Consider the following 104,861-nt stretch of genomic DNA (forward strand, 5'->3'; position numbering starts at 1 on the left):
CCGCCGCGACCTGGTCCGGGGTGAGGCCGTTCTCCAGCGCGACGGCGGGGACTTCGGTGAAGGCGGTGTGCTCGAACTGGTGCAGGCGCGAGGTGAGGACGTCGTTGACGAGTTCGGCGGCCTCCTGGGTGGTACAGCCGAAGAAGGTCTCCAGGACGAGCACCCCGTTGCTGAGTTCGCCCTCGTCCTCGACCTCCCGCTGGTAGGAGAACAGGTCGTTGCGCAGGTGCACGGCGTCGGAGAACGTCTCCATGAGCACCCTGAGCGGCCGGGTTCCGGCGACGGCGGCGGGCACCTCGGCGGTCGCGTATTCCACCAGCCCGGCCGACCAGGGGGCGCCGCCGACCTTGCGGCGCATCTCGATGTACTCGACCGGGTTGGCGATCCGCCCCTCGTTGATGTTGGACAGCTCCCACAGGGATTCGTTGAGGAGGTGCTCGGTGGCGACGGCGAAGCGGCGGCGCCAGTCGGCGGACATGGCCGGCACGGTGCGCGCCCACAGGTCGGCGAGGCCCGCCTCGACCGGGTTCCGCGGCTCGGGGACGGGCGCTCCCGGCTCGAGCGGCATGAACAGCGGCAGCCGGTCCAGATGGGCCTTCCCGGCACCGCGGTCCTGGGTGCGTTTGTACATCTCCAGGAAGTGGTCGTCGAAGAAGAAGACCCACACGTACCAGTCGGTGACGAGCGAGAGGGCGGGCCCGTCGCAGTCGGGGTGCGTGTAGGCGCAGAGGAGGCCGTAGTCGTGCGCGTCGAGGTCGGCCTGCTCCCACACCCCGCTTCCCTCCAGCATGCCCATCTCGCGTGCCCACGCCGTCGAATGGGCGCGTGCCTCCTCGAGGTGCGGGTTGAGCCGCGCGGGGTGCGGCAGGTAAAAGTGCGGGAGTTCGAACGGCTGCGTCATGGCCGGGGGCTACCCGTGGCCGGCCGGCGGCATCCGCCGGCCGGGGCGTGATCACACCATCGCGTGAACCCTCCCGGGATACGGGACTTCCGGGCTCAGGTCCGTACCTGGATCAGGGCGTGGGTGCCGGCGGTGCGCCAGCGCTGCCCCTCCGCGGCGGTCAGCGCCGCCTCGGTGCCGGCGACCAGTCCGGTGATCACATCCGACTTCAGGGTGCGCAGGGCGGCGACCGGCCCGGGGAAGTACCGGGTGACACCGGCGAACGGTGTGGTCGGGGGCCAGTACCGGTCCCCCACGAGACGGCGGTAGTTGAGGTCGCCCTTGACGACGGTGACCGTGGCGGCGGCGAAGTCGGCGCGCAGGTCGTGCGGCATGTCCGCGTAGGGCAGCGGCGAGCAGGAGAAGGGGTGCGTGCGCAGGGCGAGCCGGCCGTCGCGGAGGGCGGCCCACAGTCCGCGCCCGTACTCGGCCGCCATCCCCCCGGCGCCGGTGAGCCGGCGCACCGCGTCGAGGAGGTCCGCGGTGGTGGCGTCGGAGACGTAGTACGGGTAGGGCTTGAGGTGCAGCACCGCGCGGCCGATGCGGCCGTGCGCGAGGAGGTGGGCGACGAGTAGCAGGTCCGGGACGAGTTCGCGGCCCGCGTTGTCGGCGACCAGGCACAGGGTGGGCGCGGAAGAGGTGGTGAGCAGCGTCCACAGGCGCTCGCTGTCGTCGGCCACCAGGGCGGGGACGGCGGCGGCGCGCCCGGCCTCCTCGGCGGACAGCCGGAAGCCCAGGTCGGCGCGGTTGCCCCACAGGGAGCCGTGCAGCAGGGCGGCCGCCTGTTCGTCCTCGGGGCGGCCCGCGAGGCCGTCGAGCGCGGCGAGTTCCTCGTCGGTGGCGGGCGAGTCGAGTTCGGCGAGTTTGGCGGGGCGGAACGGGTCGACGCCCTGCCAGGGGCCGGGTCCGAAGTAGCCCACGGCGTCCAGCAGCCGGCGGTAGAAGAAGCTCTCCGACCACAGCCAGGGCACGTCGTACCAGGAGCGGCCGGCGTAGGTGTCCATGCCCCAGGTCCGCCAGCGCTCCCGGTCGTGGGCGTCCGCGGGGAGCGGTCGCACGGTGCCCCCGGCGCACTCGGCGAGCAGGGCGTCGAGAGCGCGGTGCCGGGCGGGTTCGTAGGGGAACGCCTCGCGCACCTGGCGGATGATCGCGGGGTGCCGCTCGGCCAGCACGGCGTGCGGGAACGTGCCGGGCTCGTCGGCGACGATCACGGGCGCGGTGGGGATGTCGGACATGCCGATCACCGTAACGCGCGCCCGTCGCCGGGCGCCGGACGTCACACCGGTGCGATCTCCCGCTCCAGCCGTGCGGCCAGGGACAGGTAGCGTGCGCGACGGGTCACCGGGACCAGGCCGCGGATGAGGATCTGCCACATCTCCGCCGTCCGGCGGGGCTGCCGGGTGACGGACTCCCGGGAACGGCCGACGACACGCGTCCCGACGAAGAAGCAGACGAGGGAGTGCGCCACGACGTCGATGTCGACGTCGGGATGGACGTCCGCCTCCTTCACCGCGCCGAGCAGCCGGGCCGTGACGATGTCCAGCCACTCGGTGAAGGGGTGGCTGAGCGGCGGGCGCGGGCGGGTGCCGCCGGTGGCGAGCCGCAGCCCGGCCCGCAGGACGGGGTCCTCGGCGGACATCCTGGCTATGCAGAAGGTGAGGCGCATCAGCGCCTCCAGGGAGGTGTGCCCCCGGATCTCGGTGTCCCGGGCCAGCCGGCGGCTGGTCGCGGACTGGAGCTCCAGGATGGCGTGGGCCAGGTCCTCCTTGGCGGCGAAGTGGAAGTACAGGGCGCCCTTGGTCACCCGGGCGTGCTCCACGATGTCGCTGAGACTGGTCGATTCGTACCCCTGCCGGTCGAACAGGTCGGCGGCGGCCGTGATGATCGTCGCGCGGGTCTGCTCGGCGCGTACCTGCCTCGCCATCGCCTGTACTCCTGAGCCGGAAAGGAACGGGTCATGCCGTTTGTTTTAACGCCTAGTACACGATAGCTCACCCTGTGGCTACGTCCATCCCGCGGGCGAGTGACCGGAGTTGGGCACATCCGACAAAACAAACGGGCTCTTCGAAAGAAAACGGCGCGCCCGGTATCTAAGTGTGGCAGGCGTCGGCACAAAAGAGAACGGCGGGCCGACCGGTGCCCCATCCGCACCGGTCGGCCCGCCTGTTCGTGGGGGCGTCCGGAAGGCCGGCCGTCGGTCCGGCCGGCGCCCCGCGGCGTCGCGTGCCGCGCCCGCGCCGGACTTCGCCCCCGCGGCGCCGGGCACTCCCGCTCTCGAAGCGGAAGGTGCCGGTCTGCATGCCGCGTGAGGTCGAACGATAGGCAGCCCGCGAGCCGGCCGGATACGGGGGAAACCCTCGATCCGACCGGGAACCCACCCTCGGCGCACGGCGGTTGAACGGGAACGTGAGGCTATGTCCCGCATCGCCGGACAGGCGGACGCGCCGGCCGGTCCGTGCGCGCCGGCCGGACGGACCCGGCCCGTTCCCACCGCGCGGAAGCAGGCGTCCCGGAGCCCCGCCGCCCGCCGGACGCGCCCGGCACCCGGCCGGTGCCGGGCCGCGCGCGCCGGGACCGTCCGCCCTCACGGTTCATCACAATGCGGCAGCAAGACCTCACTTCACGTGGCCTTTCACTTGACGACCGGTGGTCGCACAGGGTTGGCTCCGGGCCAGCGAGAGTCACCCGGTCGGCCAACGCACCCCGCGGCGGCCGTCCGTGCTCTCCCCTGCTCTTGCTCGGCCGTACAGCGAGGTCCGCTCTCCTCATGAACACGTCTTCCCCGTCCCGCCGCTTCCCGCGACACCGCGCGGCGGTCCTGGCAGCCGCCGTCGGCCTGCTGGTGAGCGGCTGCTCCGCCTTCGGGACGTCCGGCGACTCCCCGGACACGGACGACGCGGGCGGGGCCGGCGCGGGGCGGATGAAGGTCACCATGGTCACCCACGGCAGTGAGGACGACGCCTTCTGGGACCGGGTGCGCAAGGGCGCCGAGGCCGCGGCGGCCAAGGACGGCATCGACCTGACGTACGTGAGCGACCCGGACCCCGCGGGTCAGGCCGAACTGGTCCGCGAGGCGGTCCGTGACGGCGCCGACGGCATCGCGCTGACACTGGCCAAGCCCCAGGCCATGAGGGGCCCGGTGAACGAGGCGCGGTCCGCGGACATCCCCGTGGTCGGACTGAACTCGGGGATGGACGCCTGGAAGCCGGCCGGACTGCTCGCGTTCTTCGGCCAGGACGAGAGCGTGGCGGGCCGTGCCGTCGGCGAGAAGCTGAACGAGCTGAAGGCCGGGCACGCCCTGTGCGTCATCCACGAACGGGGGAACGTCGGCCTGGAGGCGCGCTGCGCCGGCGTGCGCAAGACGTTCGGCGGGAGGACGGAGAACCTCTACGTCGACGGCACCGACACGCGTGCCGTCACCGGCATCATCACCGCGAAGCTGCGGCAGGAGTCGAGCATCGACCAAGTCGTCACCAACGGGGCGGACTTCGCGCTGACCGCGGTCGAGGCGGCCGCCGCGGCGGGCAGCGACGCCGATGTCGCCACCTTCGACCTCAACCAGGACCTGGTGGACGCCGTGCGCGGCGGCAACGTGCAGTTCGCCGTCGACCAGCAGCCCTATCTGCAGGGCTACCTCGCCGTGGACGCGCTGTGGCTGTACCGGACGAACGGCAACACCAGCGGCGGCGGGGTCGCGCCGGTGCTGACCGGGCCGGCGTTCGTCTCGAAGGTCAACGCGGACTCGGTCGCCGCATTCGCCGCCGACGGAACCCGCTGACGGGCCGCCCGTGCGTACCTCCCCCGACACCCGACCGCTCTAGGACCACGATGTCTCCACGGACAGGTGCCCGGCGCCGTCTCGGCTCCATCCGGCTCTCGCTGTTCCTCCTCGCCCTGGTGCCCAGCGTCACCCTCGCCGGCATGTGGGGCCTGACGACGATCCAGATGTTCTCGGAAGGGCTGGAGCTGCGGTCCCAGACGCAGCTGAGCCGGTCCACCGGCGCGATGGGCACGCACGCCACGCTGGCGCTGCAGAAGGAGCGCAGGCTGACCGCCGCGTGGCTGGCCGAGCCGCAGAGTTCGCGGTCCGCCCTCGAGACCCAGCGCGAACGGACGGACGCGGCGGTCGCGCAGCTGGCCGGGCAGGCGGACGCGATCGCCGAGGCACCGGCGCGCATCTCGGACCGGCTGTACTCGGTACTCGGCTCGGTCGGCAGCCTGGAGTACTACCGGGACCAGGTGGACGACCCCAGTGACATCACCGCCGAGGAGGCGCTCGAGCAGTACACGTCGATCATCGACGACCAGATCCACGCCTTCCAGGAGCTCTCCCAGGTCGACGACGGGGACCTGACCTCCGAGGCCCAGCCGCTGATCGCCCTGGAGCACGCGGCCGAGCTGATCTCCCGGGAGGACGCGCACCTCACCCTCGCCTGGCCGTCCGGGCGCCTCGACGCCGAGGGCTGGGGCGCCTTCGCCGAACTGGTCCACACCCGCCGCTGGCTGGTCGAGGACCAGATCGAGCCCTCCCTGAGCGGCAGCACCAAGACGCAGACCGAGCGCATCCTGCAGAGCCCCGAGTGGCACGCCCTGGAAGCGGTCGAGGACCAGGTGCTCGCCACCGCCGCGGAGGGCAAAAACCGCAACGTCGACCTGCCGGACCTGCGGGACCGGTGGGACGAGGCGATGGACCGGCTCTCCCCGCAGTACTCCGCGATGATCCGCCACCAGACCGACGCGCTGCTCACCCGCAGCGCCGACGAGGCCCGCAGCCTGCTGGTGACGGCCGCCTCCCTGAGCGCCGCCGGACTGCTGGCGCTGCTGCTGTGCGTCGGCCTGTCCTGGCGCATCACCCGCTCGCTGTCCCGCCGGCTGCGCGGTCTGCGGATGGCCACCCTGGGACTGGCGGAGCAGCGGCTGCCCGACGTGGTGGCCCGGCTGGAGCGCGGCGAGAAGGTCGACGCGGAGTCGGCGGCACCCCCGCTGGACTACGGACACGACGAACTGGGCCAGGTGGCGAACGCGTTCAACACCGCGCAGCGCACCGCCGTGCACACCGCGGTCGAACTCGCCGACACCCGACGGGGCTTCCAGAAGGTCATCCTCGGCATCGCCCGGCAGAGCCAGAACCTGGTCAACCTCCAGCTCAGCAAGCTCGACGCGCTGGAACGCCGGCACACCGACCCCGAGGTCCTCAAGGGCCTGTACGAACTCGACTCCGTCGCCAGCCAGTTGCGCCGCTACGAGGAGAACCTCGTCATCGTCAGCGGGGAGCGCCCCGGGCGTTCCTGGAGCGAGCCGGTCGCGCTGATCGACATCGTGCGCAGTGCCGTCGGGGAGGTCGCCGAGTACCAGCGGGTGGAGGTGCTCACCGAGGAAGAAGTGTCGCTCGCCCCGCCGGCGGTGGCCGACGTGATCCACCTGCTGGCCGAGCTGATCGACAACGCGACCGTGTACTCGCCGGCGCCGAGCCCCGTCGGGGTGCGGGCGGCGATGGTGGCCAAGGGGCTCGCCGTCGAGATCGAGGACCGGGGCCTCGGGCTGTCCGACGACGACTACGCCTCCCTCAACGCCCAGCTGGCCAGGCCCCCGCAGTTCGACGTGGTGGCGCTCGCCGACGACCTCCGGCTCGGCATGTTCGTGATCTCGCAGCTCGCGCACCGGCACGGCATCGCCGTCACCCTGCGCCCGTCGCCGTACGGCGGGACGACGGCGATCGTGCTGATCCCGCACGAGATCGTGGTGCGCGACCAGCCGGGCGGCGACGGCGGCCGGGACGCCAGGGGCGAGGCCGCGCGTGGTACGGCGGACGACGCGCCCGGCAGGCCCGCCGCCGGCCCGCAGGCCGCCGCGCCCCGCCCGGCCACCGCCGTACGGGCCGTCCCCGCGCAGGCGGCCGACCCGGCGCCCGCCCCCCGCGCCGACGGGCTCACCCCGCTGCCCCGCCGGGTGCCGCAGACCAGTCTGGCCGCCGAACTGCGCGAGGACCCCGTGCCGGACACCGCGGAGGACCCCTGCGCCGACTTCACCGCGGAACGCGCCGCCTCCTCGCTCGCCGGCTTCCAGCGCGGCACGAGCCGGGCCCGGGACGACGACACGGGCGGCCCCGGCGGGACCGCACCGGCGCATGTGCCCGCCCCCGCCGAGCAGCCCGCTCCGCCCGCCGACCGCCCACCGTCGACCGCTCACGAAGGAACCCCGACATGACACGCCCCGCCCCCGCCACCCACACCCAGCTCGACCAGCTGCTGACCGGACTCGTGGAACGGGTCGCCGACGTGAACCAGGCCGTGGTGCTCTCCGAGGACGGGCTGGTGGTCAGCAAGTCCACCGGCTTCCTGCGGGACGACGCCGAGCGTCTCGCGGCGACCGCGTCCGGCCTGATGAGCCTCAGCAAGGGCGTCAGCATGGACTTCCGCGGCGGGCCCGTGCGGCAGGCGCTCATCGAGATGGCGCACAGCTACCTGATCCTCACCTCGGCCGGTCCCGGCGCCCACCTGGTGGTGCTGACCGGGCCGAACGCGGACGTCGGCGTGGTGGCGTACCAGATGAACATGCTGGTGAAGAAGATCGGCGAGCACCTCAGCGCGGCGCCGCGGGAGGCCGCGGGGCCCGCCGTCGACCCCGGCGTGTGAGGTGGGCGGAAGCGACTCGGCGGGGCGGCTGGTCCGGCCGTTCACCCTCACCGGTGGCCGGACCCGGCCCAGCCGCGCCGACTTCACGCTCATCACCACGGTGACGGCGGTCGATCCGCAGCCCGCGGGCGGGTCCCGGCCGCAGCCCGAGCACCTGCGGATCCTCCGGCTGTGCGCCGAGCCGGTCGCCGTCGCCGAGATCGCCGCGCGGCTCGACCTTCCGGTCAGCGTCGTCGTCATCATGCTCTGCGACCTGCTGGAGGCGGGCCGGATCACCGCCCACCCGCCGCACCCCGTCACCCGTAACACCCCGGACCTGGACCTGCTGCAGAAAGTGAGGGAGGGCCTTGGCCGGCTCTGACACCACCGCTCAGGCGTCCGCCGACCGTCCGTCACCCGACACGGTCAAGATCCTGATCGCCGGTGGCTTCGGCGTGGGCAAGACCACCATGGTCGGCTCGGTCAGCGAGATCGTCCCGCTGCGCACCGAGGAACCGCTGACCATGGCGGGGCTGGACGTCGACGACCTGGACGGCGTCGAGCAGAAACGTGCCACCACGGTCGCCATGGACTTCGGCCGGATCACCGTCTCGGACGATCTCGTGCTGTACCTCTTCGGTACGCCGGGGCAGCAGCGGTTCTGGTTCATGTGGAACGACCTGGCGCTCGGCGCGCTGGGCGCGGTGGTCCTGGTCGACGTGCGCCGGCCCAAGTCCAGCTTCGCCGCGATCGACTTCTTCGAACGCCGGGGCATACCCTTCGTGGTCGCCGCCAACGGCTTCCACGGCGAGCACCCGTACCCGGCGGAGGACATCCGGGAGGCGCTGACGCTGCCGGAGGGCGTGCCGGTGCTGCTGTGCGACGCGCGGGAGCGGGAGTCGAGCAGGGACGTGCTGATCGCGCTGATCGACCGGCTGATAGCCGAGGCGGCCCCGGCGCGGTGAACCGCCCCCGGGGTGCGGCCGGCCGGCCGCACCCCGGGGGGACGGCCGCACCCCAGGTGGAGGACGGCCGTCAGTCCAGTCCGGCCGACTTCAGCCAGGCCTTGGCCACGTCCAGCGGGTCCTTCTTCTCCAGCTGGATCTGGGCGTCGAGGTCCAGGAGCGTCTCGGTGTCCAGCTTCGCCGATACGGCGTTGAGCGCGTCGACGCCCTCCTGGGGGAGCGCGTCCTTGTGGACCAGCGGGGTCACGTTGGCGAATCCGAAGAGGTTCTCCGGGTCCTTCAGGACGACGAAGTTCTCCTTCACGATCGCCGGATCCGTGGTGAAGACGTCCGCGGCCTGGACCTCGTTGCCGGTGAGCGCCGCCTGGGTCAGCGGGCCGCCGGCGTCGAGGGCCTTGAACGACTTGAACGTCAGGCCGTAGACGGCCTCCAGGCCCTTCAGCCCTTGTTGGCGGGTCTGGAACTCGGGCGAGCCGCCTATCACCAGGTCCGGTGCGGAGTCCTTCAGGTCGGCGAGGGTGGACTCGGCGGTCAGTCCGTACTTCTTCGCGGTCGCGGCGTTGAGGCTGACCGAGTCCTTGTTCTCGGCCGGTGACGACTCCAGCAGCGTCAGCTTCTTGTCCAGCTTCGCCTTGACGGCCTCGTTCACCGCCTGGGCCGACTCCTGCCCGGCCTCGGGGTCGAGGTAGGCGAGGAGGGAGCCGTTGTACTCGGGCAGGACCGTGATGGAGCCGTTCTTCATCAGGCCGTACGTCGTCTCACGGCTGCCGATGTTGTGCTTGTAGGTGACCTTGAGGCCCTTGGCGCGCAGCGCCTCGCCGTAGATGTCGGCGAGCAGGGTGCTCTCGGCGAAGTTGTTCGAGCCGACGACGACGGTGCCCGCCTCGGCCTTCTCGCCCGCCAGGGGGTTGTCGGGGTCGTCGTCGGAGGAACAGCCCGCGAGCAGGGCCGCCGCGGCGGTGAGCGCGACCGCCGCCACGCCGGTGTGCCTCGTCCTGGACCTGCTTCTCTTCGCGGTGGGAGTCATTCATCGATCCAATCCAGCCGTTTCACGGGCAGTCAAGAACGTGAGGGTCACGGTTTGTCGTACGGGTGGGGCCGGGGGTCAGCGCCTGCGCACTCCGGGCGAGACCGCCAGCCGTCCCGCGGCCCAGAACAGGGCGAGGGTGAGGAGCGCCAGGACCGCGACGAGGGTGGCGCCGCCGACCACCTTCTCGTAGTCGCGCTGGTAGAGCCCGTCGATGATGTACCGGCCGAGACCGCCGAGACTGACGTAGGCGGCGATGGTGGCCGTGGACACGATCTGGATGGCGGCGGACCGCAGTCCGCTGAGGACCAGCGGGAGGGCCACGGGCAGTTCGACCCGGAACAGGATCCGGGACTCGTGCATGCCCATGCCCCTGGCGGCGTCCACCGGGGCGGGGTCGACGGAGCGGACCGCCTCGTAGGTGGTCACCAGGATCGGCGGGACCGCCAGGACGACCAGCGGGATCATCACGGGCAGCAGACCGAAGCCGATCAGCAGGACGGCCAGCACCAGCAGGCCGAAACTGGGCAGGGCCCGGGCGGCGTTGGCGATGAAGGCGAGCGCGTTCCCGCCGCGTCCGGTGTGGCCGGTCAGGAGGCCGACGGGCAGCCCGATGGCGGCGGCGACCGCGAGGGCCAGCAGCGAGTACTGCACGTGCTCCCGGAAGCGCTGCGGGATGCCGTCGTAGCCCTGCCAGTGGGCGCTGTCGCTGAAGAAGGCGTTGACGAAGTCGAGGACGTTCACCGGACCGCGCCCTCCGGGGTGATCTCCGCCCGCCGCGCGGCGGGTTTCGGCCGGGCCGTGCCGCCGCGCGGCATCCACGGGGTGAGCAGGGTCCGCAGCAGGACCAGCAGCGCGTCGCACACGATCGCCAGGGCGGCCATGGTGAGGACGGCGTTGACCGCGAGTTCCGGCCGGTCGTACTTCTGCGCGGCGGCGAGCAGGTTGCCGAGGGCGCCCTGGTTGCCGATCAGGGCGCCGACGCTCACCAGGGAGATGCTGGAGGCGGTGGCGACCCGCAGTCCGGCGATGACGGCGGGCGCGGCGATCGGCAACTGCACCTGCGCGTAACGCCGTACGGGGCCGAACCCCATGGCGGTGGCGGCGGCGAGCGTTTCGTCGGGCACCGAGCGCACGCCGTCGACGATCGCCGGGACCAGCACCACGAGGCTGTAGAGGGCCAGCGGGATCATCACGGTCAGTTCGGTCTGGCCGGTGTAGTCGATGAGGACGACGAAGAACGCCAGGGACGGGACGGCGTAGAGGACCGTCGTGACGCCGAGCACGGGCGGGTACAGCCAGCGGAAGCGGCCGCACAGCAGCGCGAGCGGCAGCGCGAGGAGCAGGCCGGCGGCCACCGGCAGCAACGCCTCCCTCATGTGCAGCCCGATCAGGCCGGTCCAGCTGTGCTGGAGGTCGCTGGGGATGTCGAAGAAGCCGCTCATCCGGCGACCTTCTCGTCCTCGGCCTCGGCCTCGGCGCGGCCGGCCGTGTGGGCGGCCCGGATCGCCTCGCCGATGGTCTGCTGGGAGACGACTCCGGTCACCCGTCCGTCGCCGTCGACGGCGACGGCCCAGCCGGTGGGCGAGAGCACCGCGCAGTCGAGAGCGGTCCGCAGGGAGTCGGTGCCCGGCACGAACGGCCGTCCGTACGGCAGCAGTCGGTCGGTCCGGACGCCGCCGCCGGTCAGCTCCTCGCGCGCGGCCCAGCCGAGCGGGCGGTTGTCGGCATCGGTCACGAGGAGGTGGGCCGCCCCGGTGGCGGCGACGCGTTCGGCGCTCGCGTCGACGGGGATCACGGCGTCGGTGGCCGGCCGGAGTGCGGAGGAGGGGAAGAAGGACAGCCGGCGGATGCCGCGGTCGGCGCCGAGGAAGTCCTCCACGAAGCCGTCCGCGGGGCGGGACAGCAGTTCGGCGGGCGGCGCGTACTGGGCGAGCCGGCCGCCCTCGCGCAGCACGGCGACCATGGTGCCGAGCTTGATCGCCTCGTCGATGTCGTGGGTGACGAAGACGATGGTCTTGCCCAGCTCGTCCTGGATGCGCAGGAGTTCGTCCTGGAGCCCCTTGCGCACGACGGGGTCGACGGCGGAGAACGGCTCGTCCATCAGCAGCACCGGCGGATCCGCGGCCAGCGCCCGCGCCACGCCGACGCGCTGCTGCTGGCCGCCGGAGAGCTGGTACGGGTACCTCCTGGCCAGCGAGGGGTCCAGTCCCACCCGTTCCATCAGCTCCGCCGCCCGTTCCCGGGCGCGCTGCTTGCCCCAGCCGAGCAGCCGGGGCACGGTCGCGATGTTGTCGGCGATCGTGCGGTGCTGGAAGAGTCCGGCGTTCTGGATGACGTACCCCATGGAGCGGCGCAGGGTGGTCACCGGCTGCCGCCGGCTGTCCTCGCCGTCGATCAGGATCGTGCCCTCGGTGGGTTCGACCATCCGGTTGATCATCCGGAGCGTGGTCGTCTTGCCGCATCCCGAGGGCCCGACGAGGACGGTGATCGAGCGGTCGGGGATGTCCAACGACAGCCGGTCGACCGCCACGGTGCCGTCCGGGTACCGCTTCGTGACTGAATCGATCCGTATCAAGACGCCGTTGCCCTTCGGGTGGCGGAAGTTTCTGACCGGGTTCGCGCACTCTGTCGCCGGTGAGTGTAAACGGCACCACCGACAGAACCCCGGAACCCCGCCCCCGGGCCGGACGGCCACGGGCTACGCCGCCACCTGCCCCGATCCGCCCGCGGGAAACCCCCCGGTCCGCAGTACCCGCCGGTCGGCGGTCACGGCGAACACCTCGCAGCCGGCGTTGAGGCAGAACCGGCGTGCGCCGGCGGCCCGGAGCAGTTGCGCGCCCTTCTGCACGGACCAGCCCTTCACCACGGCGCACGGGTCGAGGCGCCGGCCCGGCAGCCGGACGTCGAAGGCGCCGCCGGTGGCGATCCGGTAGCGGTCGCAGAGGTCGAGGACCTCGGTCAGGTGGGGACCGAGGTGGCCGGGGTCCAGTTCGCCGCGGTCGAGCCGGCACCCCTCGCTGTCCTCGCGGAACGGGCTGAAGCGGGCGTCCGCTTCCCGCAGCCAGGCGAAGAGTCCGTCCGCCGCGGCGGCGGGGAAGTCCTCGTCGTCGACGCGCAGGGACACCTCGATCGGGACGCGGACCCGCACCGCCCTCCTGCCGCGGGGGGCGGGTGCCGCAGTATGGGCGGGTGGAAAAAGTACGCCTCCTCGTCGTGGACGACGACCCGCCGATAGCCGACCTGGTGGCGACGGTCGCCCGGTACGAGGGCTGGGAGGCGGTCACCGCCAACTCCGGTGAGGAGGCGCTGCGCCGTGCCGCCGGGTTCCGCCCGGACATCGTGGTGCTGGACCTGATGCTGCCGGACGTCGACGGCTTCGGCGTCCTGGACGGGCTGCGGCGCTCCGGGGCGATGGTGCCGGTGGTGTTCCTGACCGCCCGGGACGGGGTCGCGGACCGGGTGGCGGGGCTGACCAGGGGCGGGGACGACTACCTGGTCAAGCCGTTCGCCGTGGAGGAGCTGATGGCGCGGCTGCGCACGGTGCTGCGGCGCAGCGCGGGGCCGGGGCACCCGCGGTCGGTGCTGCGGGTGGCGGACCTGACGATGGACGAGGACACCCGTGAGGTGCGGCGCGGGGAGCGGCTGCTGTCGCTGACACCGACCGAGTACGAGGTGCTGCGCTACCTGATGCGCCGCTCGCCGACGGTGCTGACCAAGGCGCAGATCCTGGACCACGTGTGGGAGTACGGCTTCGGTGGCCGCTCCAACGTGGTGGAGCTGGTCGTCAGCCGGCTGCGGCGCAAGCTGGACGACACCGGTGAGCCGCTGATCCGGACGGTGCGGGGCTTCGGGTACGTGATCCGGCAGGCCGCCGAGTGACCGCGTTCCCGCGGCGCCTGCGGGACACCTGCCGGGGGATGCGGCTGGGCACCCGGCTGACGCTGGGTCTCGCGGTGCTGTCGCTCGCGGTGTGCGCGGTCGTCGGCACGGCCCTGACCACGTACATGCGCGACTATCTGGAGCGGCAGCTCGGCGACCAGCTGAAGCTGATCCAGACCGTGCAGGCGAAGGACGCGGCAGCGCACGGCACGGTCAGGCGGAAGCCGTACTACGGCTGGTACACGGCGGTGTACGACGTCTCCGGCGACGCGGTCACCCTGCGCAGGCCGTCCGACGTGCCGGACGACACCCGGGCGATGGCGGACCTCGCGCGGGCGATGGCGCGCTCCGACACCGAACTGACGCGCACCGCGCGGATCGACGGGGAGGGCACCTACCGGCTGCGCGGCTGCGAGGTCGAACCGGGAGTGGTGCTGGTGAGCGCGGCGCCCGTGAAGGACGTCGAGGAGACGGTCGAGCGGCTGATCACGGTGCAGGTCGTGGTGTTCGCGCTGGCGCTGACGGCGCTGGTGGTGTCCGGGCGGCGGATGCTGCGGCGCGGTCTGGAGCCGCTGAGCGACATGGCGCACACCGCGCACGGCATCGCCTCGCACGACCTGAGCGAGTCGGCGTCCCGGCTGCCGCTGCGCGCGGACGGGCGGGACGGCGGGCGGGAGGTGGCGGAGCTGCGGAGCGCCTTCAACACGATGCTGGAGCACATCGACGACTCCCTGGCGGTGCGCGCGGAGGCGGAGGCGCGGCTGCGCCGGTTCGTCGCGGACGCCTCGCACGAACTGCGCACCCCGCTGATGTCGGTGCGCGGTTACGCGGACCTGTTCCAGTACGCCGCCGCGAACGAGCCCGCCGAACGCGAACGCCATCTGGCGCGGTTGCGGGCGGAGGCCGCCCGGATGGGGGTGCTGCTCGACGACCTGCTGCTGCTGGCCCGGCTGGACGAGGGGGAGGTGGAGGCGCCGCTGCGGCAGGCGGAGACGGATCTGGTGGAACTGGTGCGGCAGGCGGCCGACGCGTTCCGTGCGGGGCACCCGGGCCATCCGCTGACGGTGACCGCCCCGGCGGGCGCGCCGGCGCCGCGGCTGGATCCGCAGCGCATCCGGCAGGTACTGGACAACCTGCTGACCAACGCCGCCGTGCACACCCCGGCCGGCACTCCCGTGTCGGTGGGGGTCGGCGTGACCGGTGACTCCGCTCTGGTGCGGGTGACCGACGCGGGCCCCGGCGTCCCGGCGGAGGACCGGGAGCGGGTCTTCGACCGTTTCTACCGCGTCGACAAGGCCCGCAGCCGCGACCGGGGCGGCAGCGGCCTGGGCCTCGCGGTCGCCCGGTCGCTGGTGCGGGCGCACGGCGGCGACATCGAGCTGAGCGGCGAGCCGGGCGCGACGGTCTTCACCGTGCGGCTGCCGCTGGGCGACGGCACCTGACGGGCGGCCGGGCCCCGGGCGAAGGCGCCGCTCCCCTGCGGACCACCCGCCCACCGCGCCCCGCGCGGAGGGTCCCGGTCAGCCGTCCGTCGCCGGGAGGGTCACCTCGAACCGGCAGCCGCCGGTGACGTTGCGGACCGTGGTGCTGCCGCGGTGGGCCTCGACGATGCCGCGGACGATGGCGAGGCCGAGGCCCGCGCCGGCCGGCGGGGTGCGCGCGTGGCTGCCGCGCCAGCCGGTGTCGAAGACGCGGGGCAGGTCCTCCTCGGGGATGCCGCCGCAGCCGTCCGTGACGGACAGCACCACGCCCTCGGACGAGCGCCGCGCGGCGACGGCGACGGTGCCGTCGGCCGGGGTGCGGCGGATGGCGTTGACCAGCAGGTTGCCCAGGACGCGGCTCATCTCCCGCCCGTCCACCTCCACCGGCAGCGGCTCCACCCGGTCGCCGTCGAGCCGCACGCCGTGCTCCCGGGCGAGCGGGTCCGCGCCGGCGAGGGCGTCGCCGACGAGGTCGTACAGGGAGACGCGGGAGGGTGAGAGGGTGAGCGCGCCGGCGTGGATGCGGGAGAGTTCGAAGAGGTCGCCGACCATGTCGTTCATGCGCTCCACCTCGGTGCGGATCTGCCTCAGGTAACGGTCGGGCTCGGCGGCGACCCCGTCCTCCAGCGCCTCCGCCATCGCGCGCAGTCCGGCGAGCGGGGTCCGCAGATCGTGGGAGATCCAGGCGACGAGCTCCCGCCGGGAGGACTCCAGCGCCCGCTCCCGGCGCCGCGACGCGGCGAGCCTGACGCTGGTGGCCTCCAGTTCGCGGCTGAGCGCGGCGAGTTCGGCGGTGGCCGGGCGCTCGGGTGCGGCGAAGTCGCCGCCGTCGCCGAACGAGCGGGCGGCGAGCGTCAGTTCCCGGCTGCGGGCGACGACCCAGCGGCCCAGCAGCAGCGCGGTGACCGCGGAGACGACGGCCGCCATGGCGACGACCGTGGTCACCACGCGCAGGTCGTGCGCCGAGAGGAACATCGCGCGGGCCACGGCCAGCGTGCCGGCGAGCATCGCCGTCACCGCGACCCCCGCGACCACCGCGAGATGCGCGGTGAGCGACCTCCGCCGGATCAGCAGCAGCACGCACGCGCCGAGCAGGCCGGCCGCGGCGGCGCCGAGGAAGGCGAACAGCGCGATGAGGAGCGTGTCGCGCACGGTCACGCCTCCCCGGGACCGGCGGCGGTCTCGAAGCGGTAGCCGACGCCCCACACGGTCCTGATCAGCCGGGGCCGTGCCGGATCGTCCTCGACCTTGCCGCGCAGCCGCCGTACGTGGACGGTCACGGTGGACAGGTCACCGAAGTCCCAGCCCCACACCTCCCGCATCAGTTCCTCCCGCCCGAACGCCCGTCCGGGGTGCCGCAGGAAGAAGGCGAGGAGGTCGAACTCGCGTATCGTCAGCGCCAGTTCAGCGCCATGCTTGGCGGCCCGGCGGGACGCGGGGTCGACGGTGAGGCCGGCGGCCCGCAGCAGGCCGGAGGCGACCGGGGCACGGCGGGTACGGCGCAGTACGGACTCCACGCGCAGGACGAGTTCGCGCGGGCTGAAGGGCTTGGTGACGTAGTCGTCGGCACCCACCTCCAGGCCGAGGACGCGGTCGTCCTCGTCGCCGCGGGCGGTGAGCATGATGACCGGCACGGGCCCGTGGTCACGCATCCGGCGGCACACCTCCAGGCCGTCCATGCCGGGCAGCATGAGGTCGAGGACGACGAGGTCGGGCCAGTGGGCCGCCGCGCGGTCGAGCGCGCCGGGGCCGTCACCGGCCCGGTCGACGACGTATCCGGCACGGTCGAGATAGCCCGTGACGATCTCGGCGACGGTGGGATCGTCGTCCACGACGAGGACCCGGGCTCCGGCCCCGCCGTGCTGTGGTGGCTGCTCCATGCGGCCAGCCTCGCACCACGCGCGCGCGACCGGCACCGAGGGGCCGTCGGCGTCCGCATTCCGTAAGGAGCCGGGGCCGTCGTCGCCGCACGGGCGGTGCCCGTCCTGCTCCCCGGCCGCCCGGTGCCGACGGCGGTGGCGGGGAGCAGGGGGCGGATCAGCCCTCGGTGGGCTGCAGCCTCAACGAGATGCTGTTGATGCAGTAGCGCTGGTCCGTGGGCGTCGGGTAGCCCTCGCCCTCGAAGACGTGCCCGAGGTGCGAACCGCAGCGCGCGCAGCGCACCTCGGTGCGCACCATGCCGTGCGAGCGGTCCTCGATCAGCTCCACCGCCTCGGTGTCCCGCGGGTCGTAGAAGGACGGCCAGCCGCAGTGCGACTCGAACTTGGTGCCCGAGGTGAACAGCTCGGCGCCGCAGGCGCGGCAGGAGTAGACGCCCTCGGTCCTGGTGTCGGTGTACTCACCGGTGAAGGCCGGTTCCGTCCCCGCCTGGCGCAGCACCGCGTACTCGGACGGCGACAGTTCCGCGCGCCACTGCTCGTCCGGCTTCTCCACGTCGTACGGCATGAGCTTCCAGCTCCTCACTTCTGCAGACGGTCCAGGATGCGCGGGCCGAGGTCGGTGACGTCGCCCGCTCCCATGGTGAGAACGAGGTCACCGGGCTTCGCCATTCCCGCGACCACCTCGGGGACGTCCGCCGTGTCGTGGACGGCCGTCACGTCGGCGCCGGCCGCCCGGGCCGCCTCGATGATCAGCTCGCTGGTGACGCCGGGGAGCGGGTCCTCGCGGGCCGGGTAGATGTCCAGCACCACGGAGGCGTCGGCCAGGGTCAGCGCCTGGCCCATCTCCTTGCCCAGCTCGCGGGTGCGGGAGAACAGGTGCGGCTGGAAGACGACGAGGATCCGGGCGTCACCGGCCGCGGCGCGCATGGCCTCCAGGTCGGCGGTCATCTCGGTCGGGTGGTGCGCGTAGGAGTCGATGACCTGGACGCCGGCGGCCTCGCCCTTGAGCTGGAGGCGCCGCTTCACCCCGGTGTAGGCGGCGAGCGCGGGCGCCGTCTCGGCGGCCGGGATGCCGAGCGCGGCGCTCGCGGCGAGCGCGGCGACCGCGTTGTGCGCGTAGTGCCGGCCGGGGACCGACACGGTGAAGGTGAGGGGGGTGCCGTCGAACTCGACGGTCACCTCGCTCTTCAGCCCCTGCGGGACCACCGACAGCACCCGCACGTCGGCGTCGGCCGCCTCGCCGTACGTCACCGTCCGCACCGAGCCGTCCAGCCGGCGGGTCAGCTCACGGGCGCCCTCGTGGTCCGCGGAGATCACGAGTGTGCCGCCCGGCACGATCCGGCCGACGAACGTCTCGAAGGACTCGTGGATCTCCTCCATGGACGCGTAGTTGGCGTGGTGGTCCAGCTCCACGTTGAGGATGATCGCGACCTCGGGGGCGTACTTGTGGAAGCTGCGGTCCGACTCGTCGGCCTCGGCGACGAAGATCTCGCCCGCGCCGTGCAGCGCGTTGGAGCCGGGGGCGTCCAGGTCGCCGCCGATCGCGTACGACGGCTCGCGGCCCAGCTCGGTGAGGGTGACGGCCAGCATGGAGGTGGTGGTGGTCTTGCCGTGGGTGCCGGCCACCGCGATCGGCCGCAGGCCGTTCATCAGGGCGGCGAGGGCGTCGGAGCGGTGCACCACCGGGATGCCCAGCTCGGCCGCCCGGAGCAGCTCGGGGTTGTCCTCGCGGATGGCGGAGGAGACGACCACGCAGCTGGCGTCGTCGGCGAGGTGCGCGGCGGCGTGGCCGATGTGCACGGTGACGCCGAAGCCGCGCAGGGCGTCGGCGGTCGGGGAGTCCTTGGAGTCGCTGCCCGCCACCTGCGCGCCGCGCTGGGCGAGGATCTTGGCGATGCCCGACATCCCGGCGCCGCCGATGCCGATGAAGTGCGGTCGGTCCATGGCGGTAGGAAGGCCGGGTGCCATGCGTGTTCTCCCAGTGGTGCGACGAGCGGGGACGGCGGTCTTCGCGCCCTCGCGGTGGAGCCGGGAGAGCGCCGCCCCAGCCTATGCCTTGCTGTGGGAGAAGAGTTTCAGCACCGGCACGCCGACCTTGTGCCGGGCCCGGGAGGCCCAGTCGCGGTGGAAGAACTCCTCCACGTAGTGCGGGTCGGTCAGCACGATCACCTCGTCCGCGCCGGTCTCCTCCACCATGGTCCGCAGCGCGTCCAGCGGGTGGCTGTCGATGAGCCGCCCGTCCGCCGTGTCGCCGGTGGCCCGCAGTGCCTGGAGGGAGACCTCCAGGGCGCGCTCCCCCATGCTCTGGGCCTCCTCGCCCTCGGGGGTCTCGTGCTCCCGGACGGCCTCGTCGAGCTCGCCGAGCGCGACGTCGTCGATGGCTCTCAGCAGCCGGTCGGCCTGCTCTCCGCGGGGCTGCAGCAGCACGTGGAAGGAGACCGGCTCGTCACCGTGCAGGGTGGTGACGAACTCCACGTCCGCGGACGTCAGGGCCTTCTCGATCATCAGTACGCTGGTGAACACCGTGCGCCCCTTCTCCTCGGAGGGCCGGTGGGCCCTCGTCGCTCCGGGGGCCGAGCCGGGCCCCGGGGAAACCATCCTGCCCCGTGTTCGCACGGGTACTGCCGGATTCATCCTCGCCCTGCTCCGCGGCGGGCGGGCGCCCCGGTTCCGCCGATCGCCGGACCGGCGCCCACCGTCGGACGCCTTCCCGGCCCTCCCCGGTCGCCGCCGGGCGGGGACGGTCAGCTCCGCCGGTACCGCGTGAACAGGTATCCGTCTTCTTCCAACATCGAGTTCAGCGTGAAACGCCGCGGAAGTGTCACTGTCGGTCCACCGGCAATGCGCTGAGCGTCACCCGCGGTGAGCATCGGGGAGACGGTCAGGCAGAGCTCGTCCAGCACCCCGGCCGCCACCATCTGGCCCAGCAGGCGCGGCCCGCCCTCGGTCAGCAGCCGGGTGTGGCCGAGGTCCGCGAGCGCCCGCACCGCCCGCGCGGGGTCCACCGCGGCGCCCTCCCCGGCGACGACCACCCGCGCGCCGGCCCGCTCGGCGGCGGCGACGCGGTCGGGGGCGGCCCCGGCGCCGGTCAGGACCAGGGTGGGCAGCAGGGGGGAGGTGAACAGGGGCAGGGCGAAGTCCAGGTCCAGGCTCGCCGTCACCACCGCGATCACGGCCGCCGGGCCCTGTCCGGCCGCTTCCCGGGCCGCGGCGAACTCGGCCCGCGCGCGGGCCGGCCGGTAGCCCTCCTGCCGTACCGTCTCGGCGCCGACGACCACCACGTCCGCGAGGGCCCGCAGCACGCCGAAGATCCGCATGTCGGCGGGGCAGGAGATGGGCTGCGAACGGCCGTCGTGCTGGGCCGCGCCGTCGAGGGTGGACACCATGTTGGCCCGCAGCCACGGCTCGCGGCCGCCGGGCCCCGGACCGGGGTAGGCGTACGCGGCGGCCAGCTCGGCCAGGCTCCACTCCCGGCCGTCCGCCCCGCCGGGAGCTGCTGTTTCGTCGGTCACGTCGGTCACGGGGAACAGGCGTCGCATGCCGAGCAGTCTTCCACGCCCCGTAGCATGGGGGACCGTGTCGTCCTCCTCCCCCGCCTCCCGTCCCGGTCCGATGGCCGACGTGGCTCCCCTGTCCCTGTGCGCCCGTGAGCCGCACGTCCCCGCGGACCGGCTCGTCGCCGAGATGGTGCCGCCGCCGCGGTTCGACTCGGTGCGCTTCGGCACGTACATCCCGGATCCGAACCAGCCGAGCCAGACCGAGGCCGTGCGCGTCCTGGAGGGTTTCGCGGCGGGTCTCGACGGGGCCCCGGCCGGTGCGGCGGGCCGGCGCCGGCTGTTCGGTTTCGGCAGGGCGCCGAAGAAGACCCCGGCGGGCCCGCGCGGCGTCTACCTCGACGGCGGCTACGGCGTCGGCAAGACCCACCTGCTGGCCTCGCTGTGGCACGCCACCCCGGCGGAGCCCTCGCTGAAGGCGTTCGGCACCTTCGTGGAGCTGACCAACCTGGTCGGCGCCCTCGGCTTCCAGCAGACGGTGAAGACCCTCTCCGGGCACCGGCTGCTGTGCATCGACGAGTTCGAGCTGGACGACCCGGGCGACACCGTGCTCGTCTCCACGCTGCTCGGCAGGCTGGTGGAGGCCGGGGTCGCGCTCGCCGCCACCTCGAACACCCTGCCCGGCAAGCTCGGCGAGGGCCGGTTCGCGGCCGCCGACTTCCTGCGCGAGATCCAGGGCCTGTCGGCCCACTTCCGCGCCCTGCGCATCGACGGCGAGGACTACCGCCACCGCGGCCTGCCCGAGGCACCGGCGCCGTTCCCCGACGAGGTGGTGACCCGGACCGCGCACGCCACCGAGGGTGCCTCGCTGGACGCCTTCCCCGACCTGCTGGACCACCTGGCCAGGGTCCACCCCAGCCGTTACGGCGCCCTGACCGACGGTCTGCGCGCGGTGTGCCTCACCGGGGTGCGTCCGGTGCCGGACCAGTCGACCGCGCTGCGCCTGGTGGTCCTCGCGGACCGGCTCTACGACCGTGAGGTGCCCGTCCTCGCGTCGGGGCTGCCGTTCGACCGGTTGTTCAGCGAGGAGATGCTGAAGGGCGGCTACCGCAAGAAGTACTTCCGGGCGATCTCGCGGCTCACCGCGCTGGCCCGCGACGCGAAGCGGCTCGCCGACACCCCGTAGCACGGGTGTGCGGCCACCGAGCGAATCGCCGTCGCTGAACGGCGCGTTCGCGCCAACGCACCGAATTTTTCAGGCGCCCTCCGCCATGGAGCACCGAGTTGACCCTGCAAATGACGTTGCGGGGTTAACGTGTTTCTTGACCAGTCGTTGACCAAGCCTTGGTCTGCCGAAGAGGCGTGAACCGTCTCGGAGAACGGGCGTGTGCCGAGGTGGGGAGAGCGTGGCCGCACTCCGGGCCCTCGCTGTCGCCCCGCCCTCGCGTCACCGCTTCGCCCTCCCGGCAGTCCTTCGCATCCGCATATACATCCCGTGAAGCAAGGGCCACGGGTCGGTGCCGTGCCGCGTCGGGAGCGACGGGCCCGTGACCGCCCGGGACCCCCCGTTTCCTCACACGCCGGAGGGCCGCGTCAGCAGCCCTCCGGCGTGGGAGACGCGTCCCCACACGCGCCAGGAGGCAACGCCAGATGCAGCCCCTCACCGACACCCCCCGCACCTCGGGACCGTCCCCCGGTCTCCCGCCCGTCCCCGTCCCCGTCCCGCCGGCGCGCGGCGACGCGTTCGAGGCGCGGTGAGCGCGCCCGTGTCCCGCCTTCCCCACCTCAGGCAGGACTTCGCCGCCTCACTCGTCGTGTTCCTCGTCGCCCTGCCGCTGTGCGTGGGCGTCGCCGTCGCCTCCGGTGTCCCGGCCGAACTCGGCCTGGTGACCGGCATCGTGGGCGGTCTGGTCACCGGAATGCTGCCGGGCAGCAGCCTCCAGGTGTCCGGGGCCCGCCGCCGGACTCACCGTGCTGGTCTTCGAGGCGGTCGACACCTACGGACTGCCCGCGCTCGGCGTGATCGTGCTGGCCACCGGAGTGCTCCAGCTCGCGATGGGGGCCCTGCGGCTCGGACGCTGGTTCCGCGCAATGTCGCTCTCGGTGATCGAGGGCATGCTGGCCGGCATCGGCCTGGTCCTCATCGCCGGTCAGCTCTACGCGGCGGCCGGGCTGGAGGCCCCCGACACCGGCGTCGACAAGGTCCTCGGTCTGCCCGGGGCGGCCGCGGACGCGCTCGGCGGCACCGGGGCGCTCACCTCGACGGCGGTCGCCGCCGGCACCGTGGCGGTGATGGTGCTGTGGCGCCGGATGCCGGGGCCGGCCGGAGCCGTGCCGGGGGCGCTCGTCGCCGTCCTGCTGGCGACGGGCGTCACGCTCGCGTGCGGCATGCCCGTCGCGACGGTCGAGGTGCGGGGCCTGTTCGACTCCGTGCAGCCGCCCGGCACGGACGCCTTCGGGTCACTGGCGGGCATCGGGTTCCTCGGCACCGTCCTCGCCTTCGCGCTGATCGCCTCCGCCGAGAGCCTGTTCAGCGCGGCGGCCGTGGACCGGCTGCACACCGGCCCGCCCACCCGGTACAACAAGGAGCTGATCGCCCAGGGCGCGGGCAACACCGTCTGCGGGATCCTCGGCGCGCTGCCGATGACCGCGGTCATCGTGCGCAGTTCCGCCAACGTCCGGGCGGGCGCCAGGACCAAGGCGTCCCGGGTGCTGCACGGCGTGTGGCTGCTGCTGTTCGCCGCGCTGCTGCCGTCCGCGCTGGCCCTCATCCCGCTGCCCGCGCTGGCGGGCATCCTGATCCACGCGGGCTGGAAACTGATCCCGTTCCGCGGGCTCGTCGCGCTGTGGCGGGGGCACCGGGGCGAGGCGCTGGTCCTGGTGATCACCGCGGTGTCGATCGTCACGGTGAACATGTTCGAGGGCGTGCTGATCGGACTGGCCCTGTCCGTGGCCAAGACCGCCTGGGAGGCGTCGAAGTACAGGGTCGAGGTCACGGACAAGGGAGCGGGGCCCGTGCGGGTGTACCTGTCGGGCAACGCGACGTTCCTGCGCCTGCCGAAGATCCTGGACACCCTGGAGTCCCTCCCGCAGGACCGCCCGGTGGAACTGGACCTCACCGGCCTGCACCACCTCGACCACGCCTGCCGCACGGCCCTCGATCACTGGGCGGAACGCCACAGCACCCCGGACACTCCCCCGGTGAAACTCACCGACCGCGCACCGGACGAAGGCACCACCGCGCTGACCGTTCCGTAGCGGCGCGGGGGCCGCACCGGCGCGCGGCCCCCGCCGCACGTCCCGGGGGACACGTGCGACACGCGTGGTTCCCGGGACCCGCACCAGGTGGTAGACACGGCTGGGTCACAGTTCCTGTCCGCCAGCAGGAAGGTTTCCCCCCGCATGTCCGAAACCGTGCCCACCCCCTCCTCCCCCACGACGCGCCGTCAGCTCCTCGCCCGTACCGGCGCCGCGGGCATCGGCATCGCCTTCACCGGTGCCCTCTCCGAACTCTTCACCGGCACCGCCGCCGCGCGGAACCTCGGCCACGGCGGCTACGGCCCGCTCGTCCCCGACCCCGACGGCCTGCTCGACCTTCCCCGGGGCTTCCGCTACACGGTCCTCTCCCGCGAGGGCGACCCCCTGCGCTCCGGCGAGGGCCCGGTGCCCTCCAACCACGACGGCATGGCGGCGTTCGCCGGCCGTCATGGCCGTGTCCACCTGGTCCGCAACCACGAGAACCGCGCCACCGGCAGAGCCCCCGTCCCGGTGGTCCACGGCCTGACCTACGACCCGGAGGGCAAGGGCGGCTGTACGGCGCTCACCCTGGACCACCGCGGCCGCGTGCTGTCGGAACGGGTCGCGATCGCGGGTACGGCCGTCAACTGCGCGGGCGGCCCCACTCCCTGGGACACCTGGCTGACCTGCGAGGAGACCGAGGACAGGGCGGGCACCAACGGCTACACCAAGGACCACGGCTTCATCTTCGAGGTCGACGGCGCCGACCCGCGCCGCACCGGTGCCGTCCCGCTGACCGCGATGGGCCGCTTCCAGCACGAGGCGATCGCCGTGGACCCCAGGCGGGGGGTGGTCTACGAGACCGAGGACGCCTTCGAACGGCCCTTCGGCCTGTTCTACCGCTTCCTGCCGCGAAAGCCCCTGGGCGGCACCGGTTCGCTGCGCGCGGGCGGCCGGCTCCAGGCGATGCGGGTGCCGGGGGTGCCCGACCTGTCCTCGATCCAGGAGACGGGAGCCCGCTTCGACGGCATCGAGTGGGTCGACGTACCGGACCCGCTGGCCGCCGGCACCCCCATCCGTCACCAGGACTTCGGCCCGAGGGGCATCACCCACGCGCAGAAGCTCGAGGGCTGCTACTGGGGCGGCCGCTCGGTCTACTTCGTCTCGTCCTTCGCCCGCAGCGCCGAGGGGTCGGCCGGTGACCACTACGGCCAGATCTGGCGGTACGACCCGGACCGGCGCAGCCTCACCCTGGTGATCGTCTTCGGCCCGGACACGGACGTCCAGCTGCCCGGCGAGTCGCCGGACAACATCTGCCTCGCGCCCAGCGGCGGTCTGATGGTGTGCGAGGACGGCGGAGGCGCCCAGCACGTCTACGGCGTCACGCGCCGGGGCGAAGTCTACGCGATGGCGCGCAACCGCCAGAACGTGGGCACCCCCGAGGAACCGGAGTGGGGCGAGTTCGCCGGGGTGGCCTTCTCCCCGGACGGCGGCACGATGTACGTCAACTGCTACGACCCCGGCACGACGTTCGCGGTGACGGGCCCCTGGCGCGGGTAGCCGCGACCGCGCGCACGCCGGGGCGGAGGGCGGTGCGCCGCCCTCCGCCCCGGCACGGCGTTCAGCCCGCGAGCACCGCGTCCATCTGGGCGACGGACTGGCTCAGCCCCTCCACCATGCCCATCTCGGCCAGCCGCTCCATCTGCTCGCGGGTGTCGAAGACGGAACGCAGTTCCATCCGGGTACCGCCGTCGCGCCCGGTGAGCGTCATCGTCACCGAGGTGGTCGGCATCTCGGGGTCGGGGGTGCCGTCCTCACCGGAGAAACCGTCGGTGAACTCCAGGACGGTCGGCGGCGTGACCGAGGAGATCCGCCACCAGCCGCCGAACTTCTCGCCCTCCGGACCGGTCATGCAGTACCTCACGCCGCCGCCCGGCGTCAGATCGTGCTCCTCGAACGTCGCCGGGTAACCCGGCGGGCCCCACCAGCGCTCCAGCTGCCGCGGGTCGGCCCACAGCCGCCACACCTGCTCCACCGGGGCGGTGAAGTCGGCGACGAGCGTGAGGGTGAGGTGGTCGACGTCCTTGTCCACACGGGTGACAGTCATCCGTCCGCTCCTTCCGTCGTGTTCTCGTCCGTGTTCTCGTCCGTGTCCGCGTCGCGGGCCGGGGCCCCGGGCCCGCCGGCCGTGCCGGCGTCCTCGGCCAGCAGCCCGGACATCCGGTCCACCCGGGCCCGCCAGGCCGACTCCAGTTCGTCGAGGGCCTGCCGCGCCCGGCCGACCGCGTCGGGATCGGTGCGCACGAGCTGCTCCCGTCCGCGTCGCTCCTTGGTGACCAGGCCGGCCCGCTCCAGCACCGTGACGTGCTTCTGCACCGCGGCGAAGCTCATCGGGTAGGCCGCGGCCAGACGCGACACGGACAGCTCACCCCGGACGCACCGACGGACGATGTCGCGCCGCGTCGCGTCGGCCAGGGCGTGGAACAGCCGGTCCACGGTTTCCGCGGATTCGTCCGCCATCCCATCTACAACCATTTGGTTGTACGTTAGTCCCGTCCCGTCCGTTCCGCAAGGGGACCGTTCAGGAGGACCGTTCAGGAGGACCGTTCAGGAGGACGGCCCCTGCCACTGAACAGGACTCGGAGGGGTACCCGGCCCGCATGACGGAGAAGCAGCAGACCGGCGACTCTTACTGGCTCCGCACCGCACCGGACGGGCGGTATCCCGCACCGGACGGCGACCTCGAGGTCGACGTGGCCGTGATCGGCGGGGGCATCGCCGGGTTGTGCACGGCGTGGGAGCTGACCCGGGCCGGCCGCAGCGTCGCGGTACTGGAGGCCGACCGGATCGCGGCGGGGGTCACCGGGCACACCTCGGCCAAGGTCACCGCCCAGCACACACTGGTCTACGACAAGCTGCGCCGCACCCGCGGCAGCGAGGGCGCGCGGCTGTACGCCCGGTCGCAGTCCGAGGCGATCGAGCACACGGCGGACGTCGTCGCGGAGCTCGGCGTCGACTGCGAGTGGGAGCGGCGCAGCTCGTACACCTTCGTGCGGGACCCCGGCGGGGTGGAGGAGCTGCGCGCGGAGGCGAGGGCCGCGCGGGAGGCGGGGCTGCCGGCCTCGTTCGTGACGGAGACCGGCCTGCCGTTCCCGGTGGCGGGCGCCGTCGAGGTGACGGGGCAGGCCCAGTTCCATCCGCGCAAGTACCTGCTGGCCCTCGCCCGGGACATCGTGGCGCGCGGCGGACGCATCCATGAGGACACCACCGTGGTGGGCCTGGAGGAAGGCACGCCGTGCCGGCTGTCGACGGCGGCCGGGGCCGCGGTGACGGCCCGCGACGTCGTGGTCGCCACCCACTACCCCGTGTTCGACCGGGCGCTGCTGTTCACGCGCCTGTCCTCGCGGCGCGAGCTGGTGGTCGCCGGGCCGGTCCCGGCGGACCAGGACCCGGGCGGCATGTACATCACGCAGGAGGAGAACACGCGCTCGGTCCGCACCGCCCCCTACGGCGAGGACGCGGGCCGCCGCCTGCTGGTGGTCACGGGCGAGCACTTCACCCCGGGCACGGGTGATCCACGGGCCGGGCTCGACCGTCTCTCCGCCTGGGCCCGAGAGCACTTCCCGGGGGTGGAACTCACGTACTCCTGGGCGACCCAGGACAACGATCCCACCGACACCGTGCCGCTGGTCGGCCCGCTGCACCCGGGCGCGCGGCACACGTACGTGGCCACCGGCTTCGGCGGGTGGGGCATGAGCGGCGGCATGATGGCGGGCCTGCTGCTGACCGCGCAGATCACCGGCGAGGAGTGCGAGTGGAGCGGCCTGTACGATCCGCGCCGCCTGGCCTCCGCCGTGCGCGAGGCGCCGTCGTTCCTCAAGCACCAGGCACAGGTCGCCAAGCACTTCGTGGGTGACCGGCTGCGTCCGTCCCCGCCGGTGGAGGCGCTGCCGCCGGGCGAGGGGGCGGTGGTGCGGGTCGACGGCGGACGGCTCGCGGTCTACCGCGACGACGACGGGAACCTGCACGCCGTCTCGGCCCGCTGCACGCACCTGGGCTGCCTGGTCGACTTCAACGCCGCCGAGCGCGCCTGGGAGTGCCCGTGCCACGGCTCCCGCTTCGACACGGACGGCAAGGTCGTCCAGGGCCCGGCGACCCGTCCGCTGGAGCAGCGGGACATCTGAGACGCGGGGCGGGGGCCGGCGGGCGGGTGACGCCCCGCCCCCGCAGGCGGGGGCCGCCGGGCGGGTGACGCCCCGCCGCACCCCCGCACGGGCTGCGCGAATCCATGTAAAACACCTCATACCGTCATGCGGTGATCACACTTACCCGTCGGGTGGCCGCCCTGTGCGTGGTGGCCACCGCGCTCACCGCCTGCGCCACCGTCCAGCCCGCCCGGCAGCCGCCCCGCCCCGCGCCCTCGGCCACTCCCGCCGCCCCGTCGACGCCCACCCTCGCCCCCGGCCCGGCGGGACTGACGCCGGTCTTCGACCACGGGCCCCGCACCGGCGGCAGGACGGTCGCCCTCACCTTCGACGCCGACATGACCGCCGACCAGGGCCCGAGGGCCGCGGCGGGCGAGCGGTTCGACCACCCGGAGCTCATCACCGCCCTGCGCGCGCTCGAGGTGCCGGCCACGGTCTTCATGACCGGCCGCTGGGCCGAGGAGTACCCGGACCAGGCCCGCTCCATCGGCCGGGACCCGCTCTTCGAGGTCGCCAACCACTCCTACAGCCACCACGCCTTCACCGGTGACTGCTACGGCCTGCCGACCGTCACCGCCGACCGGATGCGGGCGGACGTGGAACGGGCGTACGCGGTGTTCCGCAAGGTGGGCGTGCGGGACCCGATGCCGTACTTCCGCTTCCCCGGCGGCTGCTACGACCACCGGGCGCTGAAGGCGCTGGTCCCGGCCGGGGTCACGGCCGTGCAGTGGGACGTGGTCGGCGGCGACGCGTTCGCCACGGACGCGGACGCGGTGGCCCGGCAGGTGCTCCAGGGCGTGCGACCGGGCTCGGTGGTCGTCCTGCACTGCACCCGCAGCGCGGCCCCGGCGACGGAACGGGCCGTACGCGCGATCGTCCCGGAGCTGCGCCGTCAGGGCTACCGCTTCGTGAAGGTCTCCGAGCTGATCGGGGCCGCCGGCGGGCGCGGCTGAGCGGCCTACGCTGGAACCATGAGCGACACCGACGAGGACTACTGCCTGATCGACGCCTCCAGGCCGCCCAGGGCCGACGGCCCGCCGTACGCGCAGTGCGTGCTGTGCCGGGAGCCGACGGAGTACCCGGAGTCGTACAAGGGCGTCACGCTGTGCCCGGTCTGCGAGTGGCGCGAGGCGGAGCGCACGTCCTGCTCGGGCTGACGGCACCCCCGCGGGGCTTGGCACACTTGACCCCGTGAGCACCGAGACGCCTTCCGCCGCCGACAGCCCCTTCCGCCCCGACCCGGCCGACCGCGACCGGGCACCCCAGTTCGTGCTGCCCCTCGTGGTCCGCGTCGAACGGGCGGCGCCCCCGGCCCGTACGGACGCCCTGGAGACGGCCGCCCGCGCGGTCCTGGTGATGCTGTCCGACGAGCGCTCGACGGGCGAGGGCGCGTGGGCGCGGGCGGTGCGCGACTGGCAGGACGGCCGCATCCGCAAGGTGGTGCGCCGGGCACGCGGCGCGGAGTGGCGCCGCGCGGAGGCGCTCCCCGGCGTCACGGTCACCGGCAAGTCCGCCGAGGTCCGCGTCTTCCCGCCGGTCCCCCTGGACGGCTGGCCCAAGGACCTGGCGCGCCTGCAGGTCTCCGGCACCGACCTCGACGACCCCGACCCGGTCCCCCCGGCGGATCCCGGCACCCCCGTCCTCTGGCTCAACCCCGGCCTCGAGATGTCGGCCGGCAAGGCGATGGCCCAGGCGGGCCACGGCGCACAGCTGGCCTGGCTGGCCCTCTCCCCCGAGGACCGGGCCGCCTGGCACGCCACCGGCTTCACCCTCGCCGTGCGCGCCGCCTCCCCGGCCCGCTGGCCCGCGCTGACCGCGGGCGGCCTCCCCACGGTCCGCGACGCCGGCTTCACGGAGATCGCCCCCGGCTCCTGCACGGTGGTGGCGGAACACCCGGCGCTGCGGTGAGGTGAGAAGTCCCGGGACCGGGGCGGCAGTCGGCCCGCTCCGGTTTTCCGCGGGACCGGCCCGCACACATCTTGCCGTGCCCATGACGAGCGGTGTACCAATGGGAGCGCGGAACTTGAACGTTGTTCAGGTTTGGCGTTGCCGGGGGGCCGAGCGAGCCGGAGGAGCAGCAGATGTCCGCGGAACGTCGTCCCGTGCGCACCAGCCGTCGTACCGTTCTGCGGGCGGGCGCCCTGACCGGCCTGGGGCTGGCGGGTGCGCAGATGGCGGCCCCCGGCCGCGCCACCGCAGCCGCCCCCGACGCCGGTTTCCTCGTCGGCCGCGGGCTGGCCGACGCCACCGGCGAGGTGGCCGAGGTCGGCCTGATGGGCTACGGCCGGTTCGACCAGCAGGCGGCGGGGCTCCACACCCGGCTGCGGGCGCGGGCGTTCGCCGTGGCCGACCGGGCGAGCGGGCGGCGGGTCATGCTGATCGTCGCCGACTCACCGATGATCTTCCACAGCGTGCACCAGGCGGTGCTGCGCCGGCTCGCCGGGGCGTACGGCGATCTGTACACCGAGCAGAACGTGCTCATCACCGCCACCCACACCCACGCCGGGCCCGGCGGCCAATCGCACCACCTGCTGTACAACACGACCACGTTCGGGTTCCACCGCAAGACCTTCGAGGCGGTGGCGGACGGCCTCTTCGAAGCCGCGCAGCGCGCCCACGACGACCTCGCGCCGTCCGAACTCGTGCTCAGCCACGGCACGTTGACCGGAGCCAGCGTCAACCGCTCGCGGTCCGCCTTCGAGCGCAACCCGAAGGCCGACCGCGACCACTTCCCGGACGCCGTCGACACGCACACCAGCCTGCTCCGGGTGGAACGGGCCGGGCGGGCGGTCGGGGCGGTCAACTGGTTCCCGGTGCACAGCACCAGCATGTCCGGGGACAACCGGCTCGTCAGCGCGGACAACAAGGGCTACGCGGCCTACCACTGGGAGCGCGAGGTCCACGACGTGGACTATCTGGCCGACGGCTCACCGGCGTTCGTCTCCGCCTTCGCCCAGACGAACAGCGGCGACATGTCACCCAACCTGGACCTGCGACCGCCCACGACACCCGAGGACTTCGCGCACACCCGCGCCAACGGCCTGCGGCAGTACGAGGCCGCCGCGGCCCAACTGCTCAAGCCGGGCGTCAGGTTGTCCGGGCCGGTCGACTCCCGGCTGGTGTACGTGGACCTCTCCGACGTCACCGTGCGCCCCGAGTTCACCGGTGACGGACGGACCCACCGCACGTCCAAGCCCTGCGTCGGGGCCTCCATGGCGGCCGGCAGCCTGGAGGACGGGCCGGCCTTCCCCGGCTTCGAGGAGGGGGAGAACCCCTTCTGGGACGCGATCTCCGACTCCGTGATCTACACGGTCTCACCGGAGCTGAAGCAGGCACAGGCACCCAAGGACGTCTTCGTGCCCATCGGGGAGATGAACCGTCTCTACCCGTGGGTGCAGGAGCGGGTGCCGGTGATGCTGGTCCGCATCGGCCGCCTCCACCTGATCGGCATCCCGGGCGAGGTCACCGTCTGCGCGGGTCTGCGGCTGCGGCGCACGGTCGCCGCGATCACCGGCGCGGACCTGGACGACGTACTGGTCGCCGGGTACGCCAACTCCTACTTCCACTACGTGACCACCCCGGAGGAGTACGACGCGCAGCAGTACGAGGGCGGCAGCACCCTCTTCGGCCGCTGGCAGCTCCCGGCGCTCCAGCAGACCGCGGCCGCGCTGGCCGTCTCGCTGCGCGACGGGACGGAGCTGCCGCTCGGCCCGAAGGCACCGGACCTGTCCGGCAAGGCGCTCTCCCTGCAGCCCGGTGTGGTGCTGGACGCGCCGCCGCTGCTGCGGAAGTTCGGGGACGTACTGGTGCCGCCGCGGGAGACCTACCGCGCGGGCGAGCGGGCCGAGACGGTGTTCGCGGGCGCCCACCCGGGCAACGACCTGCACCGCGGGGACACCTACCTGGAGGTCCAGCACCGGGACTCCGGCGGCGCCTGGCGCACCGTCGCCGACGACGGCGACTGGCCGACCCGTTTCCACTGGAAACGCGACGGAGTCGCCGCCTCCAGGGTCACCATCACCTGGGACATCCCCCAGGGCACTCCCCCGGGCGCCTACCGCATCGTCTACCACGGCGACGCGAGGAGCCTCGCCGGGACGGTCACCCCGTTCACCGGCACGTCACCGGCGTTCACGGTGCGCTGACCCCGCGGGCCCTCCGCGCTCCGTCGCCGGCTCAGCCGGTGACGGAGAAGAAGATCGTGTCCTGGGTGTACCAGTCGATCTTCCTCGTCGCGTACTCCCACTCCTCGTGCTCGCACTCGAGCTTCTCGATGATCTCCCGGAGGTCGTGGGCGAGGTCCTCGTCCACGTGGTCGGCCACCCCGCGGTAGGCGTCGGCGGCCGGCTTGGCCCTGGCCAGCGGGAACATGCCGATGTGTGGGCCGTCCACGGGGTGGGGGACGGCGAAGGGTATCTCCGCCGGCGGTCCCGAGAACAGGTGGTCGTGCAGCAGCAGTTCCCCGCTCACCCCGAGGCGGCGCAGCTCGTCGTCGAGCAGGGAGAAGAAGGTGGAGGGCTTCGCGTACACGCCCAGGTCCATGGGGTCGGACGCCTTGCCGTCGATGAGGTGCAGGAGCGCCTGGGAGTAGGCGGAGGCCGCGGCCGCGGCGGTCGAACTCGCGTGACCGGCCAGGAGGTGGTCGAGCGCCTCGGGGACCGTCAGCCCCCAGTCGATGCCCTGGTCGTCGAGGCCGCGCTGACTCCTGCGCGCCGCCTCACGCGCCGCGTCGACGACGCGCCGCTGGTCGGAGGTGAGGTTCCCGGCGGCGCCCAGCAACGCCACGACGTCGGCCTTGTCCGCCGTGCGGTACGAAATGATCCGGCTCATGATCACCATCGTGCCGGACGGCACTGACAACGGGCCCGCCGCACCCCGGTTCCGCCGCGGCCTCAGCCCTGGGGTTCCTGCGGCTTGGCGTCGACCTCGCGCAGGTTCCGGTCCGTGAGTTCGGTCCGGGTCTCCGTGCGGTGGCCACGGGCGATGTAGTCCCGCACGACCGCCTCGATCGCGTCCTGCGGCGAGCCGATCCCCGCGAGGACCATCACCTCCACCACGAGTTCCGCGTCCAGCCCGATGTTGACCTTCGCCACCGCACCCGCCCCTTCGCCGTGCCTCGCCCGTACTGTACGGGCCGGGCCCCGGGCAGACCACGTGCGTGCGCCGGGCGAGTCCGTCCACGGTGTCCGTAAGCTCAAATGTTGCTCTGAGAAGAGGACTCGCGTGGTTCGGGGGCGGGCTTCGGGGCCATATCCCCGTCACGTCCCGACGGGGGCGGCCGGGGGCCGGGGGAAACGCCGGGCGGAAGAGGGGGCGGGGATGGCTGTGAGGCTGGGGAGCGGGATCGGGTGGCGGCCGGAGATCGCGGACGCGGTGGAGCGCATGCCGGGCATCGACTGGGTCGAGGTGGTCGCCGAGAACGTCTGCCCCGGCCACCTGCCCGAGTCGCTGCTGCGGCTGCGGGAGCGCGGGGTGACGGTCGTGCCGCACGGGGTCTCGCTGGGGCTCGGCGGGGCCGGGCGGCCCGACGAGGGGCGGCTGGCCGCGCTCGCCGGGCGGGCCGACGCGCTCCGCGCGCCGCTCGTCACCGAGCACATCGCGTTCGTGCGGGCCGGCGGGACGCTGACCGCCTCCCCGTCGATCGAGGCCGGGCACCTGCTGCCCGTGCCGCGCACCCGTGACGCCCTCGACGTGCTCTGCGAGAACGTCCGGATCGCCCAGGACGCGCTGCCCGTACCGCTCGCCCTGGAGAACATCGCCGCGCTGATCTCGTGGCCCGGCGAGGAGATGACCGAGGGCCAGTTCCTGTACGAGCTGGCCGACCGCACCGGCGTACGGCTCCTCGTCGACGTCGCCAACCTGCACACCAACCACGTCAACCGGGGCGAGGACCCGGCCGAGGCGCTCGCCGAACTGCCCCTGGAGGCCATCGCGTACGTCCATGTCGCGGGCGGCTTCGAGCGGGACGGCGTGTGGCACGACAGTCACGCCCACCCCGTCCCGCAGCCGGTGCTGGACGTCCTCACCGACCTCGCCTCCCGTGTCTCCCCGCCCGGTGTGCTGCTGGAGCGGGACGAGAACTTCCCGGAAGCGGCGGAGATCGAGCGGGAGTTGACCGCCATCCGGGACGCGGTCGCGAAGGGGGCGGAGAGCCGGGGGGCGAGCCCGGCCGCGCCCGCCGGTGCCCGGCCCCCGTCGCGGCAGGGCTCCGTCGACGCCGCGCGGCAGCGGCTCGCTCTCGCGCAGACCGCGGTGCTGTCCGCGCTGGTCGCCGGGACACCGGTGCCGGAGGGGTTCGACCGGGGGCGGATGGCGGTGCAGGCGCGGACGCTCGCCGCCAAGCGGGCCGACGTCGTCGCCAGGGTCGCGCCCGAACTGCCGCTGATCCTCGGGGACGGCTACCGGGCCGCCTTCCTCGCGTACGCGCAGACGCGGCCGATGACCGGCGGCTACCGGCAGGACGCGATGGACTTCGTCGAGGAACTGCTCCTCGACCACCGGCCGCGGGACGCCCGGGTGCGGCGCGAGCTGCGGGAGTGGTGGCTGGAGCGGTCGGGGCCCAGGCCCCGGTCGGGCCGGCCGGCGGTGCGGCTGGTGCGGGCCACGCGACGGGTGTTGCTGCGGCGCTGACCCGCCCCGGGGCCGGGCGACCACGCACACCCGAGTGGAACGTCACATACCGACAACACCGCGTCCGGATCGTGAACAAGGCATGGTGTTCCCGCGACCGTGTCGCTTACAAACAACTCATGTTCTGGGTCCCGCTCCTGCTCCTGGCCTGGGTCGTCGCCGGTGTGGCGTGCCTGCGGCTGTGCCTGGCCGCCGTGCGCGGCGCCGCCGCGCCCGCCGACGGTTCCGGTGTCGCGGAGGGGCGCGGTCTCACGCTGTACGAGGCCGCGTTCCTGTCCGGCGGCCCCGGCCGGGTCGCCGACGTCACGCTCGTCGCGATGGCCCGTCAGCGGCGGCTGCTGCTGGCGCACACCGGCTGGGCGACGGTCGTCGACCCGCGCGGGCGGGACGACATGGAGCGTTCCGTCATAGGGGCCATCGGACCGGGAGGCCAGTCGCCCATCGCTCCGGTGCGGACGGCCGCGGCGGGCGCCGATCCCGTGCACGGGATCGCGGAGCGGCTGGTCGGCGCCGGGCTGGCGGTGCCGGACGGTGCCGGCACGACCGTCGCCGACGCGGTGCGGCAGGTGCGGCTCGCCGCGGCGGCCGTGGCCGCACTGGGGGTGGCCGCGCTGCTGATGCCGGCCCCGTCGGACGTGCCGCGCCATCTGGTCGCCCTGTGGTTCGCGCTGCCGCTGATCCTGGCGCTGAGCTGCCTGGCCATCGCGCGGTTCGAGGTCCACCCCTACTCGCGCTGGGCGTCCCCCGCGGGTCAGCGGCTGCTCGGCGCCCTGCCGCGGGAGGCCGGCGGCGCCGGGGACGACCGCACGTACCTCACCTCCATCGCGGTGCGAGGCGTCCGCGCGGCGGGCGAGCCGGAGCTGCGTGCCGCCTTCGCGCACCGCGAGCCGCGCCGGGGGCGCTGACGACACACCCCGGCGAGGGGTGCTTGCCTCACACCCCCGTCGAACGAAACATCCCTTCTGTCGCCGTCGTGCACCGAAGGGACCGCCGATGAGAACCGCCGCCGTCCATGTGGCCGCCGGGTCCATGCTCCTCACCGCCCTGGCCGCCGCCCCGGCCGGCGCCGGGAGTCCCGCCGCGCTCCACGCGGCCGAGCTGCGCGGCACCGCCGTGGCCGCCGCCCGCGCCGCCGACCGGGGCATCGACTTCGGCGCCTGCCCCGCCGGGCAGCAGCTCCCCGGCACCGTCCGGTGCGGCACGGTCCGCGTCCCGCTCGACTACGCCCGCCCGGACGGCGCACAGATCGAACTCGCCGTCAGCCGCGCCCGGGCCACCGGCAGGGACCCGGACGACGGCGAGCGCGCGGTGCCCCGGCAGGGCTCCCTCGTCCACAACCCTGGCGGGCCGGGCGCCGACGGCATGTACTTCCCGGTGTCGGGCGTGCTCCCCGAGTGGAAGCGCATCGCGGCGGCCTACGACCTCGTCGGCTACGCCCCGCGCGGAGTGGGCCGCTCGGCCCCGCTGTCCTGCACGGACCCGGAGACGTTCCAGCAGGCCCCCACCGACTCACCGGTCCCTCCCCCGGCCGCGCACAAGCGCGAGCGGATCGAGCGGGCGAAGGCGTACGCGCGCGGCTGCGCCGAGCGGGCCGGGGCCTCCCTGCGCCACTACCACTCGCTCAACAACGCACGCGACCTGGACGTCCTGCGCGCCGCCCTCGGCGAGAACCGGCTGACGTTCCTGGGCTCCTCGTACGGCACGTACCTCGGGGCCCTGTACGCCACGATGTTCCCCTCGCACGTGCGGCGGATGGTGTTCGACGCGGCGGTGAACCCGGACCCGGAACGGATCTGGTACCGCAACAACCTCGACCGGTCGGCGGCGTTCGAGGACCGCTGGGCGGACTTCCGTGCGTGGGCCGCCCGGCACCACGCCGTGTACGGGCTCGGCGCCGACGCGCGCGGGGTGCAGGCGAGTTACGAGAAGGCGCGGGCCCGGCTGGCGAGGGAACCGGCGGGCGGGAAGGTGGGGCCGGAGCAGTTGCAGGCGGCCCTGTCGCAGACCGCGTACTACGACGACCTCTGGCCGCACCGCGCCCACGCCCTCTCGGCGTACCTGAAGGGCGATCCCCGACCGCTGGTCGAACAGGCGCGGACCTACCCGGAGGCGGCGGCGGAGGCGGAGAACGCGCGGGCGGTGTACCTCGCCGTGGAGTGCAACGACGCGCCCTGGCCGGCCGACTGGGCGGTGTGGGACCGGGACAACACCCGGCTCGCGCGCCGGGCGCCCTTCGAGACCTGGGCCGGCGTGTGGACGCATCTGCCCTGCGCCTACTGGAAGGGGCCCCGGCAGCGGCCGCTGGACGTGCGCGCGGGGCGGGACGAACTGCCGCCGACGCTCGTCCTGGCCGCCGAGCGGGACGCGGCCGCCCCCTACGACGGTGCCCTGGAACTGCGCCGGCGGCTGGCGGGGGCGACGCTGGTGACCGAGCGGGACGCCGGCAGCCACGGCATCGCGGGCGGCCCCAACTCCTGTGTCAACGGGCACCTGGAGGCGTACCTCCTGAAGGGCCGTGTCCCGGGGCGGCACGCGTCCTGCGCACCGCACCCGGAGCCGGGGCCGGGACCGCGGACCCGGCCGGTGCCGGGGCCGGGTCCGCGCTAGCGCCGCCGTCAGGCCAGGCCCGCGACCAGGTCCGCGACGTCCTTGCGGCGGCCCGTGTAGAACGGGACCTCCTCGCGGACGTGCATCCGGGCCTCCGAGCCGCGCAGGTGGCGCATCAGGTCGACGATGCGGTCCAGTTCGTCGGCCTCGAAGGCGAGGATCCACTCGTAGTCGCCGAGCGAGAACGAGGCGACCGTGTTGGCCCGCACGTCGGGGTAACCGCGGGCCATCTTGCCGTGGTCGGCGAGCATGCGCCGGCGGTCCTCGTCGGGCAGCAGGTACCAGTCGTAGGAGCGCACGAAGGGATAGACGCTCACGTAGTCGCGGGGCGTCTCGTCGGCGAGGAACGCCGGGATGTGCGAGCGGTTGAACTCGGCGGGGCGGTGCAGCGCCATGTTCGACCACACCGGTTCCAGCGCGCGGCCGAGCCGGGTGCGGCGGAAGAGGTTGTACGCCTCCTGGAGCCGGTCGGCGGTCTCCGCGTGCCACCAGATCATGACGTCGGCGTCCGCGCGCAGGCCCGACACGTCGTAGGTGCCGCGGATCGTGACGTCCTTGGCGGCGAGCTGGTCGAACAGCTCCTGGACCTCCTCGGCGTACCCGGCGCGGTCCTCGGGCAGCACGTCCTTCAGCTTGAACACCGACCAGAGGGTGTAGCGGATGACCTCGTTGAGGTCCTTGGCCAGCTTGCCCTTGTTGGGGATGCGGTCGGGGGTGGTGGCGTCGTCACTCATGTGCCTTATTCTCCTGCTCCGCCGTGGAGGCTTTGCACCGGGTTGGCGGTGAGCTCCTGCACACCGTGCAGGTCACCGTGGATCTGGTCGACGGCGGCGTACGCGCTCGCGATGCACGCGGGGACGCCGACACCGTCGTAGGCCGCGCCGCACACCGCGAGCCCGGCGAGGCCCGCGAGGTGCGCGCGGACCCGCGTCACGCGCGCGTGGTGGCCGACGGGGTACTGGGGCAGGCCGTCCTGCCAGCGGGTCACCCGGCTCGCGACCGGGGCGGCGGTCAGACCGGTGGCCGCCCGGAGGTCGTGGCGGGAGACCTCGACGAGGTCGGCGTCGTCACGGCCGAGGATCTCCGTCTCGCCGTGCCGGCCCACCGAGGTGCGCAGGACGACCAGGTCCGGGTTCTCCTCGTCGATCCAGCCCCACTTGCGGGAGGCGAAGGTGGACGCCTTGATGGTGCGCCCGTCGACGGGCGGCACGAGGAATCCGCTGCCCTCGGGCAGAGCGGCCTCCGCCCGGCGGTAGGCGAGGGTGATCAGCGCCATGGAGGCGTACTCCACACCGGAGAGTTCGGCGGCGGCTCCAGGTGCCTCGGCGCGCAGCAGGGCGGCGGCGGCCGGCGCGGGAACGGCGACGACGACCGCGTCGGCGCGCAGCACCCGCTCCCCGGCGACGACCCGCCAGCCGTCCTCCGGGTCCCGGCGCAGCCCGGTGACGGGCGTACCGGTCAGGATCTCGGCGCCGCGGGCCCGCACGGACTCCGCGACGGCGAGCGGGAGGGTGCCCACCCCGCCGGCGATGCCCATGAACACCGGGCCGGTCTGCCCGGCCGCGGCGGCCCTCGCCTGGATCTCGCGGACGCCCTCGGTCAGGGAGGTGTGGGTGCGGGCGGCCTCGAAGAGCTGCGGGACCGCCGCGCGCATCGAGATGCGGTACGCGTCGCCCGCGTACACCCCGCCGAGCAGGGGCTCCACGAGACGGTCGACGACCTCGCGGCCGAGGCGCGCCGCCACGTACTCGCCGATCGCCACGTCGTCGCCGACCTCGGTGCGGGGCAGACCGGCGTCCCGTTCGATCCGGGCGAGCCCTTCGTCGGACAGCACTCCGGCGAGGGCGGCGGAGGTGCCCGGCACGCCCATGACGTGGCCCTTGGGCATGGGGCGCAGCGCACCGCGGGTCCACAGCGCGGCCGAGGCGGTGGCCGGCGGCTGGAGCCGGCCGGCGAGGCCCACCTCGCGGGCGAGGCCGACCGCCTCGGGGCGGCGGGCCAGCAGCGACTCCGCGCCGAGGTCGACGCGGGCGCCCGCGATCTCGCCGGGCAGCAGCTTGCCGCCGACCCGGTCCGAGGCCTCCAGGACGGTGACCCGCGCGCCGCGCTCCAGCAGCCGGTGCGCGGCGGCCAGCCCGGCGATCCCGGCTCCGACGACGACGACCCGCGCCCCGTCGCCCGCATGTGATCCGCTCATGCCTCCACCTTCTCAGACGGCGCCGGCGCCCCCGCCAGGGCCATGTGGCCCCGCCGAGTCCCTACCGTGACCGCATCGGGACCGTCCGGCACCAACGTTTCGCCCCCTCACGGCGTCGAAGGAACGTCAGTCATCACGATGCAGGGGGAGTTCCACATGCGCACACGACGATCCGTACGACCCGCACAGGCGCTGGCCGGGGTCCTGCTGACGGCGGCCCTCACGGTCACCGGGTGCAGTGGTGCGGGCGGCGACTCGGGCAGTTCCCTGGCCGACGACAAGGCCGCCGTGGCGCCGGAGCGGGGGCAGGAGGCCGCCCGCGACGGGGCCGCGGGGGACGCGGGCGCCGGGCAGGGCGCCCCGGGCGGCTCGGCGGACGGCGCGCCGGCGGCCACGCCGAAGGCCACCGCGAACCACGTCGTCCGCACCGCCTCGCTGACGGTGCGGGTGAAGGACGTGCCCGAGGCGCTGGAGGAGGCCCGTACGGCGACCGGGAACGCGGGCGGCTACGTCGGTGACGAGACCACCCGGCGGGACGCGGAGGGCCACGAGCACACGCGCGTGGTGCTGCGGGTGCCCGTCGCCCGGTACGCGGAGGTCCTGGCCGCCCTCGAGGGCTCGGGCGAGCTCGTCGAGCGCCGCGCGAAGGCCGAGGACGTCACCGGCCAGGTGGTCGACGTGGACAGCCGGGTCGCGTCGCAGCGGGCCAGCGTGGCCCGGGTGCGCGAGCTGATGGACCGGGCGACGAAGCTCAGCGACGTGGTCACCCTGGAGGGCGAACTGAGCACCCGCCAGGCGGATCTGGAGTCCCTGCTGGCCCAGCAGGCGGCCCTGAAGGACCGTACGAGCCTGGCGACGATCACCCTGTCCCTGTCCGGGGCGCCGGCGGAGCCGGGCGGCAGCGACGACGGTCCCGGCTTCGTGGACGCCCTCGCGGGGGGCTGGGACGCGTTCGTGACCGTGCTGCGCTGGCTGACCGTGGCGATCGGGGCGGTCCTGCCGTTCGCGGCGCTCGCGGCGCTGCTGGTCCTGCTGTGGGTGAAGGCCCTGCGGCCCCTGCTGCGGCGGCGCCCGCGGGCGGCCTCGGGCGTGGCCCCCGCTCCCGCTCCCGTCCGGCCGGGCGGCGGGCAGGAGGACCCGGCGAACTGACGGGCCCCTGGGCCGCGGAGTGCCCCGGCGCCGTAGCGTGTCCGCATGGACAAGAGCGATGCGCGTGGTGCCGGGGAACGTCTCGTCGTGATCGGCGGTGACGCCGCGGGGATGTCCGCGGCGTCACAGGCCCGCCGCCTCAGGGGGCCCGGCGAGCTGGAGATCGTGGCGTTCGAACGGGGCCGCTTCACCTCCTTCTCGGCGTGCGGCATCCCCTACTGGGTGAGCGGGGACGTACCCGACCGGGACCGGCTGATCGCCCGCACCGCCGAGGAGCACCGCGCGCGGGACATCGATCTGCGGCTGTGCACCGAGGTCACGGCGATCGACACCGACCGCGGCCGGGTCCGCGCGCGTGACGTGGATTCCGGCACCGAGTCCTGGACGTCGTACGACAAACTGGTGATCGCGACGGGTGCGCGGCCGATCCGCCCGGAGCTTCCCGGCATGGACGCCCCCGGGGTGCACGGGGTGCAGACCCTGGACGACGGGCAGGCCCTGCTGGACACGCTGCACCGCACCCGCGGCCGCCGCGCGGTGGTGATCGGCGCGGGGTACATCGGCGTGGAGATGGCCGAGGCGATGATCAAACGCGGCTACGAGGTGACGGTCGTCAACCGCGGCAAGGAGCCCATGGCGACCCTCGACCCCGACATGGGCCGCCTGGTGCACCGGGCCATGGAGGGCATGGGCATCACCATGGTCAACGACGCCGAGGTCACCAAGCTGCTGACGGGTGACGACGGCCGGGTGCGCGCGGTCGCCACGGAGAGCGCCGAGTACCCGGCCGACGTCGTCGTCCTCGGCATCGGCGTGCGGCCGGAGACGGCGCTCGCGCGGGCGGCAGGGCTCCCCCTGGGCGACTCCGGCGGGCTGCTCACCGACCGGTCGATGCGGGTGCGGGGGCACGAGAACATCTGGGCGGGCGGCGACTGCGTGGAGGTCCTCGACCTGGTCTCCGGGCAGCAGCGGCACATCCCGCTGGGCACCCACGCCAACAAGCACGGCCAGATCATCGGCGCCAACGCGGGCGGGGGCTACGCCACCTTCCCGGGCGTGGTCGGCACGGCGGTCAGCAAGGTGTGCGACCTGGAGATCGCGCGCACGGGGCTGCGGGAGACTGACGCCCGCCGGGCGGGTCTGCGGTTCGAGTCGGTGACCATCGAGTCGACCAGCCGGGCCGGCTACTACCCGGACGCCTCGCCCATGACGGTGAAGATGCTCGCCGAACTGCGCACGGGCCGCCTCCTCGGCGTGCAGATCGTCGGCCGTGAGGGCGCGGGCAAGCGGGTCGACATCGCGGCGGTCGCCCTCACGGCCGGCATGACGGTGGAGCAGATGACCGCCCTCGACCTGGGCTACGCCCCGCCGTTCTCACCGGTCTGGGACCCGGTCCTGGTGGCGGCCCGCAAGGCGACGGCGAAGATCGGGGCAGCCGTGTGAGGGGGGCCGTGCGGCGCCGCTGACAGGGGCGCGGGGAACCGCGCGACACGCCGCGGCGGACCGGCGCGCCCGGTTCCCCCGCGGCGTCCCGCCGGCTCACCCGGTGCCGTTGATCCGCTCGATCGCCTGCCGCGCCTGCTCCGCCGGCGGCCGGGACGGCAACGAGGACACCGAGGCGCTCGACGGCACGGGCGGCGGCTGCTCCCCCGCCGGTCGCGCGTGCGCGGCGGGCCGCGCGGACCGCAGCCGGTGGCTCACCGCCTCGTCCAGCGTCACCGGCCGCTGCGTCTGGGAGGCGAGCCGCCCGGCCTCCTGGCCGAGCCGGGCGATGTCCTCCCAGGGCAGGCGCACCACGAGCGTCAGCTCGGCCTCGCCGTCGGGCAGCGCGTGCATCGCGGGACTCACTCGGTCGTTCATCGCCACATCCCTCACGTCGGCCCCGCGGCGTCTTCCCCGCGCCGCGGACGTCGAGGAGTCATACGCACGCCCGTACGGCTGTGTTCAGCGGGGCCCCGGATTCACGCACCGGCCTCCGGGCACATGTGGAGCGTGGTCATCCCCGTGCACGACGTGAACCCGGCGCGACGCACCCCGTGGGTGACGTACGCGCTGATCGCCGCCAACTTCGTCGTCTTCCTGGCGTTCACGCCCGGCGTCGTCGACTCGCTCACCGGCGGCAGCGGCCTGGCCGAGCTGTGCCGGCTCCAGGCGTTCCTGGAGCGCTACGCGGTGGTCCCGCAGGAGCTGATCCACCACCGGACACCGGACCTGGTGCCCACGGGCGGCACCGGCGTGGGCCCCCAGGGGCCGGGATGCGTGGTGGACCGGCCGGGCTACGACAAGTCCCCCGAGCTGAGCGTCCTCACGGCGATGTTCCTGCACGGCGGCTGGCTGCACCTGCTGGGCAACATGCTGTTCCTGTGGATCTTCGGCAACAACGTCGAGGACCGCCTGGGGCACGTCCGCTACCTGCTGTTCTACCTGGTGTGCGGGTACGCGGCGGCGTACGGCTTCGCCCTCCTCAACGCCGGCTCGGGCGACCCCCTGATCGGCGCGTCCGGAGCCGTGGCCGGGGTGCTGGGCGCCTACCTGGTGCTCTACCCGAAGGCCCGCGTGTGGGTCCTCGTCCCCTTCCTGATCTTCCTGCCCCTGCGGCTGCCCGCCTGGCTGGTCCTGGGCTCCTGGTTCGTGCTGCAGGCGTTCTACTCCGCCGGCCAGGGGGTGTCCGAGGCCGGCACCGTCGCCTACGTGGCCCATGTGGCCGGCTTCGCCGTCGGCATGCTCCTCGCCTGGCCCCTCAAGCCCGGCACTCCCCCGCCGCCGGACCCGCACGGCGTCCGCTTCGGCCGGCGGGCCCGGCGGACCTGGTAGGGCGGCCGCGCCCCGGGCCGGGGACGGGCCGGGCCCCGGAGCGGGCGGGGCGGCGGGCGGCGGTCCGGGGACCGCCGCCCGGCCGTCACCGGCGCAGCAGCAGCGAGGTGACCCGCAGGCGCCCGCTGTGGATCCACACGTCCGAGTACTCCACCGGCCGGTCGTCGGCGAGGTAGGTGACCTGCTGGAGGTACTGCACGGGGGCGCCCTCGTCCAGCTCCAGGGCGGTGGCGACGTCGTCGGTGGCGGCCTCGGCGCCGAAGGTACGGCGGGCGGTGGCGATCTTCAGCCCGTAGGTGCCCTCCAGGACGCCGAAGAGGCTGGAGGTCGTGAAGTCCTCCTCCTCGATCCCGGGCGCGAGGTCGGTGCGGACGAAGTTGAACAGCAGCGCGACCGGCCCCTGGTCCGTCCGGCGTACCCGCACCAGCCGCAGCACCTGGGTGCCGGGGGCGACGTCCAGCAGGGCGGCGACGGGGCGCGGCGGCACGATCAGCGAGCATTCGCGCACCGAGGTCGTGGTGACGATCCCCTGGCTGGCGAAGTCCTCGGACAGGGTGCTCAGTTTCTGGGCGATCGCGGGCTCGATCGTCGTGGAGGTGACGAAGGTGCCCCGCCCGCGCACCTGGCGCAGCAGGCCCTCCTCGATGAGCGTGGTCAGCGCCCGGCGCAGGGTGCCGCGGCTGACGCCGAACTCACGGGCCAGTTCCGGCTCGCTCTTGAGGCGGTAGTGCGGCGGCCACTCACCTCCCGCGATGCGCAGCCTGATGTGTTCCGAGATCTGGACGTGGATCGCCGTGGGGACGTCCCGCTTGATACCCGGGGGCTGCCGTTCGTCGGCCGTCACCGTGGTCGCATCTCCTTAGTGTGCTCTCGCCGGAGGGCGTGCGCCGCTCCGGCGTCGAAAACCGTGCCCCGGCCGCGACGGGCGGCCGGGGCACGACGACGGCGGCCGGTCAGTAGCTGACGGTGGAGTCGTTCCCACTGTCGGTGATGATGGCCAGTCCGGCGCTGGTCCCCAGCAGGGAGGCCCCCGCGCGGAGCAGTTCGAGGCCCTGCCGGTAGCTCTTGATCGAACCCGACGCCTTGACCCGTACCCCTTCGCGCGCCCGGTCAACAAGGTAACGAACGCTGGTCGGATTCGCAGTCTCGATCTGCCCGCTGCTGGCGTTCTTCAGGAACGAGGCGCCCGCCTCCATGGCGAGTTCGACGGCGGCCTCCTTCTCCGCGTCGGTGAGCAGCGGCAGTTCCAGCATGACCTTGACGGGCAGGCCCGAGGCCCGCACGACGCCCGCGATGTCCTCGCGGAAGTCGTCGTAGCGGCCGCTCTTGAGCCAGCCGACCTGGACGCCGATGTCGAGCTGGTCGGCGCCGAGCCGGGCGATCTCGGCGGCTTCCGCGGCCTTTCCGGCGCTGGTCATGACGCCGACAGTCGGGAAGTCGAGGGCGGTGGCGACCTCGACTCCGGTGCCGCCGAGTTCGGCGACCACGACGGGCAGCCAGGAGGCGGGCACCATCGCCGCGTTGAAGCCGTGGGTGACGGCCTCCCGCGCGTGGGCGATCATCTCGTCGCGGGTCGCGTCCGGATCGATCTTGGTGTGCTGGATGAAGGGCGCCAACTCGGCCGGGGTGAGGTCGAGTTCGACGGCGTTTGCGGTGATGTTGGACACGGGGTCGTTCTCCCTAGGGATGGGGGGCGGCAGGGCCCGGCGGACCGCCCGCCGGGGCTGCCCATGGACGGGACCGCCGGGTGGCCGGAGCCGGCGTGGATGGCCGGGCTCCGGGTGACGGGCGGGCGCTCAGATCTTGGAGGCGTACTCGTCCGGTACGACGACGTCCTCTCCGCCGAACCACCGGGGGGCGTCGACGCCGCAGTACAGGCCGACGTTGCCCCAGGGTTCGAAGGCGCCGGTGCGCACGACGGCCTTGGCCTGCCGGGCCAGGCCGCCGAGCACCTCGGCGTGCGGGCGGGTGGTGAACTCGGCGCCGGCGAAGCGTTCCCGCAGCCACGCGTCGAGGCGGGGGTTGTGGGTGGGCACGTTCTCCGCGCGGACCACGCCCTCGACGACCAGTTCGTCGGCGATGAGGCCGAGCACGGTGCGCAGGTCGGGCAGGTTCTCGGCGACGGCGAGGTCGATGCGGTGGGCGTCGCGCGGTACGGGGAAGCCCGCGTCCACGACGAGCAGCAGGTCGGTGTGGCCGAGGGTGGCGAGGACTCCGCTCAGTTCGGCGTTGAGGATGCCGGAGCGCTTCATGGTGGTTACTGCCTTTCGGGTGGGGCCGTCGCAGGGCGGGCGCTGCGAGGAGGTGTTCGGATCGGGGCAGGTCCGGACGGTTCCGGGTCCGGACGGGCGGCCGGGGCTCACGCCGCGGCCGGTGCCGCTCCGGTGGCGAGGGTCATCACGGACTCCTCGGTGGCCTCGGCGGTGTCGACGACGGCCACCAGGCGGCCCTCGCTCATCACCGCGACGCGGTCGGTCAGGGTGAGCAGTTCGGGCAGGTCCGAGGAGGAGCAGAGGATCGCCAGGCCCTTGTCCGCGAGTGCGGACAGCTGCGCGTAGATCTCGGCCTTCGCCCCGATGTCCACGCCGCGGGTGGGCTCGTCGAGGATCAGCACCCCGGGGTCGATCGCCAGCCAGCGGCCCAGCACGGCCTTCTGCTGGTTGCCTCCGGACAGGCTGGTGATGGGCTGGCCGATGGTGGCCGTCTTCACCCTCAGCCGCCGTGCCTGCTCGGTGGCGGCGGAGTCGAAGGCCCGGCGCCGGACGATGCCGAACCGGCTGAAGGTCTTCGCGGTGAGGGCTCCGATGTTCTCGCCGACGCTCATGGTGGTGAGCAGGCCCTGGGCGCGGCGCTCACCGGGGACGAACGCCAGCCGGCGTTCGACGCTGGCGATCGGGTTGCGCCGGTCGTAGGGGCGGCCGAGCAGTTCCACCGTGCCGCCGGTGCCCGGGTCACCGCCGAAGAGGTTGTGCAGCAGTTCCACCCGGCCGGAGTCGGGCAGGCCGGCGACTCCGAGGATCTCACCGGGGCGCAGGTCGAAGGAGACGCCGTGGTGCCGGCGGCCGCTCAGGTCGCGCACCTTGAGGGCGGGTTCGACGGCAGGGTCCGGCCCGGTCCCCTGGTCCGCGCGGCGGGTGAAGCCGCCGAGCTCGCGCCCGACCATGGCCGCGACCGCCTCGTCGGGGTGCGTCTCCGAGCTGCGCCAGGACGCCACATGGGTGCCGTCGCGCAGCACCTGGATGTGGTCCGCCAGGTGGAAGACCTCGGGCATCCGGTGGGAGACGTAGAGCATGGTCGTCCCGGCCGCCTTGAGCTTGTCCATCAGGGCGAACAGCCGGTCGGCCTCGGCGGGGGTGAGCATCGCGGTCGGCTCGTCCAGGATCAGGACGCGGCAGCCCCGGGCGATGGAGCGGGCCACCACGATGAGCTGCTGGGTCGCCAGGTCCAGGGTCCGTACGGAGGCGTTCGGGTCCAGGTCGAGGTCGAGTTCCGCGAGCAGTTCGGTGGTGCGTTCCAGCATCCGCCGCCGGGAGGGGAACCAGCGGTGGCCGGGCTCGACTCCGCTGAGCACGTTCTCCGCCACGGTGCGGTCGGGCAGCAGCGACAGTTCCTGGGGGACGATCGCCACGCCGTGGCGGCTGAGCATCGTACTGGGTTCAAAGGAGGTCACCTCCTCGCCGAAGACGGTGACGGTGCCCTCGCTGGGCGGCTGCAGACCGGCCAGGATCTTCAGCAGGGTGGACTTTCCCGCGCCGTTCTCCCCCAGCAGCGCGGTGACCTCCCCGGCGGGGACGTCGAAGGAGACGTCGCGCAGGGCGCGGACCGGGCCGAAGTTGCGGGACAGGCCCTGGATGCGGACGGCCGGGCCGGCGGTGTCCGGGGCCGCCGTGCGGTCCGGTCCCGCCGCCGGGACGTCACGGGGTGCGGCGGTCATCAGTCCTCCACGGTCGCGTCGGCGAGGTTGTCGCGGGTGATGAACTGCGCCCCGGTGTCCACGCCGGTGATCTCGGTGCCCTCGGTGAGGAAGTCGTGCAGCACCTTGACCGCCTGGTAGCCCTGCTCGGTGGGGTTCTGGCTGATGGTGAAGTCCAGGACGCCGCGCTCGATGTACTCGGAGGTCTGGGTGAGCAGGTCGAAGCCGCCCATGGTGATGTCGTCCGCCTTGCCGGACTGGGCCACCCACTTGGCGGCGGCCGTGGTCGAGCAGCAGTCCAGGCCGGCGACGGCGACCACACCGGACTGGCCGGACATGCTGGACTCGACGGTGTTGTAGGCGCTGTTCGGCTCGTTGCCGACGTTGACGGGTCCGACGATCTTCAGGCCGCTGCCGTCCAGGCCCTCCTTGAAACCGCTGAAGCGGTCGTGCGACCAGCCGGCTCCGGTGTCGACGGAGAAGACCACGACGGACTTGCCCTGGACGTCGCCGTTCAGGTTCTTGCGGAGCTCCTCGGCCTGCGCCTTGCCGGAGCCCTTGAGGTCCTGGCCGACGAAGCCCATCTGCTCGGAGTCGGGGTTGTCGGTGTTGAAGGAGATGATCGGTATGCCGGCCTTGTAGGCCTGGCTGATGACCGGCTTGAGGGCGTCGCTGGAGGCGGAGGAGACGGCGAGTCCGTCCACGGCCTTCTGCTGGATGAGCGTCTGGATCTCGGAGACCTGCTTGGCGGCGTCACCGCCGGTCGGGCCGATGAGGGCGACGTCGGCGCCGAGTTCCACGCCGGCGCGCTTCATGCCCGCGCCGATCGGCGTGGCGAAGGCGAGGGACGGGTCGTGGTAGCTCAGCTTGATGCGCATCGGCTTGTCGTCGTCGATCCGCTGCTGGATGTACGACGCGAGCTCGAAGGATCCGTCGGCGGAGCCGCCGGAGTCGGCCGCGGTGACGGCGCCGCACGCGGTGAGGGACAGGGCCGCGGCGGCGGCCGTCGCGGCCGAGAGGCATCTGCGGAGGGTACGCGAGGACATCGGTGCTCCTTGGGTGTGCGAAGCGGGCGGTGCGGGTGGAGGGGTGCGGGCGGCGGCGGTCAGGCGCGGGACTTGCGCTTGCGCTGCCAGGTGTCCGCGGCGACGGCGGCGACGATGACCAGGCCGGTGACGACGGTCTGCCAGAAGGACGAGATGCCCTTGATGTTGAGGATGTTCTGGAGCAGTCCGATGAAGGCGACACCGATGACGGTGCCCCACATGGTGCCCGAGCCGCCGAAGAGGGCGGCGCCGCCGATGATGACGGCGGAGATGACGGTGAGTTCCAGTCCCTGACCGGTCACGCCCTGCACGTAGGAGAGGAAGGACAGACCGAGCACGCCGGCCAGACCGGCGGTGAATCCGGACAGGACGAAGGCGGTGAGCTTGACCCGCTTGACGTCGACGCCGACGAGCCGGGCCGCCTCCTGGTTGCCGCCGACCGCGTAGGTGTTGAAGCCGAAGCGGGAGCGGGCCAGCAGGATCACGCCGATGGCGGCGACGACGGCGAAGAAGACGAACTGCATCGGTACCAGGCCGAACAGCCGTCCCTGGCCGAGGAGGTTGAACTCCGCGACGCCGGGCTGGGAGGAGCTGAGGGAGATCGGGGCGCCGTCGGAGATGAGCAGGGCGACGCCGCGGAAGACGCTGAGCGTGCCCAGGGTGACGATGAAGGACGGCACGCCCAGCAGCACCACGGCCAGCCCGTTGAGGAGTCCGGCCACGACGCCCACGGCCAGGCCGGCCAGCATGGCCAGGGGCCAGCTCCAGCCGTCCGATATCAGCATTCCGGTGGAGATCGCGGACAGCGCGTAGATGGAGCCGACCGAGAGGTCGATCTCGCCGTTGAGGATGACGAAGGTCACCCCGACGGCCATGATGCCGATCTGCGCGATCTGCTGGCCCACCGAGAGCAGGTTGTCCGACTGGGCGAAGGTCGGCGAGAGCACGGTGCCCAGCAGGAACAGGGCGACGAGCGCGGCGAAGACGCCGGACTCCCGCGCGTGCAGCAGCCTGCGCAGGGCGAGCGGGAACTGCCGGGCGTTCCCGTCGGACGGCGGGGCGGTGGTGGGCGGCTTGGAGAGGGTCGAGGTCACGAGGCGGTTCCAATCAGGGCGTTCAGCTGGTCTCTGGTGGGGAGGGCGGGCACGACGCCCGCGATCGTCACGGTGTGGGAGCCCGCGACGGCGGCGAACCCGACGGCCCGCTCGACGGGTTGTCCCTCCGCCAGGGCGACGGCGAAGGCGGCGGTGAAGGAGTCGCCGGCGCCCGTGGTGTCGACGACGGCCGGGGCGGGGTGCGGGGGCACGGTGCGCAGGCCGGAGGACTGGGCGACCAGCGCGCCCTCGCCGCCCCGGGTGAGGACGACGACGCCTCCGGTGCGGTCGCGCAGCGCCCCGGCCAGTTCCTCGTCGCCGAGACCGTGTTCCGCGCCGAGGCCGAGGAGGACGGGCGCCTCGGTCTGATTGGGCGTCAGGACGTCGATGAGGGGCCAGCATTCGGCCGGCAGCGGCCGGGCGGGGGCCGGGTTGAGGAGGGTGCGGGTGCCCGTCTCGCGGCCGGTGCGCAGCGCCGCGACCACGGCCTCCTCGGGGATCTCCATGGAGACGACCAGGATGTCGGCGGAGGCGATCTCGGCGCGGAAGGACTCCACGGCCGCGGCGTCCAGTTCGTCGAGGGCGCCCGGGGCGATGGCGATGCGGTTCTCGCCGGACGGCTCCACCAGGATGAAGCCGACCATGGTGGGGGCCTGGGCGGTGACCACGTGCTCGGCGGCGACGCCCTCGCGCTCCCACAGCTCCCGCGCGGAGCGGCCGAACTCGTCGTCGCCCACGGCGGTGAGCAGCGAGACCGCGGCCCCGAGCCGGGCGGCGGCGATGGCCTGATTGCTGCCCTTGCCGCCGGCACCCGCGTCGAACAGACCGCCCGAGACCGTCTCCCCCGCGGCGGGCGCCTTGGGCACCCTCATGGTGAGACCGGCTCCATAGCTTCCAACAACCGCGATCTTCATCGGCACACCACTTTGTGTATGGACAACCATGAACAAGCGCGATCGTATGTATAGGGATGTCCATAGTCAACGGTCGAAAGACAGAAGGTTTCCAGCCATGGCGAGCGGGGTGACGTTCAGCCGCTCCGCCCGGGGCGGTTCAGCGGTCGCCGGGAACGCGCAGGGCGATCAGGGCGACGTCGTCGTCGTTGTCGACGGTCAGCTGGTCGGTGAGGAGGGTGTCGCAGAACGCCTGCAACGGCCGGGTGACGGCCCCGGCGGCGTGGCGGCGCAGGCGTTCCAGGCCGGCGGTGAGGTCCTCGTCGCGGCGTTCCACGAGGCCGTCGGTGTAGAACAGCAGGGTCGAGCCGGGCTCGAGAGGCTCGACGGCACTGTCGTACTCGGGCCGCGGGACGAGGCCGAGCATCGGGGAGTGGCCCGCGGTGAGGAAGCGCGCGGTGCCGTCCGCGTCGACCAGCAGGGGCGGCGGGTGGCCGGCGACGGAGTACTGGAGCAGGAAGCCGCCGGGGTCCCGGCGTTCGACGCGGGCCAGGACGCAGGTGGCGGTGCAGTCGGCGTAGAGGGTCTGCACGGCGACGTCCAGCCGGCGCAGGATCGTCCCGGTCGGTTCCTGGCGGTCCAGGGTGAGTCCGCGGAGCATGTTGCGCAGCTGGCCCATGGTGACGGCGGCGGGCAGGTCGTGGCCGGCGACGTCGCCGATGGTGAGGACGGTGGCGCCGTCGCGCAGCTCGAAGGCGTCGTACCAGTCACCGCCGACCTCGGCGGCCGCGGTGCTGGGCCGGTAGCGGACGGCGATGTCGAGGCCGGGCACGTCCGGCGGGTCGGTGAGCAGGCTGCGCTGGAGGGCCAGGGCCACCTGCCGGGTCCGCTGGTACTCCATGGCCTTGCTGAGGGGGGTGTGCACCCGTTCCAGGAGGGTGCGCAGCAGGCTGATCTCCTCCTGGCCGAGGGGTGGGCGGTCGCCGCTGGCCGAGGCGGTGACCAGGGCGGCCGTGACACCGTCGACGACGACGGGGAGCAGGACGACGCTGTTGGCGCCGGGGGGCAGCCACGGCGCGGTGCCGGGCGGGGAGAGGTCCGGCGGGGGCTCACCGGGCGGGAAGACGGCGTGCACGGGGCTGCGCCCGTCGGCGGCGCGGGCGAGCGGACTGCCGGGGTCGAGGTGCTCCTCCTGGTGCGGGGGCAGCTCCGGCAGCCCGGGGCCGCTGACGGCGGCGACCCGTTCCGCGGTGAGCGGGGTGCCCGGCGGGCGGTGCAGGGCGTGCGGCAGGAGGTGGATGGTGCAGTTGTCGGCGATGTCGGGCACGATCACGCCGGAGAGGGCGGCGAGCATGTCGTCCAGCCGGGCCATGCCGGCCGTGGCGGTGGTGGCCCGTGCCAGCAGTTCCTCGCGGCGGGTCTCGCGCCACTCCTGCTCGACGTCCGTGCAGGTGCCCACCCACTCGATCACCGTGTCGCCGTCCCGTACCGGCGCGGCGTGGACGGCGAAGTGCCGGTGGCCGCCCTTGGCCAGCCGCAGCCGGTAGGTGCGGCTCCAGAGCGGAACCTGCTCGGCGACGGCCCGCCGCCACGACGCGACGGCCGTGTCACGGTCGTCGGGGTGGATCGCGTCGGCCCAGCCGTCGCCCCGGAACTCCTCCCAGCTCTGCCCGGTCACCCGTTCCCAGCCGGGACTGGGCTCGCTCACCACGCCCTCGGGGTCCGTCACCCACACGATCTGCGATCCGGCGCTCACCAGGCTGCGGTAGCGCTGGAGCACGCGGCGGCGCTCCTCGGACAGCACGCGGATGCGTTCCGAGGCGGTCACCTGATCGGTGACCTCGACGAGCACGGCGAGCACCCCGTGCCGTCCGTCGCTCATCGTGGCGTGGGAGATGCTGAAGGTGAAGTACCGCGTGCCCTCGTACGGCGCGTCAGGGTAGTCCAGGTCGACGGGCACGCTGGTGAGCACCTCGGCCGTGCCCGTGGCGTAGACGCGGTCGTACATGTCGAAGTAGCCGGACTGGGCGAGGTCGGGGAAGGCGTCGCGGACGGTCCGGCCCAGCGGGCGGTCGCCGAAGGTGCGCCGGTAGACGGCGTTGGTGTAGGCGAGCCGGTGGTCCGGCCCCTGGGTGACCACGACGCCGATGGGGGCCGGGTCGAACATCTCGAGCCTCATGGTGCCTCCACCTGCCCGGACCCGGGAGCGAGCGGTGGGCAGCGTAAAGGCCCAGTACCCCGCCCCCGGGGTCCGACGCGCGTGCGCCGCGCACGCGGTGGGTCAGCGCGCGGTCCGCGTGTGGACGTACTCCACGAGACGGGTCAGGGCGTCCGCGTCGGTGTTCGGCATGACGCCGTGGCCGAGGTTGAAGATGTGGCCCTCCAGGCCCTGGGCCGAGTCCAGCACCTCCCGCGCCTTGGTCTCGACGGCTTCGCGGCCCGCGAAGAGGACGGTCGGGTCGAGGTTGCCCTGGAGCGCCTTGCCGGGGCCGACGCGGCGGGCGGCCTCGTCCATCGGGACGCGCCAGTCGACGCCGACGACGTCCGCGCCGGCCTCGCCCATGAGGCCGAGCAGTTCCCCGGTGCCGACCCCGAAGTGGATACGGGGCACGCCGTAGCCGGCCACCTCGCGGAACACCTTCGCGGAGGCGGACAGCACGGAGCGCCGGTAGTCGGCGGGGGCGAGCGCGCCGGCCCAGGAGTCGAAGAGCTGGACGGCCGAGGCGCCGGCCTCGATCTGCACCTTGAGGAACGCGGACGTGATGTCGGCGAGGCGGTCGAGCAGGTCGGCCCAGAGCTCCGGGTCGCCGTACATCATCGCCTTGGCGTTCTCGTACGTGCGGGACGGGCCGCCCTCGACGAGGTAGCTGGCGAGGGTGAAGGGGGCGCCGGCGAAACCGATCAGCGGGGTGGACCCGAGCTCACGGGTGAGCATGCCGATGGCCTCGGTGACGTAGGAGACGTCCTCGGGGGTGAGGTCGCGCAGCCGGGCCAGGTCGGCGCGGGTGCGGACCGGCTGCTCGACGACCGGGCCGATGCCGGGCTTGATGTCGAGGTCGATGCCGATGGCCTTGAGGGGCACGACGATGTCACTGAAGTAGATGGCGGCGTCGACGCGGTGGCGGCGCACCGGCTGCAGCGTGATCTCGGTGACCAGGTCGGGGCGCATGCAGGAGTCGAGCATGCCGATGCCCTCGCGCACCTTGCGGTACTCCGGCAGCGAGCGTCCGGCCTGCCGCATGAACCACACCGGCGTGTGCGGCACCTCCTCGCGGCGGCACGCCCTGAGGAAGGCTGAATCCCTGACCGCGTCGTTCTTGACGGGGTCGGGGGTCGGTGTCGGCGTCTGGCCCTTCGGGCTCGCGTTGGCACTCACACCGGCCAGTCTCGCACGAGCGGTCCGGCCGCCGGACCCGAGGTCGTCCGGTACGCGGTGCGCGCGGGGCGGGATCCGGACACCCCCGGGTGGCGCGGGTGTCCCTCCCTGCGCCGGGAGCCCGTTCCGCTTAACCTTCCCCGCATGGCTGCGGCTCAGGGACGACTGTCGGACGGCGCTGGCGGAATGGACGAACCGAAGGAGGCCGAGGGCGATCTCGGGAACGGAGGGGCGCCCCCGCTGCCCTTCCGGGCCGCTGTCGACGCGCTGCGGGGCACGCGGCTGCGGCCGCAGATCGAGATCGACCCCGCCCCCGCTCCCAAACGGCTCGCTCCGTACGCGTACGCGCTGGAGGCCGCGGTCGTCGACGGCGAGGAGGACCTGGCCGACGGGCGGCTGGTGCTGCTGCACGATCCGGCCGGGCACGACGCGTGGCGGGGCGCCTTCCGCCTGGTGACGCTGGTGCGCGCGGAGCTGGAGCCGGAGATGGCGGCGGACCCGCTGCTGCCGGAGGTGTGCTGGTCCTGGCTGACCGGCGCGCTGTCCGCGCGCGGGCTGGCGTACGGCGAGCCGAGCGGCACGGTGACGCGGGCCAGTTCCCACTACTTCGGCGGACTGGCGGAGCGGCCGTCCGCCTCGCAGATCGAGATCCGGGCCTCCTGGACACCGCGGGAGGGGCTGGGCGGGGTGCCGGACACGGGCACGCACCTGGTGGCGTGGTGCGATCTGCTGGCCCAGGTGGCGGGGCTGCCGCCGGCCGCCCCGGGGGACGCATCGGTCGTGACGCTGCCGCAGCGCCGGGGACCGCAGTCGCGCTGAGATTCCCGTTCGGGGCGCCACGCAATCATCGATGGCGATCTCTTTGTCGATACGGCCACATTCGGAAGCGTTGCGACGCAGACCGAAACCGTTCGATCTTCGAATGATCGACCGCGCGTCCGAATTGCCCGGATTGTTACTCACTACTTCGTGATCATTTCCTAAAGGACTCCAGGTTTGCTGCCGAAGACGACTGTGACCTTGAAAGCACGGTTCGTCCCCTCACCCCCCACGAGCCGGCCCCGTCCCGCCCCCCAGGAGGCCTGGTGTCCGTTCTCCTCGAGCAGCCCGCAAGCCTGGTCGCCTACCGCCCGAACAAGCCGACCGCCATGGTGGTCGTGGCCGACCCCCGCGTGCGTTCCACCGTCACCCGCCACCTGTGGGCGCTCGGTGTACGCGACGTCATCGAGGCCTCGTCCGTCGCGGAGGCTCGTCCCCGCATCGGCAACCCCCGCGACATCTGCGTCGCCGAAGTCCATCTGCCGGACGGCTCCGGCCTCACCCTCCTCTCCGAGACCCGCGCCGCCGGATGGCCCAACGGCCTCGCGCTGTCCGCCGCCGACGACATCGGCGCCGTGCGCAACGCGCTGGCCGGCGGAGTGAAGGGGTACGTCGTCACCGGCACCCGTACCAACCTCGGGCTCCCCACCCGGCCCGGGGCCGCCCCGATCGGCGCCGCCGCCGCCCGGCTGCACCGCCGCCCCCCGGGTGCCCCGAGCCACCCGGGCGGCTACCGCGAACTGTCCGGCCGCGAGGTCGAGGTGCTGCGCCTGGTGGCGGAGGGCCAGTCGAACAAGGCGATCGGCGTCTCCATGGGCCTGTCCGCGCTGACCGTCAAGAGCCACCTCGCCCGCATCGCCCGCAAGCTCGGCACGGGTGACCGGGCCGGAATGGTGGCGGTGGCCCTGCGCACGGGCATCATCCACTGACCCTCCGATCCCTCACCCGTTCCCTCACCGCCCCCCTCAGAGGCCCCGGACGGCGCCCGTCGACGCGACACCGTCGGCGGGCGTCTTCGCGCGCCGAGAGCCCCTCCCGCCGCCGAGGCCTGTTTTCGCTGGTCGGCGCGGACCTCGCCCGCAGAGGCAGATCAGGGGCCGGGTCGTACGGATACTCTTGACAGGTGACCGACGCCCACGACACCGCAGCAGACCGTTCACTGCGAACCACCGGAGGCGCCCCTCCGGACGACGGCGGATCTTCTGTGACGGAGGCGCCGATTCCCTTGCTCGAACCACGCGAGGGCATTCCTCCCGTGATCGCGGACGAGGCCGCCCTCGCCGAGGCGGTCGCTGCCTTCGCCGCGGGCCGCGGCCCCGTCGCCGTCGACGCCGAGCGCGCCTCCGGCTACCGCTACGGGCAGCGCGCCTACCTGGTCCAGCTGCGCCGCGAGGGCGCGGGCACCGCGCTGATCGACCCCGTCGCCTGTCCCGACCTGTCCGGGCTGGGCGAGGCGCTGTCCGGCGTCGAGTGGGTGCTGCACGCCGCCACCCAGGACCTGCCGTGCCTGCGCGAGATAGGCATGCGGCCGGGCCTCCTCTTCGACACCGAGCTGGCCGGACGCCTGGCCGGGTTCCCCCGGGTGGGGCTCGGCGCGATGGTGGAGAACGTGCTCGGCTTCGTCCTGGAGAAGGGCCACTCCGCCGTGGACTGGTCCACCCGCCCGCTGCCCGAGCCCTGGCTGCGCTACGCCGCCCTCGACGTCGAACTGCTGGTCGACCTGCGGGACGCGCTGGAGAAGGAGCTGGACCGGCAGGGCAAGCTCGACTGGGCCCGGCAGGAGTTCGACGCGATCGCCTCCGCGCCGCCGCCGGAGCCCCGCAAGGACCCCTGGAGGCGCACCTCCGGCATGCACAAGGTCCGCCGCCGCCGGCAGATGGCCGTCGTCCGGGAGCTGTGGGAGGCCCGCGACCGCATCGCCCGCCGCCGGGACGTCTCCCCGGGCAAGGTGCTCTCCGACGCGGCCATCGTGGAGGCCGCGCTGGCCATGCCGGCCAACTCCCACGCCCTGGGCGCGCTGAACGGGTTCGGGCAGCGTGTGGGGCGGCGCCAGCTGGAGCAGTGGCAGGCCGCCGTCGACCGGGCGAGGTCGCTCGGCGAGGACCGGCTGCCCCAGCCCGGCCAGCAGGTGACCGGTCCCCCGCCGCCGCGCGCGTGGGCGGACAAGGACCCGGCGGCCGCGGCGCGGCTGACGGCCGCACGGGCCGGGGTGAACGCGCTCGCCGAGCGGCTGGGGATGCCGGCGGAGAACCTGATCACGCCGGACACGGTGCGCAGGGTGTGCTGGGAGCCTCCGGCGGTGGTCGGGACGGAGTCCGTGGCGGCGGCGCTGGCCGCGCACGGGGCGCGGGCCTGGCAGGTCGAGCAGGTCACCCCCGTGCTGGTCGCCGCGCTGGCCGGCCAGGCGCCGTAGGCGGGCCGTCCGCGGGCGGGTGCGGGTCGTACGGGGCTTGTCGCGCAGTTCCCCGCGCCCCCCGGGGCACTCCCGTGCACGCCCCTCCCAGCTCGCCCGCATCGGGCCTGCGGCTGAAGCGGAACAGGGACGTCGAGATCACGCCAAGATCCTCGGAGGCCATGTCGGACTCCCCCGGCATGCCGCGCCACTGGAAGGCGGACGACGGTGACGCGCTCGCTGCCGGCGGCCGCGCCGGGCGAGCGGCCGACGGCAGTCGTGTACGACAACGACATCATGGCGGTGGCGGGGTTGTCGGTGGTCGCGGAGAGGGGTTGCGGGTGCCGGACGACGTGTCCCTGCCGGCGTGGGACGACTCGCAGTCGTGCGGGGCTACGCACCCGGACCCCCTTGCGGCCCTGAACGGGCCTCGCCCTCGGACGCCGGACGGGCTGACCTCCGGCCGGAACAGGGAGGGCCGGACGTGTGATGTTCGCCGCTCCACGCGGCGGGGGTGGGCAGTCACGTTACCCGCAAGTAGCATGGGCCGTAAGCAAGCGCTCAGCATCCCGTACCTGGAGGAGAGCCATCGTGCCTCGTACCGTCAGGGACGTCGTCTTCGTCGACGGCGTCCGCACCCCGTTCGGCAAGGCGGGCCCGAAGGGCATCTACCACGAGACCCGCGCCGACGACCTCGTCGTGAAGGCGATCCGGGAGCTGCTGCGCCGCAACCCGGGTCTCGACCCGAAGAAGATCGACGAGGTCGCCGTCGCCGCGACCACGCAGATCGGCGACCAGGGCCTGACCATCGGCCGCACGGCCGGCATCCTCGCGGGCCTGCCCACCTCGGTCCCGGGCTACTCCATCGACCGCATGTGCGCCGGCGCGCTGACCGCCGTCACCACGGTCGCCGGCTCCGTCGCCTTCGGCGCCTACGACGTCGCCATCGCCGGCGGCGTCGAGCACATGGGCCGCCACCCGATGGGCGAGGGCGTCGACCCCAACCCGCGGTTCGTGTCCGAGAAGCTGGTCGCCGAGTCCGCGCTGTTCATGGGCATGACGGCCGAGAACCTGCACGACCGCTACCCGAGCATCACCAAGCAGCGCGCCGACGAGTACGCGGTGCGCTCGCAGGAGAAGGCCGCCAAGGCGTACGCCAACGGCAAGATCCAGGCCGACCTGGTGCCGGTCTCGGTGCGCCGCACCAACGAGGAGGCCGGTGAGACGGGCTGGGGCCTGGTCACCGCCGACGAGCCGATGCGTCCGGGCACCACCCTGGAGAACCTGGCGAACCTCAAGACCCCGTTCCGCGTGCACGGCCGGGTCACCGCCGGCAACGCGGCCGGTCTGAACGACGGCGCCACCGCCTCCCTCATCGCCTCCGAGGACTTCGCCCGCGAGAACAACCTCCCGGTGAAGATGCGCCTGGTCTCCTACTCCTTCGCGGGTGTGGAGCCGGAGGTCATGGGCTACGGCCCGATCCCGGCGACGGAGAAGGCCCTCGCGCAGGCGGGGCTGTCCATCTCCGACATCGGCCTGTTCGAGATCAACGAGGCCTTCGCCGTCCAGGTCCTCGCCTTCCTGGAGCACTACGGCATCGCCGACGACGACGCCCGCGTCAACCAGTACGGCGGCGCCATCGCGTTCGGCCACCCGCTCGCCTCCTCCGGCGTCCGTCTGATGACGCAGCTGGCCCGCCAGTTCGAGGAGCAGCCCGAGGTCCGTTACGGCCTCACCACCATGTGCGTCGGCTTCGGCATGGGCGCGACGGTCATCTGGGAGAACCCGCACTTCGAGGGGGACAAGTGAGCACCACCGCAGAGCTTCTGAAGGGTGCGGCCGAGCTGTTCCCCGGCGAGGTCGTCACCAGCGCGCACGTACGCCACTTCGACCTGCCGCTCGGCGCGGGCCGTTTCGCGCTGATCACCCTGGACAACGGTCACGACCACACCAAGCCGACCACGCTCGGCCCGCAGTCGCTGGCGAACATCGACGCCGCGATCGACCAGGTCGAGAAGGAGGCCGCGGACGGCGAGATCGTCGGCGTCGGTGTCACCGGCAAGCCGTTCATCTTCGCCGTCGGCGCCGACCTCAAGGGCGTCGAGCTGCTGAAGCGGCACGAGGACGCGCTGGCCATCGGCAAGGGCGGCCACGACGTCTTCAAGCGGCTGTCGAAGCTGGCCGTGCCGACCTTCGCGTACTACAACGGCGCCGCCATGGGCGGTGGCGTCGAGGTCGGTCTGCACTGCACCTACCGCACGGTGTCGGCCGCTCTCCCGGCGTTCTCGCTCCCCGAGGTCTTCCTCGGCCTCGTCCCCGGCTGGGGCGGCTGCACGCTGCTGCCGAACCTGATCGGCGCCGAGAAGGCCGTCTCGGTCATCATCGAGAACAGCCTCAACCAGAACAAGCAGCTCAAGGGCGCGCAGGTCCACGAACTCGGCATCGCGGACGCGATCTTCGAGGGCGCGGACTTCCTGGAGCAGTCGCTGATCTGGACCGCGGCCGTCCTCAAGGGCGAGATCGTCATCGAGCGCCCGGTGATCGACCGCGGCGAGGCCTGGGACCAGGCCGTCGCCCGGGGCCGCTTCATCGCCGACTCCAAGGTGCACGGCGCCGCCCCGGCCGCCTACCGCGCCCTGGACATCATCGCCGCCGCCAAGAACGGCGACCTCCAGCAGGGTTACGACGCCGAGGACCAGGCCCTCGCCGACCTCATCATGGGCGGCGAACTGCGCTCCGGCATCTACGCGTTCAACCTGGTGCAGAAGCGCGGCAAGCGTCCCGCGGGCGCCCCGGACAAGTCGCTGGCCCGCCCGGTCACCAAGGTCGGTGTCGTCGGCGCCGGTCTGATGGCCTCGCAGCTCGCGCTGCTGTTCCTGCGCCGCCTGGAGGTGCCGGTCGTGCTGACCGACATCGACCAGGAGCGCGTCGACAAGGGTGTGGGCTACGTCCACGCCGAGATCGACAAGCTGCTCGGCAAGGGCCGGATCAACCAGGACAAGGCCAACCGCCTCAAGGGGCTGGTCTCCGGTGTGCTGGACAAGGCCGAGGGCTTCGCGGACGCCGACTTCATCATCGAAGCGGTCTTCGAGGAGATGGGCGTCAAGCAGCAGGTGTTCGCCGAGGTCGAGGCGGTCGCCCCGGCGCACGCGATCCTCGCCACCAACACCTCCTCGCTGTCGGTGTCGGAGATGGCGTCGAAGCTGAAGCACCCCGAGCGGGTCGTGGGCTTCCACTTCTTCAACCCGGTCGCGATCCTGCCGCTGCTGGAGATCGTCCGCGGTGAGCAGACCGACGACGCCTCGCTGGCCACGGCGTTCGGTGTCGCCAAGAAGCTGAAGAAGACCGCGGTACTGGTCAAGGACGCCCCGGCGTTCGTCGTGAACCGCATCCTGACCCGCTTCATGGGCGAGATCCAGAACGTCATCGACGAGGGCACCCCGGTCGAGGTCGCCGAGAAGGCCGTCGAGCCGCTCGGTCTGCCGATGTCGCCGCTGGTGCTGCTGGAGCTGGTCGGTCCCGCGATCGGCCTGCACGTCTCCGAGACCCTCAACCGGGCGTTCCCGGAGCGGTTCACGGTCTCCCCGAACCTCAAGAAGGTCGTCGAGGCGGGCAAGCGCGGCTTCTACGTCTACGACAGCGGCAAGCCGGAGCTCGACCCCGAGGTCGCCGCGCTGCTCGAGCAGGGCGACACCGTCCTCACCGAGGAGCAGGTGCGGGCGCGGGTGCTGGACGCGGTGGCGCAGGAGATCGGGCTCATGCTCGACGAGGGCGTCGTCGCCGAGGCGCAGGACGTCGACCTGTGCCTGATCACGGGCGCCGGCTGGCCGTTCCACCTGGGCGGCATCACGCCGTACCTGGACCGTGAGGGCGTCTCCGAACGCGTCAACGGCAAGCGGTTCCTGGAGCCCGGCGTGGCCAGCGTTCCCGCGTAACTCCGGCCGGTCCCGACGGGGGTGGGTCGCACGGATAACGATCCGTGCGACCCACCCCCTTGTGTCACAGGCCTACCGATAGGATCTCCACACCATCTGACCACTTGTTTACATGCACGACGTTTTGTTCTGCTGAGGAGTCCCCGTGGCGTCCACCCGTCGCCAGCCGGCCCGCAGTCGGGTGTGGCCCAAGATCCGGCTGCTGCTGATCGTGGCCGTGATCGCCGCCGGCGCCACGGCGCTCTATCCGGTGTGGAAGAAGGCGAACCCGGATCCGCCGGACCTGCTCGTCCGCTACCGGACGGACACTCCGGCCACCTCACCGGTCGCCAAGCCGTCGCTGGAGGTCTTCAACAAGACCGACAAGCCGCTGCCGTTGAGCGAGGTCTCGCTCCGGTACTGGTTCACCGCCGACGAGGGCGCCCCGTACGCGTTCAACTGCGTCAACGTCACCTTCGGCTGCTCCAACCTCGCCGGGCGCGTGGTCGAGATGGACAAGCCCACCGACACCGCGGACCGCTATCTGGAGATCCGGTTCACGGAGAAGGCCGGCACGCTCGCGCCGGGCGCCAACAGCAAGGGCATCGACCTCCAGCTGTTCCGCACCGACCACAAGGAGCTGAAGCAGTCCGACGACCGCTCCTTCGACGCGGAGATGAAGAGCTACAAGGAAGCCGAGCAGGTCACCGCCTACAAGCGGGGCGTGCTCGCCTGGGGCGAGGAGCCGGACGGCACGAAGCCGGACCCGGAGAAGAAGGACACGAAGGCGGCCACCGCGCCCGACCCGCTGCCCGCCCCGCCGGAGGGCGTGCTCTTCGACACCTTCGACTACCTGGGCGCCAAGGACCCGGCCCTGTTCAAGCACGGCTGGCTGGTCCGCACCAGCAAGGGCGGCCCCGGTATCGAGAACACGTGGTCGGCGGACGGCGTCACCTTCCCCGCCGACGAGGAGGCCCTGGAGAGCGGGCAGGTGCTCCAGCTGCGGGCCAGCACCGACGGCACCGAGGCGGGCACCAAGCAGGCGAGCCTCGGCACCGCCGCGAGCAAGTTCCGCGAGGGGACGTACGCCGCGCGCCTCCACTTCACCGACAAGCCGTCCTCCGGTGAGGAGGGCGACCACGTCAACCAGACCTTCTACACCATCGGCGGCAAGGGCTCGACGTACAGCGAGCTGGACAACGAGTACCTGCCCAACGGCGGCTGGGGGCGGCCCGGCCCCAAGCTGGACACCGTGACGTGGTACGACCACGAGACGAACGACCGTCTCTACACCACCACGAACAAGAGCCTCGACAACTGGCACACCCTGATGATCCGGGTGAAGGACGGTGTGGTCGCCTACTGGCTCGACGGGAAGAAGCTCTTCGTCACCAGCGGGAAGTTCTACCCGCGCTCCGACATGTCGGTGAACTTCAACCACTGGTTCATCGACCTGCCCTTCAAGGGTGAGCGCGCCTGGGACATGAAGGTCGACTGGCTCTACTACAACGCGAACGACACCTTGTCGGCCGAGGAGGTCCAGGCCCAGGTCGAGGACTTCACCGGCAAGGGGATGAACTACTTCGACACGGTTCGGGAGTCCTAAGTGGGCAAGAGGCGGTCCAGCTCACACAGCCGCGCTGCCGCGGGTGAGAAGCCGGTGGTGAGCCGGCGCTCGGCACTGTTCCTGGGCGGCGCGGGAGGCGTCGCCATGGCCGGCGGAGGTGCCTGGCTGGGCAACGTCGTCGCGCAGCCCGCGGCGGCCCCGGCGGCCGAGGGCGCCATCGGCGGCCTCTCCACTCCCCCGCCCTACGCGCCGTCGGGCCGCCGGCCCAGGAACCGGCGGGCCACCTGGTCCCAGCAGTTCCAGGCGTCGCACGGCTGGAGCGCGGGCGGCGCGGGCACCCAGTCCGCCGAGGCGAACGACAAGACCCAGTTCGTGCGCGGCACCCAGGCCGTGCGGGTGACCACCAACGGCACCGGCAAGCAGTCCTACGTCCGCAAGTCCGGCATGGACGCCATGGACCTCAGCGGCAAGATGATCCGGCTGGTGTTCCGCGTCGACGACGTGGCGGACCTCGCCAAGATGGTGTTCTACCTGGGCAGCGGCGGGCTGAAGAACTACTTCTCCTGGACCTTCCACTCCCACTCCAGGACCGCCGCCAACTACGTGCAGTCCGGCGAGTGGGTGACGGTCCACCTGCAGTGGGCGGACGTCAGGAGCGCCGCCGGCACGTACGCGATCTCGGCCGACGGCAAGCCGTCCACCACCACGGACTTCACGGACATGTCGTTCGCCGTGTACGACAACGCGGCCGGACCGGTGACGTACCGGCTCCAGGCGGTCGAGCTCATACCGGACACCTCGGAGGCGTTCCCCAAGGGCGTCGTCTCCATCACCTTCGACGACTCCCACAAGTCGATCCACGACCTGGCCCGTCCGATCATGGACTCCTTCGGCTTCCCCGGCACGTCGTACAACATCGCCGACGCCATCGGGACCGGGAACTTCATGACGGTCGACCAGATGCGCTCGATGCAGAACTTCTCCGGCTGGGAGATGGGCGGGCACGCCTACGCGAACGCCACGCACACCGCCAGCTATCCCAAGCTGACCGCGGAGCAGGCCGACGAGGACTTCCGCAAGCTGCGCGAATGGCTGGTGTCCAACGGCTTCACCAGCGAGCACTTCGCCTATCCGCACGGGGCGTTCCAGAAGACCTCCGACGGTGTGCCCGTGGACCTGATCGCGAGCCGGCACTTCACGACGGCCCGGTCGATCATCTCCGAGACGATCGAGTCGTTCGCCCCGGCCAACCCGTACCGGCTGAAGTCGCTGACCGGCATCACCGACGGCACGGGCATCGGCGGCGCGCCCCTGGCCCGGCTGACGGACGAGGGCGGTCAGCTGGACCGGTGCAGGGAGAGCGGTGACTGGCTGATCCTCTGCCTCCACAAGATCGTCGAGGGTGCTCCGAAGACCAGCACGGAGATCGGCACGGCCGGCCTCACCACGCTGATGCGGGAACTCGCCGACCGGGACATCCCGGTGGTGACCGTCGAAGAGGCGATGGCCTACTACCAGTAGGTCCCGGGACAGGAAGGAGGGGGCGGCCCGTGCGGGCCGCCCCCTCCTTCCTGTCCGTCGCCGGCCTACCAGCCGTCGCCCCTGCCGTTCTGCTGGGGCCAGTCGGGCTCCTGGTAGCCGCCCTGGCGGCCGTCGGGGCCGCGACCGGGCTGCTGCGGCGGGTACTGCTGCTGTGGCGGGTACTGCTGTTGCGGCGGGTACTGCTGCTGCGACTGCGGATACAGCTGCTGACGGCCGCCGTACGGGTCGCCCTGGCCGCCCTGCCACTGCTGCTGCCCGTGGCCGGCCTGCGCCGGCGCGGGCTCCGGCGTTCCCCAGCTGACGGGCTGCTGGGGCACGTTCTGGTGGTGCTCCTCGTCGTAGCCGGGCAGCGGCTGCGGCTGGCTGGGCACGTAGGCGGCGCGCGGCCGGGTGCGCAGGGCCACGCCCTCCAGACGCATCAGCTGCAGCGTCTCGGTGACCTTCTTGTCGGAGTAGGGATCCTCTTCCTCCCAGATCTCCGTCATGTCGGCCTCGTGGTCGCCGCCCACGGACACCTCGACACCGGCCTGGCGGGTGCCCCAGCTGCCCTTGTGCAGGGTGAGCAGGGCGTAGAAGCGCAGCGGCGTCAGCAGGAACAGCTGGATCAGGCCGTACAGCGGGGCCAGCAGGAACATGCCGAACCGCTTGATGAAGCCCATGCCGCGGCGCGGGAAGTCGAGGTAGCGGACGTTGCGCAGGTAGCCCATGAGGACCATGAACAGCGCGTAGTCGCCGATGTGGTCGACGAACCGGGCCGGCTGCATGATCGGCAGGATGACCATCGAGTAGAACATGGCCGTGCCGAAGACCAGCCACAGGCCGAGCTCCATGCAGGTCAGCCAGAACGCCGGCCGGTACTTCTTCTGGTGCCGGAAGGCCCACAGGGACTCGCGGAAGAAGGACTTGTTCCAGCGGACCTGCTGGCGCAGGAAGTGCGGCAGCTTCTCGGGGACGGCGGTGTAGCCGACGGCGGTCTCCTGGAAGACCACCTGGCCTTCCATCAGGCAGTAGTTGGTCATGCGGCGGTCGTCGCCGAAGACGGCCGGCTTGCCCAGGAACTGCTGGTTGAGGAAGTCCGGCAGGTACTTGCGCACCAGGGTGCCGCGGTAGGCCGAGAGGGCGCCGCAGCAGCAGAGCACGGACTTGAGCCGCGAGTAGGCGGCCCGCTCGAAGAGGAAGGAGTTGCCGTAGCGCAGGTCCTGCAGGCGCGTGAAGATGTTGCTGTCGTGGTTGAGCGCGAGCACCATGCCGGTGGAGGCCATGATCTTCTCGTCGGCCATCGGCAGCAGCAGCTCACGCACCGTGTCCCGGGAGAGGACGGTGTCGGAGTCGACGCACAGGAAGATGTCGGAGTACGGCGCCGCCTCGAAGCCCAGCGCGAGCGCCTCGCGCTTGCCCTTGTTCTCGGGCTGGACGCTGACGGTGTACTTGACGCCCAGGGCCTCGAACTCGGAGCGCATCTTCTTCGCCGTGCGGATGCCGCCGGGGTCGGCGCTGCAGTCGTCGATGATGTGGATCTCGTTGGGGAGCCGGCTCTGGGCGAGCAGGGAGCGCATGCCCTGCTCGAACATGACCGGGTCCTCGTTGTAGATCGGGATGACCGCGGTGACCCAGCAGTCCTCCAGGTACTCGAGTTCCTCGCGGTTCGCCTTGGCGGGCCGGTAGAACAGGGCGCCGAACATCTTCAGGGCCAGCAGGCCCATGGCGCCGATGGAGTACAGGTGCAGCGAGTCCGAGTCGAGACGGGTCGCGATGACCGCGGCGATCGCGATGAAGAAGAGGTACGAGACCTTCAGGTGCCGGCGTTTGCGGTGCCCGCGGCCGTCGGAGTCGACGGCCCCCGGTATGAACGTGTCCTCGGTCGTCACAGCTTGACCACCCGCGGGTGGTCGGCCGTCTTGCCCCGGGTGTCGAACAGCTTGCGGGCGCGGTCGGCCAGCGCGTCGAGGTCTATCTCCCGGTGCGGCTGGAGCAGGATGGTGAGGTCCGCGGCCTCGGCGCCGGCCAGGTAGTCGTCGGCGCGCTCGACGGGAGCGCCGTCGACCGTCCAGTCGTCGACCTTGGGGTCGAAGTAGACGAGTTCCGCGCCGCGGGCGAGCAGGTTCTCGGCGACCGCCCGGGCCGGGCTCTCCCGCTGGTCGGAGATGTCCGGCTTGTAGGTGACACCGAGCAGCAGCACGCGGGAGCCGCGGACGGCCTTGCCCTCGTCGTTGAGCAGATCGGCGGCCCGGTTGACCACGTGCACGGGCATGCGCTGGTTGATCTCCTGCGCCAGCTCCACGAACCGGAACGGGATGCCCAGCGAACGCACCTTGTAGGAGAGGTAGTTCGGGTCGATCGGGATGCAGTGTCCGCCGACGCCGGGGCCGGGGTGGAAGGGCGCGAAGCCGAACGGCTTGGTGGAGGCGCAGCGGATCGCGTCCCACAGGTCGACGCCGATCTCGCGGCAGAACATCGACATCTCGTTGACGAGGGCGATGTTGACGTGCCGGTAGGTGTTCTCCAGCAGCTTGGCCATCTCGGCCTCGCGGGTGCCCTTGGCCTCGACCACGCGGGACACGAAGCGCTCGTAGAGGGCGCGCGCGGCCTTGGTGCAGTCGGCGGTGACGCCACCGACGACCTTGGGGGTGTTCTCCAGGCCGTAGTCGGGGTTGCCCGGGTCGATCCGCTCGGGCGAGAAGGCCAGGTGGAAGTCCTTGCCGACGGTCAGACCGCCGGCCTCCAGGCGGGGGCGCACGATCTCGTCGGTGGTGCCGGGGTACGTCGTGGACTCCAGCACCACCAGGGTGCCGGGGCGCAGGTGGGCGGCGATGTCCGCCACCGCGGCGTGCACGGCGCCCAGGTCCGGGGCGCCGTACTCGGTGAGCGGGGTCGGCACGCAGATGACGACGGCGGCGGCGCCGGCGATGACCTCGGGGCGGTCGGAGGCGGTGAAGCCCTGGCCGAGCATCGCGCCGACCTCGGCGTCGGAGATGTCGTCGACGTGCGAACGGCCGTTGTTCAGCCCCTCGACGACGGCGCCGCTGCGGTCGAGACCCACCACCTTCAGTCCGGCGGCGGAGGCGGAGCGGGCCAGCGGCAGCCCCACGTATCCAAGTCCGACAACGACAAGATCCGTCGTGGTGGATCTGCTCACGACACCATTCCCCAACCCCGTTGCACGGCCTCGGGCAGGCCGGACGCGGGCAGCACAAGCCGCCCGAGTAAATCGAACAAGTGCGAGGAGGCTAACAGAACCTTCACCTATTCACCCTGTCCACAACAAGTGCGGCTTGTCACGTACACATCGCTACAACCCTTGGCGCGGTGTGCGTGTCTCCTGTCACCGCAACGGAGTTCGCCCGTGCCGGAACTCCGGGCGACCAGCCGATTCACGTGAACCGGAGCGACATGAGTCACATCAGCACCCCCTCGGACGCACCCCGGCCCGGCGGCCGCCGGCGGGCCCGCGGCCGCACCCGCGGCAGGACCGTCCGCCGGGTCGTCCTGCCGGTGCTGCTGGTGCTCGTCCTCGCGGCCGGCGGAACCGCGTGGTGGCTCTACCAGGGGCTGGACAGCAACCTCAAGGACAGCGCGGTCGACCTGGAGCAGGCACTCGGCGACGAGAGGAACCGTCCGCGGCGCGAGGCCGCCGCCGGTGACGCGCTGAACCTGCTGCTGCTCGGCTCGGACTCCCGGGCGGGCGCGAACGCGGCGCTCGACGGCGGCCGGCCCGGCGGGGCACGCTCCGACACCGCGCTGCTGGTGCACATCGCCGGGGGCCGCACCGAGGCGGTGGCGGTGAGCATCCCGCGCGACACCCTGGTCACCCGGCCCGAGTGCACGGCGCCCGACGGCACGGTGCTGCCGTCCGCCCGGCGGGTGATGTTCAATTCCGTCTACGCGCAGGCGGGATCGGCGTGCACCGTGAAGACGGTGGAACAGATGAGTGACGTACGGGTGGACCATCTCGTGGAGGTGGACTTCGCCGGGTTCAAGGGAATCGTCGACGCGATCGGCGGAGTGACCGTACGCCTGGACGAGCCGATCACCTCCGGACTGCGGCTGGACGCCGGGGAACACCGGCTGAACGGCGACGAGGCGCTGAAGTTCGTCCGCACCCGGCACGGTTACCGCGACGGCAGCGACCTGGGCCGGATCGAACTCCAGCAGAAGTTCCTGGGCGCACTGCTCGCCGAAATCAAACGGCAGGACCTGCTGGGGAGTCCGGCGAAGCTGTACCGGATCGCCGACCGGCTGACCGAGTCGCTGACCACCGACTCCGAACTGGCCTCACTGACCGCGCTGGCGGAGTTCGGGCGGAGCCTGGAGGGCATCGACCCGGCGGCGATGGACACGGTCATGCTGCCGGTGGCGTACGACAAGGCGGACCCCAACCGGGTGGTGGCGGTGGAGCCGTCGGCGTCCCTGCTGTGGGAGGCGATCCGGACCGACGCCGAGATCCCGGAGCCGGTGCGGAAGTCCCCCGCGCGCGGCTGAGGCCGCGGAGGGCTCACACCTCCCGCCAGGCCCTCAGGGCGAGGCCCGGCTCGTCCTTGCGGCGGGTGAGCAGCAGGGTGCCGGTGGACGGGTCGAGGGAGGCGGCCACGAGTTCGCCGTGCTCGTCGAGGGCCACGGACACCGAGGCGCCCGCGCCGAGTTGGGGGCCGGACTCGGTCCACCAGGCCCCGGCGGGCTCCTGCTCGGTGGGGTAGGCGGCGAAGGCGACGCGGCCGCTCGCCGAGCGCTGGGCGAGCACGGTGCAGTCGTGGCCCTCTATCGCGCAGCGCACGGCGGACACCGGTCCGGGACCGGCCGCGGTGAGGAGGGGCACCGGTGCGCTGCCGGCGCGCCAGGCGCACAACTCCCCGTGCCGGTCGGTGAAGAAGAGCGTGGTGTGCTCGTCGGAGGTGGCCAGGGCGCGCAGGGTGCCGGGCCGTGCCCGCACGTCGAGGCCCTCCGCCGGTCCGGGCGGCGTGCCGGGCTCCTCCTGACGCCAGCGCAGGATGCCGTCCGGGCCGGCCGCGTACAGCTCCACCCGGCCCGACTGCCCGGTGACGGCGGCGAGTTGTTCGTGGACGTCCTCGCCGCCGAGGTGCGTCCACGGGTTCCAGCCGCCCTTCTCCTTCTGCGCGGCCATGCCGACCCCGCCGCCGGCGGCGCGGACGAAGACATGGGCGCGGCCCGCCGCGTCGACGGCGACGGCCGGTGTGCCGGTGCGGTCGCCCTTCTTGTCGGGGTGTCCGAGCGGGTTCCAGTCGAGGGGGGCGAGCCGGGGGCGGAAGTGGGTGGAGTGCACCAGGCCGGACTCGCCGTTCACCGTGGGCCGCCAGGCGACCAGGTGGGCGTAGCCGTCGGCGCCCTGGCCCACGGCCGGTCCCGGGCGCAGCCGCTGGTCGCCGCCGATCCTGCGGGGCGTCTCCCAGGGGCCGCCGGGGGCGAGTTCCGCGCGGCACAGGACGGCGTCGTCCGACGGCAGGTAGACGGTCAGGCGGCCGTCGCGGCCGCGGAGGAGCCAGTCGCCGTTCACCGCTTCACCTTATGCACAGCGTTTCCCGGCGCGCGGGCGGGGCGGCTTCGCGTGGGACGCTGGCCTCATGAACGACACCACCGCCCTGCTCGTGATCGTCGACGCCGCGAACGTCGTCGGGTCGGTGCCCGACGGGTGGTGGCGGGACCGCCGGGGCGCGGCGGAGCGCCTGCGGGACCGGCTGGCCGCGGACGGCCTGCCGGACCGTCCGGGGCCGGTGGAGCTCGTCCTGGTCGTCGAGGGTGCGGCGCGCGGGGTGGAGCCGGTTCCGGGGGTCCGGGTGGAGTCCGCCCCGGGCAGCGGCGACGACCACATGGTCGCACTGGTGGCCGGGGCGGGCGACCGCCCGGTCCTGGTCGTCACGGCCGACCGCGAACTGCGCCGCAGGGTGACCTCCCTGGGCGCGGAGGTCACCGGCCCGCGGTCCGTGCCCCGCTGACCCCGCCCGGCGGTCAGCCGACGCACCGGACGCGCCGCGCCCCGCCGGGTTCTCCGCCGTCCCCGACGGCGACGCCCTGACGGCGGAGCACCCGGGCGCCCGGGTGCTCCGAACCCGCGGCGGCACAGGCGGGCGGGCTTCACCGGCGTACCGGGGCGACACCGCCGACGCCTGCCCCTCCGTCCCCCGGGCGGCCGGGCACGGGGGCGGCGCCCCGGTGGGCGCGGAGTCGGCGTCGCACGAGGGCCGCGCTTCGGCGCTCGCGGCCCCCGGCTCAGGCCGCCCGCGCCGGTGAGGCGGGTCGGCCGGCGGCGCCGTCCCGGTGTGACCGCGCCCCGGTGCGTGTCGGTCACGGCCGGGGCGCCGGGGTCAGCGGGAGTCCGGGCCGGAGCGTCCGACCGGCGCGCCCGGTTCCGCCTCGCCGCGGGCCAGACGGCTGTGGTTGCGGCTGTAAAGGAAGTAGACGACTACGCCGATCGCCATCCAGACCCCGAAGCGGAGCCACGTCTCGGCGGGCAGGTTCAGCATCAGCCACAGGGAGGCGGCGACCGACACGATCGGCAGCACGGGCACCCAGGGGGTGCGGAACGCCCGCGGCAGGTCGGGCCGGGTCCTGCGGAGGATGATCACGCTGATCGCGACGATGACGAAGGCGAACAGGGTGCCGATGTTCACCAGCGCGGCGAGTTCGTTCAGCGGGGTGAAGCCGGCGAGGATCGCGATGGCGACACCGAGCAGGATGGTCGGCCGGTGCGGGGTCCTGAACCGGGGGTGGACGCGGGAGAAGAACCTCGGCAGCAGTCCGTCGCGGCTCATCGCGAAGAAGACCCGGGTCTGGCCGAGCAGCAGGATCATGCAGACGGTCGTCAGGCCGACAGCGGCCCCGAAGCTGATGAAACCCGCGTACCACGGATGCCCGGTGGCCTTGAAGGCGTCCGCCAGCGGGGCGTCCACGGACAGTTCGGTGTAGTGCTGCATTCCGGTGACGACGAGCGACACCAGCACGTACAGCACGGTGCAGATGAACAGGGAGCCGAGGATGCCGCGGGGCATGTCGCGCTGCGGGTTCTTGGTCTCCTCGGCGGCCGTGGCGACGATGTCGAAGCCGATGAAGGCGAAGAACACCACCGAGGCCGCGGTGAAGATACCCATCACGCCGAAGTTGGCCGGGGCCCAGCCGAACATGAGCTGGATGAGCGGGGAAGCGAGACTGTCCCCCGCGGGCACGGGCTCCGACTTGGGGATGAAGGGGTCGTAGTTGTCCGCGGTGATGAAGAAGGCCCCCGCGATGATCACCACGAGGACCACGGTCACCTTGATGGCCACGACCACCGAGGTGACCCGGGCGGACAGCTTCATGCCGAGGACGAGGACGCCGGTGAGCACCAGCACCAGCACGGCGGCGAGGATGTCGAACCCGAAGACGTCGGAGCCCTCGCGGCTGCCCAGGACCGCGGGCATCTGCCAGCCGGCGTTGTCCATGAGCGACTGGATGTAACCCGACCAGCCGACGGCCACCACCGCCGTGCCCAGCGCGAATTCCAGGACCAGGTCCCAGCCGATGATCCAGGCGGGCAGTTCACCCAGGGAGGCGTACGAGAACGTGTAGGCGGAGCCCGCCACCGGGACGGTGGAGGCGAACTCGGCGTAGCAGAGCGCGGCGAGCGCGCAGACGACGCCGGCCACCACGAAGGCCAGGGCGGTGGCCGGTCCGGCGTTGTCCTTGGCGACCGTGCCGGTGAGGACGAAGATGCCGGTGCCGATGATGACACCGACGCCGAAGACGGTCAGATCCAGGGCGGACAGGGACTTCTTGAGCGAATGCTCGGGTTCCTCCGTGTCACGGATCGACTGTTCGACCTTCTTCGTCCGGAAGAGGGGGCTTGTCACGGGTACCTCCCACGCTTGTCGTCCTCGACATGATCGAGAGGGGGCGTAGGTCGTATGCCCCGGCGCGGGCGCTCTCACGCGAACGGGCCGCGCGCGCCACTCTTCACAGTGGCACGGGCGGCCCATCCGGGCGATGCGGAGGCGACGTCAGTCGCGGGCGGGTTCCACCGAGTCGACGGCGTCCGCGGAGGAGTGCTCGTACTTCCCGTCGAGCTTGGCCACCAGGCCGGTCACCTGACGGGCGATGTCGGGAGCGGTCAGGCCGATCTCGGTCAGGACCTCGGCGCGCGAGGCGTGGTCGAGGAAGCGCGGCGGGATGCCGAAGTCGCGCAGCGGCACGTCCACACCGGCGTCGCGCAGCGCCTGGGCGATGGTCGAGCCGACACCGCCGACGCGGGAGTTGTCCTCCACGGTGACGACGACGCGGTGCTTCTCGGCGAGCGGGGCCATCGCCTCGTCGACGGGCTTGACCCAGCGCGGGTCGACGACGGTGGTGGAGATGCCCTGCCGGTCGAGCAGGGCGGCGATCTCCAGGCACATCGGCGCGAGCGCTCCCACCGAGACCAGCAGCACGTCGGGGGTGTCCGTGCCGGGCTCGCGCAGGACGTCCATGCCGCCGACGCGGCCCACGGCGGGCACGGCCGGCCCGACGGCGCCCTTGGAGAAGCGCACCACGGTGGGGGCGTCCTCGACGACGGTGGCCTCGCGCAGCTGGGCGCGGACCTGGTCGGCGTCGCGCGGCGCGGCGAGCCGCAGGCCGGGGACGACCTGGAGGATGGACATGTCCCACATGCCGTTGTGGGAGGCGCCGTCGGTGCCGGTGACGCCGGCCCGGTCGAGGACGAACGTCACGCCGCACTTGTGCAGGGCCACGTCCATCAGCACCTGGTCGAAGGCGCGGTTGAGGAAGGTGGCGTACACGGCGAAGACGGGGTGCACCCCGGCGTGGGCGAGGCCGGCCGCGGAGACGGCGCCGTGCTGCTCGGCGATGCCGACGTCGTAGACCCGGTCGGGGAAGCGCTTGGCGAACTTGTCGAGGCCGACCGGCTGGAGCATGGCGGCGGTGATGGCGACGATGTCCTCGCGCTCCTCGCCGAGTTTCACCATCTCCTCGCCGAAGACGCTCGTCCAGTCGGCGCCGGAGCTGGCGATCGGCAGGCCCGTGTCGGGGTGGATCTTGCCGACGGCGTGGAAGCGGTCGGCCTCGTCCTGGAGGGCGGGCTGGTAGCCGCGGCCCTTCTCGGTGAGGCAGTGCACGATGACCGGGCCGCCGAAGCGCTTGGCGCGGGTCAGGGCGGACTCCAGGGCCTCGATGTCGTGGCCGTCGATGGGGCCGACGTACTTCAGGCCCAGGTCCTCGAACATGCCCTGCGGGGCGATGAAGTCCTTCAGGCCCTTCTTCGCGCCGTGCAGCGTGTCGAAGAGGGGCTTGCCGACGACCGGGGTGCGCTCCAGGAGGTCCTTGGTGCGGGTCAGGAAGCGCTCGTAGCCGTCGGTGGTGCGCAGGGTCGCCAGGTGGTTCGCCAGGCCGCCGATGGTGGGCGAGTAGGAGCGCTCGTTGTCGTTGACAACGATGACGAGCGGGCGGTCCTTGGCGTCGGCGATGTTGTTCAGCGCCTCCCAGGCCATGCCGCCGGTGAGCGCGCCGTCGCCGATGACCGCGACGACGTGGCTGTCGCGCTTCTTGATCTGGTTGGCCTTGGCGATGCCGTCGGCCCAGCCGAGGACGGTGGAGGCGTGGCTGTTCTCGATGACGTCGTGCTCGGACTCCGCCTGCGAGGGGTAGCCGGACAGGCCGCCCTTCATCTTCAGCCTGGAGAAGTCCTGCCGGCCGGTCAGCAGCTTGTGCACGTAGGACTGGTGGCCGGTGTCCCAGAGCACCTTGTCCCTGGGCGACTCGAAGACCCGGTGCAGGGCGATGGTGAGCTCCACCACACCGAGGTTGGGGCCGAGGTGGCCGCCGGTCTTGGAGACCGCCTCGACGAGGAAGGTCCGGATCTCCCCGGCCAGCCGGTCGAGCTCCTCCGGGCCGAGCCGGTCCAGATCGCGCGGTCCCCTGATGCGGGTCAGCAGCGGCACCCGTGCCTCCTTGCAGTAGAGCTGATCGAGCTGTTGCCGGGCGGGTCGAGTCTAATCTTCCGCTCCGGTGGAACGACTCCGGGCGGTGCGTCGTGCGTCACCCGATCAGCAGTACCCGGATGCGCCCGTCCTACGACACGGCTGTTGCCCGGCACCTGAGAGGCACCGGGCAACAGCCGACGGATCCGTACCGGGCCCGCTAGGCGCGACCGGCCGTCTTCTGCGTCTTGCGGGTGACCGCGTCGATGACGACGGTCGCCAGCAGCACACCACCGGTGATCATGTACTGCACCGGCGAGGCGATGCCTTCCAGCGCGAGACCGTACGTGATCGAGATGATGACCATCACACCGAGCAGCGCGTCCCACGTGCGGCCGCGGCCACCGAAGAGCGACGTACCACCGATGACGGCCGCGGCGATGACGTTCATCAGGAACTCACCGGTGCCCGCGCCCTGGTTGGCGGAGGCGATCTTCGAAGCGACGAACAGGCCGCCGATCGCGGCGAAGGTGCCGGCGATCGCGAAGACCGAGATCCGGACCAGTTCCACGTTGATGCCGGCGCGGCGGGACGCCTCGACGCTGCCGCCGAGCGCGAAGACCTTGCGGCCGTAGGCGGTGCGGCGCAGCACGAAGTCCGTGAGGACCAGGAAGGCCAGGAAGATCACCACGGCCAGCGGCAGGCCCTTGTACTGGTTGAAGACGATCGCGACGGCGAAGGCCAGGATCGCCAGCAGCACGGTCCGCACGATGATCTCGTTCAGCGGGCGGGACGGCACCCCGGCGGCCTCGCGGCGGCGGTTGTCGAAGAACGCGAGGAGGAAGTACCCCGCGGTCGCGACGATCGCCAGGCCGTACGCGGCGGCCACGTCCGAGAAGTAGTAGCTGGTCAGCTTGACGACCAGGCCCTCGGAGTCCAGGTTGATGGTGCCGTTGCTGCCGAGGATCTGCAGCATGAAGCCCTGCCAGAACAGCAGTCCGGCCAGGGTCACGGCGAAGGCCGGGACGCCGATGCGGGCGAAGATGAAGCCGTGGATGGCGCCGGCCACCGTGCCGGTGAGGATCGCCAGCACCAGGGCCAGGACCTCGTTCATCCCGTGGGTGACGCTCATCACCGCGAAGGCGGCGCCCGCGACACCGCTGACCGAGCCGACCGACAGGTCGATCTCGCCGAGCAGCAGGACGAAGACGATGCCGACGGCGATCATGCCGGTGCCGACCATGGCGACGGACATGTCGGAGAAGTTGCCGGCGGTGAGGAAGTTGGGGTTCAGGCTGGTGAAGATGGCCCAGATGATCAGCAGGCCGACCACGACGGGGATGGAGCCGAGGTCACCGGCCTTCATCTTCCGCTTGAACTCGTTCCAGTAGCCGAGGAAGCCCTGCTCGCGGACGAGCAGCCGGGGGTCGACCACGGTGACCGCGGCGGGGGCCGCCTCGGGGTTCTCCACGGCGTGGTCCTCGGCCGGGGTGGAGGTCTTGTCCGACGTCTTGTCGGTGCTCACGTCTTCGGTGCTCACTTCTTGACCTCCCCATTGGTGCGCGCCGCACGACGGGTCACGGCGTTGTCCGTGGCGCCCGTGATGGCGGAGATGATCTCTTCCTGCGAGGTCGACTTGACCTCGAAGACGCCGTTGTTGCGCCCGAGGCGCAGAACCGCGACCTTGTCCGCCACGGCCTTCACATCGGCCATGTTGTGGCTGATGAGGATGACCGCGTGACCGCGCTCGCGCAGCCGCTCGACCAGGTCGAGGACCTGCGCGGTCTGCTCGACGCCGAGGGCGGCGGTGGGCTCGTCGAGGATCACCAGCTTCGGCTCGCCGAGCATGGACCGGGCGATGGCCACGACCTGGCGCTGACCGCCGGAGAGCGAGGCGATCGGGATCCGGACGCTGGGGATGCGGATCGAGAGCGTGTCGAGGAGCTCGCGGGAGCGGCGCTCCATCTCGACCTCGTCCAGGACGCCGCGCCTGCGGAGCTCCCGGCCCAGGTAGAGGTTGCCGACGACGTCGATGTTGTCGCACAGCGCGAGGTCCTGGTAGACCGTCGCGATGCCCAGGTTCTGGGCGTCGTGCGGCCGGTTGATCTGGACGGCCTTGCCGTCCCATTCGATGACACCCTCATCGATGGGGTGCACGCCGGCGATCGTCTTGACCAGCGTGGACTTTCCGGCACCGTTGTCGCCCACCAGGGCGACCACCTCACCGGCGTGGACCTCAAGCTCTACGTCGGTGAGCGCCTGGACGGCACCGAACCGCTTGGAGACCCCGCGCAACGCCAGCACGGGCGTAGCGGACACGTGAACCATCTCCTTCGCCGCCTGACCCGGCGGGAGGTTGTGCAGAGAATTTGGGGGGGTGTTCCGTCCGGCGCCCCGCGTAGCTTGCGGGGCTGATGTGTGCGGGGCGCCGGCGGAAGCGCGTGGCAGTCGGTCCCGGGAGGGAGTCCGGGTCACGGACTCCCCCGTGTGTCACGGGACTCGGGGACTGCTTACTTGAGGCCGATCTTGTCGCAGGCGGCCTTGTACTTGTCCGTGCAGATCTCCTGGACGGTGTAGATGCCGTCCTTGATCAGGGTGTCGTTGATGTTCTCCTGGGTCAGCGAGATGACCGGGACGAGAACGGAGGGGACGGCCTTGGTGGTGGGGCTGTCGACCTTGTCCTTGGCGACGGAGTCCAGCGACTTGCCCTGGGCGAGCAGCACGGCCAGCTCCGCGGCGACGTTCGCCTCCTGCGGGAACGGCTTGTAGACGCTCATGAACTGCTCACCGGTGACGATGCGCTGCACACCCGCGAGTTCGGCGTCCTGGCCGGTGACCGGGACGGAGATGCCGGCGGCCTTCAGGGCGGTGATGATGCCGCCCGCCATGCCGTCGTTGGCGGAGTAGACGCCGACGATCTTGTCCTTGCCGAGGGCGGAGATGGCGCCCTCCATGTTGGCGTTGGCGTTCTCCGGCTTCCACTCCTTGGTGTCGTACTCGCGGCCGATCTTCACCTTGCCGTCGAGGACGGAGTGCGCGCCCTGCTTGAAGAGGGCGGCGTTCGGGTCGGTGGAGGAACCGTTCATCATGACGATCTGGCCGTCCTTGGCCTTGTCGCCCAGCTTCTCCAGCAGGGCCTCGCCCTGGGTCTTGCCGACGGTCACGTTGTCGAACGAGGTGTAGGCGTCGATCGGGCCCTCGGCGAGCCGGTCGAAGGCGACGACCGGGATGCCGGCGTCCTTGGCCTTCTTCACCGAGCCGGCGATCGCCTTGGCGTCGACGGCGCCCAGGATCAGCACGTCCACCTTGTTGGTGATCATCGTGTCGACCTGCTGGTTCTGCAGGCTGGCGTCCTGCTTGGCGTTGGCGTAGACCACCTCGCCCTTGTTGCTCGTGAGCTCCTTGACCTTCTTCTCGATCAAGGGCTTGTCGAACTTCTCGTACCGCGCGGTCTGGTTCTCCGGCAGCAGCAGACCGACCTTGATGTCGTCGCCCTTGGCGGCGGCGGATTCGCCGGAGTCCTTCTTGTCACCGGACTCGGCGGCACTGCCACAAGCGGCGAGCGAGACGGCCATCGCACCGGCGGCAACGGCAAAGGCAACGCGACGCATACGCGTGTTCATTCAGAAACCTCCCTGACGAGGCCGCGTCGTTGCGGCCGAGGTGGCTGGAAGTCAACTCGGCCACACGTGCGACGTCAAGAAGTAAATCCTTAACGAGATGGCAACGGTGCCATCCGTTCTCTAAGTGAAGGCAGGACTGGCCGACTTGAGCGACCCTGTCGCAGTTCCGTCGAGAAGGGTCGAATCGCCCATCTCGCTCAGGGCGAGGGCGAGCGCTCCGAGGACCTCCGCGCGGCCCCCCAGTGCCCCGGGGAGGACGGACAGTTGACGTGCCGCGCTGGGGATCGCGTAGCGGCTCACGGACTCCCGGATCGGCGCCAGGACCAGCTCGCCGGCCTCGGCGAGATCGCCGCCGAGGACCACCCGGCTGGGGTTGAGCAGGTTGCAGAGATTGGCGACTCCACTGCCGATGTGGCGGCCGACGTCGGCGATCACGCGACGACAGCCCGGGTCACCGTCCCGCGCCAGCCGGACGACGCCTTCCATCGTCAGGTCGGTGCCGTGGCTGGGCTGGAGCAGCGGGAGCACGTAGCGCGCGGCCGTGAAGGTCTCCAGGCAGCCGCGGTTGCCGCAGCGGCACACGGGGCCGGATTCGTCGAGTGTAATGTGTCCGATCTCACCCGCCGTGCCGCCCGGTCCGCGGTAGATCTTGCCGCTGATCACCAGGCCCGCGCCGACACCGCTGGCCACCTTGATGTACGCCAGGTCGCGCACGCCGCGGCCGCTCCCCCAGACCATCTCGCCGAGGGCGCCGAGGTTGGCGTCGTTGTCCACGTGCACCGGCACGCCGAGCCGCCCCCGCAGCTCCTCGGCGGGCTTGGTGCCGGTCCAGCCCGGCAGGATCGCGGTCGAGCCGAGGGTGCCGGACTCCACGTCGATCGGACCGGGCACGCCGAGGCCGACCCCGGCGACCTTGGAGGGGTCCACGCCGGTCGCCTCGATCAGCCGGCTGACCAGCTGTTCCGCCCGGTCGAAACCCTGGGTCGAGGAGGCGTCCACGTCCAGCGGCTCGGACTCCTCGGCCAGCACCTGGTGGGCGAGGTTCCCGACCGCGACCCGTAGGTGGGTGTGTCCGAAGTCGACACCGATGACGATGCCGGCGTCCCCGCTCAGCGAGACGCTGCGGGCCCGGCGTCCGCCCGACGAGGTCGGGGTGACCTCGACCGTTCCGCCGTCCTTCAGTTCCCGGACGATGTTGGAGACCGTGGCCGCGGACAGGCCGGTCGTCCTCGCGATCTCGGCCTGGGTGAGGGAACCCGCAAGACGTACTGCCCGGACGACCCGCTCCAGGTTGGCTCGGTGCAGCGACGACTGCGACCCCGGAGTCTCCACGACGACCTCCTGCGCGCGGGGCCGCATCGGTGAGGCCCCTCTCATGTCCAACTAGTGAACTCTAAGATGAGCTGTTCGGGTTGCCTCCCGTCAAGAGGTTGAACCGTTTCCGGGTGCATGGACACACACGGACACGCCGCTCCCTGCGACGGGAGCGGCGTGTGAACAGCCGGTTCCGGAGCGTTACTTCAAGGTTGCGGAGGTGAGCCCGGCCTGGACCTGGCGCTGGAAGGACAGGTACACCACCAGCATGGGCACCATGGCGATGGTCACACCGGCGAAGAGGACGGGGAGGTCCGAGGCGTAGCCCTGCTGCTGCTGGAGCTGGATGAGCCCCTGGGTCAGCACGTAGCGTTCCGGATCGTCACCGCTCTGCGGCTGCATCAGCACGGTCGGCAGGATGTACTGGTTCCACTGGCCGAGCGTGTTGAAGATGCCGACGCTCAGCAGTCCGGGCTTGGCCATCGGCATCATCACCTGGAAGAAGGTCCGGGTGTGCGAGGCCCCGTCCAGGATCGCCGCCTCGAAGACCGCCGTGGGCAGGGTCCGGAAGAAGGCGTGCATGAAGAACACCGTGAACGGCAGCGAGTAGGCCACGTACACCAGGGCCAGGCCGTGGTAGGTGTTCAGCATGTCCAGGCGCTTGACCATGAAGAACAGCGGCACCAGCGCCAGGAAGACGGGGAACATCGCGCCGGCGACGAAGAAGTAGTACAGCAGGCGGTTGCCCCGGAACTCGTAGCGGGCCAGCACGTAGGCGGCCATGGCGCCGAACAGCATCGTCAGCGGCACGGAGATGACCAGCACGATGACCGTGCTGGTGAAGTAGTCGCCGATGCCCTTCTCCCAGGCGCGGGAGAAGACGCCCAGGTCCCAGTTCTGCGGCCAGCCGAAGGCCGAACCGCCGATCTGCGCGTCGGTCCGGAAGGAGCTGAGCACCAGCCACACCAGCGGCAGCACGATCAGCACTCCCCACACGGCGAGGAAGCCGTGCGAGAAGACGTTCAGCACGACGCCTTCGCTGCGCCGGTCGCCGGGCCGGACGCCGTCCTTGCCTGCCGGCGGGCGGGGCGGGGTGGGGCCCTGGGTGGGGGCGGTTTCCTTGAGAGGTGCGCTCATCGTCGTTGCTCCGCCTCAGAACTCGATGCGCTCGCGACGGGTGGCGCGCAGCATGACCACGGACACGATCAGGGTGAGGACCAGCATGACCACGCCCATGGCGCAGGCGTAGCCGCTCCGGCCGTACAGCAGGAAGTTGCGCATCATCACGGTCGACATGACCTCGCTGTGGTGGTCCGGGCCACCGCCGTAGTCGCCGGCGGTCATGGTGGAGACCAGGATGAACATGTCCATCGCCGCGATGCCGAGGTAGACCCACGCGGTCTGCACGGAGTCCCACAGCAGCGGCAGAGTGATGCGGAAGAAGGACTGGGTGCGGCTCGCCCCGTCGATGAGCGCGGCCTCGTAGATGTCGCGCGGAATCGACTGCATGGCCGCGGAGAACAGCACCAGGTAAAAGCCCACGCCGTGCCAGACGACCACGGCCATCAGGGCCCACAGGACGAAGTTCGGCTCGTTGAGCCATTCCACGGGATTTTGGCTGTCGACCAGTCCGAGCTTGATCAGGACGCCGTTGAGCATGCCGCCGCCGTCACTGCGGTAGACGGCTCCGAACAGCACGGCCAGGATCGCCAGCGACAGGACCTGCGGAAAGAAGTAGATGACCCGGTAGTACTTCGATCCGGCGACTCCGGAGACGCCTCCGGAACGTCCCCGTCCGCCCGCGTTCAGCATGAAGGCGAAGAACAGCGCGAGCAGAATGGTGATCACCGGGATGAACACCAGGAACAGGATGTTGTGCCAGATGGCACCCATGAAGATGTCGTCCTTGAACAACGCGGTGTAGTTGTCCAGGCCGACGAAGTCGAAGCTCTGTGACTGCCCCTTCCAGTCGGTCAGTGAATAACCGAACGTCTGGATGTACGGCCAGATCACGAAGATCAGATAGAGCGCCACGGGAAAGAAGAGGAATCCCGCGACGAACCGGTGCTGCCCTTTGCGCATGACGTCCTGCCCCTGGGTGTGGCCGCCGCGGGCCGGGAATCCTCCCGGCCCGCGGCGGTCGTCGGTCGAGCGAGATCAGTCGCGGCGGTTCTTCTGCGAGGCCGGGTCCTTGGCCTGCTTGTCGACCGCGGCCTGGGCCCGCTTGAGCCATTCCTTGGGCTGGATGCGCTTGGCCATCAGCTCGTTGGAGGCGTTCTCGATGGCCGTGCCCATCTCGCTGTACCACTCGGTGTACAGGTAGCGGAAGGTGTTGTCGCCGGCCGCCCGGGAGGCCTCGACGGTGGACTGGGTGCCCGGCCGCAGCTGGACGTCCGGGTCGACGCCGTCCTTGAGGATGGTCAGCGAGTTGGCCTCCTTGGCGAACATGGTCGCCCAGTCCTTGGAGAGCATCATCCGCATGAACTCCTGGGCCGCGGGGAGGTTCTTGGCCTTGGACGGGATGATGAACGGCTCGCCGGAGCCGGCCCGGATCGCCTCGAAGGGCAGTGCGCTGTCCGCCAGCACCGGCATCGGCAGGAACTTCATGTCGAAGTCGTCCGGTGTCGTCTTGAGCTGCTCGTTCTCGAGCCAGGAACCGCTGGTGATGAAGGCGGCCTTGTACTGGTTCCAGCGGGTCTGCGACTCGGTGTGGGTCAGGCCGTTCGTCCCGGGCATCAAGTAGCCCTTCTCGACGACCTCGTAGATCGCCTCGATGGCCTCGGTGGCGGCGTCGGAGCCGACGAACGCCTTGGGGTCGAGGTTGTCGATCGCCTTCATGGCGTCCAGGCCGCCCTTCTTGGCGATCAGGTCCATGATGGCGACGTTGATGTAGTACGGGAACTTGCCCTGGTGGGCGAGGCCGCCGATGCCCTGGGCCTTGGCGTCCTTGCAGACGGCGAGGAAGTCGTCCCAGGTCTTGGGCGCCTCCCAGCCCTTCTCCTTGAAGAGCTTGCCGGAGTACCACAGGCCCCACACCGTGTAGATGTAGTTGAGGGCGACGATCTTGCCCTCCTGCATGCCGGCGTCGATCGTGCCGGGGATGAGGGTGTCGCGGACCTTCTTGGACGGGTCGTCGATCGACGGGGCGTCCAGCACCTTCGCGAGGTCGAGGAGCTGGCCGTTCTTGTGCAGCACGTCGATCGGGATCTGCTGGGCGCCGGAGTCGTCGACGATGTCCGGCGGGTTGCCGGCGTTGAACCGCGGCTGGAGTTTGCCCGTGATCTCCTGGGTTCCGGTGTGCACGGAAGTGACGCCGTGCTTCTTCTCGAAGTCGGCCTCCCATGCCTTGGCGTAGGCGTCGCCGTAGCCGCCCTTGAAGATGACGACGTCGAGTTTGGTTCCCTTCTTGACGCCGAAGGGGTTGGATTCGGACGTCTTGCCCTCGTTCTGGCCGGAGTCGTCGTCCCCGCCACCGCTGGCACACGCGGACAGGAAGCCCATCGCCGGTACGGATACGAGGCCGAGTGCGGCGGACCGCTTGATCAGTGATCGGCGCCCCACGCCGGTCGTGCCGTTGTCACCGGTGCCGTCGTTCTCGCCGGAAGTGGATCCCATGCTCAAGTCCTCGCCTTCTCCAGGACTCAGGCGGTGAACCGGATCCTTACCGGCACCGCGTTCGGGTCACGCTGGGTCGTGCAGGAAGTGCGGCCGTGCTGGGGTCGGGTGCGGTGAAGATGCCCCGGAGTGCCGACAGGTATAGTCCACTTCCCGCCGACGGAGCAAGATCGAATGCAAGGTTCCCCACCTGTCTTTTCCGAGTTGAGACCTCGCGGAAATATGAGCCTCCCGTGCGCGGCCCCGGTGGAGAATTCCTCGTCGCCGCACTGGAATGCCGCATTCAACCCCCTTGACACCACGGTCCACTTGGCGCACTACTGGTCCTTGCGCATCACAACTGACAACGTTGTCCAGCACAGGGAGGGTGCTCGCGCATGCAACGTAGGGTCCGGCACAGATGGGGAACGGCGGTCGTCGCGGCGACCGCCTTTGCTTTGGCCGCGGGCTCGCAGGGCGTCGCGGTCGCCCTGCCCGAGGCACCGGCGAAGGCGGACCGGGAGTTCGCCTCGTCCTTCGAGGCGGGTCAGCCGGCTCCGGACTGGCTGAACACCGTGGACACCGCGCCGGGCGGCGGCAAACGCGCCTCGGGCGTGGACGGCGGGTTCACCTCCGGGATCCCCGGCAACGTCACCGACCACGTCACGGACGTCCGTGCCAGCGGGGAGAACACCAACGCCAAGGAGGTGAAGGGGAACCTCTTCGACGGGGAACCCGCCACCAAGTGGCTGACGTTCGCGCCGACCGGCTGGATCGAGTTCGAGCTGGACGAGCCGGCGAAGATCGTCGAGTACGCCCTCACCTCGGCCAACGACCACGCCGAACGCGACCCCGTGGACTGGACGTTGAAGGGCTCGGCGGACGGCGAGGACTGGCGGACGCTGGACACCCGCTCCGGGCAGTCCTTCGCCGAACGGTTCCAAACCAAGACCTACGACCTCGCCGAGGCGGCCGAATACCGTTACTGGCGGGTGGACTTCACCAAGAACAACGGGGCGGGGGACGCGCTCCAGCTCGCCGAGATCCAGCTGTCCACCGGCATCGCCGACCCCATACCGGAGGACATGCTCTCGCTCGTCGACCGCGGCCCGAGCGGCTCGCCGACGGCGAAGGCGGACGCCGGCTTCACCGGCAAGCGCGCCCTGCGCTACGCGGGCCGGCACACCGCGGACGGCCGGGCGTACTCGTACAACAAGGTCTTCGACGTGAACGTGAAGGTCGAGCGCCGTACGGAGCTGTCGTACAAGATCTTCCCGTCGATGGCGGACCGGGACCTCGACTACGACGCCACGAACGTCTCCGTCGACCTGGCCTTCACCGACGGCACCCACCTGAGCGACCTGAGGGCGACGGACCAGCACGGCTTCCCGCTGTCGCCGCGCGGCCAGGGCGAGTCCAAGGTGCTGTACGTCAACCAGTGGAACAGCGTGCGCTCCGCGATCGGTTCGGTCGCCGCCGGCAAGACCGTCGACCGGATCCTGGTGGCCTACGACTCCCCGAAGGGCCCGGCGAAGTTCCGCGGCTGGCTCGACGACGTGGCGCTGAAGCGGGTGGAGCCCGAACGTCCGAAGGCCCATCTGTCGGACTACGCGGTGACGACCCGGGGCACCAACTCCAGCGGCGCCTTCTCGCGCGGCAACACCTTCCCCGCGACGGCCGTGCCGCACGGTTTCAACTTCTGGACGCCGGTCACCAACGCCGGCTCCACCAGCTGGCTGTACGACTACGCGAGCGGCAACAACGACGACAACCTGCCGACGGTCCAGGCGTTCAGCGCGAGCCACGAGCCGAGCCCCTGGATGGGTGACCGGCAGACCTTCCAGGTGATGCCGTCGGCCGCCTCCGGCACCCCGGACACCGGCCGTGAGGCGCGCGAGCTGGCCTTCCGGCACGAGAACGAGACGGCCAGGCCCTACTACTACGGGGTGCGGTTCGAGAACGGCGTGAAGGCCGAGATGGTGCCGACGGACCACGCCGCGATGATGCGTTTCACCTTCCCCGGTGACGACGCGAGCGTGCTGTTCGACAACGTCAACGACCAGGCGGGGCTGACCCTCGACAAGGAGAACGGCACCTTCACGGGCTACTCCGACGTCAAGTCCGGGCTGTCCACGGGCGCGACCCGGATGTTCGTGTACGGCGAGTTCGACCGGAAGGTCACCGCCGGCGGCGCCGAGGGCATCAAGGGCCACCTGCGCTTCGACGCGGGCAGGAACCGCACGGTCACCCTGCGCCTGGCCACGTCCCTGATCGGCGTCGACCAGGCGAAGGACAACCTGCGCCAGGAGATCGGCCGCACCGCCACCTTCGACAAGGTCAAGCGGGACGCGCAGCGCCAGTGGGACCGGATCCTCGGCAAGGTCGAGGTGGAGGGCGCCACACCGGACCAGCTGACCACGCTGTACTCCAGCCTCTACCGGCTGTACCTGTACCCCAACTCGGGCTTCGAGAAGGTCGGCGGGAAGGACAAGTACGCCTCGCCGTTCTCCCGGATGGAGCGGCCGGACACGCCGACGCACACCGGTGCGAAGATCGTGGACGGCAAGGTGTACGTCAACAACGGCTTCTGGGACACCTACCGGACCACCTGGCCGGCGTACTCCTTCCTGACGCCCTCCAAGGCCGGTGAGCTGGTCGACGGGTTCGTGCAGCACTACAAGGACGGCGGCTGGACCTCCCGCTGGTCCTCCCCCGGCTACGCCGACCTGATGACCGGCACCTCCTCCGACGTGGCGTTCGCGGACGCGTACGTCAAGGGCGTCGACGGCTTCGACGCGGAGGCCGCCTACGACGCCGCCGTGAAGAACGCCACCGTCGTGCCGCCGTCGTCCGGTGTGGGCCGCAAGGGCATGGCCACCTCGCCGTTCCTCGGCTACACCGGCACCGAGACGCACGAGGGCCTGTCCTGGGCGCTCGAGGGCTACCTCAACGACTACGGCATCGCCAGGATGGGCGAGGCCCTGTACGAGAAGACGGGCGAGCGGCGCTACCAGGAGGAGTCCGCCTACTTCCTCGACCGCGCCCAGGACTACGTCAACCTCTTCGACTCCGAGGCCGGATTCTTCCAGGGCCGCGACGCCAAGGGCGACTGGCGCGTGAAGTCCTCCTCGTACGACCCGCGGGTGTGGGGGTACGACTACACCGAGACCAACGGCTGGGGGTACGCCTTCACCGCCGCCCAGGACAGCCGCGGCCTGGCCAACCTGTACGGCGGCCGCAAGGGACTCGGCGACAAGCTCGACGCGTACCTCTCCACCCCGGAGACGGCCTCCCCGGAACTCAAGGGCTCCTACAACGGGGTCATCCACGAGATGATCGAGGCGCGTGACGTCCGGATGGGCATGTACGGCCACTCCAACCAGGTCGCCCACCACGCCCTGTACATGTACGACGCGGCCGGGCAGCCCTGGAAGACGCAGAAGAACGTGCGCGAGGTGCTGTCCCGCCTCTACACGGGCAGCGAGATCGGCCAGGGCTACCACGGCGACGAGGACAACGGCGAGCAGTCGGCCTGGTACCTGTTCTCCTCGCTCGGCTTCTACCCGCTCGTCATGGGCAGCGGCGAATACGCCATCGGCTCACCGCTGTTCAAGAAGACGACCGTGCACCTGGAGAACGGCCGCGAACTGGTCGTCAAGGCGCCGAGGAACAGCGCGGAGAACGTGTACGTGCAGGGCCTGAAGGTCAACGGCAAGCGGTGGAACTCCACTTCGCTGCCGCACTCGGTGATCGCCAAGGGCGGCGTCCTGGAGTTCGACATGGGCCCGCGCCCGTCGTCGTGGGGCACCGGCAAGGACGCGGCACCCGTGTCCATCACCCAGGACGACGAGGTGCCCGCGCCCCGGAAGGACGCGCTGAAGGGCGGGGGCGCGCTGTTCGACAACACGTCGGCGACCGGCGCCACGGTGTCCACCGTGGACCTTCCCGTCACCGGTGACACCGAGGCCGTGCAGTACACGCTGACCTCCTCGGACCACGCCGACGCGCCCACGGGCTGGGTGCTGCAGGGTTCGGCCGACGGGGAGACGTGGACGGACCTGGACCGGCGGACGGACGAGTCCTTCCGCTGGGACCGGCAGACCCGCGCCTTCTCGGTGGGCGAACCGGGGTCCTACGGCCACTACCGGCTGGTCTTCAGCGGTGAGGCGACGCTGACGGAGGTGGAACTGCTGGGCTGACCGCGGCTCACGGGGCGGGTCCGGGCGTCGTCCGGACCCGCCCCTTCCCCTTGCGGGGCCGCGGTCAGCCGTGCCGGACCGTACGGCGAGGGGGGTGGACGGGGCGGCAGTGTCCCACGGCGGGTTCCGGTCCAGTGTGGGAGCGCTCCCACCCCGTCCGTGGGGGACGGTATCGCCACCGGCCGCCGTTGTAAACGCCGCGGTGGCGGCGCGTCGCGCCCCCGGTCAGCCGGGCGCCCCGCGATCTCCGCCCGGCGGGAGCCGGTGCTCGATCTCGGCGGCGGCCCGCTGCCCCTCGAAGAGGGCGACGGTCGACAGCAGCGCCCGCTGTCCACCCGCCTGGCGCAGGGCGGCACGGACGATCGCGACCACGTCCTCCCGCTGCCGGACGCCCCTCAGGTCGATCCGGCGGGCGAGGGACTGCTCCAGCGCGGAGGCGAACTGCTGCCGCCCGGGCGCGTCCTCCATGCAGGGCAGCCCCGCGAGCGCCTCGGTGAGCAGCAGGAGAGCCCCGGGTGCGGGCCGGGGCGCCTCGGGGGCAGGAGCGTGCCCCGGGGAGGCGCCGGGGGGCGGAGAGGGCTGCCGGACCGACCTCGCCACCACCAAACGGTGTTCGACCTCGGCCCACATCTGCGGGCGCTGCCCGGCGCCGGAGTCGCGCAGTTCCTCGAAGGCGTAGTCGTAGAGTTCGTGCACGTCGATCAGGCCGTCCCGGCCGCGGTCCGCCTCGCCGGTGCGCAGTCCCTTGACGAGGGCTCCGGTGAACCGGGACGGCTCCGGGCCCAGTTCGGTGACGCGTTCGCCCTCCCAGGCGTACTCGGTGCGGTTGGTGGCGGTGAGGACCGCGCGGCCGTGGCCGCCCAGCTGGTCCTCGACGTGGACGGCGGTGTCACCCTTGGTCCCGGTCAGGAAGGCGCCGCTGTAGCAGCAGTCCAGGATCAGGACGACCGACCGGGCCCGGCACCGGTTCATCTGCTGCCGGACGAACCGGGCGGGCACCGAGGTGGAGGCGAGCAGCCGGCGGTCGGTGTCGGTGGCGGCGAAGTGCAGTTCGCCGTTGTCGTTCTTGAGGCCGTGGCAGGACAGGTGCAGCAGGAGCAGGTCGTCGCGGCGGCGGTCGAGGAAGAAGCGCTCGATGGCCCGGGTGACCTCGTGGTGGGCCCGGTCGACGGCCGTGTCGACCTGGAAGTCGCCGATGCGCGGGTCCCCGAGCACCTCGGCCAGGGCCAGGGCGTCCCTGGCGGGCGACCGCAACCGGCCCAGGTTCCCGTCGCGGTAGGTGCCGGTGGCCACGAGGAGGGCGTGGCGGCCCGCGGACACGGCCGTCGCGCCCGTCAGGCGTCCTGGCCGTCGGCCGGTTCCGGTTCCTGGCCGTGCGCGGCCAGGAACGCCTCGATGAGCCGTTGCTGGTCGGCGGAGGAGACGGCCTCCATCTCCAGGCTGTCCTCGCCCAGTGTGATGCTGACCGTGCGCACCGGGCGGTTCTCGATCCAGGTCCGCACCAGGTCGACCGCCGAGCGCAGCACGAAGGGGGCCGCGGTGACGACGAGCGCCCCGACGGCGATCGCGTCGGCCGGCTTGGCCCCGGCGGGGATGTCCCCGGAGCGGTTCAGTTCGACGCGGTCCACGTCCAGTTCGAGCAGCCGTTCACGCAACTGGAGTGCCAGCGCGTCGAGTTCTTCCTGGTCGCTGTCCCGGCCGCCGGCCAGGACAAGATGCATGCGCTCCGTGCGGCCCACCGCCACCCCCGTCATCCGGTGAGGTTTTAGCGTACAACCGGGGGAGACGGCGGGGGCCGCATCCCCGGAACGGGAATGCGGCCCTCGACCGGCGTGCCTTGCCGCTTACTTGCGGATCAGGCTGCGCAGCACGTACTGCAGGATGCCGCCGTTGCGGTAGTAGTCGGCCTCACCGGGGGTGTCGATGCGGACGACCGCGTCGAACTCGACGCCCGTGTCGGTGGTGACCTTCACCGTGCGCGGGGTGGTGCCCTCGTTGAGCTCGGTGACGCCGGCGACGGAGAAGGTCTCCTCGCCGGTCAGGCCGAGGGACTCGGCGGTGTGGCCCTCGGGGAACTGCAGCGGCAGGACGCCCATGCCGATGAGGTTCGAGCGGTGGATGCGCTCGTAGGACTCGGCGATGACGGCCTTGACGCCGAGCAGCGCGGTGCCCTTGGCGGCCCAGTCGCGGGAGGAGCCGGAACCGTACTCCTTGCCGGCCAGGACGACCAGCGGGATGCCCTGCTCGATGTAGTTGCGGGAGGCGTCGTAGATGAACGACACCGGCGCATCGGGCTGGGTGAAGTCGCGGGTGTAGCCGCCCTCGGTGCCCGGCGCGATCTGGTTGCGCAGGCGGATGTTGGCGAACGTACCGCGGATCATGACCTCGTGGTTGCCGCGGCGGGAGCCGTAGCTGTTGAAGTCGCGGCGCTCGATGCCGTGCTCCGTGAGGTACTTGCCGGCCGGGGTGTCGGCCTTGATGGCGCCGGCCGGGGAGATGTGGTCGGTGGTGACCGAGTCGCCCAGCTTGGCGAGGACCCGGGCGCCGGAGATGTCCTCGACCGGGGCCGGCTCCATGCCCATGCCCTCGAAGTACGGGGGCTTGCGCACGTAGGTGGACTCGGCGTCCCACTCGAAGGTGTCGCCGGTCGGGATGGACAGCGCCTGCCACTGGGCGTCACCGGCGAAGACGTCGGCGTAGGACTTGGAGAACATGTCCTCGCCGATGGCGTTCGCCACGACGTCGTTGACCTCGGCCTCGGAGGGCCAGATGTCCTTCAGGAAGACCGGGTTGTTGTCCTGGTCGTACCCGAGGGCCTCGCGGGTGATGTCGACCTTCATGGAACCGGCGAGCGCGTAGGCGACGACCAGCGGCGGGGACGCCAGGTAGTTCATCTTGACGTCGGGGTTGATCCGGCCCTCGAAGTTGCGGTTGCCGGAGAGCACCGAGGTGACCGCGAGGTCGTGCTCGTTGACCGCCTTGGAGACCTCCTCCGGCAGCGGGCCGGAGTTGCCGATGCAGGTGGTGCAGCCGTAGCCGACCAGGTTGAAGCCGACCTTGTCGAGGTAGGGGGTCAGGCCCGCCTTCTCGAAGTAGTCGGTGACGACCTTGGAGCCCGGGGCGAGGGTGGTCTTGACCCACGGCTTGCGGGTCAGGCCCTTCTCCACCGCCTTCTTGGCCACCAGCGCGGCGGCGACCATGACGTACGGGTTGGAGGTGTTGGTGCAGGAGGTGATGGCCGCGACCGTGACCGCGCCGTGGTCGAGCGTGTAGGTCGTGCCGTCGGCGGCGGTGACCTCGACCGGGCTGGAGGGCGCGCCGTTGGAGATGGCCGGGGCGTCGGAGGCCGGGAAGGACTCCTTGCTGGCCTCGTCGACGTCGCCGCCGTCCTTGACGTAGTTGCGCACGTCCTGGGCGAACTGGGCCTTGGCGTCGGCGAGGACGATGCGGTCCTGCGGGCGCTTCGGGCCGGCGATCGACGGGACGACCGTGGACAGGTCCAGCTCGAGCTTCTCGGAGAAGTCCGGCTCGGCCTTCGGGTCCAGCCAGAGGCCCTGCTCCTTGGCGTACGCCTCGACCAGGGCGACCTGCTGGTCGCTGCGGCCGGTCAGACGCATGTAGTTCAGCGTCTCGCCGTCGATCGGGAAGATCGCGGCGGTGGAGCCGAACTCCGGCGACATGTTGCCGATGGTGGCGCGGTTGGCCAGGGAGGTGGCGGCCACGCCCTCGCCGTAGAACTCGACGAACTTGCCGACGACGCCGTGCTTGCGCAGCATCTCGGTGATGGTGAGCACCAGGTCGGTGGCGGTGGTGCCGGGCTTGAGCTCGCCGGTGAGCTTGAAGCCGACGACGCGCGGGATCAGCATGGAGACCGGCTGGCCGAGCATGGCGGCCTCGGCCTCGATGCCGCCGACGCCCCAGCCGAGGACGCCGAGGCCGTTGACCATGGTGGTGTGCGAGTCGGTGCCGACCAGGGTGTCGGGGTAGGCCTTGCCGTCACGGACCATGACGACGCGGGCCAGGTGCTCGATGTTCACCTGGTGGACGATGCCGGTGCCGGGCGGAACGACCTTGAAGTCGTCGAAGGCGGTCTGGCCCCAGCGCAGGAACTGGTAGCGCTCCTTGTTGCGGCCGTACTCCAGGTCGACGTTCTGCTTGAAGGCGTCGTTGGTGCCGAACTTGTCGGCGATGACGGAGTGGTCGATGACCATCTCGGCCGGGGAGAGCGGGTTGATCTTGTTGGGGTCGCCGCCCAGCTCCTTGACGGCCTCACGCATGGTGGCGAGGTCCACGACGCAGGGCACGCCGGTGAAGTCCTGCATGATCACGCGCGCCGGCGTGAACTGGATCTCCTGCGACGGCTGCGCCTGGGAGTCCCAGCCGCCCAGGGCACGGATGTGGTCGGCGGTGATGTTGGCGCCGTCCTCGGTGCGGAGCAGGTTCTCCAGCAGCACCTTCAGGCTGTAGGGAAGGCGCGCGGAGCCCTCGACCTTGTCCAGCCGGAAGATCTCGTACGACTCGTCGCCCACCTGCAGCGTGCTGCGGGCGTCGAAGCTGTTCGCCGACACGACAGTCTCCTTCATTGATGTGCGCGTACCACCGCATCCTGCCGCCACGCCGCCCTGGCCGATCCGCTAAGGTAAGGCTAAGTTAGGCGACCCTCACCAGGGTGGCGGCTGCGGTGCTCCTCGGCAGATATCTCGATGTCGAGATAACTCTAGTACACATGGACGGAATGGTCATGCCCGGGCCCGGCCGACGGCCCCCGCCGCGCGCGGCCCGGCCCGGTCGTGCGGACTGCTGCCGCCAGTCAACCCGCTCGCGGACGTGATCGCACCGGAGTCCGGAGCCCCCGGCCCGCGCACGGCCGGCCTGCGGCGCAGCGCTTCACCCCCGCGGGTACCCGGAGAGCGGGCCGGCATGGTCGCCACCCTCGCGCACGGCACGGCTCCCACGCACCGCACGGCGGCGGAAGCGGGCCGCCTGCCGCACGTCCGCGTCTCCGCTCCCCCGCACCTCCGCGCCGCACCTCCGCTCCCGGCGGGGCCTGTCTGCGAGCCATCAGTACGCCCGGACGGGGTAAGCGACTGAGACCGAGTCAGTTACCACGCAGAGGAGGCAGGGATGCCGCTCACGTTCCGCAAGAGCTTCCGGATCCTTCCGGGGGTGCGGCTCAACATCAACAAGCGCTCGTGGTCCATCACCACGGGCGGCAAGAACGGCCCCCGCCACACCCGCAGCAGCACAGGACGTCGTACGACATCAATGGATTTGCCCGGACCTTTCGGATGGCGCCGGACCACGCGGTCCCGCTGAGGCGGGGACCGCTGACGTCACATCACCCGAACGGACCCCCCAAGAGGCGCCATCTCATATCTGAGATAGCCTCAACCCCATGGCAGACGACTACCTCGTACGCATCGGCAAGCTCATCCGCGACGCCCGGCAACACCGCGGCTGGACGCAGACACAGCTCGCCGAGGCGCTCGGTACCAGCCAGAGCGCCGTCAACCGCATCGAGCGCGGCAACCAGAACATCAGCCTTGAGATGATCGCCCGTATCGGCGAGGCGCTGGACAGCGAGATCGTCTCCCTGGGCTACGCCGGCCCGATGCACTTGCGCGTGGTGGGCGGCCGGCACCTCTCCGGCTCCATCGACGTCAAGACGAGCAAGAACGCGTGTGTGGCACTGCTGTGCGCCTCGCTGCTCAACAGCGGGCGCACGGTGCTGCGCCGCGTGGCACGCATCGAGGAGGTCTACCGCCTGCTCGAGGTGCTGAACTCCATCGGCGTGCGCACCCGCTGGATCAACGACGGCGTCGACCTGGAGATCGTGCCGCCGGCCGAGCTGGACCTCGCGGCCATCGACGCGGACGCCGCCCGCCGCACCCGCTCCATCATCATGTTCCTCGGCCCGCTGCTGCACCGCACGGACCGCTTCATGCTGCCCTACGCCGGCGGCTGCGACCTCGGCACCCGCACCGTCGAACCGCACATGATCGCGCTGCGCCGGTTCGGCCTGGACATCGCCGCGACCGAGGGCCAGTACCACGCGGTGGTCGACCGCTCCGTCGCCCCCGACCGCCCGATCGTGCTGACCGAGCGCGGGGACACCGTCACCGAGAACGCGCTGCTCGCCGCCGCCCGGCACGACGGCACCACCGTCATCCGCAACGCCTCCTCCAACTACATGGTCCAGGACCTGTGCTTCTTCCTGGAGGCCCTGGGCGTCAAGGTCGACGGCATCGGCACCACCACGCTCACCGTGCACGGCGTGCCCACCATCGACGTCGACGTCGACTACTCCCCCTCCGAGGACCCGGTCGAGGCGATGAGCCTGGTCGCCGCGGCCGTGGTGACGGAGTCGGAGCTGACGGTCCGCCGGGTCCCCATCGAGTTCCTGGAGATCGAGCTGGCGGTCCTGGAGGAGATGGGCCTCGACCACGACCGCACGCCCGAGTACTTCGCCGACAACGGCCGCACCCGCCTGGTGGACCTCACCGTCCGGCCCTCCAAACTGGAGGCGCCGATCGACAAGATCCACCCGATGCCGTTCCCCGGCCTGAACATCGACAACGTCCCGTTCTTCGCGGCGATCGCGGCCGTGGCCCAGGGCCAGACCCTCATCCACGACTGGGTCTACGACAACCGCGCGATCTACCTGACCGACCTCAACCGCCTCGGCGGCCGCCTGCAGTTGCTGGACCCGCACCGCGTCCTGGTCGAGGGCCCGACCCGCTGGCGCGCCGCGGAGATGATGTGCCCGCCGGCCCTGCGCCCGGCCGTGGTCGTCCTGCTCGCCATGATGGCGGCGGAGGGCACGTCTGTCCTGCGCAACGTGTACGTCATCAACCGCGGTTACGAGGACCTGGCGGAGCGGCTGAACTCGATCGGCGCGCAGATCGAGATCTTCCGGGACATCTGATCGTCGTGGTGTCGTGCCCCTTGGAGGCAAGGGGCACGACACCTCAATATGCGATCTGACCGGCGAGTACCCAGCTTCACGACCCTCCATTGATCACTGTTGTTTCTCAGCGCCTTGTGCAACGCACGTGCAAGATGATCTTGAAGACCTGATGCCCCATCAGCGAAGCCGGACTCAGCGCAGCGGTCACATGCGGTGATGACGGACCCGTTTGACCATGGCCGTGAGAGCGATACCCGCGCTTTCTCGCTCGACGGCATGGACCACGCTGACCTGAGGGTCAAGCACAGAGACCAGACGCGGCGGGCTCGCGGTCGACATCACCGAGCACTAGGAAAGTGCGCCCTGACCAGCGAGCTCGTCACTTTCAGCGCTACCAGGGCCTTCCCTGCTTACGCGACGGAATGCCCCTGGAGCAGGCTTGAAAAGATGTCCCTGCCACGCCTCACTCTTGGGGGTTCTGGATCAGCCGATCGCCGCAGCCGACCGCAGAGCGGTCCGGAGCCTCCCCTGCCTGGCGTGGAACAGATTCGGACAGCGAGCGGGAAGGTCGAGTTCGTTGAGTTTTGGAAGTGACACCCTGCGGGAGCGCCGGTAAACCGGTAACTGTCTCCCGCATCGTCGGCACCCGCTTCGGATTTCGTTGGTATTTCGTAGCTCCTCACGCTCCACTCAAGAGCGGCCTACTCGAACGTCGCCTCAGAGCCGCGCAAAGTGTGACCGTAAGACGCCACATCCCGCGATTGACACCCCGTCAGCCCCAACCTACTCTCCGTTCAGGTCGGCGAACATTGAACGATATATCGAACAATCGTCAGGCGGGCCGGTGGGACGTCCCAAGAGACAATTGCTCACATCGGTTCCAGCGTCGGTCAAAAGACGCCCCCGGCACGGCTGGACTCCGGACCGTGGTCCACCAGCACGCGTCGCCCGCCCGTACACCTCCACTGATCGCCGCCTTCCGCACTTCAGCGCCAGCGCGAACACGGAAGAGGAATCCCATGGGTAGCATCACACGCCGTCACACGATGTCACCGCCGCCCGGACCGTGCACGCGGCCAACGCGCCGCGTCATGGCGCTCTCCACCTCGTCGGCGCCGCCGGCGCACGGAGTCCGGCGTACACCGGCTTCACCGACCGGACCCTGACCATCGGCCCCTGAACGTCCAGCTCCTTTACCAGGGCCTAAAACCCGGACGGCGGCGACTACGCCCGACTCCCCTGCCGTCCCGGCCTCGCCACCACCTGCTCTCCCTGCTGGAAACGGTCGCCCGATACGGCTGCCCGCTTGTGAGAGCAGACACGATCGGCCGGGCGGCTCCGCTCTCCGTTGGTGGAAGCCGGCGCATTCCCACCGACGGGGGCTTCAACCGCGGGCCCGCGGGCCCGCCCGCCTCCTGGCGGACCCGCCGCCCCGGAACTCCCCTGTCCACCCGGACCATCCGACAAGGAGCACAACATGACCATGAACAGGCGTACCTTCCTGGGACTGGGCGCGGCCGGAGCCGTGGCCGCCGTCCATGCGTACGGCACCACCGCGGCAAACGCATCCTCGCTCGCCCCGGCAGCCGCGCCGACCCAGCGCTTCGCCATCGGGGTGAGGGAGTACGCCTGGAGCCGCGGCAGCCGTCGGCTGACCACCCGGATCTTCTACCCCGCCACCGGCACCCCGGGCGGCAATCCCGTCGTCAACGCCCCCATCGCGGGAGGCGTCTTCCCCATCTGCGAGTTCAGCCACGGCCTCGGCGGCAACCCGGAGAGCTACGCACCGCTGGTCCGGCCCCTGGCCGAGGCCGGATTCGTCGTCCCCGCACCCGTCTTCCCCACCACCTCCAGCGGCACCTCGGGCAACATCCAGGACGTCTACAACGGAAACCAGTCCATGGATGTCTCCCAGGTCATCACCAACACCCTCGCCCTCAACACCACGGCCGGCGACCCGTTCGCCGGGCACCTCGACACCACCACCGGCGTCGGCGTCGCGGGTCACTCGCTGGGCGGCATGACCACCCACGGGCTGCTGACCGCCTGGCCGGACAGCCGGATAGCCGCCGCCGTGCCCTTCGCCTGTGTCGACATGGGCAACCCCAGCACCACGGTCACCGCCAACGTCCTGTTCGTCCACGGCGATCAGGACCCCATCTGCCAGTACTCCTCCGCGCGCCAGGCCTATGGGGAACTGCCCGCGCCCAAGGCGTTCCTCACCCACCGCGGCACGGGCCACGACCAGTACATATGGAGCGGCTACAACCACACCCAGACCGTCGCCACCTACGTGGACTGGATGCGCTGGAGTCTCTACGCCGACACCGCCGCCCGCGACCGCCTCCCCGCCGACGCCACCTCCAACACCAGCACCACCACCTGGGAAGCCGTCCTCACCCCCCTGCCCACCGGGCGGATCGTCAGCCTCCGCTCCCGGGCCGACAACCAGTACGTCTGCGCGGAGAACGCCGGAGCCGACCCACTCATCGCCAACCGCACCGCCATCGGCGACTGGGAACGATTCGACCTGCTCGACCTCGGCGGAGGCGCCGTCGCACTGCGCGCCCGCGTCAACGGCCGATACGTCTGCGCCGAGAACGCCGGTGCCAACGCGCTCATCGCCAACCGCACCGCCATCGGCGACTGGGAGACGTTCCAGCGCGTGAACAACTCCGACGGCACCACCAGCCTGCGCGCACAGGCCAACAACCTGTACGTCAGCGCCGGGAACGCCGGAACCGCCCCGCTCATCGCCAACCGCACAACGATCGGCCCCTCCGAGTCGTTCGACCTCATCAACGTCTGACCGGCCGCGGACGAGGAGCTCGGCCTGGGTTCGCAGGTGCTCGAGCCGACGACACCGTGCGCACGCAGGTGGTCACCGCTTCTGGCGCTCGGCTCCTGTGGCACTCGCGGTGCCGCCGCACCCGGCCCGATCCGCCGGTGGGCGGGGCCGGCCGGGTGCGGTGGTGTCCGGGGCGTACGGGGGCCTCAGGCCGGGGCGTGGGAGGGTTCGTCGCCGGGGAGGGCGAGGGCGGTGGTGATCGTTTCGGCGACGGCGGGGCCGTAGGCGGTCTCGATGCGGGGCAGCAGTGACTCCCGGGTGGCGGTGTAGTCCTGGGGGCCGACGCTCTCCAGGGCCAGTACGGCGAGCGTGCAGCCGAAGCGGGCCGCGTCGGCGGGGTCCAGGGCGGGGGCGGCGGCGAGGAAGCCGGCCCGGAAGGCGTCACCCACCCCGGTCGGGTCGGCGATCCGCGTCGTGGGCACGGCCGGCACGTCCACCGGCGCGGTGTCCCGCCGGTGCAGGGTGACGCCGTGCTCGGCCCGTGTGACGAGCCAGGTGCCGACGCGGGCGAGGACGTCCTCCTGCCGCCAGCCGGTGAGTTCCAGCAGCAGCGACGCCTCGTAGTCGTTGGTGAAGAGCCATCGGGCACCGTCGACCAGGTCGCGGGCCTGCTCACGGGTCAGCCGGGGCAGTTGCTGGGAGGGGTCGGAGGCGAACGGCAGGCCCAGTTCGCGGCACTGGGCGGTGTGCCGGAGCATGGCCCGGGGGTCGTTCGGCGACACCAGGACCAGGTCGATGCCGCCCGGCCGTCGGGCGACCGGCGCCAGGTCGATGCCGGCCGCCTCCTCCATGGCCCCGCTGTAGAAGGACGCGATCTGGTTCTGCGCCCGGTCGGTGATGCACTGGAAGCGGGCGGTCTGCCGCTCGGCGGAGACATGGACGAAGTCGGTGTCGACGCCGTGCTCCTTGAGCCACACCCGGTACTCGGCGAAGTCCGCGCCGACCGCTCCGACGAGCACCGGCCGCAGTCCGAGGCAGCCGAGGCCGAAGGCGATGTTCGCGGCCACCCCGCCGCGCCGCACCTCCAGTTCGTCCACGAGGAAGGACAACGACACGGTGTGCAGCCGGTCCGCGATCAACTGGTCCGTGAACAGGCCGGGGAAGCTGGTGAGATGGTCGGTGGCGATGGAGCCGGTGACGGCGATCCGGGTGGCGCCGGCGCCGGCGCCCGCGGGGTCAGCGGTGCGCGGAGAGGACATCGGCACTCCTTGTACTCATCACGTTGCGGTGGATGTCGGTCGCGGCGTCGGAGCGGTTGAGGGTGATGTAGTGCAGTCCCGGGGCTCCTTCCGCGAGCAGCCGCAGCGCCATGTCGGTGGCGTGTTCCACGCCGATCCGGTGGGCCGCGGCCGGGTTGTCGCGCACGGCCTCCAGCCGGTGCGCCAGGTCCTCGGGGAAGGCGGCGTCGCTGAGTTCGGCGAACCGGCGGATCTGCCGGACGTCCGTGGCGGGCATGATCTCCGGGATGATCGGGGTGTCGCAGCCGGCCGCCTCGACCCGTTCGCGCAGCCGCAGGTAGTCCTCCACGCGGAAGAACATCTGGGTGATGGCGTAGTCGGCCCCGGCCCGGCACTTCTCCACGAAGTGGCGGAGGTCGGCGGCCGGATCGGCCGAGCGCGGATGCCCCTCGGGGAAGGCGGCCACCCCGACGCTGAAGTCCCCCAGTTCCCGCACCAGGGTGACCAGTTCGTGCGCGTACGTGAATCCGTCGGGGTGCGGTGTCCAGGGGCCGCGTGGGCTGCCCGGCGGGTCACCGCGCAGGACGAGCACGTCCCGGATGCCGGCGTCCGCGTACTGGCCGATGATGTGGCGCAGTTGGGCCACCGAGTGGCCGACGGCGGTCAGGTGGGCCACCGGGCGCAGGGTCGTCTCGGTCGCGATGCGCTTGGTCACCTCGATGGTGCGGTCGCGTGAGGAACCGCCGGCGCCGTAGGTCACGGAGACGAAGGACGGGCGGAGTGCCTCGATGCGGCGGACGGTGCGCAGCAGGGTCCGCTCCCCGGCGGGGGTCTTCGGCGGGAAGAACTCGAAGGAGAAGGTGGGCTCGTCGGCGGTGACGAGCCGGCGCAGCGCGGTCACCGGCGATCACCCCCGGCCGCCGCGACGGCCGCCCGCAGGGCGTCGACGCGGTCGGTGCGTTCCCAGGTGAAGTCGGGCAGTTCGCGGCCGAAGTGGCCGTAGGCGGCGGTCTGGGCGTAGATGGGCCGGAGCAGGTCGAGATCGCGGATGATGGCGGCCGGGCGCAGGTCGAACACCTCGGTGAGGGCGCTCTCGATGACGGCCTGCGGGTACAGGGCGGTACCGAAGGTCTCCACGAACAGGCCGACCGGTTCGGCCTTGCCGATGGCGTAGGCGACCTGGACCTCGCAGCGGGTGGCGAGACCGGCGGCGACGACGTTCTTGGCGACCCAGCGCATCGCGTACGCGGCGGAGCGGTCCACCTTGGAGGGGTCCTTGCCGGAGAACGCGCCGCCGCCGTGGCGGGCCATGCCGCCGTAGGTGTCGATGATGATCTTGCGGCCGGTCAGGCCGGCGTCGCCCATCGGACCGCCGGTCTCGAACCGGCCGGTGGGGTTGACCAGCAGGCGGAAGCCCTCGGTCTCCAGTTTGACGCCGTCCTGCGCCAGGGCGGTCAGGACGGGGGCGACGACGTGCGCGCGGATGTCGGGGGCGAGCAGGGTCTCCAGGTCGACGTCGGCGGCGTGCTGGGAGGAGATGACGACGGTGTCCAGCCGGTGCGGCCTGCTGCCCACGTACTCGACGGTGACCTGGGTCTTGCCGTCGGGGCGGAGATAGGGGACGGTGCCGTCCTTGCGGACCTCGGTGAGCCGCCGGGAGAGGCGGTGGGCCAGCTCGATCGGCAGCGGCATCAGGTTGGGCGTCTCGTCGCAGGCGTAGCCGAACATCAGTCCCTGGTCGCCGGCGCCCTGCCGGTCCAGCTCGTCGGCGCCGGCCCCGTCGCCCTCCACCCGGGTCTCGTAGGCCGTGTCGACGCCCTGGGCGATGTCGGGCGACTGGGAGCCGAGGGAGATCTCGACGCCGCAGGAGGCGCCGTCGAAGCCCTTGGCGGAGGAGTCGTAGCCGATCTCGAGTATCCGGTCGCGGACCAGCTGCGCGATGGGGGCGTAGGCCTGGGTGGTCACCTCCCCGGCGATGTGCACCAGACCGGTGGTGATCATGGTCTCGACGGCCACCCGGGAGGACGGGTCCTGGCGCAGCAGGGCGTCGAGGACGGTGTCGCTGATCTGGTCGGCGATCTTGTCGGGGTGGCCTTCGGTGACGGACTCGGACGTGAACAGGCGGCGGGACATGATGCTCCTCGGCTGGGTGACGGGCGGTCTCGCGGTGGGCGGACCGCCGGTGCGAGCGGGGGTTCTCAGGTGCGGGTGGTCCGGTGCGCGGGGTGTCCGGCCGGCGGCGCGCGGGGCGGTGGCGCGGCGCGCGCGCCGCGCCGGTCGGTCCACGCCGGACGGTGGACGGCGGACGGCGGACGGCGGACGGCGGCGGGGCGGACTCAGGCCGTGCGGGCGGCGCTGACCGTGCGCAGGTGGTTCAGGATCTCGACCCAGGAACGGGTCGCCGAGACCTCGTGGTGGGGCAGGCCCACCTCGGCGCAGTAGGCCAGGGTGAGCGAGCGGCAGCGCCGCAGGTTGGGGCGGGGCATGGTCGGGAACAGGTGGTGTTCGATCTGGAGGTTGAGACCGCCGTAGAGGAAGTCGTGCACCGCGGTGCTGCGGACGTTCCGCGAGGTCAGCACCTGCCGGGCGAGCCAGCCGGGCTCCTCGTCGCCGTCCCGGACCGGCATGCCCTTGTGGTTGGGGGCGAAGACGCAGCCCAGGTAGACACCGAACAGGGCCTGGTGCACGAGGAGGAAGACCAGCGCCAGGCCGGCGGGCAGGGTGAGGAACAGTGCCGCGCCGTACGCGGCCAGGTGGACCAGGAGCAGCACGGCCTCGGTCCCGGGCCGGCGCACGATGCGGCGGTGCAGGGCGACGGCGCTGGCGACGCGGAGGCCGAACGCCTCCAGCGTGAGCAGCGGCAGGAACAGCACGGCCTGGTGGCGCACGACGAACGCGCGGACGCCCCGTGCCCCGCGCGCCCGGTCGGGGGTGAAGGCGACCGCCCGGCGCAGGATGTCGGGGTCGAGGTCGAGGTGGTTGGGGTGGCTGTGGTGACGGCCGTGGTGGTTCATCCACCAGCCGTAGCTGAAGCCGAGCAGGAGGTTCCCGTGGATCAGGCCCAGTGCCTCGGTGGCGCGACGGTCGCGGACCACCTGGCCGTGCCCCACGTCGTGGCCGAGCAGTCCCGTCTGCCCGTAGGCGAAGGCCAGCAGCACCGCGGTGAGCAGTTGCAGCCAGGAGTCGCCGAGGACGAAGAACAGCGTCCAGCCGCCCGCGAGCAGCGCGGTGTTGGTGAGGAACTTCCAGGCGTAGTAGCCGGGTCGCGGCGTCAGCAGGCCGGCGTCGCGCACCGACCGCCGCAGCGGCTCGAAGGGCGCGGCGACGGCTGACGCCGGGATGGTGGTCGGTTTCATGACGGTCGTTCGTCTCCCCCGTGTGGCCGTCGCGGCGTCAGCCTTCGGCGGCCTGCTTCAGTCGTTCGAGTGTGGTGCGCATGCCGGCGCGGTTGCGTGTCCCCCGCAGCCGGGGGCGGGTGCCCGTGAACACGAGCCCGAGCAGTTCGGTGACGCGGGCGCCGCGGCCGGTGCGCAGGTCCGTCCAGTGCTCGGTGACCCGGGTGCCGTGGCCGTCGGCGGCGAAGCGGTAGCCCCACCGCGCGACGGGCAGCCCGAAGGTGCTCACCCGGAACACGAAGGCCTGCCCCCGCTCGGCACGCTCCACCCGGCACCAGGTGAACCACACCCACGGCCCCTTGCGGTTGAACCCCACGAAGCCCGCGCCGGCGAGGACGGGGGGCCGGTGCACCCAGACGCGGAAGCACTCCGGACTCCACCGGCCCATGGCGGCCACGTCCGCGACCATGTCGTAGAGCGTCTCCGGCGCGGCATCGATGTGAATTTCCTCTTCCGCTTCCCACAGCCGCTGCACGGGGCCCTCCCGGGGTCTTCGGATTTCCGGCGTCGGCAACGCCCGGCAGATGTTAATCAGTCGGGGAAGTCGGGGGCAATGTTTTCCGGTGAAGAGAGTTCTGCGCGCCCGCCGAATTCGCCCCGGCGCCTCCGTAACGGAATGACGCTCTCCAGAAAGAACCCCGAACCGATTCTCTTGACGCTGCGCCGACAAGCCCCTAACTTGGAACGAGCCGGATCGTTCCGTCTGCTTCGAGCGGGCCCCACCTGCGGGTTCGATCGGAAGCGGTCGGAAGCCGGCCATGGGGATGAACGGGGGAAGTCTGCTGTGACCGGACCTGCAGAGGGCCGTGACGATACCGTCCGGCCCGACATCGACATGCCCGAGGAGAAATTCCTCCTCGAATTCCAGACTCTTCCCGAGATTCTCGGGAGTATTTTCAGCGGAGGTCCGCCTGATGCCGTTCACGAGGGTACGGGACATCACAGTCGCACTGTCGGCTGACATCTCCGGATAACGGCCCGATGCGTTTCGACCTGCTGGGCCCGATGGAGATCCGGTGGGCCGGGGGCGACGTCTCGGCCGTCTCCGGCCCCCGGGTGCGCGGACTGCTGGCGCTGCTGCTCCTCGACGCCGGCCGTGTCGTCCACGCGGACCGTCTGATCGACGGCCTCTACGGCGGCCGGCCGCCGAGCCTGCCGACCCGGGCCCTGCAGTCGCAGGTGTCCAGGCTGCGTCAGGCCTTGCGCGACGGTGCCGAGGTGACGTTCCATCAGTCGGGTTACCGGCTCGCCGTGGAGCCCGAGGCGGTGGACGTCCACCGCTTCCAGCGGCTCGCCGCGGACGGGCGCGCGGCGCTGAACGCGGGCCGGGCGGCCCGGGCCGCGGACCTGCTCGGCGAGGCCCTCGCCCTGTGGCGTGGCGCCGCGCTGTCCGGCGCCACCATGACCCCCGGCCTGGCCGCGCGGGCCGAGCGCCTGGAGGAACTGCGGCGCGACACGCTGGAGGACCGGGCCGAGGCCGATCTCGCGGAGGGCCGCTGCCACCGGCCGGTGGCCGACCTGCGCGAACACGTCGGTGCCCACCCCCTGCGGGAACGGCCACGCGGTCAGCTGATGCGCGCCCTGCACGGCTGCGGGCGCACGGCGGAGGCCCTCGCCCTCTACGAGGAGACCCGCCGCGTCCTGGCCGACGAACTCGGCACCGAACCGGGCGCGGAGCTGCGCGCGGTGCATCTGGCGGTGCTGCGCGACGAACCGGTCGTCGGGCCGGGGTCCGGGACCTCCCGGGGCCTGCGGGTACGGACGGGCGACTCCGGGGAGGATCGCGCGCCGTCCCCGCGGCCGCCCGTGCACCGGTCGTCCGCACCGGCCCCGCCGCCTCCGCCGCCCGCCTCGGGCGCGGGGTCCGGCCCCGGTGCCGGCCGGCACTCGACCGCCGACGGCGCCGCGGCCCACCCGGTCACCACGGGCGCAGCGCTCCGCTCCGCCGCCGGAACCGCGCCGGAGGGTGAGGGTCCCGGTCCCGGCCCGGCGCGGCACCCCGGTGCCGGGGCCGCCGCTGCGTCGGGACGGCGACGGCTGCCCGCCGCCCTCACCGGCTTCGTCGGCCGGGACGAGCCGGTGCGGCGCCTGGACCTGCTCCTCGACCGGGCCCGCCTGGTCACGCTCACCGGTGTCGGCGGGGTCGGCAAGACACGGCTCGCCGTCGAGGTGGCCGCCCGCCGCGCCGAGGAGGTCTGTCTGGTCGAACTGGCCGGCGACACCCCCACGACGGACGTGCCGCGCGCCGTCCTCGCGGCCCTCGGTCTCGGGGACACCCCGGCGTCCGCGCTCCCGGGGGCCGGGGCGTCCCGGACGACCGAGCTGCTGCTGTCCGCCCTGGCCGACCGCAGCTCGCTGCTGGTGCTCGACACCTGCGAGCACGTCGTGGACGACGTCAGCAGGCTCGCCCGGGAGCTGCTGAGCGGCTGTCCCGGCCTCACCGTGCTGGCCACCAGCCGGGAGCCGCTGGGCATCACCGGGGAGACGCTGTTCCCGGTGACGCCCCTCGAGGTGCCGGCCCGGGACGCCGCGCTCACCGCCGAGGAGGCCCTGCGCCTCGCGTCGGTACGGCTGTTCACCGACCGCGCCCGGGCGGTGCGGGCGGACTTCGTCCTCGACGGCGACACCCTCGCTCCCGTCCTCGGCATCTGCCGGGCGCTCGACGGACTGCCGCTCGCCCTGGAACTCGCGGCGGCCCGGCTGCGCTCGCTGCCCGTGGCCGCGCTCGCTGCCGGGCTGGAGGACCCCTTCGCCCTGCTGTCCCGCGGCAGCCGCACCGCCGTGCCCCGTCACCGTTCGCTCGGCGCGGCCCTCGACTGGAGCTGGGACCTGCTGGACGAGGAGGAACGGGCCCTCGCGCGCCGGCTGTCGGTCTTCCCCTCCGGTGCCACGCCCACGGCGGTGGAACGGGTGTGCGGTCCGTTCACCACCGGGACCCTGGACCTGCTCAGTTCGCTCGCCGACAAGTCGCTGGTGACCGTGGCCGACGCCGACGGGCCGCGGTTCGGGATGCTGGAGACGGTACGGGCGTACTGCGCGCGCCGGCTCACGGAGGCCGGAGAGGCGGAGCGGACCCGCCGGGCCCACGCCCTCCACGGCAGCGGGCCCGCCGAGGCGGCCGTCACCCGGACGCGCGACGGAGCCGGGTACGCCGCCACGGTCGTCGAGCTGCCGCGCACACCCCTGCATCGGTCCGCTTACCAGGAGCCCATGGCGGCCCTGCGGCTCGCGGCCGTGCTGTGGCGGCACTGGTGGCGGACCGGGGCGGCCGGCGGCGACGCCCGGGAGCCGGACGTCCGGCGTCACGGGCGCACCCTGGCGCCTCCCGGTCCCGCCCTCCGCGAGACGACGCGCGCGGCCGGGCCCGTACGGGTGCCGGCGCCCGCCCGGTCAGGACCGCCCGGGACGGCGACGAGCGACGCGATACCGGCGACGGTCGCGCTCGCCGCCGGGGGCCGGGCGGCCGACACGGGGCGCGCACCCGGCACGGACCACCCGGCCGCCGTGACCTCCGGAGCACTCGGTGTGGGCCTCCCGGCCGCCGCGGCCCTCGGAGCACGCGGCGTGAACCTCCCGGCGGTCCCGGCCGGAACACCCGGCCCGGGCCTGTCGGCCGGCGCCGTCGGAACACCCGGAGCGAACGCCCCCGCCGTCGCGGCCGGAACACCCGGCGCGAACCTCCCGCTCGGTGCCGACCGGGCACCCCGCACACACCAGCAGCCCGTCGGCGCGGCACCTCCGGCACGGTCACCGCACCCGGCGGGGGCCGCCCGCCCGCCACGCACCCGTCCCAGCCCGCGGAACCGTCCCCCGCCCCCCTGACCCGCACCCCCCTCGGCACGAACCGGACCGAACACCCCCTGCACAGGGCCCACTCGACACGGACGGAAGCCCTCGCGCACGGCCACTCGGCACGGACGGGGCCCCTTCCGCACACCAGCCGCGTGGTGCGGGACTCCCCCGGCGCGCGCACCGGACCCCGCGGGGACCACCCTCCCGCCATGCCCCGCCGCACGCGGGAAGCCCGGCCCGGCACCCTCTCCAGCGGCGAGGGTGCCGGGCCGCTCGGTCGCCCTTCGACGGTCCCTCGCTGCCCCGCGCCCCTCCGGCCGCACCCGCCCGGCGCGACCGCGCCGCCACCGGGCCACCGCCCCCCCCGTTATGTTTTTTGCGGTCCTGCAAGAGGGCCGCTGGCCTCCGGGCCCGGCATGGCTGTTGCCCCCTGTCGA

83 protein-coding genes and 3 pseudogenes (1 of these 86 cut by a window edge) are annotated in these 104,861 nt (G+C 72.1%); 36 read left to right on the forward strand and 50 right to left on the reverse strand.

Going from position 1 to position 104,861, the window contains the following annotated elements; translation table 11 throughout:
- The 3 genes from cyc2 to IE172_RS15665 all read right to left on the reverse strand — a co-directional run.
- Window positions 1–901, reverse strand: partial view of a germacradienol/geosmin synthase Cyc2 gene (gene cyc2 / locus IE172_RS15655; protein WP_190097836.1) — the 5' portion only. It extends 1,256 nt beyond the left edge of the window; 901 of the gene's 2,157 nt are visible here — the first part of the coding sequence; the start codon lies at window positions 899–901; its stop codon lies off the left edge, out of view.
- A gap of 95 nt (window positions 902–996) precedes the next feature.
- Window positions 997–2,175 carry a damage-control phosphatase ARMT1 family protein gene (locus IE172_RS15660; RefSeq protein WP_190097837.1) on the reverse strand — a complete coding sequence of 393 codons (1,179 nt, stop codon included), beginning with the start codon at window positions 2,173–2,175 and terminating at the stop codon, window positions 997–999.
- A gap of 41 nt (window positions 2,176–2,216) precedes the next feature.
- Window positions 2,217–2,864 (reverse strand): ScbR family autoregulator-binding transcription factor, encoded by a 648-nt coding sequence (locus tag IE172_RS15665; protein ID WP_190097838.1) that lies wholly within the window; start codon window positions 2,862–2,864, stop codon window positions 2,217–2,219.
- Window positions 2,865–3,707: 843 nt separating this feature from the next.
- Here IE172_RS15665 and IE172_RS15670 point away from each other — a divergent pair.
- From IE172_RS15670 to IE172_RS15690, 5 genes are read left to right on the forward strand one after another with little or no spacing between them, the layout of a single operon-like run.
- Window positions 3,708–4,718, forward strand: a complete 1,011-nt coding sequence (locus IE172_RS15670; RefSeq protein WP_190097839.1) for a substrate-binding domain-containing protein — start codon at window positions 3,708–3,710, stop codon at window positions 4,716–4,718.
- Window positions 4,719–4,768: 50 nt separating this feature from the next.
- Window positions 4,769–7,147: a sensor histidine kinase gene (locus IE172_RS15675; protein WP_190097840.1), complete on the forward strand. Its 2,379-nt coding sequence runs from the start codon at window positions 4,769–4,771 to the stop codon at window positions 7,145–7,147.
- A complete protein-coding gene (locus IE172_RS15680; RefSeq protein ID WP_190097841.1) occupies window positions 7,144–7,575 on the forward strand; it encodes a roadblock/LC7 domain-containing protein in 432 nt (143 codons plus the stop codon). The genes IE172_RS15675 and IE172_RS15680 overlap by 4 nt, the downstream gene beginning before the upstream one ends.
- A 1-nt stretch (window position 7,576) precedes the next feature.
- Window positions 7,577–7,936, forward strand: a complete 360-nt coding sequence (locus IE172_RS15685) for a DUF742 domain-containing protein (RefSeq protein ID WP_190097842.1) — start codon at window positions 7,577–7,579, stop codon at window positions 7,934–7,936.
- A complete protein-coding gene (locus IE172_RS15690) occupies window positions 7,923–8,519 on the forward strand; it encodes a GTP-binding protein (RefSeq protein ID WP_190097843.1) in 597 nt (198 codons plus the stop codon). The genes IE172_RS15685 and IE172_RS15690 overlap by 14 nt, the downstream gene beginning before the upstream one ends.
- Before the next feature lie 70 nt (window positions 8,520–8,589).
- Here IE172_RS15690 and IE172_RS15695 read toward each other — a convergent pair whose 3' ends face one another.
- The 5 genes and pseudogenes from IE172_RS15695 to IE172_RS15715 form a co-directional block, all read right to left on the reverse strand.
- Window positions 8,590–9,546 (reverse strand): ABC transporter substrate-binding protein, encoded by a 957-nt coding sequence (locus IE172_RS15695; RefSeq protein WP_190097844.1) that lies wholly within the window; start codon window positions 9,544–9,546, stop codon window positions 8,590–8,592.
- 78 nt (window positions 9,547–9,624) lie between these two features.
- Window positions 9,625–10,290 (reverse strand): ABC transporter permease, encoded by a 666-nt coding sequence (locus tag IE172_RS15700; protein WP_190097845.1) that lies wholly within the window; start codon window positions 10,288–10,290, stop codon window positions 9,625–9,627.
- Entirely contained in the window at window positions 10,287–10,991 is a 705-nt protein-coding gene (locus IE172_RS15705) for an ABC transporter permease (protein ID WP_190097846.1), read from the reverse strand. Before IE172_RS15705 ends, IE172_RS15700 begins: the two co-directional genes overlap by 4 nt.
- Window positions 10,988–12,124 carry an ABC transporter ATP-binding protein gene (locus IE172_RS15710; protein ID WP_190097847.1) on the reverse strand — a complete coding sequence of 379 codons (1,137 nt, stop codon included), beginning with the start codon at window positions 12,122–12,124 and terminating at the stop codon, window positions 10,988–10,990. Before IE172_RS15710 ends, IE172_RS15705 begins: the two co-directional genes overlap by 4 nt.
- A gap of 174 nt (window positions 12,125–12,298) precedes the next feature.
- A pseudogene (locus IE172_RS15715) lies at window positions 12,299–12,697 on the reverse strand (FAD:protein FMN transferase); the annotation flags it as partial.
- 41 nt (window positions 12,698–12,738) lie between these two features.
- On the opposite strand from IE172_RS15715, the gene IE172_RS15720 reads away from it, so the two are divergent.
- Window positions 12,739–13,428, forward strand: coding sequence for a response regulator transcription factor (locus IE172_RS15720; protein WP_190097849.1), 690 nt, complete (start codon window positions 12,739–12,741; stop codon window positions 13,426–13,428).
- A gap of 38 nt (window positions 13,429–13,466) precedes the next feature.
- Window positions 13,467–14,870 carry a sensor histidine kinase gene (locus IE172_RS15725; RefSeq protein WP_190097922.1) on the forward strand — a complete coding sequence of 468 codons (1,404 nt, stop codon included), beginning with the start codon at window positions 13,467–13,469 and terminating at the stop codon, window positions 14,868–14,870.
- Window positions 14,871–14,948: 78 nt separating this feature from the next.
- On the opposite strand, the gene IE172_RS15730 is transcribed toward IE172_RS15725, so the two are convergent.
- From IE172_RS15730 to IE172_RS15755, 6 genes are all read right to left on the reverse strand, one after another.
- Entirely contained in the window at window positions 14,949–16,061 is a 1,113-nt protein-coding gene (locus IE172_RS15730; protein WP_190097850.1) for a sensor histidine kinase, read from the reverse strand.
- A gap of 2 nt (window positions 16,062–16,063) precedes the next feature.
- Window positions 16,064–16,789 (reverse strand): response regulator transcription factor, encoded by a 726-nt coding sequence (locus IE172_RS15735; protein WP_190097851.1) that lies wholly within the window; start codon window positions 16,787–16,789, stop codon window positions 16,064–16,066.
- Between the two features lie 157 nt (window positions 16,790–16,946).
- Window positions 16,947–17,354 carry a peptide-methionine (R)-S-oxide reductase MsrB gene (msrB, locus tag IE172_RS15740; RefSeq protein WP_190097852.1) on the reverse strand — a complete coding sequence of 136 codons (408 nt, stop codon included), beginning with the start codon at window positions 17,352–17,354 and terminating at the stop codon, window positions 16,947–16,949.
- 14 nt (window positions 17,355–17,368) lie between these two features.
- A complete protein-coding gene (gene murC / locus IE172_RS15745) occupies window positions 17,369–18,757 on the reverse strand; it encodes a UDP-N-acetylmuramate--L-alanine ligase (protein WP_190097853.1) in 1,389 nt (462 codons plus the stop codon).
- Between the two features lie 81 nt (window positions 18,758–18,838).
- Window positions 18,839–19,312, reverse strand: coding sequence for an indole-3-glycerol phosphate synthase (locus IE172_RS15750; protein WP_190097854.1), 474 nt, complete (start codon window positions 19,310–19,312; stop codon window positions 18,839–18,841).
- Between the two features lie 221 nt (window positions 19,313–19,533).
- Window positions 19,534–20,328 carry a pyrimidine reductase family protein gene (locus IE172_RS15755; RefSeq protein ID WP_190097855.1) on the reverse strand — a complete coding sequence of 265 codons (795 nt, stop codon included), beginning with the start codon at window positions 20,326–20,328 and terminating at the stop codon, window positions 19,534–19,536.
- A 73-nt stretch (window positions 20,329–20,401) separates the two neighbouring features.
- On the opposite strand from IE172_RS15755, the gene zapE reads away from it, so the two are divergent.
- The 3 genes and pseudogenes from zapE to IE172_RS15770 all read left to right on the forward strand — a co-directional run bounded on the left by zapE (window position 20,402) and on the right by IE172_RS15770 (window position 25,080).
- Window positions 20,402–21,469, forward strand: coding sequence for a cell division protein ZapE (zapE, locus tag IE172_RS15760; RefSeq protein ID WP_190097923.1), 1,068 nt, complete (start codon window positions 20,402–20,404; stop codon window positions 21,467–21,469).
- Window positions 21,470–22,049: 580 nt separating this feature from the next.
- Window positions 22,050–23,541 (forward strand): annotated as a pseudogene (locus IE172_RS15765) (SulP family inorganic anion transporter).
- A gap of 144 nt (window positions 23,542–23,685) precedes the next feature.
- On the forward strand, window positions 23,686–25,080 hold the full coding sequence (locus IE172_RS15770) for an alkaline phosphatase PhoX (protein ID WP_190097856.1): 1,395 nt from the start codon (window positions 23,686–23,688) through the stop codon (window positions 25,078–25,080).
- A 61-nt stretch (window positions 25,081–25,141) separates the two neighbouring features.
- Here IE172_RS15770 and IE172_RS15775 read toward each other — a convergent pair whose 3' ends face one another.
- Together IE172_RS15775 and IE172_RS15780 are read right to left on the reverse strand one after the other, a co-directional pair.
- Complete coding sequence (locus tag IE172_RS15775) at window positions 25,142–25,627, reverse strand: SRPBCC family protein (RefSeq protein WP_190097857.1); 486 nt, start codon at window positions 25,625–25,627, stop codon at window positions 25,142–25,144.
- Window positions 25,624–26,040, reverse strand: coding sequence for an ArsR/SmtB family transcription factor (locus IE172_RS15780; protein WP_403374940.1), 417 nt, complete (start codon window positions 26,038–26,040; stop codon window positions 25,624–25,626). Before IE172_RS15780 ends, IE172_RS15775 begins: the two co-directional genes overlap by 4 nt.
- A gap of 140 nt (window positions 26,041–26,180) precedes the next feature.
- Between IE172_RS15780 and IE172_RS15785 the strand changes: the two genes are divergently transcribed.
- From IE172_RS15785 to IE172_RS15805, 5 genes are all read left to right on the forward strand, one after another.
- Entirely contained in the window at window positions 26,181–27,704 is a 1,524-nt protein-coding gene (locus tag IE172_RS15785) for an FAD-dependent oxidoreductase (RefSeq protein ID WP_190097859.1), read from the forward strand.
- A 131-nt stretch (window positions 27,705–27,835) separates the two neighbouring features.
- A complete protein-coding gene (locus IE172_RS15790) occupies window positions 27,836–28,678 on the forward strand; it encodes a polysaccharide deacetylase family protein (protein ID WP_190097860.1) in 843 nt (280 codons plus the stop codon).
- A gap of 18 nt (window positions 28,679–28,696) precedes the next feature.
- A complete protein-coding gene (locus tag IE172_RS15795) occupies window positions 28,697–28,882 on the forward strand; it encodes a hypothetical protein (RefSeq protein ID WP_190097861.1) in 186 nt (61 codons plus the stop codon).
- Between the two features lie 34 nt (window positions 28,883–28,916).
- On the forward strand, window positions 28,917–29,633 hold the full coding sequence (locus tag IE172_RS15800) for an aminoacyl-tRNA hydrolase (RefSeq protein ID WP_190097862.1): 717 nt from the start codon (window positions 28,917–28,919) through the stop codon (window positions 29,631–29,633).
- Window positions 29,634–29,806: 173 nt separating this feature from the next.
- Window positions 29,807–31,870 carry a neutral/alkaline ceramidase gene (locus IE172_RS15805; RefSeq protein WP_190097863.1) on the forward strand — a complete coding sequence of 688 codons (2,064 nt, stop codon included), beginning with the start codon at window positions 29,807–29,809 and terminating at the stop codon, window positions 31,868–31,870.
- Window positions 31,871–31,901: 31 nt separating this feature from the next.
- Here IE172_RS15805 and IE172_RS15810 read toward each other — a convergent pair whose 3' ends face one another.
- A complete protein-coding gene (locus IE172_RS15810; RefSeq protein ID WP_190097864.1) occupies window positions 31,902–32,555 on the reverse strand; it encodes a DUF7691 family protein in 654 nt (217 codons plus the stop codon).
- A 62-nt stretch (window positions 32,556–32,617) separates the two neighbouring features.
- Window positions 32,618–32,818, reverse strand: a complete 201-nt coding sequence (locus tag IE172_RS15815) for a type II toxin-antitoxin system VapB family antitoxin (protein ID WP_190097865.1) — start codon at window positions 32,816–32,818, stop codon at window positions 32,618–32,620.
- Between the two features lie 226 nt (window positions 32,819–33,044).
- Here IE172_RS15815 and IE172_RS15820 point away from each other — a divergent pair, with 226 nt between their 5' ends.
- The 3 genes from IE172_RS15820 (at window position 33,045) to IE172_RS15830 (ending at window position 36,962) form a co-directional block, all read left to right on the forward strand.
- Window positions 33,045–34,355: an MbnB/TglH/ChrH family RiPP precursor modification enzyme gene (locus IE172_RS15820; RefSeq protein WP_190097866.1), complete on the forward strand. Its 1,311-nt coding sequence runs from the start codon at window positions 33,045–33,047 to the stop codon at window positions 34,353–34,355.
- Window positions 34,356–34,474: 119 nt separating this feature from the next.
- Complete coding sequence (locus IE172_RS15825; RefSeq protein ID WP_190097867.1) at window positions 34,475–35,260, forward strand: TIGR04222 domain-containing membrane protein; 786 nt, start codon at window positions 34,475–34,477, stop codon at window positions 35,258–35,260.
- Between the two features lie 88 nt (window positions 35,261–35,348).
- Window positions 35,349–36,962 (forward strand): alpha/beta hydrolase, encoded by a 1,614-nt coding sequence (locus tag IE172_RS15830; protein ID WP_190097868.1) that lies wholly within the window; start codon window positions 35,349–35,351, stop codon window positions 36,960–36,962.
- 8 nt (window positions 36,963–36,970) lie between these two features.
- Here the strand turns inward: IE172_RS15830 and hemQ are convergent, their stop codons facing one another.
- Together hemQ and hemG are read right to left on the reverse strand one after the other, a co-directional pair.
- Window positions 36,971–37,696, reverse strand: a complete 726-nt coding sequence (hemQ, locus tag IE172_RS15835) for a hydrogen peroxide-dependent heme synthase (protein ID WP_190097869.1) — start codon at window positions 37,694–37,696, stop codon at window positions 36,971–36,973.
- 5 nt (window positions 37,697–37,701) lie between these two features.
- The gene (gene hemG, locus IE172_RS15840; protein ID WP_190097870.1) at window positions 37,702–39,159 is read right to left on the reverse strand and encodes a protoporphyrinogen oxidase; all 1,458 of its coding nucleotides are present in this window, start codon (window positions 39,157–39,159) and stop codon (window positions 37,702–37,704) included.
- 156 nt (window positions 39,160–39,315) lie between these two features.
- Here hemG and IE172_RS15845 point away from each other — a divergent pair, with 156 nt between their 5' ends.
- Both IE172_RS15845 and IE172_RS15850 read left to right on the forward strand, forming a co-directional pair.
- Window positions 39,316–40,308: a DUF4349 domain-containing protein gene (locus tag IE172_RS15845; protein WP_190097871.1), complete on the forward strand. Its 993-nt coding sequence runs from the start codon at window positions 39,316–39,318 to the stop codon at window positions 40,306–40,308.
- A gap of 45 nt (window positions 40,309–40,353) precedes the next feature.
- A complete protein-coding gene (locus IE172_RS15850; RefSeq protein ID WP_190097872.1) occupies window positions 40,354–41,751 on the forward strand; it encodes an FAD-dependent oxidoreductase in 1,398 nt (465 codons plus the stop codon).
- 96 nt (window positions 41,752–41,847) lie between these two features.
- Here IE172_RS15850 and IE172_RS15855 read toward each other — a convergent pair whose 3' ends face one another.
- Window positions 41,848–42,168 (reverse strand): hypothetical protein, encoded by a 321-nt coding sequence (locus tag IE172_RS15855; RefSeq protein WP_190097873.1) that lies wholly within the window; start codon window positions 42,166–42,168, stop codon window positions 41,848–41,850.
- Between the two features lie 132 nt (window positions 42,169–42,300).
- On the opposite strand from IE172_RS15855, the gene IE172_RS15860 reads away from it, so the two are divergent.
- Window positions 42,301–43,122, forward strand: coding sequence for a rhomboid family intramembrane serine protease (locus IE172_RS15860; RefSeq protein WP_190097874.1), 822 nt, complete (start codon window positions 42,301–42,303; stop codon window positions 43,120–43,122).
- 85 nt (window positions 43,123–43,207) lie between these two features.
- Here the strand turns inward: IE172_RS15860 and IE172_RS15865 are convergent, their stop codons facing one another.
- The 9 genes from IE172_RS15865 to hemE form a co-directional block, all read right to left on the reverse strand.
- Window positions 43,208–43,966: a GntR family transcriptional regulator gene (locus IE172_RS15865; protein ID WP_190097875.1), complete on the reverse strand. Its 759-nt coding sequence runs from the start codon at window positions 43,964–43,966 to the stop codon at window positions 43,208–43,210.
- A 109-nt stretch (window positions 43,967–44,075) separates the two neighbouring features.
- The gene (gene deoC, locus IE172_RS15870; RefSeq protein WP_190097876.1) at window positions 44,076–44,789 is read right to left on the reverse strand and encodes a deoxyribose-phosphate aldolase; all 714 of its coding nucleotides are present in this window, start codon (window positions 44,787–44,789) and stop codon (window positions 44,076–44,078) included.
- A gap of 129 nt (window positions 44,790–44,918) precedes the next feature.
- Window positions 44,919–45,374 (reverse strand): D-ribose pyranase, encoded by a 456-nt coding sequence (rbsD, locus tag IE172_RS15875; protein ID WP_190097877.1) that lies wholly within the window; start codon window positions 45,372–45,374, stop codon window positions 44,919–44,921.
- Between the two features lie 107 nt (window positions 45,375–45,481).
- On the reverse strand, window positions 45,482–47,056 hold the full coding sequence (locus IE172_RS15880) for a sugar ABC transporter ATP-binding protein (protein WP_229886094.1): 1,575 nt from the start codon (window positions 47,054–47,056) through the stop codon (window positions 45,482–45,484).
- Window positions 47,056–48,081: a sugar ABC transporter substrate-binding protein gene (locus IE172_RS15885; RefSeq protein WP_190097878.1), complete on the reverse strand. Its 1,026-nt coding sequence runs from the start codon at window positions 48,079–48,081 to the stop codon at window positions 47,056–47,058. Before IE172_RS15885 ends, IE172_RS15880 begins: the two co-directional genes overlap by 1 nt.
- Before the next feature lie 59 nt (window positions 48,082–48,140).
- A complete protein-coding gene (locus tag IE172_RS15890; RefSeq protein ID WP_190097879.1) occupies window positions 48,141–49,175 on the reverse strand; it encodes an ABC transporter permease in 1,035 nt (344 codons plus the stop codon).
- Window positions 49,172–50,119, reverse strand: coding sequence for a ribokinase (locus IE172_RS15895; protein ID WP_306432792.1), 948 nt, complete (start codon window positions 50,117–50,119; stop codon window positions 49,172–49,174). The genes IE172_RS15890 and IE172_RS15895 overlap by 4 nt, the downstream gene beginning before the upstream one ends.
- Before the next feature lie 109 nt (window positions 50,120–50,228).
- Entirely contained in the window at window positions 50,229–52,247 is a 2,019-nt protein-coding gene (locus IE172_RS15900; RefSeq protein WP_190097880.1) for a SpoIIE family protein phosphatase, read from the reverse strand.
- Between the two features lie 102 nt (window positions 52,248–52,349).
- A complete protein-coding gene (gene hemE, locus IE172_RS15905; RefSeq protein WP_190097881.1) occupies window positions 52,350–53,444 on the reverse strand; it encodes a uroporphyrinogen decarboxylase in 1,095 nt (364 codons plus the stop codon).
- Between the two features lie 144 nt (window positions 53,445–53,588).
- Here hemE and IE172_RS15910 point away from each other — a divergent pair, with 144 nt between their 5' ends.
- From IE172_RS15910 to IE172_RS15940, 8 genes and pseudogenes are all read left to right on the forward strand, one after another.
- A complete protein-coding gene (locus IE172_RS15910) occupies window positions 53,589–54,263 on the forward strand; it encodes a DUF3000 domain-containing protein (protein WP_190097882.1) in 675 nt (224 codons plus the stop codon).
- 266 nt (window positions 54,264–54,529) lie between these two features.
- Window positions 54,530–55,192 carry a helix-turn-helix transcriptional regulator gene (locus tag IE172_RS15915; RefSeq protein WP_004923664.1) on the forward strand — a complete coding sequence of 221 codons (663 nt, stop codon included), beginning with the start codon at window positions 54,530–54,532 and terminating at the stop codon, window positions 55,190–55,192.
- A 194-nt stretch (window positions 55,193–55,386) separates the two neighbouring features.
- Window positions 55,387–56,676: an HRDC domain-containing protein gene (locus IE172_RS15920; protein WP_190097883.1), complete on the forward strand. Its 1,290-nt coding sequence runs from the start codon at window positions 55,387–55,389 to the stop codon at window positions 56,674–56,676.
- Between the two features lie 210 nt (window positions 56,677–56,886).
- Window positions 56,887–57,059: pseudogene (locus tag IE172_RS34550) on the forward strand (substrate-binding domain-containing protein); the annotation flags it as partial.
- A gap of 187 nt (window positions 57,060–57,246) precedes the next feature.
- On the forward strand, window positions 57,247–58,464 hold the full coding sequence (locus IE172_RS15925; protein WP_190097884.1) for an acetyl-CoA C-acyltransferase: 1,218 nt from the start codon (window positions 57,247–57,249) through the stop codon (window positions 58,462–58,464).
- Entirely contained in the window at window positions 58,461–60,590 is a 2,130-nt protein-coding gene (locus tag IE172_RS15930) for a 3-hydroxyacyl-CoA dehydrogenase NAD-binding domain-containing protein (RefSeq protein ID WP_190097885.1), read from the forward strand. The genes IE172_RS15925 and IE172_RS15930 overlap by 4 nt, the downstream gene beginning before the upstream one ends.
- Window positions 60,591–60,735: 145 nt before the next feature.
- Window positions 60,736–62,175, forward strand: coding sequence for a cellulose binding domain-containing protein (locus IE172_RS15935; RefSeq protein WP_190097886.1), 1,440 nt, complete (start codon window positions 60,736–60,738; stop codon window positions 62,173–62,175).
- 57 nt (window positions 62,176–62,232) lie between these two features.
- A complete protein-coding gene (locus tag IE172_RS15940) occupies window positions 62,233–63,657 on the forward strand; it encodes a polysaccharide deacetylase family protein (RefSeq protein WP_229886099.1) in 1,425 nt (474 codons plus the stop codon).
- Window positions 63,658–63,722: 65 nt separating this feature from the next.
- Here the strand turns inward: IE172_RS15940 and IE172_RS15945 are convergent, their stop codons facing one another.
- Both IE172_RS15945 and IE172_RS15950 read right to left on the reverse strand, forming a co-directional pair.
- On the reverse strand, window positions 63,723–65,546 hold the full coding sequence (locus IE172_RS15945; RefSeq protein ID WP_190097888.1) for a glycosyltransferase: 1,824 nt from the start codon (window positions 65,544–65,546) through the stop codon (window positions 63,723–63,725).
- Complete coding sequence (locus IE172_RS15950; RefSeq protein ID WP_190097889.1) at window positions 65,543–66,814, reverse strand: nucleotide sugar dehydrogenase; 1,272 nt, start codon at window positions 66,812–66,814, stop codon at window positions 65,543–65,545. The genes IE172_RS15945 and IE172_RS15950 overlap by 4 nt, the downstream gene beginning before the upstream one ends.
- Before the next feature lie 254 nt (window positions 66,815–67,068).
- Here IE172_RS15950 and IE172_RS15955 point away from each other — a divergent pair, with 254 nt between their 5' ends.
- Window positions 67,069–68,157 carry an LCP family protein gene (locus tag IE172_RS15955; RefSeq protein WP_190097890.1) on the forward strand — a complete coding sequence of 363 codons (1,089 nt, stop codon included), beginning with the start codon at window positions 67,069–67,071 and terminating at the stop codon, window positions 68,155–68,157.
- Between the two features lie 13 nt (window positions 68,158–68,170).
- Here IE172_RS15955 and IE172_RS15960 read toward each other — a convergent pair whose 3' ends face one another.
- The gene (locus IE172_RS15960) at window positions 68,171–69,187 is read right to left on the reverse strand and encodes a DUF8189 domain-containing protein (RefSeq protein ID WP_190097891.1); all 1,017 of its coding nucleotides are present in this window, start codon (window positions 69,185–69,187) and stop codon (window positions 68,171–68,173) included.
- A 67-nt stretch (window positions 69,188–69,254) separates the two neighbouring features.
- Here IE172_RS15960 and IE172_RS15965 point away from each other — a divergent pair, with 67 nt between their 5' ends.
- Window positions 69,255–69,626, forward strand: coding sequence for a PIN domain-containing protein (locus IE172_RS15965; protein ID WP_190097892.1), 372 nt, complete (start codon window positions 69,255–69,257; stop codon window positions 69,624–69,626).
- Between the two features lie 369 nt (window positions 69,627–69,995).
- Here the strand turns inward: IE172_RS15965 and IE172_RS15970 are convergent, their stop codons facing one another.
- The 9 genes from IE172_RS15970 to ngcE all read right to left on the reverse strand — a co-directional run bounded on the left by IE172_RS15970 (window position 69,996) and on the right by ngcE (window position 82,126).
- On the reverse strand, window positions 69,996–71,516 hold the full coding sequence (locus tag IE172_RS15970) for an amino acid permease (RefSeq protein ID WP_229886101.1): 1,521 nt from the start codon (window positions 71,514–71,516) through the stop codon (window positions 69,996–69,998).
- Window positions 71,517–71,663: 147 nt separating this feature from the next.
- On the reverse strand, window positions 71,664–73,595 hold the full coding sequence (gene dxs, locus IE172_RS15975) for a 1-deoxy-D-xylulose-5-phosphate synthase (protein WP_190097893.1): 1,932 nt from the start codon (window positions 73,593–73,595) through the stop codon (window positions 71,664–71,666).
- 199 nt (window positions 73,596–73,794) lie between these two features.
- Window positions 73,795–75,099, reverse strand: coding sequence for a sugar ABC transporter permease (locus tag IE172_RS15980; RefSeq protein ID WP_190097927.1), 1,305 nt, complete (start codon window positions 75,097–75,099; stop codon window positions 73,795–73,797).
- An 11-nt stretch (window positions 75,100–75,110) separates the two neighbouring features.
- On the reverse strand, window positions 75,111–75,902 hold the full coding sequence (locus tag IE172_RS15985) for an ATP-binding cassette domain-containing protein (RefSeq protein ID WP_190097894.1): 792 nt from the start codon (window positions 75,900–75,902) through the stop codon (window positions 75,111–75,113).
- 182 nt (window positions 75,903–76,084) lie between these two features.
- On the reverse strand, window positions 76,085–77,197 hold the full coding sequence (locus tag IE172_RS15990; RefSeq protein WP_229886102.1) for an ABC transporter substrate-binding protein: 1,113 nt from the start codon (window positions 77,195–77,197) through the stop codon (window positions 76,085–76,087).
- Window positions 77,198–77,317: 120 nt separating this feature from the next.
- Entirely contained in the window at window positions 77,318–78,529 is a 1,212-nt protein-coding gene (locus IE172_RS15995) for an ROK family transcriptional regulator (RefSeq protein ID WP_190097895.1), read from the reverse strand.
- A 183-nt stretch (window positions 78,530–78,712) separates the two neighbouring features.
- Window positions 78,713–79,648, reverse strand: coding sequence for a carbohydrate ABC transporter permease (locus IE172_RS16000; RefSeq protein WP_190097896.1), 936 nt, complete (start codon window positions 79,646–79,648; stop codon window positions 78,713–78,715).
- Between the two features lie 15 nt (window positions 79,649–79,663).
- On the reverse strand, window positions 79,664–80,593 hold the full coding sequence (locus tag IE172_RS16005) for a carbohydrate ABC transporter permease (RefSeq protein ID WP_190097897.1): 930 nt from the start codon (window positions 80,591–80,593) through the stop codon (window positions 79,664–79,666).
- A gap of 75 nt (window positions 80,594–80,668) precedes the next feature.
- Window positions 80,669–82,126, reverse strand: a complete 1,458-nt coding sequence (gene ngcE, locus IE172_RS16010; RefSeq protein ID WP_190097898.1) for an N-acetylglucosamine/diacetylchitobiose ABC transporter substrate-binding protein — start codon at window positions 82,124–82,126, stop codon at window positions 80,669–80,671.
- A 377-nt stretch (window positions 82,127–82,503) separates the two neighbouring features.
- Between ngcE and IE172_RS16015 the strand changes: the two genes are divergently transcribed.
- Window positions 82,504–86,304: a GH92 family glycosyl hydrolase gene (locus tag IE172_RS16015; RefSeq protein WP_190097899.1), complete on the forward strand. Its 3,801-nt coding sequence runs from the start codon at window positions 82,504–82,506 to the stop codon at window positions 86,302–86,304.
- A 225-nt stretch (window positions 86,305–86,529) separates the two neighbouring features.
- On the opposite strand, the gene IE172_RS16020 is transcribed toward IE172_RS16015, so the two are convergent.
- The 3 genes from IE172_RS16020 to acnA all read right to left on the reverse strand — a co-directional run bounded on the left by IE172_RS16020 (window position 86,530) and on the right by acnA (window position 90,872).
- On the reverse strand, window positions 86,530–87,624 hold the full coding sequence (locus IE172_RS16020) for a caspase, EACC1-associated type (RefSeq protein ID WP_190097900.1): 1,095 nt from the start codon (window positions 87,622–87,624) through the stop codon (window positions 86,530–86,532).
- 14 nt (window positions 87,625–87,638) lie between these two features.
- On the reverse strand, window positions 87,639–88,025 hold the full coding sequence (locus IE172_RS16025; RefSeq protein WP_190097901.1) for a hypothetical protein: 387 nt from the start codon (window positions 88,023–88,025) through the stop codon (window positions 87,639–87,641).
- A 123-nt stretch (window positions 88,026–88,148) separates the two neighbouring features.
- The gene (gene acnA / locus IE172_RS16030) at window positions 88,149–90,872 is read right to left on the reverse strand and encodes an aconitate hydratase AcnA (RefSeq protein WP_306432793.1); all 2,724 of its coding nucleotides are present in this window, start codon (window positions 90,870–90,872) and stop codon (window positions 88,149–88,151) included.
- 556 nt (window positions 90,873–91,428) lie between these two features.
- Here acnA and IE172_RS16035 point away from each other — a divergent pair.
- The 3 genes from IE172_RS16035 to IE172_RS16045 all read left to right on the forward strand — a co-directional run bounded on the left by IE172_RS16035 (window position 91,429) and on the right by IE172_RS16045 (window position 96,020).
- A complete protein-coding gene (locus IE172_RS16035; RefSeq protein WP_189557888.1) occupies window positions 91,429–91,620 on the forward strand; it encodes a DUF4236 domain-containing protein in 192 nt (63 codons plus the stop codon).
- A gap of 79 nt (window positions 91,621–91,699) precedes the next feature.
- On the forward strand, window positions 91,700–93,229 hold the full coding sequence (locus IE172_RS16040) for a helix-turn-helix domain-containing protein (RefSeq protein WP_190097903.1): 1,530 nt from the start codon (window positions 91,700–91,702) through the stop codon (window positions 93,227–93,229).
- 1,459 nt (window positions 93,230–94,688) lie between these two features.
- Window positions 94,689–96,020, forward strand: coding sequence for a poly(ethylene terephthalate) hydrolase family protein (locus IE172_RS16045; RefSeq protein WP_190097904.1), 1,332 nt, complete (start codon window positions 94,689–94,691; stop codon window positions 96,018–96,020).
- Window positions 96,021–96,205: 185 nt separating this feature from the next.
- Here the strand turns inward: IE172_RS16045 and IE172_RS16050 are convergent, their stop codons facing one another.
- From IE172_RS16050 to IE172_RS34555, 5 genes are all read right to left on the reverse strand, one after another.
- A complete protein-coding gene (locus IE172_RS16050) occupies window positions 96,206–97,258 on the reverse strand; it encodes a carbohydrate kinase family protein (RefSeq protein ID WP_190097905.1) in 1,053 nt (350 codons plus the stop codon).
- Entirely contained in the window at window positions 97,236–98,138 is a 903-nt protein-coding gene (gene metF / locus IE172_RS16055; protein ID WP_190097906.1) for a methylenetetrahydrofolate reductase [NAD(P)H], read from the reverse strand. The genes IE172_RS16050 and metF overlap by 23 nt, the downstream gene beginning before the upstream one ends.
- A complete protein-coding gene (gene metK, locus IE172_RS16060) occupies window positions 98,135–99,370 on the reverse strand; it encodes a methionine adenosyltransferase (RefSeq protein WP_190097907.1) in 1,236 nt (411 codons plus the stop codon). Before metK ends, metF begins: the two co-directional genes overlap by 4 nt.
- 203 nt (window positions 99,371–99,573) lie before the next feature.
- The gene (locus IE172_RS16065; RefSeq protein WP_190097908.1) at window positions 99,574–100,593 is read right to left on the reverse strand and encodes a fatty acid desaturase family protein; all 1,020 of its coding nucleotides are present in this window, start codon (window positions 100,591–100,593) and stop codon (window positions 99,574–99,576) included.
- A 37-nt stretch (window positions 100,594–100,630) separates the two neighbouring features.
- Window positions 100,631–101,107 carry an SRPBCC family protein gene (locus IE172_RS34555; protein ID WP_229886104.1) on the reverse strand — a complete coding sequence of 159 codons (477 nt, stop codon included), beginning with the start codon at window positions 101,105–101,107 and terminating at the stop codon, window positions 100,631–100,633.
- 506 nt (window positions 101,108–101,613) lie between these two features.
- Here IE172_RS34555 and IE172_RS34560 point away from each other — a divergent pair.
- Window positions 101,614–104,454, forward strand: coding sequence for an AfsR/SARP family transcriptional regulator (locus IE172_RS34560; protein WP_229886106.1), 2,841 nt, complete (start codon window positions 101,614–101,616; stop codon window positions 104,452–104,454).
- The last annotated feature ends 407 nt before the right edge of the window (window positions 104,455–104,861 follow it).

The sequence above is a fragment of the Streptomyces griseoflavus genome, from assembly GCF_014649995.1.
Classification (GTDB): domain Bacteria; phylum Actinomycetota; class Actinomycetes; order Streptomycetales; family Streptomycetaceae; genus Streptomyces; species Streptomyces griseoflavus.

Excerpts from the sequence above, each read along its gene's own strand:
- IE172_RS15660 (WP_190097837.1), bottom strand. The coding sequence starts at position 2,175 with ATGTCCGACATCCCCACCGCGCCCGTGATCGTCGCCGACGAGCCCGGC.
- IE172_RS15665 (WP_190097838.1), bottom strand. The coding sequence starts at position 2,864 with ATGGCGAGGCAGGTACGCGCCGAGCAGACCCGCGCGACGATCATCACG.
- IE172_RS15670 (WP_190097839.1), top strand. The coding sequence starts at position 3,708 with ATGAACACGTCTTCCCCGTCCCGCCGCTTCCCGCGACACCGCGCGGCG.
- IE172_RS15675 (WP_190097840.1), top strand. The coding sequence starts at position 4,769 with ATGTCTCCACGGACAGGTGCCCGGCGCCGTCTCGGCTCCATCCGGCTC.
- IE172_RS15680 (WP_190097841.1), top strand. The coding sequence starts at position 7,144 with ATGACACGCCCCGCCCCCGCCACCCACACCCAGCTCGACCAGCTGCTG.
- IE172_RS15695 (WP_190097844.1), bottom strand. The coding sequence starts at position 9,546 with ATGACTCCCACCGCGAAGAGAAGCAGGTCCAGGACGAGGCACACCGGC.
- IE172_RS15705 (WP_190097846.1), bottom strand. The coding sequence starts at position 10,991 with ATGAGCGGCTTCTTCGACATCCCCAGCGACCTCCAGCACAGCTGGACC.
- IE172_RS15725 (WP_190097922.1), top strand. The coding sequence starts at position 13,467 with ATGCGGCTGGGCACCCGGCTGACGCTGGGTCTCGCGGTGCTGTCGCTC.
- IE172_RS15735 (WP_190097851.1), bottom strand. The coding sequence starts at position 16,789 with ATGGAGCAGCCACCACAGCACGGCGGGGCCGGAGCCCGGGTCCTCGTC.
- msrB (WP_190097852.1), bottom strand. The coding sequence starts at position 17,354 with ATGCCGTACGACGTGGAGAAGCCGGACGAGCAGTGGCGCGCGGAACTG.
- murC (WP_190097853.1), bottom strand. The coding sequence starts at position 18,757 with ATGGCACCCGGCCTTCCTACCGCCATGGACCGACCGCACTTCATCGGC.
- IE172_RS15755 (WP_190097855.1), bottom strand. The coding sequence starts at position 20,328 with ATGCGACGCCTGTTCCCCGTGACCGACGTGACCGACGAAACAGCAGCT.
- zapE (WP_190097923.1), top strand. The coding sequence starts at position 20,402 with ATGGCCGACGTGGCTCCCCTGTCCCTGTGCGCCCGTGAGCCGCACGTC.
- IE172_RS15770 (WP_190097856.1), top strand. The coding sequence starts at position 23,686 with ATGTCCGAAACCGTGCCCACCCCCTCCTCCCCCACGACGCGCCGTCAG.
- IE172_RS15775 (WP_190097857.1), bottom strand. The coding sequence starts at position 25,627 with ATGACTGTCACCCGTGTGGACAAGGACGTCGACCACCTCACCCTCACG.
- IE172_RS15780 (WP_403374940.1), bottom strand. The coding sequence starts at position 26,040 with ATGGCGGACGAATCCGCGGAAACCGTGGACCGGCTGTTCCACGCCCTG.
- IE172_RS15785 (WP_190097859.1), top strand. The coding sequence starts at position 26,181 with ATGACGGAGAAGCAGCAGACCGGCGACTCTTACTGGCTCCGCACCGCA.
- IE172_RS15795 (WP_190097861.1), top strand. The coding sequence starts at position 28,697 with ATGAGCGACACCGACGAGGACTACTGCCTGATCGACGCCTCCAGGCCG.
- IE172_RS15805 (WP_190097863.1), top strand. The coding sequence starts at position 29,807 with ATGTCCGCGGAACGTCGTCCCGTGCGCACCAGCCGTCGTACCGTTCTG.
- IE172_RS15810 (WP_190097864.1), bottom strand. The coding sequence starts at position 32,555 with ATGAGCCGGATCATTTCGTACCGCACGGCGGACAAGGCCGACGTCGTG.
- IE172_RS15820 (WP_190097866.1), top strand. The coding sequence starts at position 33,045 with ATGGCTGTGAGGCTGGGGAGCGGGATCGGGTGGCGGCCGGAGATCGCG.
- IE172_RS15825 (WP_190097867.1), top strand. The coding sequence starts at position 34,475 with ATGTTCTGGGTCCCGCTCCTGCTCCTGGCCTGGGTCGTCGCCGGTGTG.
- IE172_RS15830 (WP_190097868.1), top strand. The coding sequence starts at position 35,349 with ATGAGAACCGCCGCCGTCCATGTGGCCGCCGGGTCCATGCTCCTCACC.
- hemQ (WP_190097869.1), bottom strand. The coding sequence starts at position 37,696 with ATGAGTGACGACGCCACCACCCCCGACCGCATCCCCAACAAGGGCAAG.
- hemG (WP_190097870.1), bottom strand. The coding sequence starts at position 39,159 with ATGAGCGGATCACATGCGGGCGACGGGGCGCGGGTCGTCGTCGTCGGA.
- IE172_RS15845 (WP_190097871.1), top strand. The coding sequence starts at position 39,316 with ATGCGCACACGACGATCCGTACGACCCGCACAGGCGCTGGCCGGGGTC.
- IE172_RS15850 (WP_190097872.1), top strand. The coding sequence starts at position 40,354 with ATGGACAAGAGCGATGCGCGTGGTGCCGGGGAACGTCTCGTCGTGATC.
- IE172_RS15855 (WP_190097873.1), bottom strand. The coding sequence starts at position 42,168 with ATGAACGACCGAGTGAGTCCCGCGATGCACGCGCTGCCCGACGGCGAG.
- rbsD (WP_190097877.1), bottom strand. The coding sequence starts at position 45,374 with ATGAAGCGCTCCGGCATCCTCAACGCCGAACTGAGCGGAGTCCTCGCC.
- IE172_RS15880 (WP_229886094.1), bottom strand. The coding sequence starts at position 47,056 with ATGACCGCCGCACCCCGTGACGTCCCGGCGGCGGGACCGGACCGCACG.
- IE172_RS15885 (WP_190097878.1), bottom strand. The coding sequence starts at position 48,081 with ATGTCCTCGCGTACCCTCCGCAGATGCCTCTCGGCCGCGACGGCCGCC.
- IE172_RS15895 (WP_306432792.1), bottom strand. The coding sequence starts at position 50,119 with ATGGTTGTCCATACACAAAGTGGTGTGCCGATGAAGATCGCGGTTGTT.
- IE172_RS15900 (WP_190097880.1), bottom strand. The coding sequence starts at position 52,247 with ATGAGGCTCGAGATGTTCGACCCGGCCCCCATCGGCGTCGTGGTCACC.
- IE172_RS15910 (WP_190097882.1), top strand. The coding sequence starts at position 53,589 with ATGGCTGCGGCTCAGGGACGACTGTCGGACGGCGCTGGCGGAATGGAC.
- IE172_RS15955 (WP_190097890.1), top strand. The coding sequence starts at position 67,069 with ATGAGTCACATCAGCACCCCCTCGGACGCACCCCGGCCCGGCGGCCGC.
- IE172_RS15965 (WP_190097892.1), top strand. The coding sequence starts at position 69,255 with ATGAACGACACCACCGCCCTGCTCGTGATCGTCGACGCCGCGAACGTC.
- IE172_RS15985 (WP_190097894.1), bottom strand. The coding sequence starts at position 75,902 with ATGGTTCACGTGTCCGCTACGCCCGTGCTGGCGTTGCGCGGGGTCTCC.
- IE172_RS15990 (WP_229886102.1), bottom strand. The coding sequence starts at position 77,197 with ATGAACACGCGTATGCGTCGCGTTGCCTTTGCCGTTGCCGCCGGTGCG.
- IE172_RS16000 (WP_190097896.1), bottom strand. The coding sequence starts at position 79,648 with ATGAGCGCACCTCTCAAGGAAACCGCCCCCACCCAGGGCCCCACCCCG.
- IE172_RS16005 (WP_190097897.1), bottom strand. The coding sequence starts at position 80,593 with ATGCGCAAAGGGCAGCACCGGTTCGTCGCGGGATTCCTCTTCTTTCCC.
- ngcE (WP_190097898.1), bottom strand. The coding sequence starts at position 82,126 with ATGGGATCCACTTCCGGCGAGAACGACGGCACCGGTGACAACGGCACG.
- IE172_RS16015 (WP_190097899.1), top strand. The coding sequence starts at position 82,504 with ATGCAACGTAGGGTCCGGCACAGATGGGGAACGGCGGTCGTCGCGGCG.
- IE172_RS16025 (WP_190097901.1), bottom strand. The coding sequence starts at position 88,025 with ATGCATCTTGTCCTGGCCGGCGGCCGGGACAGCGACCAGGAAGAACTC.
- IE172_RS16035 (WP_189557888.1), top strand. The coding sequence starts at position 91,429 with ATGCCGCTCACGTTCCGCAAGAGCTTCCGGATCCTTCCGGGGGTGCGG.
- IE172_RS16040 (WP_190097903.1), top strand. The coding sequence starts at position 91,700 with ATGGCAGACGACTACCTCGTACGCATCGGCAAGCTCATCCGCGACGCC.
- IE172_RS16045 (WP_190097904.1), top strand. The coding sequence starts at position 94,689 with ATGACCATGAACAGGCGTACCTTCCTGGGACTGGGCGCGGCCGGAGCC.
- IE172_RS16050 (WP_190097905.1), bottom strand. The coding sequence starts at position 97,258 with ATGTCCTCTCCGCGCACCGCTGACCCCGCGGGCGCCGGCGCCGGCGCC.
- metK (WP_190097907.1), bottom strand. The coding sequence starts at position 99,370 with ATGTCCCGCCGCCTGTTCACGTCCGAGTCCGTCACCGAAGGCCACCCC.
- IE172_RS16065 (WP_190097908.1), bottom strand. The coding sequence starts at position 100,593 with ATGAAACCGACCACCATCCCGGCGTCAGCCGTCGCCGCGCCCTTCGAG.
- IE172_RS34560 (WP_229886106.1), top strand. The coding sequence starts at position 101,614 with ATGCGTTTCGACCTGCTGGGCCCGATGGAGATCCGGTGGGCCGGGGGC.